Annotated in this window: 83 protein-coding genes, 2 pseudogenes and 1 riboswitch (2 of these 86 running past the window's edge); of the genes and pseudogenes, 10 read left to right on the top strand and 75 right to left on the bottom strand. The window is 57.1% G+C overall.

The annotated features are described in order from the left end of the window. From thiO to FE782_RS32855, 23 genes and pseudogenes are all read right to left on the bottom strand, one after another. On the bottom strand, positions 1 to 1,054 hold the 5' portion of the coding sequence (thiO, locus tag FE782_RS13540; RefSeq protein ID WP_138194626.1) for a glycine oxidase ThiO. The gene continues 143 nt to the left of window position 1, outside the view; only the first 1,054 of its 1,197 coding nucleotides appear in the window; the start codon lies at positions 1,052 to 1,054; its stop codon lies off the left edge, out of view. Next, positions 1,051 to 1,869: a thiazole synthase gene (locus FE782_RS13535; RefSeq protein WP_138194625.1), complete on the bottom strand. Its 819-nt coding sequence runs from the start codon at positions 1,867 to 1,869 to the stop codon at positions 1,051 to 1,053. The genes thiO and FE782_RS13535 overlap by 4 nt, the downstream gene beginning before the upstream one ends. A gap of 5 nt (positions 1,870 to 1,874) precedes the next feature. Continuing rightward, positions 1,875 to 2,738, bottom strand: coding sequence for a thiamine phosphate synthase (gene thiE, locus FE782_RS13530; protein ID WP_338016890.1), 864 nt, complete (start codon positions 2,736 to 2,738; stop codon positions 1,875 to 1,877). Then, positions 2,735 to 3,850 carry a ThiF family adenylyltransferase gene (locus FE782_RS13525; RefSeq protein WP_138194624.1) on the bottom strand — a complete coding sequence of 372 codons (1,116 nt, stop codon included), beginning with the start codon at positions 3,848 to 3,850 and terminating at the stop codon, positions 2,735 to 2,737. The genes thiE and FE782_RS13525 overlap by 4 nt, the downstream gene beginning before the upstream one ends. Next, complete coding sequence (gene thiC / locus FE782_RS13520; RefSeq protein ID WP_138194623.1) at positions 3,843 to 5,603, bottom strand: phosphomethylpyrimidine synthase ThiC; 1,761 nt, start codon at positions 5,601 to 5,603, stop codon at positions 3,843 to 3,845. Before thiC ends, FE782_RS13525 begins: the two co-directional genes overlap by 8 nt. Positions 5,604 to 5,882: 279 nt before the next feature. After that, positions 5,883 to 5,986: riboswitch (TPP riboswitch) on the bottom strand. An 82-nt stretch (positions 5,987 to 6,068) separates the two neighbouring features. Continuing rightward, a complete protein-coding gene (locus tag FE782_RS13515; protein WP_138194622.1) occupies positions 6,069 to 7,481 on the bottom strand; it encodes an FAD-dependent oxidoreductase in 1,413 nt (470 codons plus the stop codon). Positions 7,482 to 7,550: 69 nt separating this feature from the next. After that, entirely contained in the window at positions 7,551 to 9,104 is a 1,554-nt protein-coding gene (locus FE782_RS13510) for an extracellular solute-binding protein (protein ID WP_138194621.1), read from the bottom strand. Positions 9,105 to 9,212: 108 nt separating this feature from the next. Continuing rightward, positions 9,213 to 10,091: a carbohydrate ABC transporter permease gene (locus tag FE782_RS13505; RefSeq protein ID WP_138194620.1), complete on the bottom strand. Its 879-nt coding sequence runs from the start codon at positions 10,089 to 10,091 to the stop codon at positions 9,213 to 9,215. Positions 10,092 to 10,107: 16 nt separating this feature from the next. Beyond that, positions 10,108 to 11,070 carry an ABC transporter permease gene (locus FE782_RS13500; RefSeq protein ID WP_138194619.1) on the bottom strand — a complete coding sequence of 321 codons (963 nt, stop codon included), beginning with the start codon at positions 11,068 to 11,070 and terminating at the stop codon, positions 10,108 to 10,110. A gap of 80 nt (positions 11,071 to 11,150) precedes the next feature. Further along, positions 11,151 to 12,911: a cache domain-containing sensor histidine kinase gene (locus FE782_RS13495; RefSeq protein ID WP_158299390.1), complete on the bottom strand. Its 1,761-nt coding sequence runs from the start codon at positions 12,909 to 12,911 to the stop codon at positions 11,151 to 11,153. A gap of 14 nt (positions 12,912 to 12,925) precedes the next feature. Further along, entirely contained in the window at positions 12,926 to 14,539 is a 1,614-nt protein-coding gene (locus FE782_RS13490) for a response regulator transcription factor (protein ID WP_138194617.1), read from the bottom strand. Positions 14,540 to 14,682: 143 nt separating this feature from the next. Beyond that, on the bottom strand, positions 14,683 to 15,465 hold the full coding sequence (locus tag FE782_RS13485) for a C40 family peptidase (RefSeq protein ID WP_238392479.1): 783 nt from the start codon (positions 15,463 to 15,465) through the stop codon (positions 14,683 to 14,685). Between the two features lie 578 nt (positions 15,466 to 16,043). After that, positions 16,044 to 17,366 (bottom strand): hemolysin family protein, encoded by a 1,323-nt coding sequence (locus FE782_RS13480; protein ID WP_138194615.1) that lies wholly within the window; start codon positions 17,364 to 17,366, stop codon positions 16,044 to 16,046. 363 nt (positions 17,367 to 17,729) lie between these two features. Further along, on the bottom strand, positions 17,730 to 18,959 hold the full coding sequence (locus FE782_RS13475; protein ID WP_238392478.1) for a stalk domain-containing protein: 1,230 nt from the start codon (positions 18,957 to 18,959) through the stop codon (positions 17,730 to 17,732). A 102-nt stretch (positions 18,960 to 19,061) separates the two neighbouring features. Continuing rightward, positions 19,062 to 19,445: a penicillinase repressor BlaI gene (blaI, locus tag FE782_RS13470; RefSeq protein WP_138194613.1), complete on the bottom strand. Its 384-nt coding sequence runs from the start codon at positions 19,443 to 19,445 to the stop codon at positions 19,062 to 19,064. Positions 19,446 to 19,476: 31 nt separating this feature from the next. Continuing rightward, positions 19,477 to 21,249 (bottom strand): BlaR1 family beta-lactam sensor/signal transducer, encoded by a 1,773-nt coding sequence (locus FE782_RS13465; RefSeq protein ID WP_238392477.1) that lies wholly within the window; start codon positions 21,247 to 21,249, stop codon positions 19,477 to 19,479. 90 nt (positions 21,250 to 21,339) lie between these two features. After that, positions 21,340 to 23,310, bottom strand: a complete 1,971-nt coding sequence (locus tag FE782_RS13460; RefSeq protein WP_138194611.1) for a peptidoglycan D,D-transpeptidase FtsI family protein — start codon at positions 23,308 to 23,310, stop codon at positions 21,340 to 21,342. Beyond that, positions 23,297 to 25,318: a penicillin-binding transpeptidase domain-containing protein gene (locus tag FE782_RS13455; RefSeq protein ID WP_138194610.1), complete on the bottom strand. Its 2,022-nt coding sequence runs from the start codon at positions 25,316 to 25,318 to the stop codon at positions 23,297 to 23,299. The genes FE782_RS13460 and FE782_RS13455 overlap by 14 nt, the downstream gene beginning before the upstream one ends. Positions 25,319 to 25,799: 481 nt before the next feature. Continuing rightward, the gene (locus tag FE782_RS13450; protein WP_138194609.1) at positions 25,800 to 26,651 is read right to left on the bottom strand and encodes a phosphogluconate dehydrogenase C-terminal domain-containing protein; all 852 of its coding nucleotides are present in this window, start codon (positions 26,649 to 26,651) and stop codon (positions 25,800 to 25,802) included. Between the two features lie 52 nt (positions 26,652 to 26,703). Continuing rightward, positions 26,704 to 28,080 carry a four-carbon acid sugar kinase family protein gene (locus FE782_RS13445; RefSeq protein WP_138194608.1) on the bottom strand — a complete coding sequence of 459 codons (1,377 nt, stop codon included), beginning with the start codon at positions 28,078 to 28,080 and terminating at the stop codon, positions 26,704 to 26,706. A gap of 17 nt (positions 28,081 to 28,097) precedes the next feature. Then, positions 28,098 to 29,357: a ribulose-bisphosphate carboxylase large subunit family protein gene (locus FE782_RS13440; RefSeq protein WP_138194607.1), complete on the bottom strand. Its 1,260-nt coding sequence runs from the start codon at positions 29,355 to 29,357 to the stop codon at positions 28,098 to 28,100. A 4-nt stretch (positions 29,358 to 29,361) separates the two neighbouring features. Next, a complete protein-coding gene (locus FE782_RS32860; RefSeq protein WP_238392484.1) occupies positions 29,362 to 29,607 on the bottom strand; it encodes a hypothetical protein in 246 nt (81 codons plus the stop codon). Positions 29,608 to 29,656: 49 nt separating this feature from the next. After that, positions 29,657 to 29,788, bottom strand: a pseudogene (locus FE782_RS32855) (apiosidase-like domain-containing protein); the annotation flags it as partial. A 196-nt stretch (positions 29,789 to 29,984) separates the two neighbouring features. Between FE782_RS32855 and FE782_RS13430 the strand changes: the two are divergent. Further along, positions 29,985 to 30,809, top strand: a complete 825-nt coding sequence (locus tag FE782_RS13430; protein WP_138194605.1) for a helix-turn-helix domain-containing protein — start codon at positions 29,985 to 29,987, stop codon at positions 30,807 to 30,809. Positions 30,810 to 30,928: 119 nt separating this feature from the next. Here FE782_RS13430 and FE782_RS13425 read toward each other — a convergent pair whose 3' ends face one another. The 15 genes and pseudogenes from FE782_RS13425 to FE782_RS13355 all read right to left on the bottom strand — a co-directional run bounded on the left by FE782_RS13425 (position 30,929) and on the right by FE782_RS13355 (position 48,585). Continuing rightward, on the bottom strand, positions 30,929 to 31,687 hold the full coding sequence (locus FE782_RS13425) for a glycerophosphodiester phosphodiesterase family protein (protein ID WP_138194604.1): 759 nt from the start codon (positions 31,685 to 31,687) through the stop codon (positions 30,929 to 30,931). Between the two features lie 54 nt (positions 31,688 to 31,741). After that, entirely contained in the window at positions 31,742 to 32,866 is a 1,125-nt protein-coding gene (locus tag FE782_RS13420) for an SGNH/GDSL hydrolase family protein (protein WP_238392475.1), read from the bottom strand. 129 nt (positions 32,867 to 32,995) lie between these two features. Continuing rightward, complete coding sequence (locus tag FE782_RS33110; protein ID WP_274388714.1) at positions 32,996 to 33,397, bottom strand: Gfo/Idh/MocA family oxidoreductase; 402 nt, start codon at positions 33,395 to 33,397, stop codon at positions 32,996 to 32,998. 10 nt (positions 33,398 to 33,407) lie between these two features. Next, on the bottom strand, positions 33,408 to 34,088 hold the full coding sequence (locus FE782_RS33105) for a Gfo/Idh/MocA family protein (RefSeq protein WP_138194601.1): 681 nt from the start codon (positions 34,086 to 34,088) through the stop codon (positions 33,408 to 33,410). Between the two features lie 10 nt (positions 34,089 to 34,098). Further along, complete coding sequence (locus tag FE782_RS13405; RefSeq protein WP_138194600.1) at positions 34,099 to 34,863, bottom strand: sugar phosphate isomerase/epimerase family protein; 765 nt, start codon at positions 34,861 to 34,863, stop codon at positions 34,099 to 34,101. Between the two features lie 18 nt (positions 34,864 to 34,881). After that, positions 34,882 to 35,928, bottom strand: coding sequence for a Gfo/Idh/MocA family protein (locus FE782_RS13400; protein ID WP_158299389.1), 1,047 nt, complete (start codon positions 35,926 to 35,928; stop codon positions 34,882 to 34,884). Between the two features lie 68 nt (positions 35,929 to 35,996). Further along, positions 35,997 to 37,559 carry a DUF3502 domain-containing protein gene (locus FE782_RS13395; RefSeq protein ID WP_138194598.1) on the bottom strand — a complete coding sequence of 521 codons (1,563 nt, stop codon included), beginning with the start codon at positions 37,557 to 37,559 and terminating at the stop codon, positions 35,997 to 35,999. A 71-nt stretch (positions 37,560 to 37,630) separates the two neighbouring features. Next, positions 37,631 to 38,530: a carbohydrate ABC transporter permease gene (locus FE782_RS13390; protein WP_138194597.1), complete on the bottom strand. Its 900-nt coding sequence runs from the start codon at positions 38,528 to 38,530 to the stop codon at positions 37,631 to 37,633. An 18-nt stretch (positions 38,531 to 38,548) separates the two neighbouring features. Continuing rightward, on the bottom strand, positions 38,549 to 39,493 hold the full coding sequence (locus tag FE782_RS13385) for an ABC transporter permease (RefSeq protein ID WP_238392474.1): 945 nt from the start codon (positions 39,491 to 39,493) through the stop codon (positions 38,549 to 38,551). 330 nt (positions 39,494 to 39,823) lie between these two features. Further along, on the bottom strand, positions 39,824 to 40,807 hold the full coding sequence (locus FE782_RS13380) for a LacI family DNA-binding transcriptional regulator (RefSeq protein WP_138194596.1): 984 nt from the start codon (positions 40,805 to 40,807) through the stop codon (positions 39,824 to 39,826). Between the two features lie 80 nt (positions 40,808 to 40,887). Next, entirely contained in the window at positions 40,888 to 44,280 is a 3,393-nt protein-coding gene (locus FE782_RS13375) for a GH36-type glycosyl hydrolase domain-containing protein (RefSeq protein WP_238392473.1), read from the bottom strand. 298 nt (positions 44,281 to 44,578) lie between these two features. Further along, a complete protein-coding gene (locus FE782_RS13370) occupies positions 44,579 to 45,982 on the bottom strand; it encodes a sulfatase family protein (RefSeq protein WP_138194595.1) in 1,404 nt (467 codons plus the stop codon). A gap of 228 nt (positions 45,983 to 46,210) precedes the next feature. After that, positions 46,211 to 46,611: pseudogene (locus FE782_RS13365) on the bottom strand (GNAT family N-acetyltransferase). Positions 46,612 to 46,731: 120 nt separating this feature from the next. Then, complete coding sequence (locus FE782_RS13360) at positions 46,732 to 47,511, bottom strand: class I SAM-dependent methyltransferase (RefSeq protein ID WP_138194594.1); 780 nt, start codon at positions 47,509 to 47,511, stop codon at positions 46,732 to 46,734. 210 nt (positions 47,512 to 47,721) lie between these two features. Further along, the gene (locus FE782_RS13355; RefSeq protein ID WP_138194593.1) at positions 47,722 to 48,585 is read right to left on the bottom strand and encodes a LysR family transcriptional regulator; all 864 of its coding nucleotides are present in this window, start codon (positions 48,583 to 48,585) and stop codon (positions 47,722 to 47,724) included. A 167-nt stretch (positions 48,586 to 48,752) separates the two neighbouring features. Between FE782_RS13355 and FE782_RS13350 the strand changes: the two genes are divergently transcribed. From FE782_RS13350 to FE782_RS13335, 4 genes are all read left to right on the top strand, one after another. Then, positions 48,753 to 50,141 carry an MFS transporter gene (locus tag FE782_RS13350; RefSeq protein WP_138194592.1) on the top strand — a complete coding sequence of 463 codons (1,389 nt, stop codon included), beginning with the start codon at positions 48,753 to 48,755 and terminating at the stop codon, positions 50,139 to 50,141. A 14-nt stretch (positions 50,142 to 50,155) separates the two neighbouring features. Continuing rightward, positions 50,156 to 51,073, top strand: a complete 918-nt coding sequence (locus FE782_RS13345) for an NADP-dependent oxidoreductase (RefSeq protein ID WP_138194591.1) — start codon at positions 50,156 to 50,158, stop codon at positions 51,071 to 51,073. A gap of 155 nt (positions 51,074 to 51,228) precedes the next feature. Next, a complete protein-coding gene (locus FE782_RS13340) occupies positions 51,229 to 52,764 on the top strand; it encodes an MDR family MFS transporter (protein ID WP_138194590.1) in 1,536 nt (511 codons plus the stop codon). Between the two features lie 17 nt (positions 52,765 to 52,781). Next, positions 52,782 to 53,897, top strand: coding sequence for a winged helix DNA-binding domain-containing protein (locus FE782_RS13335; protein WP_202914528.1), 1,116 nt, complete (start codon positions 52,782 to 52,784; stop codon positions 53,895 to 53,897). Between the two features lie 26 nt (positions 53,898 to 53,923). Here the strand turns inward: FE782_RS13335 and FE782_RS13330 are convergent, their stop codons facing one another. The 26 genes from FE782_RS13330 to FE782_RS13205 form a co-directional block, all read right to left on the bottom strand. Further along, complete coding sequence (locus FE782_RS13330) at positions 53,924 to 54,850, bottom strand: helix-turn-helix transcriptional regulator (RefSeq protein ID WP_138194589.1); 927 nt, start codon at positions 54,848 to 54,850, stop codon at positions 53,924 to 53,926. Positions 54,851 to 54,981: 131 nt separating this feature from the next. Next, positions 54,982 to 55,173 (bottom strand): YgaP family membrane protein, encoded by a 192-nt coding sequence (locus FE782_RS13325; RefSeq protein WP_138194588.1) that lies wholly within the window; start codon positions 55,171 to 55,173, stop codon positions 54,982 to 54,984. Between the two features lie 138 nt (positions 55,174 to 55,311). After that, the gene (locus FE782_RS13320) at positions 55,312 to 55,989 is read right to left on the bottom strand and encodes a Crp/Fnr family transcriptional regulator (RefSeq protein WP_238392472.1); all 678 of its coding nucleotides are present in this window, start codon (positions 55,987 to 55,989) and stop codon (positions 55,312 to 55,314) included. A gap of 226 nt (positions 55,990 to 56,215) precedes the next feature. Further along, complete coding sequence (locus FE782_RS13315; protein ID WP_138194587.1) at positions 56,216 to 57,343, bottom strand: glycoside hydrolase family 88 protein; 1,128 nt, start codon at positions 57,341 to 57,343, stop codon at positions 56,216 to 56,218. Positions 57,344 to 57,390: 47 nt separating this feature from the next. Beyond that, positions 57,391 to 60,990 carry an Ig-like domain-containing protein gene (locus FE782_RS13310; RefSeq protein WP_138194586.1) on the bottom strand — a complete coding sequence of 1,200 codons (3,600 nt, stop codon included), beginning with the start codon at positions 60,988 to 60,990 and terminating at the stop codon, positions 57,391 to 57,393. A gap of 19 nt (positions 60,991 to 61,009) precedes the next feature. Continuing rightward, positions 61,010 to 63,796: a discoidin domain-containing protein gene (locus tag FE782_RS13305; protein WP_138194585.1), complete on the bottom strand. Its 2,787-nt coding sequence runs from the start codon at positions 63,794 to 63,796 to the stop codon at positions 61,010 to 61,012. Positions 63,797 to 63,876: 80 nt separating this feature from the next. Next, positions 63,877 to 65,415 (bottom strand): ABC transporter substrate-binding protein, encoded by a 1,539-nt coding sequence (locus tag FE782_RS13300; RefSeq protein ID WP_138194584.1) that lies wholly within the window; start codon positions 65,413 to 65,415, stop codon positions 63,877 to 63,879. Positions 65,416 to 65,521: 106 nt separating this feature from the next. Then, positions 65,522 to 66,406: a carbohydrate ABC transporter permease gene (locus tag FE782_RS13295; RefSeq protein WP_138194583.1), complete on the bottom strand. Its 885-nt coding sequence runs from the start codon at positions 66,404 to 66,406 to the stop codon at positions 65,522 to 65,524. A gap of 17 nt (positions 66,407 to 66,423) precedes the next feature. Continuing rightward, entirely contained in the window at positions 66,424 to 67,395 is a 972-nt protein-coding gene (locus FE782_RS13290; protein ID WP_138194582.1) for an ABC transporter permease, read from the bottom strand. Between the two features lie 193 nt (positions 67,396 to 67,588). Next, a complete protein-coding gene (locus tag FE782_RS13285; RefSeq protein ID WP_158299388.1) occupies positions 67,589 to 69,907 on the bottom strand; it encodes a helix-turn-helix domain-containing protein in 2,319 nt (772 codons plus the stop codon). Positions 69,908 to 70,191: 284 nt separating this feature from the next. After that, entirely contained in the window at positions 70,192 to 71,460 is a 1,269-nt protein-coding gene (locus tag FE782_RS13280; protein ID WP_138194580.1) for an MFS transporter, read from the bottom strand. Between the two features lie 217 nt (positions 71,461 to 71,677). Further along, positions 71,678 to 73,069, bottom strand: a complete 1,392-nt coding sequence (locus FE782_RS13275) for a sensor histidine kinase (RefSeq protein WP_238392471.1) — start codon at positions 73,067 to 73,069, stop codon at positions 71,678 to 71,680. Position 73,070: 1 nt separating this feature from the next. Further along, positions 73,071 to 73,781: a response regulator transcription factor gene (locus FE782_RS13270; RefSeq protein WP_138194579.1), complete on the bottom strand. Its 711-nt coding sequence runs from the start codon at positions 73,779 to 73,781 to the stop codon at positions 73,071 to 73,073. Positions 73,782 to 73,860: 79 nt separating this feature from the next. Next, positions 73,861 to 74,847: a carbohydrate ABC transporter permease gene (locus tag FE782_RS13265; protein ID WP_138194578.1), complete on the bottom strand. Its 987-nt coding sequence runs from the start codon at positions 74,845 to 74,847 to the stop codon at positions 73,861 to 73,863. Between the two features lie 8 nt (positions 74,848 to 74,855). After that, on the bottom strand, positions 74,856 to 75,716 hold the full coding sequence (locus tag FE782_RS13260) for a carbohydrate ABC transporter permease (protein ID WP_138194577.1): 861 nt from the start codon (positions 75,714 to 75,716) through the stop codon (positions 74,856 to 74,858). Beyond that, entirely contained in the window at positions 75,713 to 78,001 is a 2,289-nt protein-coding gene (locus FE782_RS13255) for a DUF5696 domain-containing protein (protein ID WP_138194576.1), read from the bottom strand. The genes FE782_RS13260 and FE782_RS13255 overlap by 4 nt, the downstream gene beginning before the upstream one ends. Further along, positions 77,998 to 80,154 (bottom strand): YIP1 family protein, encoded by a 2,157-nt coding sequence (locus FE782_RS13250; protein WP_238392470.1) that lies wholly within the window; start codon positions 80,152 to 80,154, stop codon positions 77,998 to 78,000. Before FE782_RS13250 ends, FE782_RS13255 begins: the two co-directional genes overlap by 4 nt. A 26-nt stretch (positions 80,155 to 80,180) precedes the next feature. After that, entirely contained in the window at positions 80,181 to 81,086 is a 906-nt protein-coding gene (locus FE782_RS13245; RefSeq protein WP_138194575.1) for a carbohydrate ABC transporter permease, read from the bottom strand. Then, positions 81,083 to 82,012, bottom strand: coding sequence for a carbohydrate ABC transporter permease (locus FE782_RS13240; RefSeq protein ID WP_138194574.1), 930 nt, complete (start codon positions 82,010 to 82,012; stop codon positions 81,083 to 81,085). The genes FE782_RS13245 and FE782_RS13240 overlap by 4 nt, the downstream gene beginning before the upstream one ends. After that, a complete protein-coding gene (locus FE782_RS13235; RefSeq protein ID WP_158299387.1) occupies positions 82,002 to 85,046 on the bottom strand; it encodes an extracellular solute-binding protein in 3,045 nt (1,014 codons plus the stop codon). Before FE782_RS13235 ends, FE782_RS13240 begins: the two co-directional genes overlap by 11 nt. Positions 85,047 to 85,062: 16 nt before the next feature. After that, a complete protein-coding gene (locus FE782_RS13230) occupies positions 85,063 to 86,181 on the bottom strand; it encodes an ABC transporter ATP-binding protein (protein ID WP_138194572.1) in 1,119 nt (372 codons plus the stop codon). Positions 86,182 to 86,351: 170 nt separating this feature from the next. Continuing rightward, on the bottom strand, positions 86,352 to 87,674 hold the full coding sequence (locus tag FE782_RS13225; protein WP_138194571.1) for a Gfo/Idh/MocA family protein: 1,323 nt from the start codon (positions 87,672 to 87,674) through the stop codon (positions 86,352 to 86,354). Between the two features lie 43 nt (positions 87,675 to 87,717). Then, the gene (locus tag FE782_RS13220) at positions 87,718 to 89,079 is read right to left on the bottom strand and encodes an ABC transporter substrate-binding protein (RefSeq protein WP_138194570.1); all 1,362 of its coding nucleotides are present in this window, start codon (positions 89,077 to 89,079) and stop codon (positions 87,718 to 87,720) included. A 40-nt stretch (positions 89,080 to 89,119) separates the two neighbouring features. Continuing rightward, positions 89,120 to 90,052 (bottom strand): dihydrodipicolinate synthase family protein, encoded by a 933-nt coding sequence (locus FE782_RS13215; protein ID WP_138194569.1) that lies wholly within the window; start codon positions 90,050 to 90,052, stop codon positions 89,120 to 89,122. Between the two features lie 19 nt (positions 90,053 to 90,071). Continuing rightward, positions 90,072 to 91,532 carry a sialidase family protein gene (locus FE782_RS13210; protein WP_138194568.1) on the bottom strand — a complete coding sequence of 487 codons (1,461 nt, stop codon included), beginning with the start codon at positions 91,530 to 91,532 and terminating at the stop codon, positions 90,072 to 90,074. A gap of 213 nt (positions 91,533 to 91,745) precedes the next feature. Beyond that, positions 91,746 to 92,498, bottom strand: coding sequence for an IclR family transcriptional regulator (locus FE782_RS13205; RefSeq protein ID WP_138194567.1), 753 nt, complete (start codon positions 92,496 to 92,498; stop codon positions 91,746 to 91,748). Positions 92,499 to 92,727: 229 nt separating this feature from the next. Between FE782_RS13205 and FE782_RS13200 the strand changes: the two genes are divergently transcribed. Together FE782_RS13200 and tatA are read left to right on the top strand one after the other, a co-directional pair. Continuing rightward, a complete protein-coding gene (locus tag FE782_RS13200; protein WP_158299386.1) occupies positions 92,728 to 94,833 on the top strand; it encodes a putative phage tail protein in 2,106 nt (701 codons plus the stop codon). Between the two features lie 12 nt (positions 94,834 to 94,845). Next, the gene (gene tatA / locus FE782_RS13195) at positions 94,846 to 95,019 is read left to right on the top strand and encodes a twin-arginine translocase TatA/TatE family subunit (RefSeq protein WP_138194565.1); all 174 of its coding nucleotides are present in this window, start codon (positions 94,846 to 94,848) and stop codon (positions 95,017 to 95,019) included. Between the two features lie 79 nt (positions 95,020 to 95,098). Here the strand turns inward: tatA and FE782_RS13190 are convergent, their stop codons facing one another. From FE782_RS13190 to FE782_RS13140, 11 genes are all read right to left on the bottom strand, one after another. Next, positions 95,099 to 96,001 carry a carbohydrate ABC transporter permease gene (locus FE782_RS13190; RefSeq protein WP_138194564.1) on the bottom strand — a complete coding sequence of 301 codons (903 nt, stop codon included), beginning with the start codon at positions 95,999 to 96,001 and terminating at the stop codon, positions 95,099 to 95,101. A gap of 12 nt (positions 96,002 to 96,013) precedes the next feature. After that, on the bottom strand, positions 96,014 to 96,961 hold the full coding sequence (locus tag FE782_RS13185) for an ABC transporter permease (protein ID WP_138194563.1): 948 nt from the start codon (positions 96,959 to 96,961) through the stop codon (positions 96,014 to 96,016). A 22-nt stretch (positions 96,962 to 96,983) separates the two neighbouring features. Next, positions 96,984 to 98,642, bottom strand: a complete 1,659-nt coding sequence (locus FE782_RS13180; protein ID WP_138194562.1) for a type 2 periplasmic-binding domain-containing protein — start codon at positions 98,640 to 98,642, stop codon at positions 96,984 to 96,986. Between the two features lie 324 nt (positions 98,643 to 98,966). After that, the gene (locus tag FE782_RS13175; RefSeq protein WP_138194561.1) at positions 98,967 to 100,829 is read right to left on the bottom strand and encodes a DUF2264 domain-containing protein; all 1,863 of its coding nucleotides are present in this window, start codon (positions 100,827 to 100,829) and stop codon (positions 98,967 to 98,969) included. Between the two features lie 15 nt (positions 100,830 to 100,844). Continuing rightward, entirely contained in the window at positions 100,845 to 101,972 is a 1,128-nt protein-coding gene (locus FE782_RS13170) for a glycoside hydrolase family 88 protein (RefSeq protein WP_138194560.1), read from the bottom strand. A 19-nt stretch (positions 101,973 to 101,991) separates the two neighbouring features. Beyond that, a complete protein-coding gene (locus FE782_RS13165) occupies positions 101,992 to 103,818 on the bottom strand; it encodes a heparinase II/III domain-containing protein (RefSeq protein ID WP_158299385.1) in 1,827 nt (608 codons plus the stop codon). Between the two features lie 12 nt (positions 103,819 to 103,830). Next, on the bottom strand, positions 103,831 to 105,441 hold the full coding sequence (locus FE782_RS13160) for a response regulator transcription factor (RefSeq protein WP_138194558.1): 1,611 nt from the start codon (positions 105,439 to 105,441) through the stop codon (positions 103,831 to 103,833). A 15-nt stretch (positions 105,442 to 105,456) separates the two neighbouring features. Continuing rightward, positions 105,457 to 107,253 carry a cache domain-containing sensor histidine kinase gene (locus tag FE782_RS13155; protein WP_138194557.1) on the bottom strand — a complete coding sequence of 599 codons (1,797 nt, stop codon included), beginning with the start codon at positions 107,251 to 107,253 and terminating at the stop codon, positions 105,457 to 105,459. A 75-nt stretch (positions 107,254 to 107,328) separates the two neighbouring features. Continuing rightward, positions 107,329 to 108,735 (bottom strand): ABC transporter substrate-binding protein, encoded by a 1,407-nt coding sequence (locus FE782_RS13150; RefSeq protein WP_138194556.1) that lies wholly within the window; start codon positions 108,733 to 108,735, stop codon positions 107,329 to 107,331. Positions 108,736 to 108,849: 114 nt separating this feature from the next. After that, positions 108,850 to 109,683, bottom strand: a complete 834-nt coding sequence (locus FE782_RS13145; RefSeq protein ID WP_138194555.1) for a carbohydrate ABC transporter permease — start codon at positions 109,681 to 109,683, stop codon at positions 108,850 to 108,852. Continuing rightward, positions 109,683 to 110,621 carry a carbohydrate ABC transporter permease gene (locus FE782_RS13140; RefSeq protein WP_138194554.1) on the bottom strand — a complete coding sequence of 313 codons (939 nt, stop codon included), beginning with the start codon at positions 110,619 to 110,621 and terminating at the stop codon, positions 109,683 to 109,685. The genes FE782_RS13145 and FE782_RS13140 overlap by 1 nt, the downstream gene beginning before the upstream one ends. A 186-nt stretch (positions 110,622 to 110,807) precedes the next feature. On the opposite strand from FE782_RS13140, the gene FE782_RS13135 reads away from it, so the two are divergent. From FE782_RS13135 to FE782_RS13125, 3 genes are all read left to right on the top strand, one after another. Continuing rightward, entirely contained in the window at positions 110,808 to 112,460 is a 1,653-nt protein-coding gene (locus FE782_RS13135) for a hypothetical protein (RefSeq protein ID WP_138194553.1), read from the top strand. 45 nt (positions 112,461 to 112,505) lie between these two features. Beyond that, positions 112,506 to 113,357, top strand: coding sequence for an AraC family transcriptional regulator (locus FE782_RS13130; RefSeq protein ID WP_138194552.1), 852 nt, complete (start codon positions 112,506 to 112,508; stop codon positions 113,355 to 113,357). Between the two features lie 119 nt (positions 113,358 to 113,476). After that, positions 113,477 to 115,343, top strand: the 5' portion of a protein-coding gene (locus FE782_RS13125) for an FAD-dependent oxidoreductase (protein WP_138194551.1). 32 nt of this gene lie beyond the right edge of the window; the window shows 1,867 of its 1,899 coding nt (coding positions 1–1,867); its start codon is at positions 113,477 to 113,479; its stop codon lies beyond the right edge, outside the window.

Here is a 115,343-nt window from a genome sequence, read left to right as displayed (position 1 = left end):
ACGCCGCCGCCGTCGCCGGGCTCAGCAGAATGCCGTTGCGGTAATGCCCGCAGGCCAGGTACATGCCGTCCCGGCCGGGGACGGCGCCGATCAAGGGGCGGCCGTCCAGCGTGGCGGGCCGCAGCCCTGCCCAGCTGCGGGACGGGGCCGCTCCCTGCAGGCCGGGGAGCAGCCGTTCCCCGGCGCGCGCGAGCCGCCCGATGCCGCCCGGCGTTACCGACCGGTCGAAGCCCGCCTCGTCCTCGGACGCGCCGCAGACGAGGGAACCGTCCGGCTTCGGCACCCAATACGCGAGCGGGCTGAAGACGATATGCCGGAGCTCGACGGGGCGCGGGGCGTACGCGCAAATCTGCCCCCGGATCGGATGCACGGGAAGACGCAGTCCGATCCTCGGCTCGAGCTCCTCGCTCCAGGAGCCGAGGCAGCAGCATAGCCGGTCGCCGGCGAACGTCCCGGCGTTCGCGAATTCGACCCGAACGCCGCCTCCCGATTCGCCGGCCCGCTCCAGCGTCAGCAGGCGGCCGGCCGACGGGACGAGCCGCCCCCCTCGGCGCAGCACCGCTTCGGCAAGCGCCTGCACGAGGAGCGGCGCCTGCACATGCGCCTCCTCCGGGCAATAGAGCGCCCCCGCCTGCCCGGGTGCCAACGCCGGCTCCAGCCGGGGCAACGCTTCCGCTTCCACCCACTCGAGCCGGGCGCCTTGGTCCGTCTGCCAACGCAAGCGGCCTAACAGCGGCAGCCGATCGGCTTCCCGGCGAGCGACATGCAGGCTGCCCGAACGGACGAAGCCGACGCGCCGGCGCGACGTCTCCTCGATGTCTTGCACCCACGCCGGATACGACGCGAAGCTGCGGCGACAGAGCTGGAAGAACGCGTCCGGCGCCTCGCCGTTCTCCGAATACGGCGCCAGCATGCCGGCGGCGGCGCTCGACGCTTGGCCGCCGATCGGACCGGCGTCGATCACGATCGCGCGCCAGCCCCGCCCGAGCGCCTCGTAGGCGCACGCCAGCCCGACGATGCCGCCGCCGAGCACGACGACCGTGCGGCCGCTCATCCGGCGCCCCCTCCGGGCGCGGCGGGGAACAGCCCGCCGTCCGCCGCGCTGCTGGCCGATGCGTACGGCTTCCGCGGGATGCGCCCCGCGCGCCTCGACAGCAGCCCCGCTTCGACGCCGAGCCGCATCGCCTCGGCCATCGCCACCGGGTCGCGAGCCAACGCGACGGGCGTATTCACGAGGATGCCGTCCGCTCCGAGCTCCATCGCCTGCGCCGCGTCCGCCGCCGAGCCTAAGCCGGCGTCGACAATGACCGGGACGGGGCATTCTTCCGCGATCCAGCTTAGATGGTACGGATTCAGAATGCCCAGCCCCGTCCCGATCGGGGAGCCGCCGGGCATGACGGCGGCCGCCCCCGCTTCCGCGAGCCGCGCGCACAGCATCGGATCGTCCGACGTATACGGCAGCACCGTAAACCCTTCCCGAACGAGCCGCTCCGTCGCCTTCAGCGTCTCGACCGGGTCGGGCAGCAGCAGCCGCGGATGAACGCTGATCTCGACCTTGACCCAGCTGCCGAGTCCGGCCTCGCGGGCGAGCCGCGCGAGGCGCACCGCTTCGTCCGCCGTCGACGATCCCGACGTATTCGGCAAATACACGAAGTCCTTGTCCTCCGTCAGCCGCAAGGTCGGATCGTCCTCCCGCGGCGCCTCCAGATCGACCCGCCGGACGGCGAAGGTGAGGACATGCGCCCCCGACGCTTCGAGCGCCCGCCGCAGCACGGCCGGACTCGGGTACCGCCCCGTCCCGAGAAACAGCCGCGACCGCAGCGTTACGCCGCCGATCGTGAACGGCGCGTTCCCGTTCGCTTCCTTCATCCCGGTCACCCTCCCCCGACGAAATGCACGAATTCGATCCGATCGCCGTCCCGGATCGCGACCTGCGCCCAGTCCGCGCGCGGCACCGCCTCGCCGTTCCGCTCCGCCATGACGCGCATGGAGTCGAGCCCGAGCGACTCGGCCAGCGCTCGCAGCGTGACGGACCGCACCGCGACGTCTCGGCCGTTCACGGTCACCCGCACGCCCTCCGCCTCCGGCTCCCCGCCGGCGTCCCGCGCCTCCCACTCGGCGATATGCCGCTTCAACGCCCGGCATACGCCCGCCGGATCGGCGCTGCCGACGACGGCGGAGACGGCGCACAGCCGCCGCGCGCCCGCGGCCAACACGTCGTCCGCCGTCTCGGGCGAGATGCCGCCGATCGCGAAGAACGGAATCCGAATCCGCGCGGCCGCTTCGGCCACGTACGACGTCGTCACGGGCGGACGGCCCGGCTTCGTCGGGGTCGGGTAGACCGGGCCTACGCCGATATAGTCCGCGCCCGCCCGTTCCGCCTCCAACGCCTGAGCAAGGTTGTGCGTCGAGATGCCGATCAGCAGGCGGCTCCCCGCCAGACGCCGGGCTTCGCCGATCGCCAGATCGTCCTGCCCGAGATGGACCCCGTCCGCCTCGGCCTCGAGCGCTACCTCCAGATCGTCGTTGACGACGAATAGCGCGCCTAAGCGGCGAGTCAGCGCCCGCAGCGCCTTCGCCTTGGCGAGCAGCGCCGCGCGGTTCGACGTCTTATCCCGAAGCTGCACGATGTCCGCGCCGCCCCGGATCGCCGCCTCCATCACCTCGAGTTGCTCCCGGCCCGGATGATACGCTTCCCCCGTAATGACATACAGCTTGCAATCGACGAGCCGCTTCAACGGACCCTCTCCTCCTTCTCGTCCATGGTTTCTTCCGACACGTATTTCAGGCAGATCGTCCAGGCGTCCGCGGGCTCGGTCGCGCCGCGCACGAGGACGCGGCCGTCCGCGAAGATCGCGAGCGACGCGCCCTCGGGCGTCCGCGCCCGGACGAGGTACCGGTTGGCGGCCGCGATCGCGCAGCCCCGGCGGATCAGCCGCTCCTTCAGCCGCTCCGCCTCCCGATCCGTCTCGACGGTCCGGCCGGTAGCGACCTGGATCGTATCCCGCCCGCACAGGACGACCGTGTCCGGCGGCGCCGCGGCGAAGCGACTTCCCGGCGGCTCTTCGCCGGCCCCCCGGTCCGGGGCGCAGAAGGGGCAGTCGGTCCGGGCCGCCGGAAGACGCGTCTCCTTCAATGCGAACCGCCATACATCCGCCGTAATCCACGTTCGCCGCAGCGCCTCCCGGTTGCCCGTCAGCCACTTCAGCGCCTCCACGGCCTGCAGCGCCGCCGCGACGTCCGCCGCCGGACCGATAATGCCCGCCGTATCGCAATTCGCCGTCGGCGCGGCGTCCGCCTCGCCGCCGATGAGGCAGCGAAGGCAGGCCGTCTCGCCGGGAACGAGCAGCGCGGCGCTCGCGGACGAGCCCGTCGCCCCGCCGTACGCGAACGGGATGCCGCGGCGGAAGCAGGCGTCGCTGAGCAGCAGGCGGGTTTCCACATTGTCCGTCCCGTCCAGCACGAGGTCGACGCCTGCCGTCAGCTCGGAAGCGTTCGCCGCCGATAGGTCGGTTACCCGCGGCTCCACGCTCGCCGCGCCGTTGATCGCGCGCAGCCGGGCGGCGGCGGCGAGCGCCTTCGGCGCGGAGGACGCGGCGTCGGCCTCGTCGTACAGCGATTGGCGGTGCAAGTTGTCCGGCTCCACGAAGTCGCGGTCGACGAGCCGCAGCCGGCCGACGCCCGCACGGGCCATCTGCTGCGCGAGCGAGGAGCCGAGCGCTCCGACGCCCGCGACGAGGACGGTCGACGCCTCCAGCTTCCGCTGCCCGCTCTCGCCGATCGGGGCGAAGCGCATCTGCCGGTCGTACCGCGACAGCTCGACCTCGACAGCCGCGCCCGCGCTACCCATAGAGACGGCCCCCTCCCGCTTTGAACTGCTCCGAACGCTCCCGCATGCCCGCTTCGACCGCTTCCGCCGGATCGAGCCCCTGCTCCGCGGCATAGGCCCGAATATCGTGCGTGATGCGCATGCTGCAAAACTTCGGTCCGCACATCGAGCAGAAATGGGCCGACTTGGCCGCGTCCGCCGGCAGCGTCTCGTCGTGATACGCCATCGCTCGCTCCGGGTCGAGCGACAGATGGAATTGATCGCGCCAGCGGAACTCGAACCGCGCTTTGGACAAGGCGTCGTCCCGCTGCTTGGCGCGCGGATGCCCCTTCGCCAGATCGGCCGCGTGGGCCGCGATTTTGTAAGCGATAACGCCGTCCTTCACGTCCTCCTTATTCGGCAGGCCCAGATGCTCCTTCGGCGTCACGTAGCACAGCATCGCCGTGCCGAACCAGCCGATCATCGCCGCCCCGATCGCGGACGTAATGTGATCGTAGCCGGGCGCGATATCGGTCGTCAGCGGCCCGAGCGTATAGAAGGGCGCCTCCTTGCACACCTCCATTTGACGGTCGACGTTCTCCTTAATCAGGTGCATCGGCACATGGCCCGGACCTTCGATCATGACCTGGACGTCGTGCTTCCAGGCGATGTCGGTCAGCTCGCCGAGCGTCTCCAGCTCCGCGAACTGCGCCTCGTCGTTCGCGTCCGCGATCGAGCCGGGGCGCAGCCCGTCGCCGAGCGAGAACGCGACGTCGTACGCCTTCATGATTTCGCAGATGTCCTCGAAGTGCGTGTACAAGAAATTTTCCCGATGATGCGCGAGGCACCACGCCGCCATGATCGAGCCGCCGCGCGACACGATGCCCGTCACCCGCTTCGCCGTCATCGGTATGTAGCGGAGCCGCACGCCTGCGTGAATCGTGAAATAATCGACGCCTTGCTCGGCCTGCTCGATGAGCGTGTCGCGGAAAATCTCCCACGTCAATGCCTCCGCGCGGCCGCCGACCTTCTCGAGCGCCTGATAGATCGGCACCGTGCCGACCGGCACCGGACTGTTGCGAATGATCCACTCCCGCGTCGTATGGATGTTCTTGCCCGTCGACAAATCCATGATCGTATCCGCGCCCCAGCGCGTCGCCCACGTCATCTTCTCGACCTCCTCCTCGATCGAAGAAGCGACGGCGGAGTTGCCGATGTTGGCGTTGATCTTCACGTGGAACCGGCGGCCGATAATCATCGGCTCGCTCTCCGGATGGTTGACGTTCGCCGGGATGACCGCGCGCCCCGCCGCCACCTCGTCCCGCACGAATTCGGGCGTCATCCCTTCGCGGACGGCGATGAACGCCATCTCCGGCGTCACGATGCCCCGCCTCGCATAGTGAAGCTGCGTCACGTTGCGGCCCGGAAGCGCTCTGCGCGGTTCGCGCCGCAGCCCCGGGAAGACGGCTTCGCCCCGCTCTCGCGCCGAAGCCTCGCTCGCATAGCCGTCGTCCAGCGGCTTCGCCTCGCGGCCCGGATACGGCTCCGTGTCCGCGCGCGCGGCGATCCACTCCGCCCGCAGCGGCGGCAAGCCTCGCCGAATGTCCGCCTCGTAGCGTTCATCCGTATACGGTCCGCTCGCGTCGTAGACGAGCAGCGGCGCGTTCGGCGATGCGGAACCGTCCGCCGCGCGGCTGTCCGCGAGCGCGATCTCCCGCATCGGCACCCGAAGGCCGCCCTCGCCCTCGACGTACACCTTGCGGCTCCCCGGCAACGGCGTCGTCAATATCCCCATAACAAAAAACCTCCTCGAGTCATTCGTACGAATTCCCCTAGGAGGCCCAAGCCGATATCGAAAATAGGATTCCAATCGCGCGAAGCCGTCCCGTCCGCGCGGCTCGATTTCCGACGAACGGAAAAAAAGCCGCCCCGTACGGAGCGGCCAACGGTTGTGTTTGCGCTGCAGGAGGCTTCGCGGACCTCACAGGGACGTTCCCCCGGAGCCCGTCGCACGCCTCCGCTCGCGTCGACGGCAGGCATCAGCCCGCACGTACGCCCCGGCAGCAGCTAGTTCACGCGCATTGGTCCACTTTCCTACGCTGGCATGACCCAGATCAGGTTCAAAGGGACCAAGGCATCGCCTTATCTCAGCCCTCGCGGGCGCCCCTAGTGGAATTCTAGGATCTACTGTACACGCGTAGGAAGAAAGTGTCAACCGTTTCATTCTGTTCCGAAAGACCGCATTGGCTCCTGCGCGAGGTTATCCGTCGTTCTCTTCCTCGTAGACGAGCGGTCCGCCGCCGCTCGCGACGACGTCGCCGGCGCGCTTCCCGTCGCCCAGCCATGCGCCTTGTTCGACGAGCAGCCGCTGCAGCCGCTTCACTTCGACGCCGCGGAAATCCCGCCCCTCCGCGGCGGCCATCGCCGCCGCCGTGCCGGCCGCCTGCCCCATGGCGAAGCAGTTCGGCATGACGCGCAGCGAGCCTTGCACCGGACGATCGGAGGAGACGGACCGTCCCGCGACGATCAGGTTCGACTTGCCCTGCGGCAGCATGCAGCGGTACGGCACCCCATGCGACTCGCCCTTCGGCAGATGCTTGATCGCCATCGCGCTCTGCGCGTTCGCCAGATGAATGTCGATGAAGTACGCGTTGCGGGCGATATCGTCCTCGAAGGTGCGCATCGAGAGGAAGTCGTCGACGACCAGCGTATAATCCCCGACGATGCGCCGCGTCTCCCGAATGCCGATCTGATCGCCGGAGTGCACGAGATGCGCGTTCTCGAAGCCGGGCACGTACTTGCGGAGGAATCGCATTTGCATCTCGATGAGCCGCCGCCCTTCGACGGCCGCGCGCGTCAAATCCTCGGCCTTCGTGCCGTCGATGCCGAACACATGCCCGAAGTTGAAGCCGGCGACCGAGTTCGACAGCCACGCGAGGCCCGAGATGCGCTTGCGTCCCTCCGGCAGGTCGCCGTTGCGCTGCGCCTCCTGCACCGTGTCCGGCATCTGGTTGCCCTGTCCCGTCTCCGCCAAGAAGCGGTCGTATCTCGCTTTATCGACGTTGCAGACGAGATAACACATCGTGCCGGGCTGCAGCTCGCCCGATTCGCCGCCGATGTGGAACGGCACGCCGGAGAGCGCCGCGAGATCCGCGTCGCCGCTCGCGTCGATGTACAGCTTCGCCTGCACGACGGAGCGACCCGACTTGTTGCCGACGACGATGCCGGAGATCGACCGGCCGTCGTCCGCGAGCAGCACTTGATCGACGAAGCTGTGGAACAGCAGATCCGCTCCGCTCTCCAGCACGGCGTCGTCATACACGCGCTTCAAGATTTCGACGTCGATCGGAACCCAATCGAGCCGATCTCGATGCATGCGGAGATAGTCTTCGCCCGATGCCGCCTTCATGCGTTCCATCAGGTCGAGGCCGATGCCGCGAACGACCGGCTTCTCGCCGTCCGTGAACGGGCAGAACGCCGGCACCAAAGCGGAGGTGCCCATGCCGCCCAAGTATCCGCGCTGCTCGAGGAGGAGCGTCTTCGCCCCGTTGCGCGCGGCCGCGATCGCCGCCGCCACCCCCGAGGCGCCGCCTCCGACGACGACGACGTCCGGCGCGTACGAGACCGGCAGCCGATGCTCCGGGATCGATACCGTTAAGCCGTTAGCTTCCATGCGCGTTCTTCCTCTCTTGGGATATGCCGCCGACGGGCAGCGATGCGACGCGCCCGCCGGCTCGGCTCCTTATTTCGATGCGTACCAGTCGTTGATTTCCTTGGCCGTCGCTTCTCCGCCGGAGGCGTTGAACTTCTGCTGGAACGCTTCGAGACCGTCCAGCGTCTCGCTGCCGACGATGATCTTCACGGCGAACTCCGACACCAGCGCGCCCAACGTCTGATTGTTTCTCGCGAATTCCGGCAAGTACGGAGCCGTCGACAGCACGTCCGGCGCTTTCAACGCATCGTCCAACAGCGGATTGATCGATTCCCACGCCGCGAACAGCCGCGGATCCTTCCGCACCCTCGCTTGCCAATACGTCGCGTAGTTGTTCTCGTCGACGCCCGTCAAGTAGTTGTTCGCTTGGTTCCGTTCGTCGTTGAAGATCGGCAGAATCGGGCTGTACGCGCCGTTTTCGAACGTATAATGCGTCCCCTCGTCTCCGATGGCGATCCGCTTGAACGTCTCCGTCTCCAGCTTCGCGTTGATGAATTTGATCGTCTCGGCCGCGTTCTTCGCCGACTTCGGAATGAACGTAATGCGATCCAATCCCCCGCCGTTGCTCGCGAGCGCCGCCTGGCCGTCCGGCCCCTTCAGCGGCGGCACGAAGACGATCTTCGCGTTCGGATCGTTCTTCTGCAGCGCGTCGGAGACGGCGGGAACGTCCGCCCAGTGCAGCGGAATGACGCCCGTCCGGCCGCTCGAGAACTTCTCTTTCATCGTCGCGTCTTTGTTGACGGCGAACTCCTTTTCCAACAGCCCTTCCGCGAACAGTTCGTTCATGTAGGTCAAATAGGCGGGAAAGCCCCGGTCCATCGGCTGCGGGACGAGCGCGCCGTCCTTCGGGTTCCAGCCGTTCGCGATGCCGAAGGCGCCGACCAAATTCGTCACCATCGGGGCGTCCCCGTTGATCGTCATCGGAATGTTCTGATCGCCGTTGCCGCCGGGATCCTTCTCCTTGAACGCCGCCAGCACGCTCTTGAATTCATCGATCGTCGTCGGCATCGGAAGGCCCAGCAGATCCAGCCAATCCTGGCGAATCGCGAGGCTCGCCCCCACGAACTCGACCGACGGGAACGGAATCGCGTAGATGTTCCCGTCGACCGTCACCATGTCCCAAGACCTCTGAGATAACGACGCCTTGATGTTCGGCCCGTGCTCCTCGAGGAGCGGACCGAGGTCGACGAGCGCGCCGCGCTTCGCGTAGTCGGAATAAAGCGCTTTCCAACTGGAGCCGCCGACGGTGAAGATGTAGTCGTACGCCTCCCCCGAAGCCATGATCAAGTTCAGCTTATCCTCCGACTTGTCTTGCGGAAGCATGTCGTATTGAACCTTGTAGCCCGTCTCTTCTTCGATCACCTTCGCGACCGGATACGTATTGTAATCGTCCTTCATCCAGTGGTGAAGCGCCTTCAACGCCGGCTTGGCGGCTTCCTTCGTCTCTTCCTTCGTCCCCGCCTGAGGCGCGGCCGCGCCCTGACTTCCTGCGTCCCCGCCCGACGTTTGGCTGCAGGCCGCCGCCAGCGTCAGGACCGCCGTCATCGCCAGAACCCCCGTCTTTTTCCGCCGCAATCGATTCATATTTCGTTACCTCCCTAAATTGACGATCCATGGTCTGCCTTGCATCTATATCATTAACCCGCCGGGTACCTCGGCGGAATTAATGCGCTGCCATAAGGTTCCCTGCCCCTACCCCTTCACCGAACCGATCAGAACGCCTTTGATAAAGTACTTCTGCAAATACGGATAGACGAGCAGGATCGGAACCGTCGACGCGATGACGGTCGCCGCTCGGATGCCTTCCGGCGTCAGGTTCATCAATTCGTCCAACGTCTTCTCGACCCCGCCTTGCGTCGTGTCGGCTTCCATGACGATATCGCGCAAGTACAGCTGCAGCGGCCTGAGGCTGGGGTTATTGATGTACAGCATCGGATGGAAGAAGTCGTTCCAAAAATACACCGCGTAAAACAGCGAGATCGTGGCGAGCACCGGTCCGCTGAGCGGCAGCACGATGAAGAATAACACCCGAAGATTGCCCGCGCCCTCGAGCTTCGCCGCTTCCTCCAGACTTTCCGGCAAGCTTTCGTAGTAGCTCTTGATGACGAGCATATTGAAGACGCTGATCATCGCCGGCAGGATGAGCGACCACAGATTGTTCATCAGGCCCAGCTCCCGGATCAGCAAGTAATTCGGAATGATGCCGCCGCTGAACAGCATCGTGAAGACGAACAACACGAGAATCGCGCCGGTGCCCGGCAGATGACGCTTCGACAGCGGATAGGCGGTTACAGCGGTCAACAGAATGGACAGCAGCGTGCCGACGCCGGCCAGAAAGACGGAGATGCCGAGCGCCTTGAGGAACGATTCGGACGTGACGACGTACTTCATCGTGTCCAATTGGAAGTCGATCGGCCAGAGGCCGACCTTGCCCGAGACGACCGCCCACTCGGCGCTGAACGCCTTCGAGAACACGTTGGCGAAGGGCAGCAGCGTGGCGAGCGCGGCGATCGTTAACGAGGCGTAGATGAACGTATCCAACGCGGCGTCTCCTGCGGATTTTCTTCTCATATGCGCATGCCCCCCTTTACCAGATGCTGCGATGCAGAAATTTTCTGGACAGCCAGTTGCCGGTGACGACGAGCAGGAAGCCGATGACGGAATTGAACAAGCCGACGGCCGTGCTGAAGCTGTAATCCATCTTGCCGAGGCCGATGCGGTAGACGTACGTTCCGATTACGTCGCCGGTCTCGTAGACGACCGCGTTGTAGAGCGTCAGGATTTGCTCCGTGCCCGCATCCAACAAATAACCGATCCGGAGGATGAACACGAGCACGATCGTCGCCATGATGCCCGGGAGCGTAATGTACCACATCTGCTGCAGCCGGCTCGCGCCGTCGATCGCCGCCGCTTCGTACTGCTCCTGATCGATGCCCGCGATCGCCGCGATGAAGATGATGGCGTTCCAACCCGACTCCTTCCAGCCTGCGGTAAATACGACCACGCTGCGGAACCAATCGTTGTCGAGCAGGAACGAGATCGGCTGGCCCCCGAACGCCTCGATCGCCCGATTCACGAGTCCGCTCGAAGGGGACAGAATGTTGATGAACAACCCGGCGATAATGACCCACGACAGGAAATGCGGCAAGTAAATGATCGTCTGCACGGAACGCTTAAACCACATTTTCGAAACCTCGTTCAAGAACAACGCGATCGCGATCGGAATCGGGAATAAAATCGCGATCTTATAGAAGCTGATCAACAGCGTGTTCCGGAACACCTGCGCGAACTCCTCCGACTGCGTCAGCTTGACGAACTGCTCGCCGCCGACCCACTCGCTGCCCGAGATCCCGTCGAAAATGTTAAAATTTTGGAACGCGATCAGAATGCCGTACATCGGGACGTATTTAAAGATCAGCAAGAACAACAGGCCGGGCAGCAGCAGCGCATACATGTCCAAGTTGTTGCGGACGAGCCTCCATGCCTCGGCCCTCCTTCGCGCGGCGATGCCGGTTCGCTTCGCGGCCTTCGTCGTCGTACCCAGTTCCATCTTCCCCGCTCCTCTCGATCTCTCTAGCTGGCATCCTCATTATAAGAGAGGGTACGAATCGATCGGTAGAAGGCAATCCTTCAATTTCTGGTGGAATCCCACAAATTCTCGGAGATCGCCTTCAAGCGAACCGTAACCGTCGTTCCCTCGTTCGGACGCGACCGTATCGACAAGCCGTAGTCCGGTCCGGCGAACAGCTTGATCCGCTCGTTCACGTTGTACAATCCGTAAGAGCTGCCCCCCTCGTCCGGCTTCGACTCTCGGGTCGGCTCGACGAGCAGCCGCCGTGCGCGCTCTTCGTCCATGCCGATGCCGTCGTCCTCGACCTCGAGCGTCAGCGCGTCCCCTTCCTTGCGCGCGCGGATGCGAATGACGCCGGACTTCGCCTTCGACTTGCGGATCCCGTGCAGCAGCGCGTTCTCCACGATCGGCTGCAGCGTTAGCTTCGGAATGTAGTACTTCGCGGCTTCCTCGGCCAGCTCGATCTCGTATTCGAAGCTGGAGGGGAACCTCGTCTTTTGCAAATCCAAATACACCTCTGCGAGCTGCAGCTCGTCGGCCACGCTCGTCAGATCCCGCCCCTTGTTTAAGCTCAAGCGGAAATACTTCGCGAGGCCGTCGATCATCTGGCTGATGTCGGTCGCGTTCCGCCCGATGGCGATCCAGTTGATCGTATCGAGCGTGTTATACAAGAAATGCGGGTTGATCTGCGCCTGGAGCGCCTTCAGCTCCGCCTCCCGCCGCTGCACCTCCGCGCGGTACGTTTGCTCCATCAACGACTTCACCCGGTAAATCAGGCGATCCACGCTTCGTTCGAGCAGCACGAAGTCGCCGCCCGAGGCGGTCGCCTCGTCGATCCGCTCCACGCCCTCCTTCCGAATCGTCGAGATGACCAGCTGCAGCCGCCGGTTCATGCTCCGAATCATCAGCGCGAGCAGAAGAAACATTAACGCAAGGAACAGCGCCGATATGCCTAGAATCGTAACGAAGCTCGACGTTCTTCCCTGCTCCAGCGCCCGCTTGGCGATCGCCGAAGCAGGAATCTCGGCGACGAGGCGCCAATCGGTGCCTTCGACGCGCGTCGAGATCGAGTACGTCTCGCCGCTCTTCGTCAGTCCGTCCGCCGCGGGCGACCCGGCCGTTCCGACGAGCGTTCGGTCCCGGTGCCAGACGATCCTGCCGTCTCCGTCCGCGAGGTACAGCTTGGAATCGCCCGGAAGCTCCAGAGGGGTTAATATCTCGGAAAACGTCCGCTCCGCCACGTCCAGCATCAAAATGCCATAGATCGTATCGTAGCGCTTAGGGTCTCGAATGATTCTTGCGTTCGTGAACAGCAAGGCCGCCCCGTTGTCGATGAACGTCTCTTCGTACAGCCCGCTCCATACGATCTTCCCGTTCCCCTCCACGATCTTCGGGTACCAGGGATCGGACTGCAATTGTTCGATAGGGAAGAAGTTGACCCTCTCGCTCGCGATGACCTTCTTCCCGTCCACGAAAAAACGGACGCGATACACGTCCGTGTTCGCCTGCGTCTGCTCGACCAGGCTTCGCAAATCTTTCACGTTGTCGAGCAGCCGCCCTTCGGAGGGATCCTCTCCCGCTTGCTCCAAGTATTCGGCCAGATTCGGGTTCATCAACAAGGCGTTGGAAGCGTCCTCGATATGGCGGATTCGGTAAGAGAGGTTGATCCCGGCCTGCGCCAGCGTCTGCAGGGCGGATCGGGACAGCTCTTCCTCCAAGACGGAAGCCGACCGTTGGTAATAGCTGTACAACAGTACCGACGCCGGGGCGACGATCGCGAGCACGTACAACAGAAGCCACTTGCGCAAGGAATTCAGCACGCGGGGCACCACCTTCAGTAAAGTTGATCTCGATACGCCTTCGGCGTCAGCCCGGTCATCTTCTTGAACAGCTTCGTGAAATAACTCGGATCCGCGTACCCGACCGCGAAGCATACGTCGTAAAATTTATACTTCGGATCGCGGAGCAGCTCCTTCGCCTTCTCGATCCGAACCGCCGTCAACGCTTCGTTGATCGTCCGGCCGGTTTCCTGCTTATATAACAAGCTGACGTACGTCGGGGACAAATACACCTCTTTCCCGACGTCCGCGACGGACAAGTTTTCCGCATATCGCGCCGCGAGCACCGCCTGCACCCGCTCGACCAGATTGCTCGACCGGTTGTCTCTGCGCTCCCGGATGGCGGCGCACACGCTCGATATGTATTGTTCCAATGCCATCCGAAGGTCCTCGATCGTCTCCTTCTTCGTTAGCGACTCCCAGACGCGCGGCGCTCCCGCCGCCTGTCCGATCCCGAATTCGAGCAGCAGCTGATCGGCGAGCAGCGCGATCTGCAAGCTCACGTTCCGGCCGTAGGCGAAGCCGCTCGCGCGGTGTTCCGTCAACCGATCGAACAGCGCGTTCATCTCGTCGCGCAGCGCCTCCGCGTCGCCGGCCCGCAGCAGCGTCGTCAGCCTCTCGATCTGGGCGTGGTCGATTCGCTCCTCGCGGCCCTCCGCCGTTTCCACGCTCAGGCTGTCCATCGTAATGATCCGATTTTTGCCCAAATACCACTTCCGGCTCGCCGCTTCCCGCGCCTGCGCGTACGAATCGCACACCTTCGACAGCCCCCTCGTTCGACTGCCGACTCCGATCGTCGCGCCGATCTTCAGCCACCGCTCCAGATTGTCGCGAATGTCCCCCGCGAGCGTCAGCAGCCGCTCCTCCGGGTCGTCCTCGCCGCTCCAGCGCAGCAGCCCTGCGATCTCGCCGACGCCCGATTCGAACGCATACCCGCCCGCGCAGCGGTCGATCAGCTCCTGCGCGATGTTCGTCGCCGCGTAGACGAGCAGCTGCAGATCGCGTTCCGATCTGGCGTCCTTCAGCTCGGCGTAATTGTCGAGGCTGAGGACGATCACCTCGTACTCGGCATCCAGCGGCAGCTGCAATTCAAGGAACCGGATGCGTTCCTCCGCGCCGGAGCGCAGCGCCGCCCGCCCCTGCAGCGTCGAGAGCAGGAACCTCTCCCGCAGCAGCGGCATGCTCTCCCGCAGCTTCTCCTGCATGTCCCGGGCGAGCAGCCGCTCCCGGTCCCGATTCGCCAGCTCCGCCGCCACCCGTTCGATGACCGTGCGCAGCTCCTGCAAATTCACCGGCTTGAAAATATAATCGACCGCGTTCACCTGCAACGCGGACTTCAAATAATCGGCATCGTCGTGCCCGCTGACGAACACGATCTTCGTCTCCGGGTACTTCTCCCGCAGCACGCGCGACAGCTCGATACCGCTCATATTCGGCATGCGCACGTCGGTTAACACGAGGTCCGGACGGACGCGCTCGGCCGCTTCCAGCGCCGCGTCGCCGTCGTCGGCTTCCTCCGCCGCTTCGATCCCGTATTCCGCCCAATCGAAATAATGCCGAAGGCCGTACCGGACCGTCGGCTCGTCGTCTACGATCAACAGCTTATACATGAGGCTTCCCGCTCCCCTTTGGTTGCTTGCCTTCATTATATCGGGAAACGCGTAAGCGCGAGCAGGGGGGATTCTATGATTTCTGGTGTTTTCGGAAAAAGAAAAAACCGTTACGATGCCGTAACGGTTCGAACTACATGCCTCTATTTCGCCTTCTTAGCGGGCTGCTTGGCGGGAAGAATGCCGCCTCCGAACAAGAAGCGCCGGTGCAGCTGCCTCCAGCTCCATTCGTCGATGCGGACGCCTCCGCTCATCTTCGACGCGCTGTGAATGATCTTCCCGTTCCCGAGATAGATGGCCGTATGCGTGACCGGCTTCTCGGACGGCCGGATTCCCTCGTAGTCGGACGCCTTCTCTCCTCGATAGTTCGTGAAGAACAACAGGTCGCCGCGCTTCGCTTGGCGAAGGGAGGTGTACGTTTTCGGGGCGAACGCTTTGACGTATGCCGCTTGGGCCCGCGAATCCCACGGCAAGTCCATGCCGACGGCGTCCAAGAACACCCAGCGGGTAAAGTCGGAGCAGTCGAACGTCGACGGTTCCGTCCGGTCGGAGCCGTATACGTACGGAGTGCCTAAGTACGACTTGGCGGTCTTCACGATGTTCTCGACATACGTCCCTCGAATCGGGCCAACGGCCGGGTTGGGGAATTGCATGTTCAGCGGGAATCCGTTCGGATCGATTTTAGGCGTTTTTTTGTCTTTGCCCAAGGAAGCGATGCGGCGGTTTTCCCCGCGGTCGTACAGGAAGCCCTCTACGCCCAAGTCCCCGAAATACAGATCGGGATCGTTCACGGCCGCTTCTTCGATGCCCGCGCCCTCGCCGACGGATCGGGGTTGTACGTCGTTCCGGTTCGCGCAGGACGACAGCTGCGCCGCGCAGAGCGAGAGGAGGACGATTCCCGCTATGGCTGTGGGGTGCCTCGACATGGTCCGGCCCATCCCCTATCCGGTGGAGTTTGTTTCCATGATTAGGATTTAATGCTCCCCGGATTTTTATACGGGAAACCGAAGCGATTCTTGAACGTCCCGCCTCCATATCCGAATTGCACCACCTTTGGGCGCTTTTCGCACAATAGCGGTGCATATTGTGCACACTTCCGATGTAGTTGCCCGGCCCTTGGCGGTGTCTCGGGTACGCTCCATCGCCGAATCGCACTACCATTGGGCGCTTTCGCCCAATGGCGGTGCATATTGTGCACACCTCCGGTGCAATTGCCGGCCCTTGGCGGTGTCTCGGGTTCGCTCCATCGCCGAATCGCACTACCATTGGGCGCTTTTCGCACAATAGCGGTGCATATTGTGCACAATTCCGGTGCAATTGCCGGCCCTTGGCGGTGTCTCGGGTTCGCTCCATCGCCGAATCGCACCACCCTTGGACACTTATTGCCTAATGGTTGTGCGCGTTTTGCACACCTCCTGTGCAGTTGCAGCATCACAGGGGGGCGCTAGCACAAAAAAAGCGTGCCCGATCCTCGAATGGATCATGGCACGCCGTCCGACAGCGACTACAGTTGCGGTTGAACCGCCGCCGCCGCTCTCGCGATTTTCACTTTTCCCAACCGCATCTCGTTCACTTCTTCGACTTGAAACCGGAATCCGGCGAACTCGATCGAAGGCTGTTCGTGTTCCTCCGGAATGCGGCCTAACTGACTGATAATGAAACCGCTCAACGTATCGAATTCGTCGTCCTCGATTTCGATGTTCAGCAGCGACTTGATTTCGCGGATGTGGACGCCGCCGTTCACGAGGTACGTGCCGTCGTCCGCCTGTTCGATAGGCTTCTCGTCTTCGTCGTACTCGTCATAGATGTTGCCGACGATCTCCTCGATCAGATCCTCGATCGTGACGACCCCGGCCGTGCCCCCGTATTCGTCGATCGCCACGGCCATATGCACCTTGTGCAGCTGAAGCTCCTTCAGCAGCTCGTCGATTTTCTTCGATTCCGGGACGAAGTAAGGCTTGCGAATCATCGCTTGAAGATCGAAGGACGACGCATCCCGGCCCTTCGCGATGAAGGGAAGCAGGTCCTTCACGTGCAGGATGCCGACGATGTTGTCGATATGCTCGTCGTACACGGGGAAGCGGGTGAACTTCTCCTCGTGAATCCGCGACGCCGCTTCCTGCAGCGTAACGCTTAGAGGCAAGCCGACTACGTTTCTCCGATGCGTCATAATATCCGAGACCGATTTATTGTCGAACTCGAAGATGTTGTTGATCATCGTCTTTTCGGATTCGTCGATCGCGCCGTTTTCTTTGCCGACGTCGACCATCATCCGAATTTCTTCCTCCGTGACCTGCTCTTTGTCCGCGTTCGGATCGACGCCGAAGAGACGCACCAATACGTTCGTCGATAAGGTGAGCAGCTTCACGAACGGCGCCGTCAGCTTGGATAATACCGTCAGCGGCGTAACCGCGAACATCGCGATCGCCTCGGACTTCTCCATGGCGATGCGCTTAGGCACCAACTCGCCGAGAACGAGGGTAAAGTAAGAAAGCAGCATGGTAATCAATACTACGGAGACGGTCTCCAAGATTTCTATAGAGATCGGGATCCCCGTTGCGTAAAGCACGCCGGCCAGACTGCCGGCGAAGCTTTCCGCGGCGAACGCGCTCGCCATAAATCCCGCAAGCGTAATGCCGATTTGAATGGTGGCCAAGAAACGGCTCGGTTCGCTCAGGAGTTTGTGCAATAGCCCTGCCTTCTTATGACCTTCCTCCGCCATCGCCTTGATCTTGTTATCGTTCAGCGAAATCAAAGCGATCTCCGAGGCGGCAAAGAAAGCGTTCAGTACAATTAAAACCGCGAGTACCAGTAAAGCGGTTACCATAAATCCATCCCCTATTCGTTGATTATCGCTCGGCAACGACTGCAAGGGGGGCTTTATTCGCGCTTGTAATACTCGGAACCGCAAGGCTTCTTCGCGATGCGCGGGTTCCATTGTACTTCGTTCCTATCGCCTTCTTCTCCAGGCTCATCGTCCATGTCCGTTCCACCTCCGTGCCTTTTATTTGCTATTATGAATTTTAAGTTCATATGAACTAATTATAAGAACGATCGCTAGAATCTTCAAAGCCGTTTACAGCCGGAAAACGATTGGATTCGTCCATATGGACGATTCGCAAGGACTTAGCGCGAACGTTCGACCGATTCCGCCGGTTTTTCTCGGCCTTGCCGACCGTCCTTCCTCGTTCTACTCCCTTACTTCCGCGCGAATGACTTGCGAAGCTTCCTCTCCGATCAAGCCGAGACGCCACATGGCGATTCCTCTCAATCCATAACGCTTGGCCAATCCGATCTTCGCGCCCAGCGAGTCGGCATTCTCGCTTCCCATGGAAATCCCAAGGAGAAGCTTCTCCGCCGGAACGTCGTTCAACGTCCGACGAATGGCTTCGTCCACGCGCTTCATCGGTTCCGGTCCTTTCTCGCCCTCGTAAGCGTACGCCATGACGATCATCTCGTCGGATAACGTCGCAAGAGTCTTATAATCGTAACCGCGATAGGCGCCGTTGGGCGGATGAACCGCAACCGCCAAGCGCAGTCCCCTCGCATCGGCGGCCGAATCGAGCTTCCGTACGAAAGAATTATACGATTCCTGCACCGCCTCCGCGTCGCCGGTCAGCCCCAGCCCTTCGAAATCAAGCAGGACGCCGGAGAATCGACGCTCCGCCGCGGTGTCTACGATCCGCTCGATCGTGCCTTCCGCGAGCGTTTCATCTTCCAATACCGCCGTCAGCTCGCCGGCGGCGTCCGAAGCGAACACCATGAAATAAGGATCGCGCCCTTGTTCGGTGACGCCGTCCACAAGCGATTGCGGCGTAACGTCCCCCGCGGGCTCCGGCCAATAGAAATCCTTCCCTTCCAACGTAAAATTCGACGACTCGTCGAGTCGGCCCCAACCGAAAGCGACCGCATCGAACGAGGAAGCGAGCGGCGCCTCCCGAAAGGAAGAGATGGCATAGAACGCCATCGTACGGAGCTGTCGGGGCGGCGAATCGATCGACACGGTGCGCGTCGCGGCGTCCCAAGACACGTTCGCGCCGAACTGCTGGCTAAAGAAAGCGAGCGGGATGAGCGTCGACCCGTCGACGGACATCGGGGCGACCCGCAGTTCCGTGTCGATCCCGCCGACGCGAGCGACGTTCGACCCTAAGGTCAGCTCGACGACTTTGCCGTCCGTCGGGTCGGCCGCTGCGATCGACCGCGTCTCCTCCTGCCATTCCACCGTAATCCCAAGCGCTTCGGAAATCGCCCGGAACGGAACCATCGTCGTACCGTCCACGATTGTTGGCGCTAGGGGAAGCGGAAGAGGGTAATCGTCCAGTAAGATCGTTACCGATTGCTCCGCGGGTCCCCCGGCTTGCGCCATGGCGGTCGCCGAACCGCATAATCCGGCGCACGCGGCAAGGGTTACGGCTGCCAAGCGCTTTGCCTTTTCTCTGAAACTACTATTCATGTCCTGCACGCTCCTACTATTAAAAGATTATGAATGGGCATAACAAACAAGACCCAAGAGGGGCTTGGGTCAGTTCGGTTTCGGTTTGTCGTTCAGGATGGAACGGAGCTCTCGAATTTCCTCGTCCGACAAGGTTCGTTCTTCGATAAATTGAACCAACATGGATGTAAGCGTTCCGCTGTAAATTCGTTTCACGAAGGACTGCGCTTCGGCATGCTGACATTCGCTTCGCGAGTAAAGCGGAAAGAAAGTATATACCTTCGGCGCTTGATCGACGCCGACGACTTTCTTCTTTACTAACCGATCCAGCAACGTGCGGATCGTCTTCGGTTTCCAATCCGTCTTTTCCTGCAGCGCGCGGATGACCTCGTTCGCCGCGATCGGCGCCTTGTCCCACAGCACGTTCATGACTTCCCATTCCGCTTCCGAAATATTCGGCACGCTTTTAGTCAACTCGACTTCCCTCCTCTCGAACGATGCGCCGTCAATAGATGCCTTTATCCCTTAAGATGGATAAGGCGATTTCCGCCGCGGCGCTTCCGTTCGCCCGATTCTCGCTCCCGATGTGCGTCGCGAAGAAATACGTATCCCCTTCTTTCTCGACGTAACCGACGAACCAACCGCGCTCTTCCTTGCCGTTCGCCGCGCCGGTGCCGGTCTTCCCGGACAAGAGCGCACCCTCCTTCTCGTCCAAGCGGATGGCATCCTTCACGGTTTCGATATGCTCGTCCCGAAACCCGAATCGATTGCTGTAGAACGATTCCAGCAACAGCACCTGCTCCACGGGGGAGATCTTCAGGGACGCTTCCAACCAGAACGGCGCGGCGCCGTCCGATAGGTCGGCATTGCCGTAGCCGACCCGATCCAGATACGCTTGCAGACGATCCCGCCCGATCCGCGCGTCGAGCTCTTGAAAATACCAATTCACCGAACGCTTCATCGCCGTGAACAAGTCCTGATCCCGATTCCACTCGTCGTAAGGTTGTCGCTCGCCATTCCAGCGGAGAGTGGATTCGTTCGTCCCGACCGCTCCGGAATCCAATCCGAATAATGCTCCATAAATTTTATAGGTCGAATCGGGCGATACTCTGCGCTCGCTTCCGGACTTGTTGTAAATCGTGTAACGATCTTCCTGCGCATGGTACATGACGAAGCTGCCGTCGTAACCGCCGAAGTAAGCGCCCAAATCTTCGTAGGCCGCTCTCTCGTCCGTAAACGAGAACCGATTTTCGTCGACGGCCAATGCGGAAACGAGGGGAACTTGGCAGGCGACGAAAGCCGCCGCGACGAGAAAGACCGCGATACTCTTCCTTCTTAGACGTCTAGACTCGGAAGTATAGGAGGCGATTCTCTCGATTCGCCGCTTCAGCTGCTTCTTGGAGCTCGCGAACCGGTTCACCCACGCGGGAGCTGCAGGGCGCGACAACTTTTCCGCAAAATTGATTATCGTGTGCCCGTACTTCGCGTAAGACCGGTCGTCCAGCGTACGGAGCACCGCATGATCGCACGCGATTTCCCGATCAGACCGCATGATTCGGAAAGCGATCCATACAAGCGGGTTATACCAGTATAACAGCTGATAAGCGACGAGCAGAACGCTCGTTAGATGATCCTTATGTTTATAATGAATGAGTTCGTGCAAAATAATATATTTGATTTCCTCCGCCGAAAGCCATTCGCAGAAACGTTGCGGGAACACCAAATACGTCCTGCCTACCCCGATCAGCATAGGGGAAACTACGTCCGCCGACTCCAAAACGACGAAACGCTTCGACAAGCCGAGATGCTGCTTGCACTGCTCCAGAAGACGTAAGGTTTCTTCGTCGTTCACCTGACGCGAGGTTCGCTTTAGCTCCTTGATCTTCAACCAGGAACGCAGGACCGGTACCGCCAACGCAAGCATGCCTGCGACCCAGATTCCGATGACGGCGCCATCCAGGAACGCCGACGAGGTGCGGCCGACGGATACCGTAAAATCCTGCAGCCAGCTTCCGTCCCCTGCCGCGGGACCCGCCGGCCCCATGTTCGGGGCGCCGTTGCCGGAGGACCGCGCGACCTTCGGGAGAGACCACTCGAATCCGAGGCGAAGCTTGTCTAGCGGCAGCATAGGAAGAGTCAGAGCGATCGGGAGCAAAAACCAAAGTTTATAATGCCATAAAGCGGTGAGCTGGCTGCGAAATATACGTTTTAAGAGCAAGATTCCGACGACGGTGATCGATGAGACGACGAAACCGACGAATAGCTGCGGATAGTACAAAGTTTGCTTCCCCTCTCGTACATCACGTTCCATAACGATTACGAAGGTAATCTTACCATAAAATCCACTTCCTGCGACGTCCTAAACGTCCTAAAATCCGTAGACGGCTTGATACGCATCAAAGATTTTCCGCGCGATGGGCGCCGCTCCCCGACCGCCGTAGCCCCCTTCGGGTACGACGACCGCGACGGCTACCTTCGGTTTTTCCGCCGGCGCATATCCGATGAACACCGCATTTTCCACTCGACCGCCGCTTACGTCTTGCTCCGACGTACCGGTCTTCCGACGGAACGTGTAGGTCACGCCGTCGAAACCTTGCACGTTGCTCTTCATTCCCGCTTCGATCTCCTCCCAGAACGGTTCGGGAAAGCGAATTTCGTTCAGCACGGCGGGCTCGAACGTTCGAACCGTCTCCCCCTCGGCATTCACGGCTTTCTCCGCGAATTGGGGCTTCATGCGCTTGCCGCGGTTGGCCAGAACGGCCGTGTATTGGGCGAGTTGAAGCGCGGTATACTTCCCCTGTTGCCCGAACGAAGCGTAGACCAATGCGGACTGCGCGCTGGCGTTGTCGGCTTCGGCCAAGTACCCCGCCACCCCCGCCTGCTCCCCGAGCAGCCCGCTGCCCGTCGTCACCCCTAGCCCGAAGCTCTTCATATATCGGTCCCAAATTTCGACGCCTTCCTTCCCGTCGCGGAGATACAGCGCATTGCCGATCATCTCCGCCATGAATGCATTGGACGACTTCTGCAACGCGGTCGCCGGTTCCAGGAGGCCCAGGTTCCGGCCTCCGTCGTTTCTTACGCTGACGCGATGCGTTCCCTTCTTCCCGAAGGCGAACGCCCCGGCGTCCCGGTATCGCGTATCCGTCGTAATCAATCCTTCCGCCAATCCGATCAATACGGTCAACGGCTTCTGCGTCGAGCCGAGAAATACCAACGACGAAGCATGTTTATTCGCTTCCTCTTGGGATTCCCACTGCTGATAGGTTTCCCGAATCGCGCCGTTGCCGACGATCGAGTGGATCGCGCTCCATTCGTCCTGAGCGATGCGCCCTCCCCGCCATACGTTAGGATCGTAGTCCGGTATGCTCGCCATGGCGATAACCTTCCCGGTATCCACCTCCATGGCGACCGCATAACCGGCCCGCGCGAACGGGGCCCGATCTCCGCTTTCGAAGGGTGCGGTTCGAAGATAAGACAGATGCTCGGCGATCGCTTTCTCCGTTTCTAATTGAATCTGCTTATGGATCGTCAAATAGAGGTCCGCGCCTTTCTCCGGGTAAATCGTAACGGCGGGACCCGCGATACGCCCCGTTGCGTCGACGGCGATCGACTTCATGCCGTTCTTCCCGCGCAGCAGATCCTGAAACAACAGCTCGAGACCGTCGTTGCCGACTAACTCATGCCCCAAATATCGAGTATAGGGATCATCCGTCTTTTGTTTGTCTTTGTAGAAATCCAAACTTTGCACCGCCGCGTCGTACGTCTTTAAGTATCCGACGAGCTGTACGGCGATCGACGATGCATCGTACGTCCGGATACTTTCTTCGGCGACCTCGAGCTGCGGGTACTCCGCCGCGTGCGACATGAAGTAAGCGACTTCGCGTTTCGTCAAGTCGTATTTCAATTTCCGGGGCGTGAACGCATAACTGCGGTTGGATTCGAGGTCCATGAGCTCCAAAATGGTATCCGAGCGAAGCATTCCGTCTTCGTCCCCGTAGGTCGCGAAGACGTCTTCCAGCCGTTCGGCGAGCGCCTCCGCGTCCTCCGCCTTCATTCCCGGGAGCAGGGTGAAGTAGAGCGCTTGCGTCGGAACCGAGGAAGCGATGGGACTCCCGGCGGCGTCGAAGATCCCTCCCCGAATCGGTGGGATAGGGACCGTTCTTGTCGCCGTTCGCTGCTCCGCCTCTCGCATATATTCTCCTTGCACCAATTGAACGTGAGCCAGCTTGACGACAAGGATGCAAAACATTCCGAAGACAACGAAGAAAAACAGGTTGATGCGGCGTACGGTATCCCGTCTCGAGTATTGCTGCCCGGGCCGCTCCTTACTCTCGCCCATGGAAATACTCCTTGAGCACCTTCGCCGTCTTCCGCACGACATGAGCGCTCCCGCCGCGGTTTCTCACGTCTTCGATCATCGCAGCCAGCAGCAGCTCCCCCCGTTCCGCCTCGTAAGCTACGAACCATCCGTTCTCCTGACCGGCTTCCCCCTTGCTCTTCTTTAACTCGGCCGTCCCCGTCTTCCCCGCGATCCGGCGTCCTTCGATCGAAGCTCGATGTCCCGTCCCCGCTGGATGTTCCACCACTTCAAGCAGCATGCGGTTCATCGCGGCGGCCGTTTCCGAATCTAGAATCGGTTCTCCCCAAGCTTCGCCCAGCGCCGGCCCGTCGTCCGAATACTCCAGAACCGGCTTCACCATGATTCCGTTATTGACGAACGGCGTATACGCCAAGGCCACATGAAGCGAGCTCATCAATACTTCCCCTTGCCCGTATGCGGAGTCGGCCAACAGGATCTCGTCGTCGATGCCGTCGTTGGATAAACTCGCTTCGGGGAACGGATACGGAATCGGCAGGGGACGGTCGAAGCCGAACATGCTCGCCTCCCGGCTGAATCGTTCCGCGCCGATCTCCAACGCCTCCTGCGCCAGGTAAATGTTATCAGAATTGACGATGGCGTCCGTCAAGCTTTCCACCGGTACGTCCCTTACGCGTTTCACGTAATAGTTGCCCCAACTTTCGTCCTTCGTCCACCGCAAGCCGTCGATCGCCTTCGTCTCGTCGACGGCGCTGACGCCGAGTTTCAAACCGACGGCGGCGGTGATCGGCTTGAAGACGGAGCCGGGTACGTACAAGCTGGTAAACCGATTCAGCAGCGGCTTCTTCGGGTCCTCGTTCCAAGACGTCCACTGTTCGGACGAAAGTCCCGTGATGAAGAGATTCGGGTCGTACGCCGGGCTGCTGACCAAAGCGAAAATTTCGCCGCTCTTCGGATGGACGGCCGCCGCCGTCCCCGCATCGCCCTCGAACGAGTAATACATCGACCGCTGAAGCTCGGCGTCGATCGTGAGCCGAATGTCCTCCCCCGGCGTCGCCTCGACGATGGCAAGCGTCTCTCTGCGCTGCCCGTCCGCCTGAACGATTGCGATTTCGACGCCGTCTCTTCCCCTGAGCCGTTGCTCGTATATATGTTCCAAACCGGCTTTCCCGATCATGTCGTTCGGTTCGTACCGGCCCGCATGTTTCTCGAGATCCTCGGCCGTGACCGGTCGGATATACCCGGTGAGATGAGCGGCGGCCTCGCCATACGGGTAAACCCTTGCGGACTCCTCGCGGATCGTTACCCCCTTAAGCTCGCTGTAATCGTGCTTCAGCCGCTCCACGGTCATATTAACGATCGGTACGAAGAGCTCGTCTTCGACCCATGGAGCCGACAGTTTGTCGTTGATGACGGTTTCGGGTATCGCTACCTTCTCCGCAAGAGCGGCGATCGTTCGCTCCCTGTCCTCCCCGAGCTGGCCCGGAACGATTCCGAGTACTTCGACGGTGCCGTTCGCAGCCAATTCCCGGTCGAAACCGTCGTAGATCGTTCCCCGTTCCGCCTTTAGCCTTCGGACGAACACTCGATCCCCTTCCTCCATCGACGGGAACAGCAGCGACGGGCTCCAATCCACCTTCCATTCATGATTCGTTTCCTTGCTTTTCGAGATCGGGACTGTGCCTTCGAAAGCGATCGGACCCGCGACCGTATCCATCTCCACACGGTAAGGGTACGATCGTTTGTCCAGAGGACCGCCAGCCGTCTGCGATTCGTCGATCGGCGCAGGCGTAATCTCCAACCGGCTCATTCCGATTCCTTCGTAGATCGAGCGATATCTGGTAACGAATTGTTCTTTCGAAAGCTCGGCTCGTACGGGTTCCGCCAACAATTCATACATACGCTCGTATCGCCCCTGTCGCCAATCCTCGATATACTCGGCGAATACTTCTTCCGGTTTCGCCTTCGGTTCGCAGCTCGCCAAAACCCAAAAGGAGAAGAGACACAATAGCAAGGCGTACCGCCTCATCCCTACCACTCGCTTCCTTAATAGATTACACGTGTAGTCTTAAAATACACAAATCGCCCCTTCGTGTCAAAATCCGAAATCGGAAACGGACGTTGCGACAAAGCAAAAGCCGAACGAGAGATAGGATGGATGCCCTACCTTTCGTTCGGCTTACCATGGGATGGCTGCCTTCGCGGCAGCGCCTGTCAAGTCATGCGTTCCTTCCTTTCACGACCTTACATCGCCCTTGCCGGGCAAGCCTTTTCCAATGCTTCGGCGATTGCGTCGGATTCAACGAAAAATTAGGGAACACCAACCTTCCCTATTTCGCGCGAAATCGTTAATAGGTGCCGTTTCCAGCACGAATAAGGAAGTTTGGCGTTCCCTATTCGCCATTTTTCGCCTTGCGCGACAAAAATAAGGAACTTTCTTGTTCCCTATCGTCAGTCGAGTCCGCGGTGCACGCCCCGACGACGCGCGAATTGAGCGGCGCGTTACCTTATCAGAGCCCCTTCAATTTCTCCGGGTGAAGCATGACGTCGATCTGCTCGCGAATGCTTTCCGGCCGGAACAGCTGCTTCCAATTTTCCTTGATCATCGCCCGGCGGCCGTAATCGATGGCGACGAGGCATGCGTCCGAAAACGGATTGACCCGATTAAAGACGACGGCGAGCTCGATGTTGATATGGCCCAACATGAAGTCCTTGGCGGCTTCGTACGGTACGCCGCACCGCACCGCTTCGTCCATCGCTTCGCCTAGCAGCGTAGCCATCATCGCCCCGATCGTCTCCGCCATCGTCGGCTCGAGGACCGCCATCTGCTCCACGGTGATCCGATGCGAGCGCATAACCGGCGCGTACATCTCGGCGGCGAGACGTTCGCCGACCTCGTAATCCGATTCCGGTCCCTGCATCAACGCGCACACGATCGCCTGCTTGGCGGCGACGCCGCCGAACAAGTCGCTCTTCGCTTCCGGCGTCGTCTCGTCGTTGAATACCGGCGGATGGCACGGATGCGCCACGAAGTACGCGACGTCCTCGCGCGAGGGCAGCTTGCCCAGATAAGCGGCGGCCGGGTCCAGCACCATGAGCATGGCGCCGGACTTCATCTGGGGCACGATCCCAGCCGAGACATCGCCGATCGCGACGTCCGGGATGGCGAGCACGACGATATCCGCTTCGGCGACGGCCTCCTCGAGAGGCGTCGCGCGGAGTCCTCGCTCCGCCAGCCGGGCGATGCCCCGCTCCCCGATCTCCACGTAATGCACGAACCGATCGCCTTTCTTCAGGTTGTCCGCGATTCTGCAGCCCATCTTGCCGCCGGCGCCGATTAACGCAATGCATGGAGTAGCCATGGTTTCCTTCCCCCAATATTCCAAGTTGTAGTTTGAATGCGCGCCTCCGCCCTCATCGGCCTTCCAGCACGCGCACGAAATAATCCTCCCGCCCGACCTGGCCGCCCTTGAGCGCCAGCTCCTTGCCGTCGAAGCGCGGGTCGTCCGCATAGCTGAGACAGAGCGGACCGCCGGGCGCGATCGGCATGAGGCAGCTCAGCGCATAGATGCCCAGTTCGCGGGCGACGTACCCCGACGTATCGCCGCCGGCGGCGAGAAAGCGCGGAAGTCCCGTCCGCTCGATCACCTCGCGCGTCAGCTTGCCGAGCTGCTCCCCGATCATGCGGCCCGTATCGAGCGACGTTCGCCCCGCGGCCTCCATGCGGCGCTTCAGCGACTCCGTCTCGAGGCCGTCCGGCCCCAGCGCGGTATACAGCAGCGGGCTGCCGCCTTGCGCCAGCACCGCGAGCGAACGCCCGAGCAGCCGCCGCCGATACGCCTCGGCCTCGTCCGGCGCCGCGAAGCCGTTCGCGTCCACCGGAATGCCGACGAAGCCGTTTCGCAGCGCGTACCGAATCTGCGCCTCGGTAACGGGCGAGCAGCTGCCCGATACCGCGAACAGCTGCTTCGCCGGCCCGACGCGCCGGAACGGCGAGACGTCCGGGGAGATAAGCCCTTGTCTGCGCCAATGCGCCGTAAGCGCGTACTCCACGCCGGAGGAGCCGATCACGAACCGCCCTCCCTCAAGCGCGCCTCCCCAAATCAGGCCCCCCGCCCGCTCGAGGCGCGCCTCGTCGAGCACGTCGAACAGCACGAGATCGGGACGGTCCGAAAGCCGCACGCGCAGACGTTCCCGTACGCGTTCCTCCTCGCCGTCGAGATCGAGAAGGTCCATCAGCGCGATCGACATCGTCGTCTGCTTCCCGAGATGCAGCCGCAAATCCGCTTCGTTCATCGGCGTGACGGGATGGCGCGACATCGTCGGATGCCGGTCGAGCCGGAACGTATCGTCCCCTGCCGTCGCGAAGTGGTTCCCGAACACGGTATACCGCTTCAGCGCCGGTGCGCCGACGAGAATCGGGATCGGCCGATCCCCGCCGAACGCCGCCCGGCCGAGCTCCGCCGCCTTCCCGATGCTTCCGATGTCCGGGGAGGAATCGAACGTCGAGCACATCTTATAGTGCACGATCGGCGTGCCGGCGTCCCGCAGCGAGGCGAAGACGGGCGAGAGCTCCCGCTCCATCTCCGCCGGCGTCATCGAGCGGCTCACGCCGGCGACGCCGAAGCCTTGTATGTCCGGGAACCGCTCGTCGAGCAGCACCCGCGTCGGCGGCTCCAAGAAGAGCGCCGTCTTCACGCCGCCGAGCATCAGCGCTTCCATCGAATCCGTGGAACCGGTGAAGTCGTCCCCATAGAAGGAGATCAATCGCCTTACGGGCGATGTCGTCATGACCGGCACACCCCTTCCTATTTCGAAAATGCATCCAACGCCTGCCGCAGCTCCGCATGCTCCGCCGCGAACGCCTCGCGGTCGAGTCCCCCGATCGCCGCCTCCCAAGCGAGCTGCATGCTGCGGACGCCGCTCGCCGGTCCCCCCGGATGCGCCATGATGCCGCCGCCGGCGATATTCATCAGGTCGTACGTGCCGAGCCGCCGGTACGTCGTCTCCGCCGTGGCGGCCGACTGCCCGGAAGACAGCACCGGCATGCAGGCGTAGCCGCCGAAGAGCGGCGCGCGAATGCCTTCCACGGAACGAACGACGGACCCGTTCGATTCATAAAACTTGCTGTCCAGCGCATTCACGTGCAGATGGTCGGCGCCGGCCAGACGGCACAGCTTCTGATACGCCGCGAACTCCATCCCGAGCGCCGGGCAGCGGGTCATCATCCCCCACTGATTGCGATGGCCGTGTATCGGCACCTCGCTGAACGAGTTCAAGTACGCGAGGCCCGCGAGCCCGACGCTCTGAATGCTGACCATGACGCATGTGCCGCCGTGCCGCACGACCGTGTCGTGATTTCGCCGCAGCTCGTCGATGTCGCCCGTAATGTTGAACGCGTACATTGCCTTCTTGCCCGTCCTGTCCGCATGGCGCTCGATTTCTTCCATGACGACCCGCACCTTGTCTTCCAGCGGCGCGAACGTCGGATTCGCGTTCAATTCGTCGTCCTTAATGAAATCCAGCCCCGCCTCGACCAGCTCGCGCACGACGAGCCGCAGCTCCTCCACGGTCAGTCCGATGCTCGGCTTCACGATCGTGCCGATGATCGGCCGGCCGTAGACGCCGGCGAGCCGCCGCGTCCCCTCGACGCCGAATTTCGGCCCCGGGTACCGCTGCGCGAACGACGCAGGGAGCTCAACGTCGAGCAGCCGGAGGCCGGAAAACTCTCGCAGCTCGTAGAGATTGCCCGCGACCGTCGCCATCAGGTTCGGAATCGACGGTCCGAAGTTATGCAACGGAAATTCGAGCTCCACGATGCCCCGACGATACAAGCCGTCGGCGTTCTTCGGCGGCTGAGCCCCCGGCAGGCTGGGTGTCTTCGCCGGCTCCAGCTCCTCGATGCGGACGATATCCGCGCCGCTGCGCGCCTTCACCTCCGGCGTCTCGCCGGGCACGGGCACGAACGTGCCGGTCGACTGCTCGCCGGCCATCGTCTCGGCCGCCCGCCGCAGCTCGTGCGGCGTCTCGATCCAATACGTCGCCTTGACCGCCTCGCCTCTCGTCATACGGTTACCCCCTCTTGCGCGCGACGATCAACGCGTCGCCGTTGTAGCCGTGCACGCCGAACTCCGTGACGCCGTCCCGTATCGACGGCCGCGGCCGCGCGACGTTGCGGCCGCCGAACTCGATCATGTCGAACTCGTAGCCGCCGAAGTCGAAGTCGAGCTTCGCCCCCATGTTGTGGGGCATGTTGATCGCCGCCGTCCGGCGGTCCGGCGTCATCGCGAACGCAACGTCGTCGGCGTGCCGAATCACCAAGTCGGACGCCGGCTCGAGGTCGAACAGGTCGTACGTCTCGAAAGCGGAGATATTCCTCCCATTCCTCCTCGGTCGCGTTCGTGAATGCGTTCCAGACCGTATCCGCCAAATAGAAGAACGGTCTGCCGTCGAGCGCGAACCGGTCGTTCGTTTCGGCGATGCGCAATTGCGTCGTCATACGGTTCTCCCCCTAAAAATTCCGCCCCGATAGAGCTTTGGAGAAAGCATAGCATCGACCGAACCGGACGTATTTAGTAGAAATCGCAAACTTGCCCCCGGTTGTGAGGGCGCGGCTTCCTTGATAAGATTGGGGGGAAGATCGGCCATTTGCACAAAACTGAAATCGCCGTCATCTTTCGGGGGAGGGACCGGCTATGCGGATTCGAGAATACGGGACATTGAAGATGCAGCCTTCCGGCGCGGGGGGCGTTCATCCGTATCATGAGATTTTATATATCGAGTCCGGGGATTCCGAACTGCAGTGGATGGACCGGTGCTACCGACTGCCGGCGCCTTGCCTCGTGCTCATTCCGGAGAACACGCCGCATTGGCTGACGCCGCGAACGCCCGAGCTCCTCGGATGGTATCTGGAGACGGATATGGAATCGGCGCCGTTCCTCGAGTACGACGCCGTGCTGAGCTGGAATCAGAGACAGTCGCGGAACGACGCGGGTCGGTCGTGGCCGCAGCCGCTGTACGCGTGCATCGCCGCCGTCTCGTCGATCGTCGAGGCGTACGAACGCGGCGAGCTGCTCGCGCCGTCCGCGCATCGGCTGCTCGAATGGGACATTCAGAAGCTGCTGTTCCTCGTGAAGCTCATCGTCTCCGCGCCGGCGGACAACGTCCAACCGACGCCGGCGATCGACAAGCAGCTGTATACCGCGCTTCGCTATATGGAACGATCGTTCAAAAACAACATCACGATCGAGGAGCTCGCGGGTATTTGCCATCTGACGCCCTCCTACGTCATTCGGCTGTTCAAGCAGACGTTCGGCGCTACGCCGATCCAATATTTGCAGGAGCTTCGCTTGAAAGCCGCGATCAGTTACCTCGGGACGACCGATATGCCGATTCAAGATATCGCGGAGACGACCGGCTTCGCCAATCTTCATTATTTCAGCCGCATGTTTAAGCAGAAGGTCGGGGAGAGCCCTACGGCCTGGCGGAAAAGGCGGAGGGAGCCTTCGTCCGGTTCTTAGGGCGACATCCTAAGGGTTCGATCGTTTGGCAGATCCGGTACGCAAAGCGAAAAAGCCCGCGGAGTTCGCGGGCTGCATAGAGATTGCCGTGTCGTTCGAAATGAATCTAACGTTTCCGCTTATCTCTCGACAAGCTTGCGGATTTTCAACGCCGGCAGCGGATCGTTCACCGTCATGACGCGGATGCCGCATCCCAGCGAGTAAAACACTTGTTCGTCGTCGTCGGGACAATACGACCAAGCTTGCACGCCCATGTCTTCGAATCGCTTTGCAAGCTGCGGCGTAAGGAGCTTCATGCTGATCCCGGCCGCCCACATCTTGGAGTAGGTGCCGTTCTCGCCGGAGACGAAGTTATGCATAACCTCCTCCGGGAAGCCCTGCGTTTTCAACCCGTACGTATCATGAATATAACCTAACCATTCCGCGTCGAAGCAGGTGAACACGCATCGGGACAGATAGCCGTAAGCGTCTAAGGCGGCGATCGCCTGATCCGCCGTCGCTTTGGCGTCCGGACCCGATTTGATCTCCACGTTGAGCAGAACGTTCGGGTAGGCTTGAAGCAGCTCGCATAGCTCCTCGAGGGTCGGAATTTTCAGCCCTTCGAACGCGCGGCCGAACCAGCCTCCCGCATCGAGCCGCTTCAGCTCGGCGAGCGTGAGGTCCCTTACGTTTCCGGTACCGTCCGTCGTTCGGTCCACCGTCTCGTCGTGAATGACTACCACCGTCCGGTCCTTGGACATGCGCAAATCGAACTCCACCATATCCACCCCGAGCTCCATCGCTTCCTTGAAAGCCAAGAGCGTATTTTCCGGATATTCCGATTTCCAGCCCCTGTGCGCGGCAACCACGATCGATGCGTTGTCCTGAAGTCGCTTCATCGTGAACTCCTCCTTTTTCGAACGTTGGGTCACCCATGAAACTCTAGGATCAATTTAGAGATCGTATGGCGTTATGCCAATGAGCTCGGCTAAGATCGGCGTCAACCGGTCGGCGATCCGGGCAAACCCTTGATCCGTAGGATGAACGCCGTCGACGGTGCCGTCGGCGAAATCCGAACCGAATAACGCGCCGCCGTCCTGGAAAAAGATTCGCCGATCTCCGGCCAGGCGAAGCCGATCGACGATCTCCGCTTGCGCCTGCCGCTTGGCCAAGCATTTCTCCCGCAGCTCTTCATGGAATGCTTCTTCCGCATAACAGGGCTTCGACAACACCAGAATAGGTACGTCCGGATGCCGTCTTCGATACGTTCGAATGAATTCCGGCAAGGTTCGAGCCATCTCCTCCGCGCTAGGACAGTTCGCGTCGTAATCGACGACCAGACATGCGGGACGTTCGATCTCGGCGATCAAGCTCGCCATTTCCGGCTCTCCTCTTCCGTTGCCGGAAAACCCAAGATTGATGATTTCCAACGGAAATCTGCGGCTTAGAATGTTCGGATACGCCATCCCCGGACGGTTGGCGCATCCGCCTTGGGTGATGGACGTACCATAGAAAATTATCCTTCTTTCATCCGGAAACGATTGCGGAACCTGAACGCTTGCATCTGAATCGAGCCCGAGCACGATCTCCTTCACGCCTTGATAGAGCGGAAAATAGAGAACAATCTCCCGCATGCCGCCCGTCCACCCGTCGTAAAACCCGCATTCATACCGGTCTTGCCCGGGATCGAACCTCGCCGTCCGATAAAAGCGAAGCCGCCCCTCGCGTTCGATATAACAATCGAAGCCGCATTGCCCCGTAGCCGGCATATGGTCCATCGTCGCCGGGCCGGCCAGTCGAACCCTGATGCGGAGTCGGCTCGAATCGGTCCGAAACCGAAGCTGTCCCCCTGCCGTATGGTCGGCCAACTTGTCTACAGCGGCGGAGATCGGCTGCTCCGGCCGAACCGGCAATCGGCGGAACAACCGATCGCGTTCGAACCAGGCAAATCCGTCGACCCGGACCCGAGCCTCGTCCACAGGGGTCAGCCATCTCAGCCCGGCATCGCCGAGCGTTTCACCGTCGATGCTCATATTCCGATCCAGCTCGCCGATCGGCTCCTTGCGACGTTCCGTCATCTCGTCCATCCCCCGTCCCATAACTGCTAGATACAATTATATACGGATGCGACCTCTAATGGTCAAAACAAAGGAGTCATCATCCGATGACCCCGAAATATATACTATATTTATTTGAAAATGGCGTCCTTAAACCGCCTTCCAACATTTACGTTCGGCCGATTCCATTACGGCGTCCATGACGGACTGAACGTAGTAGCCGTCCAAGAACGTGGGTGCATCGGCATAAGTCGCTTCCCTCGTCGCCTTGCGATCGCGAATCCGGTCGATCCATTTCCAGACTTCATTGCGTTCCGTGACTCTCCATGGCCGGAAGAGCTCCTCCGTCGGGACGTTGGCTTCGTTCCACGTCTCGACCTCCGGCGACAAATCGATCGGTACGGCCGCTTGCTTCGCCTTCGCGAGCGACAAGCTTGCTCCGAGATGGCTGGCGGCGAATTCCAACTTCCCCAGATCGCCGGTCAACGTCATCCGGATCGTCTGCCCGTTCCGGCCTTGATGCTCTAGCCAGCTTGTACGGAACGTACCGATGGCTCCCCGCTCATGGCGTCCGAGGAACGCGACCTCGTCCGCCGCCCCATCCGGCCCGGTCGCGATGAACGAACCGCGCGTCGGCGGCCACCTCCGTCAGCCGTTCTCCCGTCACGAACCTGGCCAAGTCGATGAGATGCGAGCCTAAGTCGCCAAGCACGCCGCCGACTCCGCCTCTAGCGGCGGAGCCGCGCCATCCGGGCGGACCCTCGACGCCGTAATCGCCGCTGTATTCGTAATGCCCCGAGCGCAAGCGGCCGATGTCGCCGCGTTCCGCCATCGCCTTCATCTTGCGAACGCCGGGGTGTTCGCGATACGTGAAGTTCAATCCGTGAACGATGCCCGTCCGTTCCGCCGTGCGCAGCATCGCGGCCGCCTCTTCCAACGTCGCGGCCAGCGGCTTTTCGCTAATGACGTGGAGACCTCGCTCCATAGCGGCTGTCGCGATCGCGGCATGGACGTCGTTGGGGGTCACGATGCATACGCCGTCAAGGCCGGCTCGTTCGAACATGTCATCGTATGACTCGTATACCGAAAGGATTCCGTACGTTTCCGCCATCCGTCTCGCGCTGTCCCCGCTTCCGCTGCAGATCGCGGTTAACTCGGCGTGCGGGTGCTTCAATAAGACCGGGACATACCACAAGTCCGCAAACCAACTTGCCCCGACGAGGCCGATGTTGATCTTTTCCATTCCGCGCTCCTTACAGCAATCCCATTTCTTTTAAGTTCAAATAGCTGACCGTCGCCGTCTCGATGCCCGTAAGATGGCGGAGTTCGTCCTGCTCGACCGTCATCCATTCCGCGCCGATGTCCTTCGCCGCTTCGATCGATTCCTTAATTTTGACGACGCCCGTCCCGACCGCCGTCCATTTTCTCTCTTCGTCCAAGGTATAGACGTCCTTCAAGTGGATGGCCGGCACGCGGCCCGCCATCTTGCGAAGGATGTGCGCCGGATCGGCGCCGCCGATCGTGATCCAGGCGACGTCCATGCGGAAGTATAGATGCTTCGGGTCCGTATGCTCCGCCAAAATGTCCAACGAATACACGCCGTTGAAGGTATTGGTGAACTCATGGGCATGGTTGTGATAGCAAAACCGGAGCCCCTCCGACGCGAGTCGAGCGCCCGCTTTATCGTACAATTCAGCGTCTCGAAGCAATTGTTCCCGGTTGTCGACGACGTCCCACCAGAAGGTGACGTCCTTCGTCTGCAGCGCATGGGCTTCCCGAATGACTTGATCGAGCAGCTTCTCGTCGCGCAGCTGCTCCTTGTTCACGCTGTGCGTCGCGACTTGGAGTCCCAATCCGCGAAACCGCTCGACATTCGCCTTGACGTCTCCGTTCAGCAGTTCCCCTGCGCCTTCGATCCCTTCGTACCCGATCTCGGCGACGCGCTGCATCGTCCCCCAGAAGTCCTGCTTCGCTTCTTCTCGAACGATTCCGATCAAACCAAGCTTTGGTCTCGACATCGTATTGGTGCACGCTCCTTATTTCGTAAATTGGCCGTTCTCGAGCATGGAGATGAACGGGCTGTCCGTAAAGCCGGCGAGCGGCAGCTCCACGCGCGCGTTGCGGCGAACCGACTCATAGAAGGCGAAGATGATTTCGGAGGCGCGAAGCGCTTTCCGATGAGATACTTCCGGCTCTTCGCCGCTCGCCAAGCAATCGATCGCGTGCCGGACGTACCCTTTCATCTGATCTTGCATCGAGGACAGCTCCATCTCCGGCTTCCACGACGGATCCGCGTATTTGACGCCTCCGACGATCTGCCCGTCCCACATCGCTTCGATGAAGCCTTCGGTGCCGATCACGCGAACGCCGGCCCAAATTTTCGTCTTATCCTCCGTCGGTTCCCATGTATCGATCGAGCCCGAATACAGACTCGCGTGGACGCCGTTCGCGAACTCCAGATGCCCGTACGCGCCGCATTCCGACGGCACATTGAACCAATTATACGTTTCGGTCGTATCGACCCCGCCGAGCACCCATTTCGCCGGCGTCTCGCCCATATAGCTCATCGCCTGATCGAACGTGTGAATGCCGCAATCGAGCAAGTTCGGAGGAGAATACAAATCCATCCGAAGCACTTGTCCGATGTGCCCTTCCCCGATCAGGCGCCGTACGGTCCGATTGCCCGCAGCGAAACGGCGTTGCAGCGAGAACGTCAGCTGGCAGCCCGTCTCTTCGGCGATCCGGCCCATCTCTTGGCATTCTCCCCAGGTCGCCGACATCGGCTTCTCGCACAATACGGCTTTGACCCCGGCTTCCGCGCAATCGCGAAACACCGGCAGATGCAGCGGCGTCCATAAACAGATGAACACCGCATCGGGCTTCTCCTTCGCTAGCATATCCTTGTGGTCGGTATAGACGTTCGCTTGAAATCCGAATGCGACATTCAGCGCTTCGGCCGACGCCTCCGAAATATCGGACAAGCCGACGACTTCGCATCTGTCGTCGTCCTGCACGCCGATCGCGTGTTCATGCGCGCGTCTGCCGCAGCCGATAAAAGCGACCCGGAAGGTTGGTGCGTTCACGTAACATCTCTCCTTTTTCATAGATAAGGGAGCTATGAACATAGCTCCCTTCCCTTACTTATTTTATATTATTGTACCGGTTCGAAATCGGCCAGCTGCGCTTCCACTTCCGCGATCACCTTGTCGATGCCCGCCGCTTTCAGCTGCTCTCTGTATTCGGCGACCGCCGTTTTCGGATCTTTGCTCGTCTTGCCGAGCATCAGCTGCATGCCCAATTGGGAATTCACGTTGGAAATCGCGGCGATTTCCGTCGTCACGTTCTTCGGATCGAAGCTGAAGCCCATGTACGGATCGTTGATGGCGACTTTGTTCCATTCTTCATACAGGCTGCTGCGGATCGGGTTTTCCGTATCCATCGGCAAGTTATATTTATCGTTCCGCAAGGACCAAACCGCGAAGCCGCCGCCGTCCTTCTTATCGTCGAATCCGGCAGGCGTCTTCTTCATTCCGTCTTCGATGACATATTGACGGCCTTCGATACCGTACTGAATCAAGTTGTAATATTCCGGATCGGTCATGAACTTCTCGATCGCCATCAATGCGCGTTCCGGATTTTTCGAGTTCGCGCTGATGACCGTGGAGTTCTCTACGCCCATTTTCCGCTTAATTTTCTGGTTTGCTTCCGCGAACGTATAGAATCCAGTCTCCACGTCCGGCATCGCCTTCACATCCGAGCCGTACTTGCCGATCCAGTCCTGCGCATGCGTCAGGTAACCGGCCGAGTTCGCCGATCTGAAGTTCACGTCGCCAGCCACTTGCGAGGACAATACATCCTTCGGCCAGTAGCCCTTATCCGACCATTCGCGCATCTTCACGGCCCAGTCTTCGAATTGTTGCGTGAACGCCGGGTGGAATACCTTCTTATAGTCCTCCGGGCTGCTCGTGACGAGATTCAGCTCCGCGAACGAGATGCCCGGCGCGTTGATCCACTTCTCCGTCGTATCGACCAACATTCTGTACATGTTGAAGGCGTCGTTCGCATTGCCGTTGATCGGCGAGAAGGATTCATTCGCCACGACGTTGTCCATGTATTGTTCCATCTCTTCGATCGTGCTGATCTTCTCCATGCCGTATTTCTTCAGCAGGTCTGTACGGTATACGTATCCGGTCGGCGTGAACTCGCTGTACAAGGAAGGTACGCCGTAGATTTTGCCGTCGACCTTGTTCCCCGCCCAAACTTCCTCGGAAATTTCCGCCTTCAGCTTCGGAGCGACCTTATCCAGCATGTCCGTAATGTCGACGAGGGCATCTTGTTCGGCCAGCGTAAAGTACGATACCGCGGCGCCCGGCGACGCATGCGACATATCGAATTGCTCGCCGGAAGCGAACAACAGCGGATACTTCGTAGCGACGTCCGGCCAGTCGATGTACTTCACTTCAAGCGTCGCATTGATGTCGCGTTTCAGAAGCTTGTTGATTTCCGCCAAAATATCTTTGTTGGCGACGCCTTCGGAACCCCATAAATAATAAACCAAATTCACTTCTTTCGAGATGTCTACGCCGTTGTCGGTCGCAGGCGCCGACGGTTGCGCGGACGGCGCGCTTCCTTCGTTCGAACCGTTGCAGGCAGCCAGCAGGGTGGTCAACATCGTAACCGTCAATAAAGCGATCGAAAATTTCTTGCCTTTCATGTTTTTAGCCTCCCTTTTTCAGTTCCAAATCATTCTTCTATAATAGATACCCCTTGAACGAGGAGTATTTATTACCCTTTGACCGCACCGATCGTAAGACCCGTAATAAAATAGCGCTGTAAAAACGGATATAACAAGATGATCGGCCCCGTAGCCAGTACCGCGGTAGCCATCTTAATGGACTGCGTCGGCAGCTCGCCGGCGTCGATGACCACGCCTTGGTTGATCAGCGCTTGAACATTGGTTTGATTGATCATGCGCTGCAGGAAATATTGCAAAGGATATTTATCCGGCGTCTGGATGTAAAGCATGCCGTTATACCACTCGTTCCAAAAACCGAGCGCCGAAAACAGTCCGACGGTGGCGAGCGACGGAATCGCCAGAGGGATGAATATTCTCCAATAGATCATGAAATCGCCTGCGCCGTCGATCGTCGCCGACTCGTATAAGGAATCCGGAATCGCCTTCATGAAGTTCCGCATCAGGAAAATCGACCATGCGCCTACGACCCCGGGCAAGATCATCGCGAACAAGCTATCCTTCAGATGCAAATACTTGACCATCAAGATATAGCTTGGAATCAAGCCCCCGGCGAACAACGTCGTAAAATAAATCAGAAAGGCGAAGAAATTACGATACTTGAAATCCTTCCGGTTCAACACGAACCCGGCCATCGACATCATGAACAATCCTAATGCGGTGCCGACGACGGTAATAAAAATCGTTACGCCATAGGCTTTGTATAACGCGGTCGAGTTGTTGATCAGCATCTCGTAAGCTTTAAGCGAGAACTCGCTCGGGATCAGCTTGTATCCTTCGCGGATGATTTCCTGCTCGTTCATGAAGGAGGAGGAGATCATCAGCACGAAGGGAAAGAGGCAAGCCAAGGCGAAGCAGGCGATACAGAAATAACTAATGGCCTTTATGAAAATGCTGCCGAAGTCCTCTTTTTGATTATGGATTTGAACCATTCGACCGACCCTCCTTCCTTAAAATAAGGCGCTGTCCGGTTCGATCTTCCGCACGATCAGATTGACCGTTAACACGAGAAGAAGACCGAACAAAGATTGATAGAAACCTACTGCCGCACCCATGGAGAAATTGAATTGCCCCACCAGACTGCGGAAGACGTACGTATCGATGATGTCCGTATGCGGATAAAGCACCGAGTTCGTGCCGATCAGATTATAGAACAGATCGAACGAGCCCTTGAGAATTCCGCCAAGCCCGAACAGCAGCAGCAAGATAAAGGTCGGCTTCAGCATCGGCAGCGTCATGTAGCGAATTCTTTGCCAACGGCTCGCCCCATCCATATAAGCCGCTTCATAGAGGTCGTGATTAATGCCTGTAATCGTCGCCAGATAGACGATCATGCCGTATCCGGTTGCGCTCCATATTTTGAAAGCCACGATGATGTACACCCAAATCCCGGGATCGGAGTAAAATTCGTAGCGCTCCAGGCCTAATGAGGTAAGCATCGTATTAATGAAGCCGGTATTGTAATTGAACAAATTGTAGGCGAACACGCCGACGATAACCATGGAGATGAAATGCGGAAGCAAGAGAACGGATTGGGTAATCTTTTTGAACCATTTGGCGGCGATTTCGGAAAGCATGATGGCGAACACGATTTGAATGACGTTCCCCAGCGCGAGAAATACAAAATTATAAAGGAACGTATTTTTCGTAATGTTCCAGAGATCGCCGTTTTTAATCAGAAACTCGAAATTTTTCAAACCTATAAAATCGCTTCCGAAAATGCCTTTGCTGATGTTGTAGTCGACGAACGCGACGTACGCGCCCGGCATGACGAGGTAATGAAAGATAATAAAGTACAAAATCACGGGCGAAAGCATCAGAAACAAAACCTTATTTTTCAACACTTCCTGCACAATATTTCCACTATGAAGCTTAACCTTTGTTATGACATCCACGTGGCCCAACTCCTGTTAAGGTTCTTCTACTTGCCTATCGTTTAGCGCTTACATTTCAGGGATTTTTTTGCGAAACGTTTCGATTCTCAAAAAAATAAAAAGGTTCCGACTTTCTTCGACCCTTGTTGAAACGTTTCTCTTAACACGAATATTACATCATGGGCGCCGTAAAATCAACCATATTTTTGTTATGAATTCGTTTGCAAACAACTAATAATAAGCTTTTTTGTATAAAATATACAGTAAAAACCGTGAGTTCGAAACGTTTCGAACTTGCGCTCTATCATCCCTAGGTCGAGTTTAAAAAGAAACGTTTCGTACGGTTTGGATTTACTTCCCCGCGCCGACTGAATTTCCTTTCAGCAACGTTACATAGATCCGCTCATGGTCCACCGTATCGCCGTTAATCAGCTTGATCAACTGCTCGGCGGCGAACGCGCCCCACTTGCGCTTCGAATAATCGATCGTGGTTAGGCGCGGCTGCGTATACGAAGCCAGCTCTATATTATCGAACCCGACGATATGAATTTGTTCTCCGATCCGAACCTCCGGATGGTTCCCCGCCAAATAATTGAACATGCCGATCGCCATCTCGTCGTTGAAGCAAAACACGGCCGAAGAGACCGTGCCGCCGTTCGTGTCCGCCATAATGCTCGCGGCCGCCCTCTCTCCCGCCGATTTGTTGAAGTCGCCTTCGATGACGGTAAGCGTTACGCCGGATGTCCGCTCGACCACTTGCATGACGGCCTGCAGCCGTTGCTTCGAATCGTACGAGCCGCTTGGCCCCGTTACGGCGTAAAGCGTTCGGTGTCCTTGCTCGATCAAATATTCCGTCGCCAGCATCGCTCCCGCCTTATTGTCGAGCAATACCTGGTTGATGTTCGGATGCGAAAGCTCTCGGTCCAGCACAACGAGCTTATGCCCGCGATCGGCATAGCTGATCATCTCGTCGCTGCCGAACGTCTGGTCCAAAATAATGGCGCCGTCGATCATGCGCTCCGGCAGCATCCGATGCGACTGCTTCCCGCTGCATACGATAAGGTCATAGCCTTTTTGCGTCAACGTCTCCCTCGTTCCTTGCAGGAGATCGCCGTAGAACGCGCCGCTGAAGTCGGTTAGGAAGACGCCGATAATTTTCGTCTCTCTCGTCTTAAGCGATCTTGCCGCCGCGTTCGGTACATAATTCAATGCCTTGGCGATGGCAAGAATTCTCGACGTCGTCTCATAGGTTACCTTGGGGCTGCCGTTAAGAGCGTAAGATACCGTCGAGATCGATACCCCCGCTTGTTTAGCGATATCCTTAATACTAACCAAAGCGCTAGCCCCTCTCTATCGATTTGTATAACTCTATTATGATAGAAACTGGCGGCTTTTGGATACCGCCAGTTTATCCATTACATAAAAATTTCGATCCGGTTGGAGGCCGCATTCAAGCTCGCTTTCAATCGCTCGCCCGGAATTTGCATGCCGCCCGTACGATACGGGTTGGCCGACGGGATGAGCGGCATCTCCTCGCCGTTGATCGTGATTCTCGCGATCCGTTTCGCATCGCCGATGCGATAGACGAAGGTGATCGGCAAGCCGTCCCACATGAATTCGAAATGCATGCCGTTCAGCTTCTCGGGCAAAATCGGATCGATGACCATTCCGCCTTCCGATTGGCGAATGCCGAGCGCATTCGCGATCAGTTGGTTCATGTAAATCCCGGGGCCGCTAGAATAAATCCGCCAGCCGCCTTTCACCGGCACCGTACCTTCGCGAAGCTCGTCGAATCGCTCCAGCGCCTCGTAACGGGTATTGAACCTGCCGTCCGAGCTGCTGAAATACGCATTGCTTTGACGCAGCTCCGCATTCGGTACGACATCGCGCAGGCCGACCGGATTAATCGCGAGCAGGCCATGCCACACTTCATCGGTTTTGCCCAGCTTCGCCATCGCCTCTACATAGCGGATATGCGCATGCACGTATTGCAAACCGATCTCCCGGCCGAAGTTCGCCGCCTGCTCCGCTCGCTTGAAGTTCGCGCTTACGCCGCCCGTATATGGCGCGGGACGATCCATGAGTCGTACGCCGTCCGGACAATACAGACGTTCTTTAATAATGCGGTAATGCTCCTCTGCCTGTTCCGTTGTCAACAGTTCCGCGATCATGCTGCGCGTCATCGGAAGCAGTCGGTACCGAACGCCTGTCGTCGTATCCGTAGGGTGGAGCATCAGCTTCGCCTCGTCCGGCTTCTCCATATAGACGAAGCCCGGAATCACTTCATGTCGGAGCATATAGCGGTTGAAATCTTCTTTGATCGCGGCCGCGAGCTCCAACAGCGCCGATGACTGCCCTCTATCTACGGACTCCATCGCCCGGCCGAACTTCGCGATCGTCTGATACGTCAGCGCTACGGTCCAGCTGCTGATCATATACTGCTTCAACTGCGGATTCGCCGGTTGAAGCGTATCGTCCCAATCGCCGTCGCCATACGAGGACAAGTGCGTGTCATGCAGGAAGTGATCCTTAATATAAGCGATTTGCTTCAACGCATGCTCGAGCAGCGTCGCCGTTTCCGTCGTAAATTCGCCCTTATGGCGCACGGTGTATGGAACGCGTTCCTGCAAGATGCCGTAATCGTTCGTTGCGGACAAGTAATCGCCCAGCACCTTCAGCGGCCAGACGATAATGTCGCCGTGACTCTCCTCCTGCTGGATGAAGAAGTAGCGGTCGAACATGAACCATTGCGGCCAATTCCCGTCATCCTCGTATTGATGCGAGTAGACGATCTTCAGAATTTCCGCGACCCGCTCGTATTTGCGCATCGCCATGAAATATTCCGTCGGCCCTTGGCAGACGTCGCGCGTGCCCCACGCCGCGCCGCCGTATTGTTCCAATCCGTGCGGAACGGAGTAATGTACGAGCATGTTGTGCGTGTACCACCAAGCTAATGCGTTCACCTTTTCCAACTCGGCCGAAACTTCTGCAGTTCCATCCGCGGATAAGCGGAAGCCGTTCATCACGTTCCGGAAAAAGGCGCGGTAGCGTTCGATCTCGATATCCGATTTCCGTTCCGCGAGCGGCAAATCCTCGCCATGCAGCAGCCCTTGCACGGTCATCGTCCACTCCGCGCTCGCGCCGAGCGAAAGCACCGCCAGCGAAGCGGCCCCGGGGGCGACGCCTCGGACCAACAAGCTTTCGTCGCCTACCGTCATGTCCGCTCCGTCCACCGCCATCCGGTATTGCAGAGCGGGGAAGACCGAGGAACAAAGCGATTCGCGATCCGCTTTAAAAATAAGCATGCCGTTCGCTTTCTCTATATGGAAAGGAAGATCGTATTCGTTGTTGTTCATCGACACCTGGTTCGTCACGAGATACCGATAAGCGTTCCCGTTCGCCGAACGCAAGTGGAGGCGTACCTCGGGCGTATCGACTGTCGTATAATTCGTAATAATAAGCGTATCGTCCGCTACCTTGTAAAACCAACGGGCATAGTTGAACCCGATCTCGAACAGCGAAGGCATCGCGAGCAGCCGATACGTTCCTTCCAGTTCTACATAGATGCGCTGACCCGATGTCTTCAGCGTATTCAAAGCGTTGCGAGTATTCGTAAGCAGCTTATGGAAGTTCGTATTGCCGACTAGCAGTTGCGAGTTGAAAACGCCGTACATATACGAAGTCGTCGTCATGACGTTCTCTGTCATCTTGTCGTTGCCGCCGGACATGAGGATATGACCGTGCGGACGTTCCACTAGCAGCTCCTTCTCCTTCAACACGACATGCTCGTGGCTGTCGGTAAAGAAGGAGAGCAGCTTGCCGTCCTGCCATTCCTCGTGATGGCGATTCGGGAAATAGGCGTCGATCTCCTCCATCGTCATCGATGCCGTACGCACCGGGGAACCGATTGCGGCGGCGACTTCAACTTTATCTATAGGCTCGGAGGTTGCCGCAAGATCGGCTTCTTTGGTACGCTCGGCCTCATCCCATGCGTTCCGAACCTCCGCGCCGAACGCCAACGAATCGACGGCCGAAGGGTGATTCGCTTTGAATAAGCCGTAAAATACGAAGCGCGCCTTCCCCTCGAGGCGGGTACGCTCCGATTGCAGCGCCGCATATCCGAATTCGTACTGGTAGATTTCATTCGCCAATTCAGGCTTGCCAAGCGCTTCGGGCACATTCGTTTCCTTATAACCGAGGCCGAAAAATTGGAACCCGTCCGTCGAATAGCCGGCCGCGCCCGTAAGCGAGCCGTGCTGCATGTAAGGGAAGGCGCCGCCCTTCATCGGCTGATTCTGACGGAAGCACAGCACATACCCTAGCTTCTCGTCCTTAAACGCTTTATGATCGACATACTGCGACATGTAGGCTTCGTTCGTCCGAACCGCGCCGATGTCGGCGAGTCCGATATCTTGACCGTACACGACGTCGATCCATGCTTCGCTTCCTTGGGAATCCACCGTTATATCCCAGAACCAGACGCCATGCTCCGTCGCGGTGAACACGACGTCGTAGGCGATGCCGCCGAACGCCGTCCCCTCCCATCGCAAGCGTCCGTTTCTCGCCGACATGCGGCTCGCCGAACGAATGCCGACCAGCGGCTCATAAGTAATGCCTTCTGCATGATGCAGGCGTAAATAAAGGTTGTTCAACGATCCTTCCACGGAACTCGACACCACTTGGTTCAGCATCGTCTCTTGATGAACGGCTCTCGACAGATCCCCGCTGCTCAGAAAATCAAACGTCAGCTCTCCCGCTTTGATCCGGATCAAATCCATCGCCTTACGCGGATCGATTCCTGCTTCCATGCTTTTCACTGCCTTCCTGCTTGCTTAGTCTGAATGTAAGCGTCGTCATATCACGGCTATAAGGACCGATCGAATGATAAAATCGCTTGTTTGAATCCAACGACGAGATCAATCGAAACGTTTCTATTGATGTCTGGATTATAAACAATTCCAATACGATCGTCAATGGCCGATTCGACTCGGCGCCCCGCTTTAACCGATCGCGAGCCTAAAAAAAGAAGCATTACCGGCGGCAACGCCTCCCGGATGCTTCTCTTTTTGCTGCGTATCCATATCATTTTCTAACTGAACATGACTACTAATGGATGTACTCGTCCTGAACGTCTTCCATTAACCTTTCAAGCTGCTGCTTTAAATCTTCGATCGTATCCGAGTAATCCGGGTCGCCGTACACATTGTTCAACTCGAATGGATCCCGCTCCAGATCGAAGCATTCCCATTCGGGCGGACGGTCTTCGTCTCTCGAATGCGTCGTCCCCAACGCTTGGGCGTAATAATAAATGAGCTTATATCGATGCGTACGGATGCCGTAATGGGAATACACCTCATGGATGCCGTCCAGATGCATCCAATAGCGGTAATACATCGAGGTCCGCCAGCCTTCCGGCGTTACGCCGTTCAGCAAGGGCCGAATGCTGACGCCTTGCATGCGTTCGTGCATCGGCAATCCGGCATATTCCAAGAACGTAGGAGCGAAGTCTACGTTCAAGATCATCGCTTCGCTCACGCCCCCTGGCGCGATCTCCTTCGGGTAACGGATCAAGAACGGCATGCGAAGAGACTCCTCGTACATAAACCGCTTGTCGAACCAACCGTGATCGCCCAGGAAGAAACCCTGGTCGGACGTGTAGATGACGATCGTGTTTTCCGCCAGTCCGCTCTCGTCGAGGAAATCCAGCATTCGTCCCACGTTATCGTCGATGGAAGCGATGCAGCGCAAATAATCTTTGATATACCGTTGATATTTCCACTTCCGAACCTCCTCGGGGGACAACCCTTCCGGCGGCGGTCCTTTGGTGTCGAGGTCGTTAAGGTCGTCGATGCGCATCTTCGCTTGCACGGCCGCTTGCGAGCGGGTGGCGTAGTCGTCGTTAAACGTCTCCGGCTCCGGGATGTCGATATCCTCGTAGAGATGCTTGTGCTTCTCGTCCGGCTCCCAATGGCGATGCGGCGCCTTGTGATGGCACATCAACATGAACGGGCGCTCCGGGTCGCGGCGTTCGATCCAACCAAGAGATTTGTCGGTAATGATGTCCGTCACATAGCCGTTGAATTTCTTCTTCGTTCCCATCTCGATAAAATCCGGATCGCGATAATCGCCTTGATCGGGGAGGACGCTCCAGTAATCGAAGCCCGTCGGATCGTAGATGCCGCCATGCCCCAGATGCCACTTGCCGATCATCGCCGTCTGATAGCCGGCCGCTTGGAGGAGCTTCGGGAACGTGACCTGTCGACCGTCCAAGTCGTCGCCCAACGTCTTGACGCCGTTAATGTGGTTGTACGTCCCCGTTAGGATCGTCGCCCGGCTGGGAGCGCAGATCGAATTCGTGCAGAAGCAGTTGTCGAAGCGCATCCCCTCGCGCGCCAATCGGTCCAAATTCGGCGTCTCGTTGATGCGGCTGCCGTACGCGCCGATCGCATGCGAGGCATGATCGTCCGACATAATAAACAGGATGTTGGGACGTCTTGAAGTAGAGGACATATTCGTACCTTCTTTCTGCTGTCGAAATGAATGAAACCGTTTACCGGAATTATAGACCATATACCTATCATGTACAAGGAGAAACGTTTCGATTGCGACAAAAAAAGACCCCGAACCATTCGTCTCGGGGTCCGTTCCGCATTCACTTCAGGAATGTAGCCCGGAGCGTTCACCGCATGGGCGATTCCTTCCCTCGACGAATTCGGATCAGAGGATGATAAACAAAAATCAGAGTTGCAATACGGTAATGGACTCGTTGTTGAAGACTTCGCCGTTGTCGCGGAAGCCGAAGCTTTCGTAAAGCTTTTTCGCAGCGACGTCATGGCATCCCGACCGAAACCCCGATTCTGATATTGCTTATCAATCATCAGTCGCAGGATGCAATAGTTTCCTTCTGCGATCGACGGTTCTTCGTATCCGGTGATTCCATAAGTTAACATAACAAAACCGACCGGCTGCTCATCCGCATAGACGGCGAATGGAAATGGACGCCCCCCATTGGTTGCAAGGACATAACACGAAGCTACGCTTGACAAATTGGATGCAACGAAGCCCCGTTGATCTTCTGAAACCTCTAGGTTGAAAATGGAACGCCTGTTTTCCAGCGTGATTTTTTCGAGCGCAATCATAAGGAATTCTCCCTTCGTCCCTCATCCTATTGCGCCGCGGCCGCATAAATAACATACAATTCATATGATGTTTGCGATAAAAAGCCCCTCCGTTAGTAAAAGGCGAGGGGCTTACATGTCTTATACTTTTGTAGCGCGGTAAACGAATGTCTGATTGCCGCTAGTCGGTTTCTTGCCATCCTCGAAGTCCGCGCTAACGACAATGTCGGAAAAACCTATGCTTTCCAGGATGTACTTAAATTCCTCGACTCCGTACCAACGCAATGCAAAGCGCTGCAATTCCGTTTGGATCAATACCCCGTTGCGCCACTTTTCGTATTTTAAGAGACTGACGCGATATTGACTAAAGAATAAGTCGGCTTCCACTGTCTTGCTTTCCATCGTAATGATGTCGCCGTTAGGCAAATGATGGGTTGCCGATCCGCCCCATCGTCCGAATTCGGAACTGTTGTAGTTATTGTCCGGCAAAAACAGGTCAAGAATCAATTGTCCGCCTGGTTCCAAATGTTCATAAAGCCGATGGAGAACCTGCAGCGACTCTTCTCGTCGTTCGATCAACAAAAAAGACCCGCCGGGAATGATAATTGCTTCGTACTTATGAGGCAAAGAAAGTTCCTGCAAGTTTGCCTCATACAAGACGGGGGTTAAGCCGCGTTCCTCGCATCGTTTTCGGCAGGATGCCAACATTTGCGGGGAGTAATCCACTCCGTCCACGGTCAATCCCGATTCAAGAAGAGGAATGATGACGCGTCCGGAGCCAACCATGGCCTCCAGAATGCGTCCCTTACAAGGTTTCAGCTTTTCGCGATAATATTCAACGTCCCCGTTGAGGGATTGACCGATTTTCTTGGTTAGGTCATAGACCTCAGTGCAAAGTTTACCGTAATTACTAAAGGACATATAAATTTTCCCTCCGTGTTTTGGTTTTGCACGGAAGGGATCAGTGCACGCATTTATCCCTTCCGCACCTCGAAAATAGCTGCGCCGATTACGGGCGTAATGGTTCTCACGATAATCACTCGCTTTCTGTAAGATATATTCATAATACATGGCAGGAAAATTTTGGACAACAGGAATATCTTCATACCGGCAGCTTCGTCATGCGGCGTCTCAACTAAAATACCGACCGACATAATCGATAAAATTGCGAGCGGCCTTGGAAAGATAACGTTTGTTATGCCATGCGATTTTAAAATGCCGTCTGCAAACCGGGTATTCGATGGGAAGCAGCTGGAACGCAGCGTTAGGCCCGCCGCAATTGCCGACAAGCGCAACGCCCAATCCCGAGGAGACGAGCTTGGCGATGGAGGCCGCGTCGTCCACTCTGCAGATAAAGTTCGGCGCGATTCCCGCGGCACGCAGAAAATCTTCGTTCATGATTTGAAAATGGAACCCTTCTTTGTAGCCGATAAACGGTTCGTTAGCCGCTTCGTCCAAGCGGACGCTCGGACGCCCGGACAACCGGTGCCCGGGAGGAACGGCCAAATAAACATCCTCGTATAGGACGGATGTCGAGCTGAAATCCGGCCTGTCCATGGGCAAAGGGGTAAAACAAAGATCCACTTCTCCGGATTCAATGAGCCGCGCCATCTCCCCCATAGAAGCTTGCGTAATGCGAAAATGAACATTCGGGTGCAGCGCGACGAACGCGTTCAACGGTTCCGACAACCGATCCAGGGTCGGCGTCGCCAGATGTATGCTTCCGTGCTCCGCGCCCGCGAGGTCGGCGACTTCTCGTTGCCCCTCCTCCAGAAGGGTAAGCGCCGCCTCCACTTTATTCAAGAACGCCCTGCCGAACGCGTTGAGTCGAATTTTCCGACCTTCTCGATCGAAAAGCGGCACACCCAAATCCTTCTCCAGCCGGGAAATCGTCTTGCTCAGCGCAGGCTGCGCGATGCGCAAATCCTGCGCCGCTTTCGTCATATGCTCCCATTTGGCAACCGTGCGGAAATATTGCAGCTGCAGCAACTCCATTTCCACGCCTCCTTATACATTCAAGGGAATGAATATCATATAAAAAGATGTATTTTTATATATCGATTATCCGCTTTACAATAAACCTATGCAAGGGCATGCGAGCCTTCCCGGGAAGACGCACTTGTCCAATGCTGCTTAGAGTCTGAACTTCGGTTGACGAAAGCATGGTGAACGACGTGGAGCGCGGCGCCCGACAGAAAACAAGCAACCTCTTACTCCGAATCCTCGCATTCACGCTGATGGTCTCCGTGATGAGTGCGACAATGTTTACGATCGTACTGCCGGAAATTCGAGCTGAATATCAGCTGACTTTCGCTCAGGCGAGCTGGGTGACGACAGCCTACCTGCTCCTTTATGCCATTGGTACGGTCATTTACGGGAAGCTTGCCGACAGCTTCAAACTTAAAAATTTGCTGACATTCGGCTTGATCTTTTTTTCCTTGGGTTCCATGATCGGTCTGATGGCGCAAGCCTTTTGGATGGTTTTGCTGTCCAGAGTTTTGCAAGCGGCGGGAGCCGCGGTGATTCCGGCGGCGGCCGGCATGATTCCGGTTCGGTATTTCCCTCCGGAGCATAGAGGGAAGGCGCTGGGGGCGTCGATGACGGGCCTTGCCGTCGGCGCCGCAATCGGCCCGTTGATCGCCGCTTTGGTATTAAGTTTCTTCCATTGGAGATGGCTGTTTTGTATCCCGCTCCTGACGTTAATCGCAATCCCCTATTATCGCAAAAATCTAGACGACGAAGACAGAAAGGCCGGCCCGATCGATTGGTTAGGGGGCGGACTGCTCGCCGGAACGGCCGCGCTGCTCCTTCTGGCCATCACGAATCAGATGTGGCTTCCGGGTGTTGGGGGTATCCTCCTATTCATCTTGTTGGTCCTTCGCATCCGTTTATCGTCAAACCCGTTTATCCGCCTAGAGCTATTTCGGAACAAAAGCTATTCGCTCGTGCTCGGGATCGCACTTCTGACTTCAGGCATCGGATACTCGCTCGCGTTTCTGAGCCCGCTGCTGCTAACCCAGGTCCAGCGCTTAGGCCCGCATGCGGTCGGCTTCGCGATCGTCCCTGCCGCCGTCGCGACTGCCGTGCTGAGCCGAAAGGCGGGGAAGCTGGCGGATGAAAAAGGGAATCCATACGTCTTTTACATCGCCTCCTTCCTGCTGCAGACTTGCTTCCTTTTGTTGTCGTTTTTCGCGGGCGCATCCTCGGTCTACATCGCTTTGTTCCTGATCCTCGGCAATGTGGGCCAATCCTTCCTGATGATCGTCCTGTCCAATACGCTCTCCCAGGCGTTGCCGCAAGAGCAGACAGGGATCGGGATGGGCTTGCTGTCGATGCTGAACTTCATCTCCGGAGCGGTAGCTGCAAGCGTATATAGCGCAATCCTTGACCGAGGCGCAGTATCAAGCTGGAACGGAGTCGTTACGAACTCGGCCGCGTTCGCTTATAGCAATCTGTATCTGATCCTAGCCCTTATCCACGTAATCATTCTATCGTTCTATTATGTTCAATTCGGCAAGAACAACGTCGGAAGGAAACGGTACCGACACTAAGGAGGAACAATTCAATGAGAGCAGCCGTATTTACATCTTTCGGAGGACCGGAAGTGATGCAGGTAATGGAGGTTCCGGATCCGCACGCCGGCCCGGGCCAGATTCGGGTACGCGTTAAGGCGGCCGGCGTACAGCATTATGATTGCGCGATCCGCGGAGGCTGGACGCCTTCTTATGGCGTAACGGTGAACTTCCCGCAGATTCCAGGGAATGAGTTTGCAGGCGTGATCGACGAAGTGGGGGCCGGGGTAACCGGTTTTTCGATCGGCAGCGAAGTGCTTGGATTTGCAATCTTGAACTGTTATGCCGAATACGTCGTCGTCGGAGCCGATCAGATCGTGGAGAAGCCCAAGACAATGACCTGGGAGGAGGCCGGCGGGCTGACCGGCAACGGTCAGGGGGCTTCCATCGCTTTGACGGCGATCGGCGTGAAGCCGGGCGATACCGTATTCATCAACGGCGCGGCCGGCTCGCTTGGATCAATCGCCGTTCAGCTTGCGAAAGCGTCGGGCGCGAAGAAGGTGATCGGTACGGCGAGCGAAACCAATCACGACTTTATCCGTTCACTAGGCGCGATACCGGTAACGTACGAGCAAGGATTGGCGGATCGGCTCCGGAAGATTGCGCCGGAGGGAATCGATTGCGCATTCGATACCGCCGGAGGCGAGGGTCTGCACGCGGCAGTTGAACTCATAGCGGACAAGAAGCGAATTTGTACCTTCTTTGCCTATGACCTTATCGAGGAGCTTGGACTTCGCGTCGTCCGCGGCGAACGCTCGGCAGCGCGTCTGGCCGAGCTTGTGGACCTCCACACGCAAGGCAAGCTGCGGCTCCATATCAGGCAGATCTTCCCGCTGGACCGGGCCGGTGATGCGCACCGCGCGATCGAAAGCAGACACGGCCGCGGAAAAATCGTGCTGAAGATCGACTAGGTTACAACGGCTGCCCTTTCGGAGGCAACCGTTTCTGTCTGGATTCGGTTTTTGACCGCCGAAAAAAAAGAATTGGTTGTCTAAATCACTGACACAATGCCGTCAAACTTCACCCGATATGATGGAATCAATCCAATCGAAAGGGTGTAAAAACGATGGCAAGCAAAACGAACAAAACGGGATGGGTGATCGCAGGGTTGCTGCTCTCGATCCTGATGTCCTCGATGGACAACACCATTCTGGCCACGGCGATGGGGACGATCGTCGGGGAACTCGGCGGCATGGACCGATTCGTGTGGGTCATGTCCGCTTATATGATCGCGGAGATGGCGGGGATGCCGATCTTCGGCAAGCTGTCCGATATGTACGGGCGTAAACGTTTCTTCGTGTTCGGCATCGTGACGTTCATCATCGGCTCCGCGTTGTGCGGCACCGCCGATTCCATCGCGGAACTCAGCATGTACCGGGCGATTCAAGGAATCGGCGGAGGCGCGCTCATTCCGGTCTCGTTCACAATCATGTTCGACACGGTGTCGCCGGAGAACCGGGGCAAGCTGATGGGCCTGTTCGGCGCGGTATTCGGCATGTCGAGCATCTTCGGACCGCTGCTAGGCGCCTATATCACCGACTACATCAGCTGGCAGTGGGTATTTTACGTGAACATTCCGCTCGGCCTGCTCGCCTTCCTGTTCATAGCGACCTGCTACAAGGAAACGGTACGGCGCGAGAAGCAGCGCATCGATTGGCTGGGTGCCGCGACGCTCGTCGGGGCGGTCGTCTGCCTCATGTTCGCGCTCGAGTTCGGCGGCAAGCTGTATGCGTGGGATTCGACCGTCATCCTCGGCCTGTTCGGCGGTTTCGTCGTACTGGCGGCGGCGTTCGTCGCCGCGGAACGGCGCGCGTCCGAGCCGATCATCTCGTTCCGCATGTTCCAAGACCGGCTGTTCGCGTCCAGCAATCTGGTAGCCATCATGAGCGGCGCGGCGTTCATTACGGCTTCCGTCTACATTCCGATCTTCATGCAAGGCGTGCTCGGCGGCACGGCGACGAACTCCGGCCTCGTGCTGCTGCCGATGATGCTCGGCACGGTCGTCTCTGCGACGTCCAGCGGCTTCATCATGAATCGGTTCTCCTACCGGTCGATTCTTGTCGCGACGCTCACGCTGCTGGTTGCAGGCATCGCCTTGCTCACGACGATTCACGCCGAGACGCCGCGGCTTGCCATCACGCTGTACATGATCATGGTCGGACTCGGCATCGGCGCATCGTTCTCCATACTCACGAACGCCGCCATCCATTCGCTCCCCGCCGCGCAGCGAGGATCGGCCAACGCGACGCTGAACTTCCTTCGCTCGCTCGGCATGACGCTCGGCATTACGATCTTCGGCATCTTGCAGAGCCACGGCATGGCGAAGAAGCTGTCGGCATCGCTGGCGCAAGGCGGCACAGCCGTTCCGGAAGGACTCGACGTGAAGGATCCTTATCTGTTGATGGCGCCGGAGATGCGCGCGCTTATTCCGGACGAAGTGTTATCGCTCGTTACGACGGGGTTGGCCGATTCGATCGCGAACATCTTCGCATGGGGATTGATTCCCGCGGCGCTGGCCGTCGCGGCGGCATGGCGGATGACCGGCGCGAAGCACGATCCGAAGGCGGAGCTCGAAGCGCACGCCGCAGCGCATTCCCATTAACGGAAAGGGGAAGCTCGATGACAAGCGAATCAACGATGCGTCTGGACCGGCGCAGCCTTAACCGCGCAACGCTGGAGCGGCAGCTGCTGCTATGCCGCTCCAGCCTCCCGGCGGTCGATGCGGTCTCGCGTCTGGCCGGCATACAGGCGCAAATCCCGAACGCGCCGTACGTCGGATTATGGTCGAGGCTGACGGGGTTCAAGCCGGACGATCTCGTGCAGCCGCTCTTGCGGAAGCAGGTCGTTCGCATCGCCTTAATGCGGTCGACCGTTCATCTCGTCACGGCGAAAGACGCGGCGGCGCTGCGTCCGCTCGTGCAGCCGGCGCTGGATCGCGATCTATTCAAGAACGGCACGTACGGCCCCGGCGTCTCGGGGCTGCCCGTCGCGGAGACGACGGCCTGCGCCCGCAAGCTGCTGGCCGATCAGCCGCTTACCGCGCAGGAGCTGGGGCAGTTGCTGCACGAGCGGTGGCCCGACCGTCCCGCGGAGGCGCTCGCTTACGCGATGCGCAACCTGCTGCCGCTCGTCCAGCTGCCGCCGCGCGGCATCTGGGGCGTCGGCGGGCTGACGCGTTACGCAGTCGCCGACGATTGGCTCGGACGGCAGGAGAGCGTCGCGCTCACGCTCGAAGACATGGTCCTTCGTTACCTTGCCGCGTTCGGACCGGCAACCGTTCAAGATATGCAGATGTGGTCAGGGTTATCGCGTCTCGGGAGCGTCGTCGAGCGGCTCAAGCCGCGGCTGCGCGCGTACCGGGACGAGGCCGGCCGAACGCTGTACGACCTTGAAGAGGCCGTGCTGCCGCCGGTCGACGCGCCCGCGCCGCCGCGATTCCTGCCGGAATACGATAACTTGCTCTTCGGCTTCGCGGACCGGTCCCGCATCGTACGGGAAGACGATCGCAAGCTGCTGTTCCGGAGGAACGTCGTTATTAGGCCCGTTTTGTCGGACGGCTTCATCTGCGGCACTTGGAAGGTAATTCGCAAACGCAGCGCCGCCGCGCTCATGATTGCAACGTTCGAGAAACTGCCCGCGGCAAAACGGGAAGAACTGGCTGCGGAAGGGGAATCGTTACTGCGATTCGCCGCAGAGAATACCCGTTACGAAATCAGCTTTGAAATGGCGGAGTAAAGACGAATCTCGAACATACGAGGCGTTTAGGCGTATTTCGATAAAACGTTCTCGAGCTTTATCCGCATCCGGTTTCGCCATGTCTCCGGACTTTCAATCTCCGCTTCTTCGCCGAAGCTGAGGATGACCGGCAGCAGCCATTCGCCCTCGTCGGGCGGATGGAGCTGCAGGGTAACCGTCATCGATCCGTCGGCGTGATAGCTCTTCTCCTTCTCCCGGCCGTTGAAGAAATCAAGCGCTCTTGCCAGCGCGCGCGGCGAGAACCGAATCGTCACGTCGAACGCGGCGGCGTCCGGCCGTTCCGCCCGGTTATACGCGTCGCGCCGATGGTCGGGCATCTCGTGCCGCCCGTGGTACTGCTCCGGCAGAACTTGCACGTTATCCATACGGGAGAGCCGGAATTCGCGGGTGTCCTTCCGGGTGCGGCAGTAGCCGTACAAGTACCAGGTATGATTCTTATAGATGAGGCAGATCGGCTCGATCGTTCGGTACGTGCGCTCGTTCTTCATACTGATATACTCCATATAGACGACTTTACGCGACTTGATCGCCGACTTCAGTTGCCGCAGCGTCTCCTTCGACGACCAGCGGCTATCAAGCTCGAGCGCCATGCCTGCTTGCGACCCGTCCGGCCGAATCGTCTGCAATTTGCGAACCGTCTCCATCGTCTGCTCGTCGACGAACACATCGGACAGTCCCTTCAGCATCGTAAGGATCGTCTCGATGTCGAACGAATTCAGTAAACTTTTGTCCATCTTATACGTTTCCATAACGCCGTAGCCCCCATTGACCCCTTGATAAGAGACGACCGGAATGCCCGCGGCGCAGATCGTGTCAATGTCTCGGTAGATCGTTCGCTGCGATACTCGGTATTTCGCCGCCAACTCCGAAGCAGAGACGACTTCATGATTAAGTAGCATGTAGATCATGGAAATGAGTCGTTCGATCTTCATTCGTCATCCTCCGCTAGATGGTGTTTTCATGTAATACTTTTCTCCGTTTATCCGGAAATCCCTATCGGCGAAAAGGACGTATACACAAAATCGTGTATACGCCCTCATAGGAACTAACTAAGTTCAACCGCTCATCTAATGCTGCACGTGTTGCGTCCCAACAATGTATTGATGGCGCACTTTTGCGCCAAGCCGGTTATCAGAAGCGGCAAAGCGATCAAGCCCGACAGTTTCCAATAATCCGGAAGGATGAAAAACAAGGATAAAAGGCCGATTCCTAAAATAATTCGAACGGCGCGGTCCGCTCCCCCGACGTTTTTCATTTACAATTCTCCTTTCTAGTATTAAGGCGTTTCATACTTCTTACAGGTAAGATCATATCAGGACCGTTCATTACAAACCGTAACTTTATCACATAACGGGGACGAACCGTACGGGAAGTCAGGCGGTCCCGTTGAGCGCTATTCAACATAACGTTCGAGCGCTTTTCGATCCCTAATCGTGATTTTCCCCCTCGAGAGTGTAATGATTTCTTCCTTCTCAAGTTCCTTTAAACTTCTGCTGATCACTTCGCGGGCCGTACCAAGCTCAACGGACAAGCTTTCATGGGTAATATGCAGGGTATCGGAATTGCCGCAGTGTCCGACCCTTTGAATAAGAAATTCCGATATTCGTCCGCGAATGGATTTAAAGTTGATGCTGTCCAACAGGCTGGACATACTTATAATCCGTCGGGCTAGCGATGTAAGGATGAATTGACGGAATATCCGGTAACGGTCCGTCCAGTCGCGAAATATGTCGACGGGAATCGCCAGCGCCGAGCCGGCCGTTTCCACGTGGGCTGTAGCTTCATATTCGGTCTCGCCTAAAATACATGAGGTCATCAGAGGACAACATTCTCCGCTATGAATTCTGTACAGCGTAATTTCCCGACCGCCGGGACTTATTTTATACATTCTCACTGTGCCGTCCAAAATCAAAAACGCATACTCTAGAAACCGTCCTTCTTTAATCGTATAATTGGGCTCCAAATAAATCACTTTTATACCGTCTCGGCTCCAATCCTGCTCGGTCATGTCCGCAAGACTGGGAAATAATGAAATGATTCGCGGTATATGTTCGGATAAATGCGAATTCAAGGGTTCATCTCCCCGACTCATCCATTGTCCAATTCCTTCCAGCGGAATCCACGGACTTAAGGTGTACAAAATTTACCTGCCTTATGCCATGCTTCCAAGTCTGCCGCATGTATGTCGAACGAACCCCAATATCTATATTCGCTGAACGTTCCGGGAAAAACAAAAAAATGCCGGAATTTGCGCTCGTCCCGCAAACTTCCGGCGTGTATTCAATGCTTGAATGCTTTTACCAATAAATCTGGGGGGCGCCGCGCAAGCGAAGCGTCGCTTCGAGGAAGAAATAATCGCCCCAGATGCCGCTGCGGACGGTACCGTCCTGCTGACGCACAATGACGATAGATTCGTATGTCTCGTCCCACGAGCAAAATTCCGGTTGCGATACGGCACTTACCATGCGCTCGGCTGCCGAGCGATATCGCTCCCCCTTGGCGCCGACGTGCCGTGCGAGCTCAAGCAGCCCGCAAGCGACGACGACCGAAGCTGTCGGATCGGGATCATCCGGTGTGCCCTCGGGCAAACGGAAATCCCATATCGGCACGCCGGCGTTCCCGAGTTCCTCCAAATATCGATCCGCCACCCGTTCGGCCGTCTCGAGAAAGTCCGGCTGTCCGGTGTACCGATACGCCAGCGCATACCCGTAAATTTGCCACGACGTCCCGCGCGCCCAATACGATCCGACCGCAGCCCCGCAATCGTTCCGTTCGCCGAGCGGCTCGCCCGAGTCCGGGTCGAACGCGTACGCATGCGCAACCGTGCGATCCTCCCGAACGATATACTTCGAGTTCGTCTTCGCGTGCTCGTTCGCCACGTCCCGATAGAACGTATGCCCGGTTTCCTTCCAAGCCCAGTACAACAGCGGCAAATTCATCATGCAATCCGCGATCATCCACCCGCAGAAGTTTCCTTCGGATCGGGACATCTTGCCCCAAGCCTGGATGTAATTACCACGGACGTTGAACCGCTTGGCCAGCTCGTCGGCCGCCTTCAGCGCCGTCTCGCGGGCTCTGAGGTCGCCCGTCGTCTTATACATCGCTACAGAGTACAAGGAGTACAAGAAGCCGAGATCGTGCATCGTCTCGAGCGGCTTCTCGAAAACTTTGGCACGATACAGAGGTTCGTATCCTTGCAAGTATTTTAGATACTTTTTGTCCTTCGTTAACTCGTGGGCGTAAAACACCATGCCGGTAAAAAACGAATTCGTCCAATGGTACATTTCAAGGAAGGACTGCGTACTGTCGGAATACTTTCCGTCCTTCGCCGTCCCAGGAAAGATACGGCGATCGAATCGTTCCATGTTTCTTTCGATTTTGCGAAGGAACGGCGTCATGTCAACCTGCTTCGAAACATCGATCAATCGCTTTCTCCCCCTCGTAAACAAGTCCGTTGCCACGCCCGCGCCGGTTACTCGACGGCAACCTCCAGCTCGGACACGATCGACTCAGTCATTACATCCGACTGGGCGAAGACGCCTACGCCGGCCATCACTTCATGGCCCAGATCGACGTTGAAATCCCGCACCTTCACCCACTGATTCGCGGCCGGATCGAAGTAGGCTGCGGTCGCGACCGCATCCCGCAGCGTCAGTCGAATGTACCCTCCCTGAGGGAACTGGAACCTCGGCCCGGGGGCGTACGAGGAGCTGCCGTTCTCGCTCGTCCTGTACACTAGCACCGAGTTGCCGTTCGGCAGCAGACGGAAGTGAACATGCTTCGCGCCGTCGCCGTCGCCCGACCGAAGCATGACGCCGGACGACGCATTGGCGTTCGTGAAGACGACCGACTCGATGCGCGCCGTCACCGTCACGGCCTCTCCCTCCTGCAATGACGCGTTCTGATGCAAGTAGACGAAGTCGTCGGCCGTGCCCCACACGTCGTACCCGTTGCTCAGCACGCGGAACTTGCCGTCTTCGTACAGCGCCGTTCCGCTTGCGTTACCGTAATGCGACACCTGCCACGGCGCCGGGAGCGTCTCCTCCTCGAACACGACGATATACAGCCTTGTCGACTTGGTCACGCTGCGGAGCGTCGCGGTGACCGTGATCGTCGCCTGGCCGGCGCCGACCGCCGTCACGACGCCGTTCGCATCGACCGACACGATGTCCGGCCGATCGGATTCGTATGTCCACGAGGCTTCCGTCAAATCCGCCGGCGTTCCGTCGCTCATCGTGCCGGCGACGAGCAGATTCGACGATTGACCCGGATGCAAGCCTTTCGTCTCCAGCGTCGCCTTCAAACCGTTCAGCTTCGAAGACACGACGGCGATGTCGACGGCTTGCTCCAGGACTGCGCCGGTTTCGGGGTCGACCGCCGACACGGTGACGTCGGCGGCGCCGTACCCGACGCCGGTCGCCTTGCCGCTCGCATCCACCGCGACGATGCCGTCGTCCGAGCTGGAGTACGACACGTTCATGCCGGACAAGTCCTTCACCTGGCCGAACCGCGTCCGCCCGTACGCGGCCAGCTCCGTCGTCTCGCCGAGCGTCAGCGTCGGCTTCGGCGCCTGCACGACCAATTCGCTCATCCGGTCGTCGACGAAGACGTCTAGCGCGACGGATCGGACGAAGCCGCCGGAGGCGACGGTCGCCGTAATCCGGGCGACGCCCGACTTGTTCGCCTTGACGACGCCGTTGTCGTTCACCGATGCGACGCTCGGGTCGTCGCTCCGGAACTTGACGTCATTCCGCGAAGGCGCGACCGCGAATCCCCGGACGGTGCGTCCGCGAACGTCCAGCTGCGCCTGTTCCTTGGAGCCAAGCTCCAGCGCGGCGCCGGAGCCTGCAGCGTCCGTCAACAGGTAGATGCGCTCCAGCGGGTCGAGCGGGTCGGCGAAGGCGAACGCCGGAAGCAGCCCCATGCGCGAGACGTCGATATCCCGAATGCCCATTCCGCGCGCCGCGGAATCGGGAGCGAGCCGGTAATCTTGCTCCGGCGCATTCGCGAAGACGTGTCCGGTCGCGATGGAATGCTGATCGTACTTACCGTTCAGCGCGTCCTTCCAATCCGCCAGCGTAACGGCGGCGGACGTATTGTTCAGGACGTACTTGCCGCTCGGCTGATAAAATACATTGTAATCGCTCTGCCGCATGGCGGCCGCATGCCAGCTGTTATGCGCATAGACGCTCTGTCCGGCGTTATAAAGGATATTCCGAACGAAATCGTTGTCTCTCGTCGGACCGTGATTGTTCGATTGCGTAATCGTCGAGAAGCCCGATAACGCCCGCGGACTGTCGGCGATCAAGTTATTGACGATCCGGTTGCCGATCCCTTTCGTCACGATAGAGGCGTTCAGGTTGCCGTCGCCGGCGTTCTGCTGCCGCACGATCAAGTTGTCCTCGATCGTAAATCCGTTCGACTCGTCGTCCAGGTACACCGCATATCCGAACGAAAAATGAATGCCGCTGTCGTGCACGTAGTTCCGGGCGAACGTATTGTTCAACGTATAACCCCAGCTGTAGAACAACCCCGTGTCCTGGGAGTCCGTGTTGGCGTTCGAAAGATCGTTGTATTCGAAAAGGTTGTCGCGCGTCTGGACGAAGTCCTGCTTGTTCGCTTCGGTCACGGGTACGCCGTCGAGCGTCGTGCCGACATATTGATTGATCGGCGTAGCGGATAATCCGATCGAGAACCGCGGCGTATCCTCGACGCGGTTATACGCGACATAATTGGCGCCGCTGTTCGTAATGCCGATGCCGGACGAGTAGCCCATGATTCGTCCGGTACCGGCGACGCGGTTATTGACGATCTCGTTGTCTTTGTTCACGTATCGCCGCGTATTGTACGCCCCTGCCAGATGAATGCCGACGTGGCCGATGTCGCTGATGTCGTTGCCGATCGCGGCGAGTCCTTGCACCGGTCCGGCGGCCAGAATGCCGGTCAAGCCGACGTTCGAGATGCGTCCGTTCCGGATGACGATCGACCGCGCGTTCGTCATGTATATCGCGCCGTCGTCGATGTCCCGGCTCATCGAATCTGACTTCGAATCGCCGTACGCGACGTCGATCCCGTCCCAGACGATATGCTCGACCGGGTTCGCCTCGGAGGCGCCGACGAAGCCGAGCACCCGTCCGAGGCGCGGGACGACGATCGTCTGCTCCTCGATGGGCAATCGATACGGCCGGTAAAACAGTGTGCCGCTCGCCTTGTCCAAATAAAACTCCCCCGGCGCGTCCAACAGCGCGGGATGGTTTTGCACGTAATACCGGGAGCCCGGACCGATCTCGTACGACGTGTCGCTGTCCAGCGTCACGATCCGGTTCGCTTCGTCGATCGAGACGACCTTCTTCTCGTCGCGCTGCCAATTCGCTTCCCCCGACGGTCCCCCGGGCCAGACGACGGCTTCGAGCTGTCCGATGTCGGCCAGCGCCGGAATATCGCCCGCCTGGAAGCCGAATTTGCGCTTGGGCGACGACGTCTGGTACCCGATGGTACGCTGATAGCCTTCCCGGGGCAAGCCCTGGTTCGGGTACCGCGCCTTCACGCTCCGACGGTCGTTCTCGTACATCGTGTCGAACGGCCGATCGGTTCCGACGTTCGCGGCGTAGACGACGCCGTCCGTCGTCGACCATGCCGTGATCCGTTCCCCGGCGCTGAGCGCGGCGCGTTCGCCCGGCGCGCCGCGATAGATGACGTCGAAGCCGTCCCGGCCGGAATCGGCAGGCCCGAACGACAGCGTCTCATCCAGCGCGTAAGTGCCGCCGCGCACCTCGACGACGACGTCGGCCGTCATGCCGTCCGCGATCGCCTCGCGCACGGCCGACTGCGCCCGCTCCAGCGTCCGGAACGGACCGTCGGTGCCGCTTTCGTTCGGCTCGTTCGACGTGCCCGACCACGCGTCGTTCCCCTCGAGCGATACATAGAAATCCGCTCGCGGCGCCGACTCGCGGCTCCCGCGGTCCGCGGCTTCCGCGCCGCCTTCCGCCGCCGCGGCGGACAGTGCGCCCGTGAATGCGAGACAGACGGACAACGCAAACAACATGCTCTTCCACATCTTCCATCGACGCATAAGAAGTTCCTCTCCTCTGTCAGTTGTATACCTCGAATTCGTAAATCCGGGCCGCCGTGCTGAACGACTGACTCGGCGCCGTAATGTACAGCCTGACGTATCGCGACGTGAACGGCGTGACGTTCCGGTCCGTCACGTTCGCCGTATTGCCCGTCACGCTGTCGACGTCCGTCCATGCGACGCCGTCCGAGCTTCTCTGAAGCTTGAAGTCCTTCGTGTTGTAATGGACGCCTTCCCCTCCGGCAGCCGCATGCTTCACGACCCAACGGGTAATCGTGTGATTCGAGCCGAGGTCGACCGTCAGCTTCTTGTCCCCGGCCGTGTCGTCGCACCACTTCGTCGTCAACAAGCCGTCCACCGCCTTCGGTCCGGTTTCCGAGCTCGCGCACGACGCCGTCGCCGTCACCGTCTTGTTCAGCGCTACGTTCGTCGATGCGAGCGTCGTGACGCTCAGGGCGCTGCTGGCCGCCGACACGTTCGGCACTGCGTCTCTCGCCTTCACGGTAAAGCTGTAAGCGGTGTTCGGCGTCAAGTTCCCGCATGTATAGCTCGTCGTCGTGCTGGAGCCGCATAATACGCCGTTCCGGTAAATATCGTAGCCGACGACGGCGACGTTGTCCGTCGACGCCGTCCACGTCAGGCTGACGCTGGTCGTCGTCTTGGACGGGGACGAAAGGTTCGTCGGCGCCGTCGGCGCCGTCGCGTCGCCTCCGCCCCCGCCTCCGCTGTACACCTCGAGCTCGTAAATGCGCGCCGTGCTGTCGATCGTACTCGGGTACGTAATGTACAACCGGACGTACCGGGTCGTGAACGGCGTCACGTTCCGATCCGTGACATTCGCCGTATTGCCCGTCACGCTGTCGACGTCCGTCCACGCGACGCCGTCCGCGCTCTTCTGGAGCTTGAAGTCCCTCGTGTTGTAATAGGTGCCCTCCCCGCCGGCGCCCGCATGCTTCACGACCCAGCGGTGGATGGAATAGGACGAGCCGAGGTCGACCGCCAGCTTCTTGTCCCCCGCCGTGCCGTCGCACCACTTCGTCGTCGTTAAGCCGTCTACCGCCTTCGGAGGAGATTCCGAGTTGGCGCACGACGCCGTCGCCGTCACCGTCCTGTTCAGCGCCACGTTCGTCGACGACGAACCCGTCGTGACGGTAATCGTCTTCTCGATATGCGAAGCGCGGCCGAGATTGTCCCAGACGACCAGCGTCACCCGATACGTGCCCGGGTTCGCGAACGTATGCGTCGGATTCGCGGACGTCGACGGCAAGCCGTCGTTGAAGTCCCACAGGCTGACCGCGATCGACCCGCCCGGATCGGTCGACGTATTCGTGAACGACACCGGCGTTCCGGCCGTTACCGTCGTCGCGCTCGTGAAATTCGCCGTCGGCTTCGTATTGGCGAACCCGCGGGACGTCAGCTGCGTATTCGTGCCGTTCCCGCTGACCGTGTTGCCGCTCCATTCGAGGTCGGCCGCAGCGGCCGGATACTGATCGATCGACCGTCCGCCGTTCCCCGTAATCGTGTTGCCGACGACCGACAGCTGATCGACGCCGGCGGCGCCCGTGACGTTGATGCCGTGAGAGGCGTTGTTTTTGATTTCGTTCTGCAGCAGCGTCAGGTACGTCACGTTGCCGTTGATTCGGAACCCAAACCCGGCCGAGCCGGTGCTGTCGGCCGTATTCAAAAATTTATTTTTGAAAAAATAATGTCCTTTGGCTCCGCCGGTGCTGCCCTGGATTTGCGCGCCGTATAACGTCATGCCGTCGATCGTGTTATAGCCCCAGTAGATGTAGTCCTTCGGATCCGCATTGGACACCGTGACGCCCATCTCCTGGTTCCCGTCCACGACGTTGTCCGTCAAGATCGAATATGACGATGCCACGTTCTCCAGACCGTATTTTCCGACCGTCGCCGCGTTGCTTCCGACCGTGTTGCGCCGGACGGCCGAGCCGGGCGAGCTGTCCAGACTGATCCAGTGATCGACGACGTTGTCCTCGATCAGCGCCCGGTCGCTGTGCTCCCAAATTTCGATGCCGAGCTTCTCCGCCGTCAACCCGCTGCCGGAGATCGTGTTGTTCTTGATGACGTTGTCCGTCGAGCCGTTGTCGACGAAGATGCCGCCGCGTCCGGTGTTCGAAATCGTGTTGTTCGACACCCGATTCCGGGATGAGCCCCACGACAGGCGAACGCCGCCGCCCCAGATCGAAGCGACCCCGAGGTTGGCGAACGTATTGTTCTCGATAACGCTGTCCGTCACGCCGTCGGTGTAATCGTTGTCGCCGAAAAACCGGATGCCGAAGCCGCCGAACGAGGCGCCGGTCCAACCGATGTTCTTCACCGTGACGTGGTGAATATGATGGCCGCTGCCGGCGTATCCGGCGATTCCCCCCATCGTCGTCGCCACATTGTTGCCGTCCAACATCAAATTCGACACGACGACGTTGTTCGCGTTAAAGATCTTCACCATGTAATCGTTGCCCGTGCCGCTGCTCTTCACGATCGCCGTGCTTTGCCCTTGCCCCGTCAGCTTGACGCCCGACTTCATCGTCAGCGGTCCGTTGATGAAGTATGTACCGTTAGGAACGTATACCGCATCGCCGGAGGAAGCCGAATCGATCGCGTTTTGGATAGCCGACCGGTCGTCGGAAGTGTCGCTTCCGTTCGCCCCGTAAGCGGTTACATCGTAAGTCGCCGCATACCCGACCCGCGCCGGAACGGCGGCGACAGCGATACTGCAGCCGATCGCGACGGCCAGCGCGGTGCGAACCCCTCTACCGACCCAAGTTCCGTAATTCTTCCGAGTCATCTTTCCACGTCCTTTCGACAATGGTTAGAAACGGGGTCGGATGCTTCCGATCAGCCGCACCGAACCCCGCAACTCCCGAATTACTTCATACCCTTCTCTTTCAACCATGCGTCAAGCTGACGCTGCTGCTCCGCCAGAATGACGTCGATTCCCGCCTTCTTTCGGGCTTCGGTCCATTTCGGTATATACTCCTTAGGGTCCACTGTTCCCGTAAAGACGGCCGCCCTAAATTCCTTGGTCACGGCGGCGATATTCGCTTCCTCCGTCTTGACCGGATTCTTATCGTATTTAAAGCCGTACAGCGGCGGCACCTTCGCCGTCTCGTTCATCTCGATCGTCTTCTCCCACGTATCCGGCGCCTTCCCTTCCTGCAGGTAGCCGTTCGTCACGTTGCCGAACACCCAGTCAGCGTTCGGCGCGTACCCGCCTTCTTTGACGATGCGGATCGTCTTCTCGTCGAGCTTCTCGTAATGCTTGCCTTCCACGCCGTTCGCAAGCAAGTTGAACAGCGTCGGATCGGTGTTGACGAGGTTCAGGAACATCATGGCGCGCTCCGGGTTTTTCGAAGTCTTGCTGATGGCGGTCATCGTGGACGTAACGCCGGTAAATTCCACTTCCCACAGCGGCGCGAAGACGACATCGTTCCCGCCGTTTTTGAGCTTCTCCTCCACCTCGCCGCCCGGCTTCAGCGTCGGTTCGAAGCGAACGACGACTTTGCCGGTCTTGAGCGTATCCATCAGCGGCGTCGTTGCCGCGTCCTTGTTGATATACCCTTTGTTATACCAGCTGTGCAGCCGCTCGTAATGCTGCATGAATTCCGGCGTCTGCACGTAATCGACCACTGTGTACGTCGGATCGCCCGCCTTGACGTGGATTTCGCTCGGCCCCTTAAGATAGCCGTACATCGTCCCGCGGAAGTCGGTATCCGTCGTATACGGAATCAGGTCGGGTTCGTTCTGCTTAATCGTCTCGAGGAACGGCTCCAGATCCGCGAACGACTTGATTGCGCTCGTATCGAGGTTGTACTTCTCCGCGTACTGCTTCTGAATGGCGAAGCCGTATGTCGATGCGGCGATCTGGTAGTTCGGTACCCCGTAAATCTTCCCGTCCAGCTTAACGTCTTCCCAGGCGACATCGGGCAAGCTGTCCCGGAATTCCGCGCCGTACTCGTCCAGCAGCCCGTCAAGCTCGAGCAGCGCTCCCTTATTCGCGACGTCCTGATAGATGAACGACCAGTTCGCCACCCACAGCAGATCGAATGCTTCCCCTGCGGAGATAATCGTATTCATCTTCTCCGGGTACGAAGCGAAGATGATCGGCTTCAACTTCAAGGTCGCATTGATCTTCGGCTTGATGTACTCGTTAATCGCCTGTTCCACGGCGGCATAGTCCGTCTGCATCTCTCCCTGCGGCACGTACCACGTTAATTCGACCTCCGGCAGCGCTTCCTCGGCCGGCGCGGTCGGCTCGGGGGTCGCACCCGATTCCGTGCCGACGGAAGGGGACGCCCCGTCCTGCGGCTCGCTCGCCGGCGCGCCGGAGCAGGCGACGAGGACGAGCATCGCGACGATCGTCGCGATCCAACCGATGGAATACCAAAGCTTCTTCGTCTGATACATAGAAACCCTCCTTGTTGGATATAAGACTGCATATATGGCATGACGGCGTGCGCCCGATCGTTCCCGTCTCACCTCCTTCCCCGGACGGCGGCGCCGGAATGAAGAATCAACCCTTCAACGAACCGACCGTCAAGCCTTGCACGAAATACCGTTGGAAGAACGGAAACACGAACATCATCGGGCCGGCGGCCAGCACCGTCATCGCCATCCGGGCCGACAGGTTCGGAAACTCGGCAAGATCGACATTCAAGCGGCTTACGAATTCCGAATGCGTCGTCAAGAAATTGATCGTCTGCATCATCCGCACGAGCAGGAGTTGAATCGGCACGAGCTTTTCGTTGTCGATATAAAGCATGGCGGGAAACCACGAGTTCCAATAGTTGAACGAGATGAACAGGCCGAGCGTCGCCAGCGCCGGCGCGGACAACGGCAGGACGATGCGGACGAAGATCGTCCATTCCCTCGCGCCGTCGATTTTCGCGGATTCGATAATTTCGTGCGGCACCTTGGTCAGAAACCCCTTCATGACCATGATATAAAAGGGCGATAGCATGCCAGGCAAGATGAGCGCCCATATCGTGTCGCGGAGATGAAGATATTGGGTGATCAAGATGTACGTCGGCACCAGACCCCCGCTGAACATCATCGTAAAGAAGACGAAAAACGTAACCGGGCGATTATACCGATAATCCCGCCGCGAGATGCCGTACCCCATCATCGCGGTCAACAGCAGGCTGCCGAACGTGCCGAGCGCCGTAGACATGATCGTCACCCCATAGGCTCGGGACAGAATGACCGGCGACTCGAATATGTACCGGTACGCATCGAAGCTGATCTTCGGCGGGATCAGCCGGTAGCCGAGCTCGTTCAACATTCGCTCCTCCGTCAGCGAGATCGATACGACGAGCAGGAACGGAACGACCATGGCGATCGTCGTCGCGACGAAAATCAGATGAATCGCGAGCTCCGCGAGGGAAAACGATTTTCGCATACTCAACAACCTCCCCTCTACCATAAAGAATTATCCGGGTTGATTTTTCGAACGACCGCATTCGCCGAGACGACCAAGGCAAGCCCGACGAGCGATTGAACGAGACCGACCGCCGCGGCCATGCCCGGATCGCCGATCCCCATAAGCGCCCTGTAGACGTATGTGTCGATAATGTCCGTCGTCGGGTACGTCATGCCCGAATTGTTCGGGATGAAGAAATGGAGTCCGAAGTCGCCCGAGAACAGGCTGCCGATCGCAAGAATGATCAAAATCGCCACGAGCGGCATGATCATCGGAATCGTGATTCGAGTCGCCATTTGCAAGCGCGTGGCGCCATCGATTTTCGCCGCTTCGTAGTACTCCTGGTTGATCGCCATAATGCCGGCGTAGTAGACGAGCGCGGAAAATCCGATGCGCTTCCACAAGGCGACGATGTTCAGAATGTAAGGCCACGGCTCCGCCTCCATATACCAGTGGCGGGCCGTTCCGCCGAACTGTTCGATCAGTCGGTTCAACACCCCGTTGTTGATGTCCAGGAAGGCGAAGACGATATAAAATACGACAGCCCAGGACAAGAAGTACGGCAGAAACAGCGCTGTCTGGTACACCTTCAGGATCGTTCGTCCGATTTCATTCATCATGACCGCCAGCGCGAGGGCGCAAACCGTCGTAAGCGCCAAGTAGCCAAGCTCGTATAACACCGTATTACGCGTGATGCGCCATGCGTACTCGGACACGAAAAAAAACTCGAAGTTTTTCAGTCCGACCCACTCGCTGCCGAAGATCCCTAAGTCGTACCGGTAATTTTTGAACGCGACCACGACGCCGTACATCGGCAGGTACGAAAAAATGAAAATTTTGATCGCGGCGGGCAAAACGATCAACGTCAGCTCGTAATGTTTCTTAAATTGCCGCCATTCCTTGCGAACGAAGCCTCCCCCGTTTCGCTCTAAGGCTTCCTCCGCCCGATTCGCCGCCGTTTGAGCCATGCTCGTCACACCTTTTCCTCTCGAAGTGGGTTTGCGACTCTATCGTGGCAAAATCCGGCGGCCCCGCCTAGTGCACAATTCCGGAAAACGTCGGATTCCCCGGTGCGATATTCCGGAAAACATGCAAGTTTCTTGATACGTAAAAAAAAAGGAAGGGGCGGGGTTCCGCTTCCCTTCCTGTCCGTTCGCGCCACTACGGAGACAGCGACTTCTTGAGCCGATATTCCCGCGGCGTCGTGCCGAATTTCTTCTTGAATAATTTGAAAAAGTAGCTGTGGTTCGTAAATCCGACCTGCTCCATAATTTGCGAAACGCTGTAGTCCTTCGTCTCCAGCAAGATTCGCGCCTGTTCCAGACGAACCTCGTTAATGTAATCCGATATCGACATCGTCTCGTTCTTCTTGAACAATCGGCCCAAGTAATCGTAGGAAATGCGGACCATCGAGGAAAGGCCTTGCATATTCAAATTCGGATCCTTGTAATTTTCTTTAATGATGTCCTTCACCGTCTCCGTGACGATATCGTTGCGTTCCTCCTTGCCGGATTTGCCGTGTTCCGCGATGTCGCGGAACAGCCCGGACACGAGCTCGCGCAATTCGTCCAGCGATTGAATATTCAGCACGTCGCGGTTGAACGCGTTCACGTCGAGGGCGATCGACTGCAAGCGATTTTCGCCGATCTCCTTGATCGTATTTTTGATCAGCACGACGACCTGCATAACCGAAAACATGATGAAATCGGAATTCAGCTTCGATATATGAGCGATCGCCCGATCCAGCGCATCGTCCAACTGCTTCCGATCGGCCGCTTTCAGCCCCTCGACCAGCTTCTTCTCCACGTCCCCCGGCAGCTGATAGGCAATGTTCTCTATATTTTCGGCGACCGTGTGCGGTAAAATGACCCGCGACGGACCGTATACGATGCTGTACATCGAATATTGCAGCGTTCGGTCGTACTGTTTCGCGATCGACGGGTACGCCTCGAACGGCTCGCTCAACGCCACGACGATCGTCAGCCGGTAATATTCCCGAACGACTCGCTGCACGGACTCGAACGTCGGGACGAGATCGCCGACGTCGCCTCCGCGTTGGAGGAGAACGACGAGATGATCGTCACGCATGTCGATCGATATGCACTCGGAATCGGCGGACACGATTTCCTGCGCGATATTCGAGATGGCGAATCGGAATAACGGCCAATCGGCCTCCCGATCTTTCCGCCGGCCGTATTCGGCGATTCGCAGCACGGCGAGCGTATACGCGCCTTGACTGCGAATCGGCAGCCGGTGTTGCGCGATCAGCTGATCGAACTGTCCCTTCGTCATCGTTGCGCTGTCCGTAATCAGTCTGCGAAGGTCGTACTGCATCAACGTCTTCTGTTTATCCTTCGCATGTTCCCGGGCTCGGTTCAAGTTTTCCATCGCTTGTTCGTACGCCGTCGACGCGTACGACAGCTCGTCATAGTCCGGCTGTTGCCGTATCTGATGATCGTCCTCGTATTTCCGGATCCGGTTCATGAGCCTCGCCACCGGCTCGTACAGCTTGTGCGACACCCATAGGGAGACGATCACCGATGCGATTAGAAAGCCGATCGTAATCGCGACGGCGGCGGTTCGCATCCGCAGCAGGTCGCTCAACACGGCCGAATACGCCTGCACCGTCACGACCCGCAGATCGCTGATACCGGTGTCGCTATACGTGACGAGACTTTTCTCCCCGTCGACGTCGATCACGAAATCCCCGTATCCCTGCGCCGACAGCTCGGGCAATCGCCGGATCGATTCCCATTCGGCGATTGCCGCCGGCCGTAGGCCCGCCGAATCCAGCACGTTCCCCCGGCCGTCGACTAGGAAGATTGCGCTCGCCTGCTTCACGGCGAGGTCGTTGATCATTTTCACATTGTCGAACAGCCACTCCGGCTTCACATTCAAGATGAACACGCTGTCCTTCCCGTTATACGACCGGGATTCGTCGTACATCATAAACGACAAGACGTCGACCTTCGGCTCCTTAGAAAATAGATGAAGCGGAATGAGCCGCATCTTCACGACGCCGTCCGCCTCCTTCAAGAACGCCTTCAGCTTGGCTGCCGCAACGCTCTCCGGATGCCTGAAGACGGAGTCTCCCCCCGAGTACACCTGGTCGGAGAAGCCGTTGTAGACGACGATCGAATGCAGGAACGACGTCGCGTTCACGACGGAGTCGAGACGGTTTTGCTTCTTAATCAGATCCATGATATGGATGTTTTTCGTCGTCATAAGCGGAACGAGCTCCGGATCAAAGTATAGCGAGGCGGCCATATTGCTGATCACGTCGTTCATGTTGGCGATGTTGAAGTTGACTTGCGCCAATATTTTCTCGTTCGTGTCCCGTTGCATAAGCAGCACGGTTTTCTCGGACGTATAATAGATTGCAGCCGACGAGACGATCAGCAGCCCGACCAAAACCAACGTAATCGTCGTCAGGATGCGCTGCAAATATTTTTTGGAACGATACACGCCCACGACATTCATGTAATGTTTCGCCTCCGTGTCCGCGTCTTCCGAGCAGGGTACTGTTACATCCTCCATTGTTACAAATCCGGGCTAGGAACCGATACTGTAATTTCCCGTTATTCCTATCATTCGACGCGACCGCTTGTTTTACAGCCCGAATGAAACGCGTCTCTGCCGATCCCGCCTCTATAATATCACACGCGAAATTGCCGCGATCGAACAAAAACTGGAATCGGCCGGAGCCGATCCCAGGTGAGGAAACTTATTCAGAAAAACTAAGTCGCGGCACGGAAATCAGGCGATCAATGATGGTGATGCAGACCGGCCGCATGGATCCGGCGTTCCAGCTTCATCTTCGCGAGCGGCAGCGCGGCAAGTACGCCGATCATGAAAATGCCTGACGCGATCAGGTAAATCGCGCCGAGAGGCAATTGTTCCTTGATCACCCCCACGAAGCTCATGTTGAGGACCATCCCGCCCATAAAGAGCGGATTTAGAATGCCGTTCACTCTTCCGACGTAAGCTTCCTCTACTTGGTTAAGAATTAACGTATTGCATGCAATGTGAATAAAAGGAACCATGAGTCCGGAGAGGAACTGTGCGGCAAGCGCAATGCTCAAGACCGGAACCGTACCCAGCACGGACACGGCCAGCGCATTCGCAATAAATCCGGTCAATAGCAGCTTCTGCGGCGGGACATGCTTCGAGAGCCCCATCGCAATAATGCCGCCGAGAATCATGCCGATGCCGTTCAGCGAAGTAAACCATTGCAGACTTTCCGCCGATAACCCCAACTGCTCCGTAACCAAGAAAATCCCGAGCGGGCTAATTAATCCGAGGCCCATGCCGCCGGCCAAGAAGAATGCGCCCATATACATAAAAATCTTCTTAGAGGTTACATATTTAATCCCTAGTTTCATCTCGCGGGATATGTTCACCGACGAGGATTGCCCGCTATTCCGGTCTTTCCGGTCCGGAGGGAGCAACGTAAGCGCCGCCGCCGACAAGAGAAAACAAATCCCCATGATCGCGATGGCGACCTGAATGCCGAAACGGAAATAAATCAACGTGCCGAGAATCGGCCCGAAAACCATAAAGACGGACATCATCGTTTGGTACATCGACATCCCCATGCCCATCAGCGATTCCGGTACATGAAGCTTAAATAACTTCATCCCGGACGGTTGGGAAAATTGAGACAGAATCGATGAAACCAGCGTGGCGAAGAAGATCGCTTTCCACCCGCCGTAAACTAGCGCCAATAAGACGACGAAGATGGATAAAGCGCTAAGTAAATCGCAAATAATCATCGTTCGTTTGGGTCTCCACCGGTCGGCGAACGTACCGCCGATAAAGGAAAAAACAAAGATCGGCGCGAACTCCGCCACTGAGATCAGCGCGATGGCTACGGGGTCTTTATTCGTTTGCTCCGTTACAAAGAGCAGAATTGCAAAATTGCGAATCCAGATCCCCATCTGCAGCAGCAACCCCGACAATAAGACAGACTGAACGATTCGGTTACTAAATAGACTCCTTACACTGGGGGAATGGGCTTGATACGGAATCGACATCATACAACACCTCGCGAATTCGAATTTGGTTGGTCCGGTTCATATACCGCTTAGTGAATAGTAACCTAGACCGGGCAATGTACTTCCGCAAAAGTTGAAGCACGTCGCGCAAATATTTGCGTGCGAGGCGCAAGTCGATACCTGTACTACCCAAATCCTACGGAAAAAGAAAAAGCAAACTACAAGGATAGAGAGATCCCTTGTAGTTTGCTGATTCCTAGCTTGGATGACCGGATTCGGATTCGGCATTCACGTATTTCGCCGGAATGCGGACGGTGAACGCGGAGCCGACGCCAAGCTCGCTTTCGGCCCATACCGTTCCGTTGTGCGCGTCGACGAGCGCTTTGACGATGCTAAGCCCCAGCCCCACTCCCGAGTTAAAGCGGGACCTTGATTTGTCCGCGCGATACAAGCGGTTGAAGATGTACGGCAAATCCTCTTCGCCGATTCCGATTCCGGTGTCCTCGCAGATAATGTCCGTGTGCTCGGGCTCGCATTCGATTCTTAGTTTCACGGTACCGCCGGGCTGGTTGTATTTAATGGCATTGGACAACACATTGGAGACGACCCGAACGATCTTATCGCGGTCCACCTCGCAGAAGCAAGGAACGTTCGTGCTCTCGAACGTCAATTGAATGCCCTGCGAGCTCGCCAGCGTACGGAAATTTTCATGAACCTTCCGCGCCAAGCGAACCATATCCGTCTTTTCGATATGAATGGAGAAGCGGGCGCTCTCCGCTTCGGACAATCGTTCCAAATCGTTAATCAAACGGGAAAGCCGTTCCAACTCTTCGAAGATTTCCTGCATGCGCTGCTCGTCCGCCTCGTATACCCCGTCTTGGATCGCTTCGATTTGCGTGAGCATCGACGTCAACGGCGTTCGAAGCTCGTGGGTTAGATCCTCCATTAAGTGCTGCCGCCAATCTTCCTGCTTCTTTAGTTCCTTCACCATCTCGTCGAGCGTAACGGCCAGCATTCTAACTTCCTCCGGTCCCTTCGAGGAAATTCGCAATTCCCTGCGGCCCATCCGAATTTGATTCGTTTGCTCCTCCAACAGCTTGAGATGTCTCGACAAGACGCGAGCGATCCAGAAGCTTAACAGGAATGCAATGACGATGATGGAGGCATACAAGATCTTGGAACGAAACTCCAATTGTTCCTGGTATTCGATCATCGTAGGATTCAACTTGTTCCGTGCGGCCAGATTCGCCGCCTTGAGGGTGCCGACCGTACGGCCGTCGATAATATACGGATATTCGTTAGCTTCCTCCAAGTAGGCTTCATCGAAATCCCGAATCGTATCGATCCAGATCGTCCGTCCGTCCAACGACGTATATTGGATCAAGATGCCGTAAAGATTCGCTCTCCTCTTCACCCATGCGATCTCTTCCTCTTCCGGCGCGCTCGCTCGGATTTCGGCCTGACGCATATCGTCCATTAATCGATAGGCATTGCCATCCAGCAAGCTTCTTTGGTAGGTCGAGAACAAGCTGTCCCAATGGAACCGATGGGCGGAAGAAATGAGCAAAATGAATACGAGCGAAAAGAAGAAAAAGGCCGTGAATAACAAAACGTTCATCCGGCGTAAATAGCGGAGCAGCCCTTTCAAATCAGTCTCCCTCCGGCGCGGCGGCGAATTGATACCCCGCGCCGATCCGAGTCATAATATACCTTGGCTGCTGACTGTCTTCCTCGATCTTCTTGCGTAAATTTTTCACATGGGCGTCTATCGTCCGGCTATCCCCTTGGAATCTATAACCTTGGACAATATAGGAAAGCTCGCTGCGACTGAATACTTTCTTCTGATTTTCGCACAAGACGGTCAGGAGCTTGAATTCGGTTGCTGTTAACTGCACCGTCTTGCCGTCTACGAATACGCTTTTGTTGACCGGATTTACGACGAGCCGACCTCTGTCGTAAACCATCGGTCGGCCCTCTTCGTTCGCATCTTCGGTTTCGTGCAGATGGAGGCGACGCCTCAGCGCTTTGATTCTCGCCACGACTTCTTTCACCCGGAACGGCTTCGCGATATAATCGTCCGCTCCCAGATTCAATCCTCGGATCGTATCGTTCTCCCGATTTTTCGAAGTAATCATGATGATCGGCACATTCGACTTCTGCCGCACCCGGCGGCAAACGTCTTCGCCGCTTAACCCTTCCAGCTTAAGATCCAGTAAAATTAGATCATGCTGATGCAGGTCGAATTTGCTTACGGCCTCGTGCCCGTCGGAAGTAAAGTCGACCGCCCAGCCTTCCATCTCTAGATAAGCCTTCAACACATCTCTGATTTTCGGTTCGTCCTCTACGATCAATATGTGCATCGCGGCCTCACCCTTACGCAACGTATTTACAGGTATTATACCTGATATTCCGCTTTCCGGCTGTCTCGAATTTCCTCTTCTATTCGACCAGACCCGTACGCTCCACGCCTTCTACGAAATATCGTTGGGTGAACATGTACAGCACTAGAGGCGGCAGGATCATTAAGAAAGAGGTAGCCATCTTGATCGGCTCGTCGAATACCGTCGGTCCATTCTCCGCGATTCTTGCTTCGATCCCCGCCGAAATCTTGGACATGCCGAGCGAGAGAGGAACGTCCTGCGCGTTGATCAAATACATTCCGGGGTAATAGGAGTCGTTCCAATTCCACACGAACGAGAACAGGAACACAACGATGATCGCAGGCCGGGCCAGCGGAAGCATGACCTTATAAAACACCTTAAATACGTTCGCTCCGTCGATCCGCGCCGCTTCCTCCAGATCCTTCGGCTGCGTGCCGAAGAATTGCCTGAAAATAATGACGAACAACGCCCCTTTCAGCCCATGGCCGAATAGCGCCGGAAGCAATAGAGGATACAGCTTGTTGATCCAGCCCAGCTCGCTCGCGGCGAGCAGCATCGGCAATATCGTAAGCTGGGGCGGAACGATGAACGTTAAGAGCAAACAAAACATCCAGAACGTCTTGAGCGGAAATTCGAGTCGGGCGAAAGCATACCCCGCGACGGCGCACAGTAGCGTCTGAGACGCGGCGATGGCCAGCGTAAGGCCTGTGCTTAGAAAAAACGATTTCGCATAATCGAGCATGACCCAAGCTTCCTGCAACGTTCCTAGATAAATAACGCGCGGCACCCAATTGACGGCGGGATCGACCAGATCCGAGGCGTCCTTCACCATCGTCGAGATCATGAAAAACAATGGATTTAAATAAATATAAGCGGTGTCGATCAGAATGACGTAAATAAATAGCTTGAACAGAAGGCCTTGGTCCGCTTCTTTCCCTAATAAGGCATATTTCGTTTTCCGCAATACCGTTCCGTTTCGGTTCCATTTCCATTTTCTCCTGATGACTTTCTTATCCGTATGCGTCGCCGCATTCCCCACTCCCATTCCCCCCTCTACGAATTAACGACCCGGTAAGATCTTGTGATCCGATGGAAAACGAGAAGCGTTACGCCCAGAAACGCCAGAATAATCATGAAGTAAATCCACGCCAGCGCGCTGGATAGCCCGTAATTGCTCGAGTTCACCTTGGCGATGATCGGATTCGTAGGGAAGGTGAACAAGTCCACCACCGTATAGATCAAGTTAAGGAAAATGAAAGGAATCATACCCGGCAGCGTAATTTTCCAAAACGTCTCCCAAGGATTCGCCCCGTCGATGCGGGAAGCCTCGTAGATCGAGCTCGGGATCGTCTGCCGGCCGGCTAGGAAGAGCAAGATTTGGACCCCGGAATACCAAAGGATCAAAATGAACGATTCCAACACCGTGATGATGGCGTTCGCCCACAGCTCCGGGAGGCGGGTCGCGATGAACGAGTTCACGTTATACCGCGACAGGAAATCCAGCCCTCCTTCCCCTTGCGCGATAAATTCAAGAATGACCCTGCCCGTCGTAAAGATCACCGGCAAGAAGAAGATCATCCGAAACGCCAAGCGACCGGGAAACCGTTGGTTTAATATAATCGCGATCAGCAACGAGAAAATGATAATGATCGGCAGCATAATGACGGCTTCGCTCAAAAAAGGGATCAAGTCGTTGTATAGGACGCTTCCGTTTTCAAATAAGATAGATTTGTAGAGGTCGAAGCCGACGAAATTGGCCTCGATGCCCGTCGCCAACACTTGCACCCGATGGAAACTCATATACAGCGAATAAAAAATCGGAAACGCCATAAAGACGAAAAATCCGACGACCCAAGGAGCGATGAACAACGAGCCTTCGATATTCCGCACCGCCTTGGCGCTTAGACGCTTCATCGTTCGCTCCCCTTTACGATTAAATATCCTCTCGCCTCGACATGCCGGGTACCGACCGCATAAGGAGCGCTCCCATAATTCACGACGATCCGCGTACCGTTCTCGTAGGTCGTCTCGAACACATCGTTCGCCAACGACCGGTGGTTCACGATAAATCGATCCTGCAAGTCGCGCTGCGCCTCGTTATAGGCTTGATATTGCTGAACCGCCTTCTCCGCCCAATCCTCGTACTGGGTGCTGAACATTCTTAGGCTGTACGAATCGTTCATTCGATGCGTCGGCTCATGCGTGAAGGCGAAGGACGGAAGCGCTCCGTATTCCAAGTCCCGCAAGAATTGCTCTTGGTATTCCCCTCGATCGTTCACGTATCGGGAAGAATAGGTAAGCAGCCCGTGCAGCGCGATCTGCATGAACGGAACCGCCCGATTCGAAAACAAGTCGTAAGAGTAATCGTCAACCATCCCGAAAATATGGTCCGCATACGCGTTCACGTACTGCGCGGAATAGCTTGCATTAACGGTCGAGAATCGCTCCGCCGCCTGACGGTAGAACTGCGCTTGCAAAGCCATGGCCTCGCTTCGGCTGCTGCCGTACCGCGTATTGAAGTCGCTGATCAACCATTGCCCCAATCCCCCGCCGTAACCGTATCCATGGCCGAATGTCACTCCGTCGAACCCTAGCTTGGAAATCTCGCGCAAATCCTCGTCGAAATACCGTTCGACGAACCGTAGGCTCGCCATGGGCAAGTCGTTCTCGTACCAATCTTCGAAATTCATGATCGTGCCGGACATATCGCGCATCGCCGAATGTCGACTGGAGAAGCCGTGCGCCCCCGAGTTGTTCAAAACATAGTTAACGCCGTAGGAGACCGGAAACCCGAGCGAATGCGCGAAGTCGACGAAATGCCGGACGCCCTCGTTCCCTCCCAGTCGGGAATCGACCGGGAGAACGTCGCCGAAGCTCGTGAACCCGTCTTTCTGCCAACCAAGCAGGTTAATGCTCATCCGCTCCACCCCCATGCCGTACAGGGTGTTCACGATTTCCATCGCTTGGCTGGAGGTCGTCATCGGAACGTAGGCATCCATAAACAAGCCTTCTTCCCGATCGCCGCCGATGAGGGACACTTGAAGCGGAATCGAACGTTGCTCCGGCACGATACGCTCGTAACCTTGTTCTTCCATTAAATACTGACGATACCGGGAAGCCATCCCCGCATAAGTGCTCTGCTCGCCGGTCAATACGTAGTAGCGGACGACGCGGTCGGAGCCGAAACGGCGTTCCTCGTCATAAGCCAGATACGAGGTTTCGCGGTGGCGGTTCGTGACTTGCTCGAACGGGGAACGGTACCGCATCTCCGTGCCGATCCAATTATACAGACTGTATACGCCGGCCGGGGAGGCGACGATGTCGGCGTACTCTTCCCCCCCTTCCACGATCGACAGGAATCCGTTGTCGCCCGACTTCATTCCGAAGACAGGCATTCTTACCATATGTCGCGAAGACTCGTCGGTGCGGTAGGCGAAATCCGGCCCGTAGATCGGTTCTTTGTAAAGATTCATCTTATTTCGGCTGGATTTCGAAAAATTCATAATCGCCCCCGAGCCGTCGGGGATGAACAAATACCCGTCTTGACCGACGCTATGTTCGGCCCCGAAGAAGGGGAACAGGCGTACCGATAACAATCCGTTCTTGGCCTCTTGAATTCGTTCGTTCACGATCTTCGTCTCTATATAATCGTCCCGAATCCGAATTTCTACGGGAATGGATACTTGTACGTCGGTGAACGCGTACGTTAGGCGAACGCCGCCTTCGATCGGCTCGTAATCGCGGATCGCGCCGTTGGCGGAAATCCAGTTCGTTAATTCCGGACGCGCATTGTGTCTCGTAAAATCCAATGTCTGGATCATAACCGGGGATCGCAGATGGTCTTTCCAGATGCCTCCGATCGTCTCGTCCTTCCAATGCTCGGGGTTCGGGTAGGAATGCCACAAGTTCCCGCTCCGCTTATCCGTGACCATGAAGTGACCCGACCCCGGATCGACCCGCAAAACAAGCGTATCCGTCTCCGCCACTTGTTCGAATCGCCCCTCCGACGGCAGCTCCTCATGACCCGACATCGGGTTCTGCACGGCTTCGACCGTCGCCGCGGGAGGCGGAGCCGTTGCCCCTTCGGAGCTCCAACGGATGTCCGTCGTCATCGCCAGATAGATCAACGCAGCGAGGAAGAGCGACATAACGATCGTCTGCGGGATTCGCGCACGAATCGTACCAACGATTCGACTCATCGAAGCGTCACCTCCTGGTACACTTCATAAATAAACAATCTAAGCTCGTTCGACAAGCCGATCACGATAAAGGCGAGAACTCCCGTGACCACCATGGCGAAGACGGACAGCAAGATGTTGACGACGGTCTCTCCTACGCCGTAATTTTGCAACGACTGCACCTTCCAGAAGAACATGGCGCCGACCCAGACGACCAAGCCGTACAATAAATACTGATAGATGGCTTCCTCGGACAACGTCAAGGCATTGGAAATCAACGTTAACGGGATGGCGAAAAGCGCGAACGGGATCAGAGCGTATGCGCTGCCGACGAACACGTCCTTGAAGCGACCCTCCCCGCGGTAGATCGAGCTGATCAAATAATTGCAGACGACCCATACGAACCACACGAGTGAAAATTGAATGAATACGGTCAATGCATTGACCGAATGTTCCTCTGCCTTAAGGAAGGAGAAGCTCGTAAACATGCGATACGCGAGCAAGGCGGCATACATGCCGATCAAGATGAGAATAGCTCCCCGGTAGCCGCCTTTGTTTTCGAACCGCAGCGCCGTAAACCCGTCTATAGGATGCTTCAGCATGTAGAACGCATGCTTCAGCTGCTCCCATACCGGATGGGTACGGGGAGATCGCCTTGCGGCGAATCGAGCGGCCAGCTTCCGGACGAACCGTCCGCCGGCGAGATAGACGGCGCTAAGCGCAACGAATAACGTCGCAAAGAAGGAAAATCGTTCTTGGAACCATCTTAGCCGCAGCTGCCAGAACGAATCCGAATACCCCACTTGATCCCCTGCGCGTCGAAACAGTTCCTTCGCCGTGGCGTAGTCTTCCTTCTGGTAAGCCGTCTTGGCCAATCCAAGAATGGCCGGCGTATATTGCGCGTTCAACTCCAGCACCCGATGCCAATAAGGCTCGCTTTCCGCATAAAACCCTTTATTCGTCAAATCGTTCGCATGATAGACGAGTTGACCGAATTCCGACAGCCGGAACACTTGGAGCACATTCTCTTGATCGTCCAAGACGAACAACTCGTTTCGAGAATTGACCGCGACGGCCACAGGGTTTTTAATCAAGCCGAGCTGCGTCGAAGACGGGGCCGATCGGCCCCCCCAGAAAAACAGAAGATTGCCGTATGAATCGTATTGGTTGACGAACCGGTATTGTTGATCGATGGCGATGATGTTGCCGTACTGATCGACGGCAAGGTCCGCAATTTGCGGAAGCAGCTTCCGCCCTTCCTCGGAATACCGCGTCCACAACCGCTCTCCGAAAGAAAGCGACTTCGATTCTCCTTCAAGCAGTTCCGTCGAATTCACCAACAGGTTTTTCCCTTCGTAGTTTAACCGCTTCACCTGGCTGTTGCTGATATTTCCCGAAGTCGAGGTGTAGATGAATCCGTCCGGTCCGATCGCCACATTGCTGATCGCGCCTGGCAGCTTGCTGATTTCGTTCGCGTACATCTCTTCGGTATACAGCGCCCTCTTCACCGCGTCCAGCACGGAGAACTCCGTTTTATTAGCTCCATAGAAGCTTTGGAAATTCCCCTCTTGATCCATCTGCAGCAAGCCTCTATAGCCTCCGAGCGTTACGACGTACAGGTACCCCCGCCGATCCGCTACGACCTTGATAGGATCGTACTTGAAATCCTCGGGAATGAACCGCGAATTCGGACGCCCCATCTCCTGTACGAAATTTCCTTCCGAATCTAGGTGCACGACCCGTTTATTCCCCGTGTCGGCTACGTAGACGTCGCCCTCTTGGTCGACGAATACGCCTTCAGGCGCTTTGAACGGGGAAGATTTCGACTCAATGTATCGAAGAAACCGAAGGTTTTCGTCGAAGTGCACGATTCTGTTATTCCCGGTATCCGCGATATAGACATGATCTTTCGAATCGATGAACACGTCCTTCGGACCCGAAAGAGGCGAGGACTGTTCGGATGCCGGCTCCTCCGGGTCCGGAACGACGAGATCGTCGCCCAGCAATCGAATCGGCGTATATGCCGGTTGCGTGAAGATCACGTTGCCGTAACTGTCTTTCGTGAACGTCGGATACATCACATCGGCCCTGGCCGCCTGGTCCCCGATTCCCGATACAGTGGTCAGAAGCACGGCGACGATCGCGGAGAGCACGCCTTTACTCCAAAACTTCAATGGCTTCGCTCCTCCTTTCCGCGCGATTATTTGATGCCGGAGTGGGCCATCGTGGCGATCACCTTGCGTTGAAAGACCAAGAAGACCAGTAAGGTCGGTACGATCATCACCAGCGAAGCGGCGGCCGCGGCCCCTTGACGCGCTACGGAATTCGCCAAATTTTGGGTTAACGTCTGCAGAAAATAAGGGAACGTCTTCATCGAATCGTCCGTCGTAAACAGAATGGACGTCTCCGTATTTCCCCAGATGTTCTGAAATTGCAGGATGGCGACGGTGGCTACGGCCGGCATGCACACCGGCATCACGATGCGCAGAAAAATCATCGCTTCCCGAGCTCCATCGAGCTTCGCCGCTTCGATCAGTTCATTGGGCACTTGGTCCATGAATTGCTTCATGAGGAAGACGCTCACGGGTGCCGCGACATGCGGCAATATATGGGCCCAAAACGTATTCGTAATGCCCAGAGACGATACAACGACGTAACGGGGAATTTGCATCGTCTCCGGAACGAACATTAACGACACAATGATGACGAAGAACAGCGCGTTGGCGCCCGGAAACTTGTGCTTCGCCAGCGGGTACGCACAGAGAGCGCTGACGATCGTCACGGCTAACGTCGCGATCACGGCGATCGCGATGCTATTAAACATGTAACGAGACGCCGGGATCGCCGAATCTCGGGTCACGACGAACAACTCCGTAAAGTTAGCCCAAGTCGGATCCATCACAAGAATATTCGGCGGAAAAATGAACAGCTCCGAGTACGGCTTCAGCGCGTGGTTAAAAATATAGATCAGCGGGAGAAGCATGAAGATCCCCAGCAGAAGCAGCATCGCCGCGATCCATATTTGCCCGCGGTCCCATCCGAGAAGCAGGGACGCCCGGCGGCGCAGCGCAGCAGCTTCTCGCAAGTTCCATCCTAAGCGATTCATGCCTCATCCTCCTTCGCTCCGAACAACTTCCAGCTCAATCGATTGGCTAAGAATATAATAACCAACAAGACGACCGACACGGCGGAGGCATACCCCATCTCGAACCGGATCAACCCATAATCCTCCACATGGTTCACAAGCAGATGCCCCGCGTATTGCGGCGTCGGGTTTTGTCCGGAAAGCTCCACTCCGATATGCCCCGCTTTGAACGCGCCGACGATCGCCATGACGGCCGCGAACAGCATCTGGGGTTTCATCGACGGGATCGTAATCAACCATACCTCCTGAAGCCTGCTGCGGATTCCGTCCACCCGCCCTGCCTCGTGTAACGTCTTATCCACGTTGAGGATGCCCGCCAACATGGCAAGGAAGCCGATGCCCATCGAAGACCACAACGTCACCGAAATCATCGAATTCATTAAATACTTCTTATCCAACACCCATAATCGCGGTTCGTCGATGAACCCAATACCTAGTAGAAAGCTGTTTAAATATCCGATTCTGTCGCCCGACAACAACGGAATCCAGATGATCGACATCGCCACTCCCCCCGCCAAGGAGGGAGCGTAGAACGCTAACACATACCACAGCCTCGCTCGATCGGGAAGCTGCGCAAGGAGCCAAGCCAGCACGAAGGAGGCGATATAACCGCCCGGCCCTACGATGACGGCGAATTTCACCGTATTGGGCAGCGCATATTGCAAGAAGAGCGAATCCTGAGAGAACAAGTATTCGTAATGCTTCCAGCCCACCCAGCGCGGCGCCTCCATCCCGTTGAATGCGGTGAAGCTGAGTCCCATGGCCGCAAGCACCGGAATAAAGATAAAGATGCCGAAGGAAATTACGAATGGAGCTATGAAGAGGTAGGACAACCGGTATCGCCAAATTTCCTGCGCCGCCGCAAACAATCGCATCTTAATCGGCATATCGGTCAACCCCTTCCCATGGGCGGTTCACTTCGGGCAATCCGAACGTTTCGAGAATGTTGCCGCTGTCGTCGCGATACCCGAACTCGGTCTGCTTCCGGATCAACTCGCGGTCGATGTTCATCACCGCTCTCTCCAGCGAGCTGCGGTAATTCATACCGTCGACGACGGTCCGGTTCCAAGCGTTATTCAGCTCTCTCGGAATGAAATACGAGCCCGGTACATTCACCATCGATTTGTACCAACGCCACTGCTCCAACAGCGGATCCAGCTCATCCGGCGTCCAAGGCAGCTTGACGAACGCCTCCGCATTCGCCGTATTCCATCGGAATTCAGCTCCATAGAACCCTTCCAACTCGGAACCGAACTGCTCTTGAATTTGGGAAGACATCCACCATCGGATAAATTCCCAGCCCCATTCCGGATTCGAAGATTTCTTCATAATCATCGCGGAGCTCTGACCGGCGGCTCCCGAAGCCGGCGTCCCCGCTCCGAAACCTCCGAGACCTTGGGACAGCATGCCGATATTGCCGCCCGCCCAACGCTCCACCTCGCCTTGCTCGCCTTCGTACCCCGGGATCGGCGCCATTCCCCACCATCCGGTCAATTCGGGAGCAGCCACCGTTAATTGGAGATACGTATTCAAATCCGCGATTCCGATCGGCATATCGCCGTCGCGGAAATGCTGGTAGAAGCTCGGGACTTGCTGCTCGATGCCGTAGAGGCTAAACAGCTCCGTCGCTTGCTTGAACGATGTGAATCCTTCCGGCGTATCGAGCCCCGTCCGCATTCCGTCCTCCTCGTAGAAGTCGGCGCCGTTCTGATAGACGAACATTAGAAATTCCCCAGTAGGAATGTAGAAGTTGTATCCGTTCTGTTGCAAGGTCGGCAGCATCTCGTATACGTCATGCCACGTGTTCGGGATCCCGAGCCCTAATTGGTCTAAGATGTCCTTCCTGTAAAACAGCATCTTGAGTTGCAAGGTTTCCGGTACCGCATAATATCCGCCGTCGTAATAATACGGGAGCATCGACCCCGGCGCGAAATGTTCGATTAATTCCTCGAAACCCTCGAATGCGGACAAGTCCGCGGCGGAGTTACGGAACGCGAATTCCGACGGTTTGCCTTCGCTGATTCCGAGCGCCACGTCCGGAGCTTTGTTCGTCGCATTGGCCAGTACGAGCAGCTCCTCGCGCGGCAGCAAGTCGATCTTCACGGGAATGCCCGTCTCCGGCGTGAAATACTGATCGGCCAGCTCCTGAAGCAAATTCACATAGTCCCGCCCATAATTCATCCAGACGTTCAGTACGCCCTCCTCGTTATCGGACAACTGATTCTCCTCGTTGAAGGACCGGGCGAAGTTCATGACCCCGTTCGTTGCCTTCTCCCAGAGATTGGCCGTCATTCTCGGAAAGCCGCTCCCATGCGGGACGAGAACGATCTGGTCGAGCGCAAGCGGCTGTTTCGTTAACTGATTCGTAATCGAGGCTACCTTGGACTGAATGATCGCCAGCGTGTCCTTCTTGTTCGGAATCTGATTCGGGCGATCGACCAGATCTTGAATGTCCGATATCGCTGTACGCAGCGATTGATAGTTGTTATCCTTGCGCCCGTTATTCGCGATCCATAGCTCTGACATTCTGTGCAGCTTCTCTTGAATTTGCCGCAGCTGCTCCGGGATTTCCGGAAAATTGTCTTCGATGTCCCAGGTGCGGTTCGGATCGTCCTCGCCCCTCGTCAACATCTGCACATCGCTCGTCACGCTGCCGAGCTGCTGGATCGCTTGTTCGAGAAGCGCCTGCACTTCTTTATGCGGCGCATAAGTGACGCTCATGGATAACGTGTGTTCTCCCGCTTCCAAGTAAAATGCGTAGGGCTGCCGTTCCTCGTTACTAAGGATGTATCGCTGCCACTTGTTGTCGTAAGGGATACCGAAGGCGAGCATCTCTTGGAAAGGAACCTTCCCGTCGATCAAGAGCTTTCTGTAAGAAGTCACATTGGACTGTAGGTTGTTCAAGACCCGAAGACCGATATCGTACAGGCCGGCTTCCGAAACCGTGAACGCCCATGTGATCTGCTCTCCTCCGTCGTTCCACCGATTTCCCCCTACCCCGTTAAACAAGGTCGCTCCGTCGGACTTCGGCGTCATGAAAGCGTCTTTGTCGCTTAAGATCTGAATCGAAACTTCGTTTTTTTCGTGCATCCGTTCCGCCTCGATAACGATAGGCTCGCTGCCGGCCGCAGGATTCGCCGCCGGGTATCCGGCAAGTACCTCGTCGTAGGTCGGCAACGCCGCAGGCGGTCCGAACGCGATCGTGTCCAGCACGATCGAGGAGAAGCCCTGCAGCCGCAACGTGTGCGTCCCCTCCGTTAATTTCCACAACAGCGGAACGTCATAAGAATCCTCCCGATCGGTGACCGCCAAGTCTGCCCAACGTTCTACCTCGATGGGCTGCGGACGCATATGATCCCCGAAGCGATCGACTTTCAGCGGCATCGCGTCGCGGAAATATCGAGGGAACCGAATCGACCGAGCTTCTCGGAACGGAAATGCGCCGTCCACCGCGATAGAAAACGTCGCCGGACGATAGGTCCTCGACCCTGAAGCGCTTTCATCCCGGTAATGGTTGTAGCGTACCGTCATCTCGTATAGGCCGGTCTCCGGAACGTCCACTTCGTATTCGACCCAGTTGTCCCGGTCGTTGCGCCAGATGAGGACATCTCCGCTACCTTCGTAGCTCCCCTTCGCAAGTCCGGACTCATCCGATGCGGCGATGTAATCGGTCGCCTGAATACGGAACGATTCCGTCCCTGCGGACAACCCTTCCGCCTCCCATTGCCTTAGAACGTCATGGTACATGCGCCCGAACTGTTCTTGCATCGATTGGAGCCGATCCCGAGGTTCGTCCGCTGCAGCCGGCGATGGATGCCACACGGCGGAAGTCAGCGCGAGCGACAGCGAAAGGATCGCGCAAAGCGCGGATATCCATAACCTGACCGCGGGACGGGACCTCCGTGTATTCCTCGCTTGCATGTCGCTCCCCCTTCCCTTACTCCGTAATCCGTTCATGGCTATCCCGGTCGAAAAACACCGCTTTGCTCATGTCCATCGTCACCGTCAGCGGCTCGTCTATGTCGTACCGATACTTCGGATGTACACGCACGATGAGATCGTTATCCGTCCCGGCATCCAGGAAGAGGAATCGATCCGCCCCCATCAGTTCGCTGGATTTGTGCATCCCTTGAAACTCCGCACGAGGAGAGGAACCTGACTCGGATCGTTCGTTGCTAATATTTTCCGGTCGGATGCCAAGAATGACTGTCCGTTCGACGAGATTGCGAGCGCGCAAGGCAGCCGCTTTCCGCGCAGGGATTTCCAAGGCGAATCGGCGGGTATGAAACTCCAGCTTGTCCCCGTTCTCTAGCAGTTTACCGCTTATGAAATTCATAGGCGGCGATCCGATAAAACCGGCGACGAACATATTGTTCGGCAAGTTATAGATTCCTTCCGGCGTATCCACTTGTTGGATGACCCCGTCCTTCATCACCACGATTCTGTTGCCCATCGTCATCGCTTCCGTCTGATCGTGGGTGACATAAATCGTGGTCACGCCAAGCTGCTTGTGCAGCCGAATGATTTCCGTGCGCATCTGCACCCGCAGCTTCGCATCCAGGTTGGATAACGGTTCGTCCATGAGAAACACTTGCGGATTCCTTACGATCGCTCGGCCTAAGGCGACCCGCTGCCGTTGTCCCCCGGAAAGCTGCTTCGGCTTGCGGTCGAGAAATTGTTCGATCTCCAGCACTCTCGCCGCTCGCTTCACATGAAGGTCGATTTCGTGCTTCGGGAGCTTTCGCAGTCGAAGTCCGAACGCGATATTTTCGTATACGCTCATATTCGGGTATAGGGCATAGTTTTGGAATACCATCGCGATATCCCGATCCTTCGGAGGAAGATCGTTGATTAAACGATCGTTAATGTACATCTCCCCCTCGCTGATCTCTTCCAACCCCGCCACCATTCGCAGCGTCGTCGATTTCCCGCAGCCCGAGGGACCGACGAAGACGACGAATTCCTGATCCTGGATTTCCAAGTTGAAGTCTTTCACAGCGTAGGTCGAGTCTTTCGCGTACTTCTTATAGACGTGATTAAACAAAATTCGCGCCAAGCCGCAGCTCCCCTTTCCCTATCCGTCTCAATCCCTTATGTTCACTGTAATGGAACCGGCGTGAATTTCGTGTGAAGATTTCCTTTACAATAAAAAAACATGGAAGGCGCATGGAAAAAGAGGCCTTCTCCTATGTTCCATCGGACATAGAGAGAAGGCCTCTTTTCTTCTTACGTCAAGTCGCGATATTCGGTTAGGTAGACCCATCGTCCTTCTTCCATCGACCGATCAGCCGCGAACCCGACCAGATGACTCGTGATCGAATCTTCCAGACTCGTCGTGTTGGGCGACGGCTCGCCGCCTTGGATAATCCGGACGAAATCTTTAATCAGAATCGAATCCCCTCCTCCATGCATCCCCTTGGAGGCGTTCAACTCCACCCGTTCTTCCGTATATTCGCGGCCCTGACGCGCATCGTATTTCCGAATGACGAACGCGCCGTCTTCCAATGCGCCTTGAATTTCACCCTTCGTGCCATTGATATGAAGAGAGCGATGGTTCATCGGGGAATTGCCCACGAGATTGAATACCGCAGTGGAGCCGTCCTCGAATTCGATCGATACCGACTGATGGTCCGCTACGGTGTTGTCGCATCTCCACACGCACCGTCCGAACGGACTATCCGTCTTTAAGGACTCCCGCTTCTCTTCCTCCGTCATCGATTCATGCTTCCCCGGCCAAACGTATTTCGCCCATAGGTTCATCTCCACGTGATGCTTCTGAGCCGAGTACGGGCAGGAAGCTTCGATCCGACAATCGACCAGACACCGTTCGCCGGAGCCGGCAGGCGCTTGCTCCTTCGTAAAATGCGTTAACCCCCCGAAGCTGCTGACGCGCTTCGGCGCGATACCCGATTTCATCCATGCCAGAATATCGAGGTCGTGGCATGACTTCGCGATAAGCATAGAGGTCTTGCTATGCTGTTGATTGCTCCATTTTCCACGAATATACGACACGGCCATATGATGATACCGGATATGCTCGGAGGCGTACATGCTAATGATGTCGCCGATTTCCCCGTCGGCGATTCGCCTCCGGATTTCCGAGTAGAACGGAGCGTATCGAAGCACATGGCATATCATCACCTTGCGGCCATGCTTCTTGGCTTCCTCTTCCAAGGTCACGATTTCTTCCGCTGACGTCCCGATCGGCTTCTCCAGCAGGATATCGTATCCTGCCCGGAGCAAGGGAATCGAGGTCTGGACATGCAGGGGATCCATTGTCCCGTTGATCGCGGCATCGGCGAAACGAGGAACCCGTACGAACGCTTCCACCGAGTCGAAGCAGTTCTCTTCGGCGATTCCGTGAACCTCCGCCGCCCGTTGTCTACGCGCCGGATCGGGATCCACGACGCCGACGATTTTCATCTCGTCGGGATGACGCAACGCATGCGTAGCGTAACCCATCCCTCGGTCGCCGGCCCCCACCAACACAACCTTAATATGCTTAGAACCTTTACTCGGAGTAACGGTTTGTGTCTCTACGCTAACCATCGGATTCGGTACTCTCCTTTGCCCTCAATGTGGATCCCGCCGATTATGGATTTTCGGAGATCGCCTGGTTGACAGCCTCGTCGACTTCCCTCAAGACCGTATTGATGTCGACGTTCTCCGTTACGACGCGGGTCAAGCCCTCCGTCACCTTGGTGGCCGCAGCGGCGTCCCACTTCGACTTCGCATACGGGGCCGCGAATTGATTCTCGTAGAGGACGTTAACATCCACTAGGCTCGCCACTTCATTGCCCTCGTACAATTTGTTGCGAACGTCCGGATTGACCAGCGGCGTAGCCAAGCCAAGCGTCGCTAATTCCGATTGCACTTCATCGGATGTATAATACTTAATGATTTCCAGCGCCAGCTCCGGTTGCTTCGAGGTCGTGGAGATCGCCAATCCGCCTCCGAACAGCCCCGTACCGATGCCCGGCGCATCCTTGAACACCGGATACGTCGTTACCCCGATATCCATGCCCGCGTTAATCGCTTCTACCCAAGCCGAGCTGTGAACGGAAATCAGGTGCGGGAACATCGCGAGGTTCTGGTCTTTGATAAACGCGTTGTTGCCGTCGCCGAACGTTGCGCCTTCCGGGAAGTTCCCAGGTACGCCATAGATATCCTTGTAGGTTTGAAACAGCTTGCTCCAGCCCTCGTTGGAGCCGACGACCGACTTCCCCGAAGCCGCATCGACGTACGGCAGCGAAAGCTGCATTTGCAGTCGGTTCACGTTAATGCCGGCATGCAGCCCGCGGTAATTTACGCCGTCCTGCGTTCTAGAGAGCTCCTTGGACAATTCGATTAACTCTTCCCATGTGCTGTTCGGTTTCGGATAATCCACTCCGAACTTATCGAAGATCGCCTTGTTGTAATGCAACACGAACGGCTGAATCGTGTAGGGAATCAAATACAGCTCCCCATTCGCCGCGTACGACCGGATATCGTCGACGATGAAAGGATCGAAGCGGTTCAAATCGATATTTTGCTCCTTCACGAGCGGGTCCAGATCGAGCGCGAGATTCAGGTCGAGAATGCTCTTCAAGTTCGTAATGCCTTGGTCGATAATATCCATCTGCGTGTTGGATGCGACGACATCCGCGAAGGTGAAGTCTTTCGACGTGACGAGCTGTTTGACGGTCACGTTCGGAAATTGCTTGTTAATAATGTCGATATACCGCCTCTTGAAGTCCGCTTCGCTGAAGTTTACCGAGATGACGATTTCGCCCGTCGCCGAGGACGGATCGAACTCCGCCGGCGCCGGCGCGGGGTCCGGCGCGTTTTCCGTCGGCGTCGGCGTCTCGGCCGGCGGCGACTGCGCTTCTTCGCCGGCGCCGCCGGCCCCCGAGCACCCGACGATCATCGTTGCTGCGAACATCCCCATGACTACCGCTTTCATTTTGTTCTTCAATCGTAAAACCTCCCTTAGTCTATGTAAGAATCATTGCGATTCAACTGCTGACGTTAGACTTCAGCCGTTCTCTTACGTAGGAAGTTAAGACTTGAAGCTGCTCGATCTCAAGCTTCTGATTCGGTTTAAAACACGTCTCGTCGGATACGCGGCTTCGAAGCTGCAGAGGCACTCCGCTCAGCTGCAAATGATATTTGGCATTCACAGGATAGTATTGCAATTCTACTAAAGATACGACCCCGAGGAACGCCTGAATCGCGTCCGCGATCGCAGGGTCCGTACGCCAACGTTTCACCAAGTACGCATAGAGATCTAAATGAAAATTCGCCATAACGCCGCTGAAGCCGGCAGCCCCTAGTTTCAAGGATTCTAGTAAAGTAGAAGAATTGGCATTGAATAATTTCAACCGGCTGCCTCTCACCGCCTCGAGCTTCTCCCTCATTTGCTCGACATCGCAACAGGTATCTTTAAGGAAGGAAAATCTTCCGGTGTCCGCGCACCATCTGAGCAGCTCGGGACTTAACAGCCTCTTGTAAGGATAAGGGCATTCGTAAATGCCGAACTGCACTTCCGGCACCCGCTCTAAGATATACTCCGCATTTCGCTTCCAAACCTCGTCGTCCTCCTCGCGGGCGGCCAAGCGGTTACTGACGAGGACGACGGCGTCCACCCCCGTCGAGGCGATCCGGCCCAGCTCCTCGACCTGATCGTCCGCTCGGTCCGAAATATGCCCCGAAGCGATGACGGGGAGCCGACCGTCCGCTTTCTCGACGACGAACTTCGCTAGAGCGACTCTCTCCTCGAGGGATAGATAGAACATCTCGCTGGACTGGCAGACGGCGAACAACCCGTCGCTGCCATGGGCGATATACCATTCGATCAACATCTCTAATGCATCGTAATCGATGCTTCCCGAAGCCGTAAACGGCGTTACCATCGTCGGCCAAATTCCGTTAGGCACTTCTGGTTTCATGCGTGATTCTCACCCCTCTCTATATCTTCCTGAAATCTGTGATTCTATGGAAAGTGATGTAGTTCGCATTGTGATAATTGAACGCCCCGTTCAGCGCCGTGCGCGAGAGGAACACTAGATCGTCCCCGTGAATTTCCCAATCCACGTATTGAAAGCCCGCTTGCTTGTCGTCCTCCGGCCACCCGTTATCATGGTAGTTGAGAATGTCTCGGCATATCGTCCAACGCTCCAGATCGGGAGAAGAAACCAACGTCAGAATGTTACGTTGAAAGATATTCGACGAAGCGACTCTGTTTACAAGCGACCAGTAAAGTCCGCTTACAGAATCGAATTGGATCGTAAATTTCGAAAGATTTCCGTAGAAATCTATTACTTTCCCGAAGGACAATGGACGCTCCGGATGCCGATCGTCAATTTCGAGAATAACCGCGCGTCCGTGTTCCGGCTCCCCGCCCTTCGTATGATAACGCAGGATATTGACTAACTTCCCATCGGGCGTCACGACCACGTTCCCTTCAAGCACGCTCGGCGCAGCCCCTCCGCGTATCGCTCCCGGCCAACTCGGATCGTAGGGCAAGAACGGCGAACTGATCCAACTGGAAGGATCGAGCAAGTCGGCATCGACGCTCGCGGAGACGACCCCCGCATCGTGACCGCCTAACGACCAGGCGCCGTACTCGATCGCCGACCAGAGACGGCCGCGATGCTCGACGACCGGCATCGGCGCCTTATGAGGACCGCCGGAATCTCGATCCCCGCCGGGTAAAATCACGCTGGGTTCGGACCAGGTTTTCCCTTCGTCGTCGGAGCGACCGATGATCAAGTCCCCGTATTCCGTACGTGTCGCCAACATATAGACGCTCCCGCGGTGCTGGAACAACTTGCCCCAGAAGCATGGATATAAGTAGCATAAGAAGCTCCACGTTCGGCCGCCATCCAGGGATTCGAAAATCTTACTTAGATTCTGCCCCCCCTTCTGCCAGTAAACGTCATGCGAAACTAACATGCGGCCGTTCGGCAACGTCGTGATCGACGGACTCGCGGGCGATCTCCCCGAGAAATCGTATGTGTAATCTTCCGGATGGATGTAGTTCACGACAGTGCCGGGGACGACCCCGGGCCTTGCCAGTCTAACGGCGCTTTCCGAAACGACCCCTTCCGTTCCGTTCGCGCAGGCCGTCACCTTCAGCTCATAATCCTCGCCGTTGGTTAAGCCGCGAACGACGACCGTCGTCTCCCCTCCGGCCGCCGGATACGCGCCAACCCGTCCCGGACTGCCGCGGCGGAACAGTTCTACGCGAAACTCCAACCCCCGCAGGTCGCTTTCTTTCCCCTCATACGCGAAGTCTACTTCCAGCATGCCGTCCCCCGGGGCCAATCGGACGATATGGATGTCTTGGAGGGTATCGTAACCAACCGCCGTACCAAGCGCGCTTTGAGTTCGGAAACTCCACGTCGGTCGGATGTCCGTATTCCGCATCTCCCATTCCCCTTCCAATGACTTATTGTTCCTTAATGGAGAACATCGTTCTCGTAATGGCTCAAAAAAAAGAACCTAGTGAGTCGTCTATGCTTCCGATTCTCACGTGTTCTCGATTGAAGAACGACGTTCTTTGTATTTAGTATAACATGAGCACTTTACCGTCACAATACTTTCCGAGAAATTCCTTTCCAACAAATTCATCCGATCGTTCTACAACTTGTTTTCAATTTCGGTTACGGCCTGTTTCAGCAAAGAGGATAACTCCCGAATTTTCTCTTCGTCGAAGCGCAAGGAAGGTCCCGAGACGCTGATCGCCGCAATCAATTGCTTGCGCTTGTTTAGAATCGGCATTCCGATGCACTTGATCCCGTACTCATGTTCCATTCTATCGAGCGAATACCCTCTTTCCCGGGTCTCGGCGAGTTCTTGCAATAAGAGCTCCGGATTCGTGATTGTATTATCCGTGAATTTCTTCAATCCTCTCGAAATCACGTCCGACACCGTCTCTTCCGGCAAAACCGAAAGCATCGCCTTGCCGATGCCCGTGCAATGAAGCGGCGCCTTGACTCCAAGCATGGATCTCGTCGATAACTGGTTCTTCGGCAAGCAAGAATCCAAATAGATCACTTCGCCTTCGTAAGGGACGGCCAAATATACGATTTCATTCACTTTATCCGCGATTTCCTGCATGTAAGGGATCATCAGCTTCCGGAAGCTGATGTTGCTGGAGATAATGTTGCCGAGCTGCAAAATTTTGAATCCGAGGCGGTACTTCCCGTTGTCCTCGTTCTGTTCCAAATAGCCCGCCTTGACGAACGTCGTTACGATATTCGAAACATTGCTTTTATAGAAACCGAGGTGTTGGCTGAGCTCGGTAATTCCCCATTCGGGTTTTTCCAACGAAAAACAATCCATAATCTTCAATGCCCTGAATAAAGACTTGACTTTAACATCTTCCTCCACGAACGACACCTCGCATCATTTTAATAACACTGTTCTCAATGATTGTACTACAGCTCAGCCTATCATTCCACACCGCTCCATTGCACCTGAATTTTCAAAAAATATATGTTGCCCACCTTACATCCCATGAATTACAATTCATTTTAGGAGAACATCGTTCTTCTATAGGGAACAAACTAGGAGGATGATGGCTCTCTATTCAACGATCACTACGAAGGGAGAAGTTGAAATGAACGAGGATTCTAAGACGGACGACTTGCATGGGGATTCGCAACAATCGTGGGGGAAGGCGCCGATCAGCCGCCGGAAGCTGTTAGCCGCGCTTGGCGTATCCGGCGCAGCTTTCATCGCATCCGGGCTGCCCGGCGGATTATTGCCGAGGGCCCAAGGCGAGACCGTGTCCGAGAACGTATACGGCAACGGCAAAGACCAGAAGAAGGTCACCCAGTTGGAACTGCAGAGCATGAACGGCATCCAAGCAGGCACGTTGGCCGAATGGTTAAGTCAGCCTCCCGGGAATATCAATCAGATATACTATGTTACGGATGCCGGTAGAGAGGGGCATTTCTATTACGATGTCGCAGACCTTACCTCTCCGGCGGATGGCGGTACGATATACATAACCGGCGAGGGCGTAAGATTTAAGAGGATCTATGAGGGGAGCCTGAACGCCCGTTGGTTTGGCGCCGCGGCCGATGGCATTACCGACGATACGGACGCGCTTCGAAGAGCGCTCGAGGCTTCGCGCGGGAAATCGTTGTATCTTCCGCATGGCGTCTACTTGATTACGGACACGCTCACGATTCCGCGGAATACATTCGTTCGAGGCGTGGGTAATTCCTCGTGGTTTACCTTCGGCCAACGAAGAAACGAACTGCCCGATAGCATCTTAGACATGGAAAACGGAACGATCCTTAAATTTATCGGCAGCGGCGCCAGCCGCTTCTCCAGCAACCGATCCGAGTTCCAGAACTTCACCTGCGCCGTGAGGTTCGAGCGCGACGGAGACGGCATTCAACTATCCGACCTCAAGATATTGTCCCACTTCCGCATTCGCGACGAATTCGGCGCGATCACGACGCCGGATACAGACCAGCACGCGATGATCGATGTAGGGCTTTGGATCGACAACGCCGACCATATTAAGCTGAATCGAGTCTCTGTCGTGGGGTATTGGCAGAAGGCCGGTTTGTACATCGACGCATCGGGCCGTCTCTCCCAAGGCGGAGAGTTCGGAGCCGTCGAATATGCGACGATCGAGGATTGCTTGTTCCAGGGTAAAATCGGCGCAGCCATACTCGGCGGAGACGAAGGAAACCCTCCCGACGAATTCGGATTCTCCCCCCCTGCCGTCGGCTCGGATGAGATGTCGGAAGGTCAGTTCGGCATCTCCCATGTACTCGTATCCGACTGCTTCTTCTCCGGAACCGATCACCATTCCAATGGATTCGCTTCCGGTTGGCAGCAGCGAATCGCGCCGGACAGTACGCCTCTGATGATCGACGGCTTCATCGGCAGCGGCAGCCCCTATCGCGTGAACCATCAGCGATTCGTCAACTGTTCGTTCCAAACCCGGGAGAGCGCCTCCATCGTGTTGAACCGCGTGATTCGCCCTGCGTTCGTGAACTGCCGCGCGGAGAGCGGCCCGATCCGAGCGAGCAAATATACCTTGCTGCCCCGTCTCATCAATTGCGAATTTCCGTACAATCGAACCAACCCGGCTTACCAGGAAATAGAACACTGTCCCGGAGCTGTCATCATCCCGGAGTTCCGGAGACTCGGACATGTCCACCTGCGGTCGTTCGAGTTCAAGATCGAGCTTCGGAATAACAACGGCGTGATCGAGCATCGGATGGGCAAAGCCAACGGCATCCAGAGCAGCGCCGCGTCCAAGGACGTCGAAGCCCTGTTTCGTTACGCGATCCAGTCGGGCGGTTGGAATTACCAGACATGGTCTGCCACCCCCGTTCCGGGCAACGGAGCGAGCGACGATTATTCCAAGGGCTGCTTCCTCGGAGAGAAGTCGTTCCTGGCCAAGTACAATTTGTTTACGTGCGCGGCGATCGATAACCATCCCGATTATCAAGAAGCCGAGGTTTCCGTCGTCGAGTCGCGAGCGGCCGACCCGCAGTTATGGGTTAGGGCGGCGGTGTTTTCCACGCAAAACGTACCTTACCGCATGAACGGGTATTCCAGCGCATTAAAGCTCGAGCTGCGCAATGGCTCGGGCCCGGCCACGACGTTATCCCAGAACCTTCCCATGGAGAATAACGGCCCAGCCAGCTTAATTCTGAAAGTGAGAGGGAAGTTTTACGAGCAAATCTACGGGGTGTGAGGAGGAATCGGGTTGTTGAGCAGTATAGGAATTCCTGGACTTATCCTGATTTTTATTCTTGCGTTGATCTTGTTCGGACCGAGCAAGCTGCCGGAATTGGGAAGGGCCTTCGGCACCACTCTTAAGGAATTTAAGAACTCCGCAAGGGAATGGACCGAGGATTCGGAAAAGACGAAGGGATCGTAATGTAAACGGATCAAGAAAATGTCGTCCGACGAATTTTACGTCGGACGACATTTCTGGTTTTGTAACCATTCCATACTTCTTATCCTTTGACCGACCCGATCATGACGCCTTTGACGAAATACTTTTGCACGAACGGGTAGAAACATAGAATCGGCAGCGTGGACACGATAATGACCGCGTAGCGCATCGACTCCACCAAATAGATTTGCGCTGCGGCGTCCCCTCCCATACTGGCGGAATCGCTGGCCATGCTGAGGGCGGATTGGTTGACGATTAAATCCCGTAACACCATCTGAAGCGGCATCTGCTCTTCTTTCGTCAAATAAATCATCGCGGTGAACCAGGAATTCCACTGGGATACGGCCGCGAAGAGAACCAATACCGCGATCAAGGCCTTGGATACCGGCATGACGATGCGAAAGAAGAACGACGTATGCGAGCAACCGTCCATGCAGGCGGCTTCGTACAATTCATCGGGAATCGTCGATTTCATGAACGTTCGGCTAATGATGATATTCGTTACGTTGACCGCCCCCATAAGGACGATAATAGCCGGGCTGCCGTAAAGTCCTATTTCCTTCATCAGCAGGTACGTCGGAATGAGACCGCCGTTGAAAAACATCGTAAAGAGCAGAAAGGCGATAACGGCGGTTTTCCCGGGGAATGGCTTCCGCGAAAGCGCATATCCGGCCATAAGGCTGATCATCGCCGATAAGGAAGTAAACAAGACGGTATAGACCAACGTATTGCGGTATCCCGTCCAGATAGGAGAATATCGGACGACCTCCATATATCCGTCCAGGTTGAAGCTCTGCGGCCAAAGCAGAATACGTCCGGTGGCGACCAATTTCGGATCGCTGATCGAAGCGATGACGACGAAATACAGCGGATAAGCGACAATGAGCAGCAGCAGGATCAGAATCACATAGGTAACGGCATCATATAACCGATCCTGATTCGACCGCTTCAGCGCGTGTCGCATAGGCGATCCCTCCTACCACAGCGATTCTTGACCAAATCGTCTGCTGACCTGGTTCACCAGAAGAATCATAATGAAGTTGATGCCGGAATTAAACAAACCGATGGCGGCGGAGAGACTGTACTGCGCCTCCCGAATCCCAATCTTGTACACATACGTGTTGATGACTTCGCTCGTGCTTAGATTGAATGCGTTCTGCATCAAGAAGGTTTTCTCGAAGCCCACGTTCATGATCGTTCCGGATTCAAGAATCAACAGAATGACGATCGTAGGAACAATTAACGGCAGATCGATGCGCAACACCCTCTGGAACTTGGTCGCGCCGTCGATGATGGCGGCCTCATGCAGCGCAGGATCTACGCCGGACAAGGCGCCGAGATAGATGATGCTGCTCCATCCCAGCGTCTGCCACACGCCGCTCCATACATACAGATGCGGAAAGCTGGACGCGTTCATGAGCACGTCGATGTTGCCTTCTATCAGTCCTACGTTGTTGAGCAAATTTCGGACGATCCCCGTGGATGGGGAGAAGAAGATGTTAATCATCCCGACGATAATGACGATGGATATGAAGTGCGGAGCATACGTAATCGTCTGGACCAGCTTCTTCAGCTTCTGATTCGGTGCGCTGTTCAAGGCCAACGCCAAGATAATCGGAAGCGGAAACCCCGCGATCAACATGTAAAAGCTTAAAATCAGCGTGTTTTTAAGGATGACGCCGAACATCGGCATGGAGAAGAATCGCTCGAAATATGTAAACCCGGCCCATGCGCTGTCGAGTATGCCGAGGTGAGGCTTGTAGTCTTTAAACGCCACCAAGATGCCGTACATCGGCAAGTAGCTAAAGACAATAACCAGTAAGACGGCAGGCAGGAGGAAGAGATACAGCTCGCGACTTTGCCAGATTCGAAAGCGTAAGGGTTTCTCCTTTTCCCGCTGCTTGCTCAAGCCTGCTGTGACCACCCGATAGCCTCCCCTCTTCCGGTTACTTCGTCATGACATCGTACGCTTTCTGCCTTAACTCGATGAACGGTTCCAACCCAAGGTTGTTCATCTGCTCGACATAAGCATCCCAGTTGGCGTCGATCTCCTGTTTTCCGGTGATGAAATCCGCGAATACCGCTTTGCGATAGTTGGCCAAGTCCGTACGATATTGATTCAGCATTGCGACGTCGTCCGGCCCGAGCGCTCCTTCCACGTACACCATGTCGTTGGGCATGACGACGTCCTTGTATACATTTTCATAAGCCCATGCTCTGGAATTTACGGTATCGTAAGACGACTCTTTCCACACTTCTTCATAGAAGGTTTGATCCTTCAGCGCGACGAACGAGTTATGCAGTCCTAAATCCCCTGCATGCTCCGCCATCTTATCCGGAGATTCTTCCCAGAAGTGTTGGAATGCCTTGCCGTCATTGTCGGTATCCCAGACGATTCCCTTCGTTCCCCTGCTGACGGTCAGCCCCAATTCCGTGTCGGTCGCGATGGCCTCCAGCAAACGAACCGTGGCAACCGGATATTTGTTGTTCTTGGTTATGATAGCGGTATGAGCAGGGCCCGGAACATAGGCTTGACTTCTCATCAACGGCTTCCGTCCGTTTCCGCTGTCCAGAGGACCCATAGGCGCGCCAAGGTCGGGCTGCCGGTTTGCGTAGGAGTGATACGATCCGACGATGGGAGGAATGGAACTGATCTTCGAAGCATAGGTGTTGAAGTCGTCCGTAAACACCTCGGGCGGAATCAGACCTTCCGCATATAGATCTCTTAAATATTTCAACGGTTCCTTCATTGCCGGATTCGTGGACTGATCCTTCACGACGCCGTTCTCTACCACGACATAATCGGAACTCGTGACGTACACGCCGAAGCTGCCGTAGATGTCGAACTGCCCGCCGACGTAGCCGTCGAAGTAGAAGTAATATGGGATAACGTCGGCCGGTATCGTCCCCGTTCCCGCATTCGCCTTGATGGCCGACAACGTGTCTTTAAACTGCTCCGTCGTTTTGGGAACCGGCAGATTCAGCTCCTTCAACCACGAGTCCATAATGATCCATTGATCCCGCAGGTTTCGGTCGAACGGAGCGAAGTCGATATAAGGTAAACTGTACAGCTTCCCGTCCGTGGCCAGGGAAGCGTTGTACACCAGCTTATTCTCTTCCAGGAAACGGTTCCACGTCGGCGCATACTGTTCCAACAGCGGCTTCAGCTCGACGAAATTGCCGCCCTCCGCAGCGTTCGTCATCTGGTTGGCGTTGATTCCGACGTTCATCAGCAGATCGGGGAAGTCGCCGCTGGCGAACATCAAGTCCGCTTTATCCCGATCCTTCAACACTTCGATCTCCAAGTTGATGTTTGTCTTCTTGGCTACGTACTCCCATATGGCTGTCGTATCCATCTCTGGGCGTAAGGAGCTATACATGACTGCCGCTTTAATGGTGATCGGTTCCTTGGTAATCGGGTACCCCTCTAGGTGGGTCACCCCACCGTCCGCAAGCCCCGATGTATCCTCGTTCTGTTCCGCCGGCGGTGCGGATTCGCCGGTCGGCGGTTCGCTGGAGTCGTTCATACAGCCGGCGAGGACGCCGAAGGCTAACACGACGGACATACCTGACGAGACGGCGATACGATTTCTTTGCAGTTTCATACAACGATAACCTCCCTCATGATTTTTATTGAATGGTTCTTAACGGCCGGCGCCGGTGAGAGCTTCGCGGAGGTCCGCGTTAAGAACTCGGCTGCCAATCTCTATCGGGACACTATGTAGAGACAAGCTGTATTTGAGGGGCCATCTTCAAATTTGTTCTTAATTGGAGAACATCGTTCTTTAATTATTCGGATTTGCTTCCAATCTTAGCATAGGGTTATTTTGGTGTAAATACATTTCTCCCGCCAAATAAAAAGAGACGCGCTCGATGCGCGTCTCCAAAACAAGGTAAATCGCGTAGGATGCTCATATCCAACCGTTATATCAACCAGTTTCGATGCGAGCCGCTACTTTCGTTGAATTTCCGAAATATACAAGCAGTTCGTCCGCCGCAAACTCAAGAAATGGCGGATGGCTCCATTGAGCCAAATCCTCTTTTCCGGGTTGCCCGTACACGCCGGTCGCAAGCCAAGTCGTTCCCGGGACAAGCGTCGTCGCGACCGTCGGGATGACCGTTCGAGGATGGATCAGATTCGTGTTCGCGTTCGGATGAACGAGATGGACGGCGCCCCCTCCGAGAAGCCGGATCACGCCGCTCGCTCCCCAATAAGAAGAAGCAATAAGCTTGGACTCTTCAGGAACGGCCTGCCAGCGATCCCCTGCTTCGACGTCCCGGTTTTCGATGCCTAACGCAAACCCGCCCTCGGCCGCGACAAGGGATCGGTTCGAGCGAATGCAGTGCACGCGAACATGCCAAGGAGCGCCCGAAACGATCCATGTACGCACTTCGACGTCGCGCCAGGGCTTCCACTTCGTGTAGATAACGTTCTCTTGGATGGAATACTCCTCGGCGGTTCTTTTCACGCGAAACAGATTGTCTTCCTCGCTGAGCGCCAGCATCGAATCGAACGCCCCCTGCGCTAGACCCCATTCCGCCCGGGGCACGCTGAACCCGAACACGTTCGAGTAAGCGAACTTTTCGTATTTCGCGGACGTATGCGTGTGCTCGTTGGTCGCCTTATGACCCGCATTGAACGCTACTACGTGATTTCTTTCGTCCTGCCGATGAACGATCTGCCGAGGCTCCGCTTGAACGGCGGACTCGGCAAGCTTCGGGAGCGGTTGCTCCTCGGCTTGCCAGAACGGGTGATCCGCCTGCAAGGCCAACGGCAGGAACGTTTTCAACGCCCAATACGGAGAACCTGGAGCATTATAATTTTCCGCCATAATAAGATTCGGATAGGCATACCCGATCGTCAGGGTGCCGTCCGCTTGAAAGATCGGCTGCCGAAACCACCAGCGCAAATTCCGAAGAATGATCCCTTTCATCACGCCCATAGGGAATGCTTCGACGCCGGCGTACGCCATGGCGCTCCAGAACGCGGCTTGCGTAAATCGATAGGCAAGGCTTCGCCCGAACGGCAAGGCGCTCCCGTCGCCGGCGAACCAATGGATGAAGTCCTTCGCGAAGCCGGCCGCTCTCTCCTTATATAAGGCGGATCGTTCCGGATCCTCCTTCTCCATTAGGACGGCATAGATAAGACAGCAATAATGGATGGCGAAAGGACCGTAATAGTCGCAGTGTGCGTCGCGACCGTCGGAATACCACCCGTCGGACAAATAAAACGCATCGATTCTGTCCAAATTTCGGTGCATGAGCGCTTGATCGTACGGGAGACCGACCGCTCGAAAGCCCAAATTGACGACCACTTGAAAAAGGAGCCAGTTGCAATCATGAAGCTTCCGGTGATTGATTTGTTGAAGCCACTGGTACAGCCGTTGCCGTTCCGGCTCCTGCAGCGGCTCCCAAATGTGGTCGGGAGCTAACGCAAGCGCCAGCCCGATCGCCGCCATCTCCACCAGCTTCTGGTCATAATCGGCTGCGTCTCCCCAATATTCCCGATGCGCAGGGTCGGTCCCGTTCCGGACGCCTTCGCGAACCGTCTCCCACAGCTCGCTATTACCTCCTCCGGCAGCTAGCGGCGCGAGCCCCCATAACACCCTGGAGAAGCCCTCCAACTCGGCCGTCGCACCGGTGCAGCCCGAGGCCGTCGCTCCGAGCCGCAGGCGGGCTTTCCCTTCGCTGTAGTAAGGCAGCAACGGCAGACACAGTTGGTTCACCGCGGCTTGCAGATCTTCTCTTGTAGCTAGTGGATTACGTTGGATCGGTAATGCCAAGGAATGCATGAGCGAGATCCCCCTTTACCAAAATAGCTCGCCGTGCCCCAATAATTGAGAGAGGCCTTCCACGAAGTAGTAGTCGCCGTAGATCAGAGGGACGTCAATATTTCTACCTTCCGGGTAATGGCTCGTTCCATGCAGAATCAACCCTTCTTCGTCTTCCTTATCGAAGGTGCCGTAACGCTCATACAAGGAACGAAGGATGCGTTCGCCCGCCTGGCGGTAAAGTTCGGACTCTACGACGTCCACCTGCTTCGCAAGCAGCAGGAGGCCGCAAGCCGCGCACGCCCCGGCCGACGAATCGCGGTGCTTGGGAACCTCCGCGGGAAGACGGAAATCCCAGTGGGGGACATGATCCTCCGGGAGATTGGCGAGGAAGAAATGCGCCGCGCGCTTCGCCGCCTGTAAATAACGTTCATCCCCCGTATGTCGATAGCTGAGCGCCATGCCGTACAACGCCCATGCGGTGCCGCGCGACCAAGCCGACTCGGCCGAGTAGCCCTGTCCTCCGTTCACTCCGACCTTCTCGCCGGTCAGGGGATCGAAGATGACGATATGGTACGCCGAGCCGTCCGGTCGGATGAAATGCTCCAGCACCGTATCCGCATGCGCGACGGCGATATGCTTGAACCGCGGATCCCCGGTCGCCTCGGAAGCCCAATGCAATAACGGCAAATTCATCATACAATCGATGATCGCCCAGCCCGCGTTGTTTTCCCCGGGTTTCCAGGGATTCCAAGCCCGAATATACTTTCCTTGAATATTGAAGCGCGCCGCCAGAAGGTTGGCCGCCAGCAGCGCACGGCGCTTGGAGTCTTCGTTTCCGAGCAGCTTATAGCGAGCGACGCCGGTCAGCGTCCACATAAAGCCGATATCGTGATCCAGACGGTAATAATCGGCAATGACCTGATCCAGCTTCTCCTCGCACGCCTCGGCGATGTTCCGCAGCGCCTCGTCCTTCGTGTCTCGGTACAGCAGCCAGAGCAGACCGGGCCAGAAGCCCGCGGTCCACCAGTGGGCCGGTTCCAACGCATATGTGCCATTCACGCTGGCGTGAGGAAAGGCGGGGCCGATGCGGGCGCTCGTATGAGACACCTTTCCGATCACCTGGTTCCAAGCGCTCTGCGCCCAATCCGTTTGTACGTTCATCGGTAACATCCTTTCCGTATCAGGTAAGAGAATAGATTTCAAATCGGACCGTCATTAGCACTTCTTCGGCCGGACGCTCCGCCTCCAAATCGATCGCATACACCGGGATGAGCTTGGAGTCTTTGTTCATAAAATCGAATCTATGAATGACCGGCTTCGCCGCCCGTCGATCGTACACCGCTTCGACGCCGAACGCGGCCCCTTCGACCCGGACGCGTCCGTCCGCGGAAACCGCCGGTTCATACAAAGTTATGAATCTACTAATTACGGAAGAGGGCGGTTCGCGAAATACATACCTGTCCCTCAATTCAAGAACGCGTTGCTTGAACGTAAATTGCCGAACGAGCGACTGCAGATTCGCCGTTCCATATGCTTCCGTCAAGTCGAGAGTGTAGGATACTTGCTCTTCGCTTTCTTCGAATCGAAGCGCCTTCGCTCGATACGCTGCGCCGGCTTGTTGGTAGGAGCCTTCGACGATCGGCACGGAATGGCCCGCCGAGCTGTTACATACATACGAGTACCGCTCCGCCCCGAAGTAGCCCTTCGTATATTCGCCGGAACCGAGATCGGTCAGCAGCGTTTCGCCGCCGACGTGAAGCACGAAGCTCCCGAGATCGTTCTGGTTATGCGGTTCGTCGTTATGGCCGCCCTTCGCGGCGAACGCGTACCGTTCGCCGTCGATCGTCCGCCGGACGACCGCCCACTGCGCGTCCGGCAGGAAGTACGTACCGTCCGGCCACTCCTCGCCTATCCACTCGGCGCGGCTCCAGACGAAGTCCCGGATGAAGGGGCCCCATCTCCCGATCGGATCCTTCGCGATGCTCCACTTCTGTTCTATGTTCGGGACGTGGATCTCGGGGTAACGCCGTTTCAACGCGTGAATCAAGCCCATGGGAAACAGAGACGTCGGCTCGCAATCGGAGAACGGCACCGTGTAAGGACCGGTCAGGTAACACTTCTGATGAAACAACGCGATTTGCTTGATTTTCTCGCCTTCCAACAAATCGATCCGCCCCGCGGTTCTTTGCTTAAGCAACGAGGCGAAATACGAGTAAAAGCCGAAACCGTAACTCCAGTACCCTACGCCCTCCGTGGAGGCGCCGTCGTTTTCGAAGCCGGCAAGATAGCTCTCCATCGTTCCCAGCAACCGATGAACGATCGGCGCGAGCTCCTCTGCGCTTGGGATCAGATAAAGGGCGGCGGCGCCGACGGAGCCGCCGCACACGCTCGCCCAGTTGTTCCCCAACGTTTCCCATTCATAGGAGGAGCCCAGGCTGCAATAGGTTTCTAGAACTCTCTCTTTCACTTCCGCTTCCGCCCGGGACGCGACGATAGGATGTATTCTCTCCTTAAGAAGAGAGACGATTTCCGCAAGGGCGAATCCGGTCTCGGCAGCGAACAGATCGATGCTGTGCCGATTTCGCCGCAGATGCGACGGTTTCAGGGAGTTCCCGCCCAGATGGGCCGGCAGGCACCAAGTATACTCGTCGCAAATCGCCCAGATCGCGTCTTCCAACGCAGGAAGGTAAAGCTCGGAATTCCGATCGAGCAGAGACAAGAACGCTAAGATCGACAGACGCTTTCGCCTCGCGAAAAACGAACGTTCGAATTCGATTCTCGCCCCCGCGGTATCGAATAACTTGAAGGAGGAGAAAGGTAACGATACGATCGGCTCGGAGAGCAGCCGTTCCCCTTCTTCCCGGAGGTCCGCAACCATATCCCGATAGAAGGGGGACGTCCGGATCTCCTCCCATTTCCTAACATCCCGAGCCTCGTCAAACAACATCCTTCCTTGTTCCGAACGATCGCCGATCTGCAGGGCCCGTTTGATCGCAAGGTAATCCATAGTCATCCCCTCTTAAGCGCCCCGGTTCCGATAATCGATCGGGGTGACGCCGGTGTACCCCTTGAACAATTTAATGAAGTAGCTTTGATTGTCGTAGCCGAGCATCTCGCAAATTTTCGCTACGGGTTGGGCCGTTTGGTCGAGCAATTGCTTCGCGCGCTCCATCTTCGTCCGAATGACGTATTCGATGAACGTCTCGCCCGTCTCTTTCTTGAACAACCTGCTGAAGTAACTAGGGTTTAAGTGCAGATGCTCCGCGATGTCGTCCAGTCCTATTCTTTGGTCCAGATGTAAGGACACGTACTGGTAAGCGTCAAGCACTTCTTTCCGCTGCGTTCGGACGCGGGAATCCTCGGCCGCCGCAATCGCCGCGAGGAGATGTTCGGTCAGCCAATTCCCCAACTCGCGAAGGGAGCCGATCTCCGCGATGTCCTTATGCAAGCTCTCGGCGGACTTCGACGATCGGAAAGAATGCAAAGATTGATGTTTGAGGCGAATGTCGAGCAGCAGCTTCAACATCCAATCCTTCACGATTTCAGGCGCGTATTTGGCTTTCTTAAGGAACTCTATCCATTCCCCGACCTTCGCCTTCACCTCTGCCGGATCCCGCTTCGCGATGCTTTCGCGGAATCGCTCGCTCGCTTCGTCGTAGTAGGCGAATAAATCGCCCTCGGTCGGCTCGAAACGCGCGAACGACGCGATCTCTCCGCGCTCCATGTAGAATCTCTGGCCGGTTTCCGTCAACAGGGCGGTTAACCCAATCTTGGTTTGCTCCGGCGTGCGGCACATGTCCCCGATCACGAACGACATAGACAGCTTAAGCGAGCGGCCCAAAGACGACCGGATCCGTTCGGTCAGCTTCCGGGCTTCGTCGAAGCCGTTCACCGTCAGAGTCGGACGGAACGAATGTACAATCATCCATTCTCTCTCGCTATATGGGAACAGCACCGCTTCCGTCTCGGATTCGGCGATGATCTCTTCGATTACGTTCGTGACGGCGAACCGCAAAATATCGTCCGACATGAACCGTTGTTGGGCCTGAAGGTAATCGTCGATCGTTCCGATCGCCGGCAGCACCGTTCTTCCCTCGACCGGCAAGCCGAACGAAGCGAGCTCCTCGTTCCAAACCTTCGCTTGCAGCAGCGGCTGTTGGATCGCGTTCCGAATCCACTTCTCCTTCATCGCTTCGCGCGAGCGGTCCACCAGATGCCGCAGCTTGTGCCGTTCGAGATCGAGCTTGCGCTCTTCGTCGAGGCTGGCGGAAAACCGGACGAGAACTTGCTCTAAATCGGCAGGGTCCAGCGTATCCTTCACGAGGTAATCCTGTACCTGGAGCTTCATCGCGCGCTGGGCGTAATGGAATTCGCTATGGCAGGACAATATCGCGACTCGAAGGCCCGGCTTCCGTTCCTTCAGCCGTTGGATGAGCTCCAAGCCGTCCATCTTCGGCATCCCGATATCGGTAATGAGAATATCGGGCATGTCCGGATCGGCGGCCTCCAACGCTTCGAGACCATTTTCATATGCGCCTTCTAAGGTAAGACCGAGCCGCTCCCAATCGATCGCTTCGGACAACAGCTCCAGCACCGGATAATCGTCGTCGACCAACATGACTTTATACATACCTTCTCGCTCCTCCTAGAGCGGAACGAACATCGTCACCGTCGTCCCGCTTCCCTCTTCGCTGTCGATATGCATGACGAACGCGTCTCCGAATCTGATGCGCATTCGCTCGTTCACGTTGGTCAGTCCGATGCCGGAAAACCCGACACGATGATCTCCCTCGTCCGTCGGAACCGCTTCGCGCTTCAGCCGGTTTCGCAAATGCGTTACCGCCGCCGGACTCATACCCGTGCCGTCGTCCCGAATCGCGATCCGCAGCGTCTTCCCCTCTACCTCGGCCGACACGAGAATCGTCCCGGACCGCTGCTGGAAGCCGTGAATGAGCGCATTCTCGATGACGGGCTGCAGGAAGAAGCGCGGTACTTGCGCCAGCATCGCCTCCGACGAAATCGCAACCGACAGCGTTACGGTTTCCTTCTGGCGCATGTTCATCAGGTTCACGTAATCGATCGCCGTGCTGACCTCTTCGTGGAGGGTGATCGTCTCCTCGTCGCGGTCGATCGTCATCCGCAGCAGCCTGGACAGCGAGGAGAGCATCTCCGCGCTTTCCTTATCGCCCTTGCGCAGCACCTTCATCCGGATCGAATTCAGCACATTAAACAAGAAGTGCGGGTTGATTTGCGCCTGCAGCATCCTCAGCTCCGCCTTCCGCTTGCGCGATTGCTCTTCGGTAATTTCCGCGATCATCTGCTTGATCCGGTCCAACATCTGATCGAACTGTCGGCCGAGACGCCCGATTTCGTCGCGCCCCTTCATCCGCGAGCGCATCTCGAGATTGCCTCGTTCCACTGTCAACGCGAGCTTGCCCAGAGTGACGAGCGGCTTCGTGAACGCGCGAATCAGCAATACCAACACGACTAAAAACACGGCGAAGGCGATCACTTGAAATGCGAATACGGTTTGGAAAATGTGATTGATTTGATGCACCGCATCCTTATATGGGGTCAAAAGCACGAGCTTCCAATCCTTAATCCCCGCGGCATGCTGAGCGACCAGATATCGCTCTCCATCCAGCTCGACGATGGACGATCGTTCGGGTTCATCGGACAAATACGTCAGCCGTTCGCCGATCCGGCCGGCATCGAGATGCGACATGACCCGGTTCTCCCCGTCGACGAGCATGACCTCATGACCCGTGCCGAGGCGCTCGAAGATCGATTCGATCTGATTGTCCGGCACCGTAACGACGACGTAAGCGTACACCCTTTGGTTCGGGCGCCTCAGCGTTCTAGCGACCGAGATTTGTTGTCTTCCTGCGGCTTTCTCATATAAATAAGGCGAAGGTTCCGCTTCCACCCAATGCGCCGCCATGCCGGTCAATCCCTCAAGGTCCGGAAACCAAGGCTCCTCGAATAAAAGCCGCGGGTCGTATTCGTGGAGCAAATAATTGATGAAAAATCTGCCGTTCGGCAGCAAGATCGTCACATACGTTCTTTCGCCGATGATGGAGATGTTGTCGATCTTGCTCGTGATCTCGTAGCGATCCGCGAATTCCCGGTACTCCGCATTGTCCCCCGTATATTCCTTGCCGGCCGCCTGCTCCTTCAAGATCACGTTCATATCCGGATCCGCGATAATATAGTTCGAGATATTCAGCATGTTGTCGAACAATCCGGTCAGGTACCCTTCGATCAGCTTCAGCTGCTCTTGCGCGTTCTTCTCCGCTTGTTCCTGAACGGCATCCCGCGTCAACACGTTCGAGACGGACAACGTGATGAGCGTGGGGACCAGAAGGCAGGCGATCGAAGTCAAGATCAGCTTATGCCGGAACGAACCGATAAACGGCCGAAGCCAATGCTTTCCCTTCTCCAATCGCCCCGCCTCCCCTTGTTCTTACGACGAAAAGAGGCGCGATACCGCCGCCTCTTTCCCCCATCATATCGCTTACTATTTGTTGTTGTCGATAATTTCTTGCACGGCTGTTTTCATATTGGCAAGCGTCGTATCCAGGTCTTGAGAACCGAGAATCAACAGCTCGTATTGCTCGTTGAGCGCCTTATATACTTCCGCTTGGTACGTGACCGGAGGAATGATTTTGCCCGACTTGGAATTCGCCAACGCGTTGATGAGCGACGCTTTGTCGACGTTCTCCGGCTTCTGCGTTCCGCTGAGGATCGAATCGACGATCTTCTCGAGATCCGCGTCCGACACCTTGCTCCAAGAAGGAATGTTGCGTCCGTACTTCGCAAGACCTTCCGTCGTATACCAACGGATGAATTGGTACGCTTCTTTCTTATGCTGCGACTTCTCCGCTACGGCCATGAAGTCCGTCGTCACCGGCGTATATCCGATCGCGTCGGCGTCGCTGTTTTTCGGATAAGGGGCGATCGCGACGTTGAAGTTGAGCGGGTTTTGCTCCGTGCCGCCGAGCTCGCTGTTCATCCAGCTTCCGATCAGCACCATGCTGGCCGATTGGTTGAAGAACTGCGTCCGGTAATGCAGCTTCTGCGACAGCATATCCGCATACGGCGTGGACGATCCGTCTTCCCGCTCCATCTTCAGGCGCAGCTCCAGCGTCCGCTTGAACATCGGATCGTCTAAGTTCGACGAGCCGTCCGCCTTGAGGAAATCGGTATCTTCCACTTTGTTCGCGAGCGAGAGGCGCAAGAACTCCATCCAACCGCCGTTCTGCGGTCCGTGGAAGTACGTGCCGTACCGCTTCGTCGCGCCTTCGCCCGTCGTGAGCGTCTTCGCGTACTCCGCGAACTGGTCCCACGTCCAATCCGTCGGCACGGCAAGCCCCGCCGCATCCAGATGATCTTTATTAAGCATCACGTACCATGGGTTGAACTTGCCCGGCAATGCGTAGTATTGACCTTGCATCAGCGTGTCGACCTTGTACTCTTCCGACACCTTGAAGCCTTCTTCTTCGATGAAGGCGTTGATCGGCGCAACCATGCCGAGGCCTACGCGCTGCGCATAGGAGGCCGGGTCGCTGAACATGAGAACGTCCAGTTGCTCGCCGGAAGCGGCCGCCAAGTCGAGCTTCTGCGTCGCTTCGTTCGTATCGCCCTTCTCGCTCAGGGTAACGAGCTCCACCTTGATGTTCGGATACGCTTCTTCGAAAGCGACGAGCGTCGCTTCCCAGTTGTACTGCGCTTCCGTACCGTGCGTGTGGAATTTGATCGTCACCGGTTCGGCCGCAGGCGCTTCCGCCGCGGGCTGTTCGCCGGCAGGCGCCGAGCTCCCGCCCGTCTCCGGCGCCGGCGTCGTACCGCCGCCGCTGGAGCAGCCTGCTAATAAGCTAAGAATAAGACCGGTCGCGAACATGCTTTTTCCAAAATTCCTTTTCATGTATGACCCTCCGTGTAACCGTTTTATTTTGCTTTCCGTGATGATTGTATCAATGTAAGGCGATGGAACCATGCTCTTAAATTGACTATTCTTACAACTATTTTTACTTTTTTCTTATCCCTTCACTCCGCCCATCGCGATTCCGTCGATCACTCGCTTTTGTCCGATCACGAACATGAGCAGCAGCGGCAGGATCGCGGAGACGGCCGCCGCCATGATCAAGGAATAAAACTCGCCGTTGATCGACGTGAACTTCTGCATCGCCAATTGAATCGTGAACAGCGCGTCCGTTCGGAGAAAAATCAACGGATATTTGTAGTCGTTCCACGTCCAGATGAAGCGAAGAATCGCATACGTGGCGATCGCCGGTTTCACCAGCGGGAAAGCGATCTGCGCGAAGATGCGAAGATGTCCGGCGCCGTCGATCTTGGCCGATTCGATGAATTCGTTGTGCACGCCCATGAAAAATTGTCTCAGCATGAACGTGCCCAGTACGCTGAAGCTTCCTAGTAAAATTAAGCCCCAATGGTTGTCGAACAACCCGATCATCCGGAACAGAATGAACTGCGGCACAAGAATGCCTTCCTGCGGCACCATGAACGTGGCCAGGACGATGAAGAACAACCATTTCCCCGCCGGGAAGTGCACCTTCGAGAAGCCGTACGCCGCCATCGCGGATACCGTACAAGATACGACGGTCGTCACCACGGTGACAAAGATGCTGTTGAGATAATATTTCCAGAACGGGTGGTCCCCGAACCACACTTCCTTATAGTTCGAGAAGCCGATCCACTCTTTCGGAATCCATTGGATCGGATAGGTGAACACCTCTCCTTCCAGCTTGAAGGAGGCGGATAACATCCAAGCGAACGGAAGCACGAACAAGATGCCGACGAACGCCAAGACGACGGTGACGAGCAGCTTTTTAAGATCTAATGCAAGGTTCATCAGTAGTTCACCCACTTTTTCTGTCCGACCCACTGTACGAACGTGATGACGAGCACGCACAGGAACAGGAAGATCGCTTGCGAAGAGGCGTACCCGATTTTCAAATTGATGAACGCGGTTTCGTACAAGTAATAGACGATGACGTTCGTAGACCCCGCCGGTCCGCCAGCCGTCAGTACCGCGATGATGTCGAACACCTTGAACGTGTAGATGATTCCGGTAATGAGCAGAAAGAAGGTCGTAGGCGACAGCATCGGCAGCGTAATTCGGAAGAAGCGTACGAAGCCGTTCGCGCCGTCGATATCGGCGGCCTCGTACAAATCTCGAGGAATCGATTGCAGTCCGGCCATATATACGATCATGTTGTAGCCGATCGAGATCCACACCGAAATCATCATTACGGAGACGAGCGCATATTGCGGGTCGGCGATCCATTTGGGCGGATTGTCGATGCCGACGGACATTAGAAACTGGTTCACCGGCCCCATCGACGGATGGAACAGCACGCGCCATACCGTCGCCACCGCGACGACGCTCGAAATATACGGCAAGAAGTAGATGACTTTAAAGAAACCCTTCATATATACAAACTTATTAATCAGCACGGCAAGGATCAGCGAGATAGCCAAGTATACCGGAACGGTGAGAAGGAAGATGGCATTATTCCGCAATCCTTTCAGAAACTTCGTATCGTGAAACAGCTTATCGAAATTTTCCGTTCCGATCCACTTGATGCCTTCGATGCCCGTGATCATGCTCCACTCCGTGAAGCTAAGATAAAGCGCCGCCACAATCGGCAGCAGCACCATCACGGTCACCCCGAGAAGCATCGGGCTTACGAACAGGAAACCGGCGAGCGACTCCATCCGCTGCATTCGGCCGCCGCGCCGCTTCCTCTTCCGCGATACATTCGTCTGCACCTCCGTAACGGAATGCATATTACCACCTCGTCTATGTTCTATGTCAGTGTCTACATTGTAAAAAAAAATACCGTTACGACCGTAACGGTATTTTGATCAATATGCAATTATTTTGACTTTTTCGTTCGCTTGCGCTTTATCCTTCATGCTACAGTATAGAAACGATACATTAATGAACGCACAGGGAAAAGGAGCAAAACGGTCATGTCAACGGCTCAAGAGCGGCGGCGGCGGATCATCGATTTGATTGCGCGGCAAGCGTACGATCGCTCGCTGCTGGACAGCGGGTTGTGGTTTCACGACGATATTCGAAACAATTTCTATTTCGCTTCCTATCTATTCGCGGCTTCCGTCGACGAAACGGCGGAGATCGGCTTCGACAGACAAGAAGCGATGCGGAAAGCCGAATCGGTGCTGATGAACGCGCTGTCGCTGCAAGACAAAGATTCGAACCGGGCGACGTACGGGCACTGGCCGCTCGGTTTGCATCCCGACCCGAAGGCGGCGAAGCCGAACGTACTCCCGGCGGAGCTTATGGGGATTCTTGCGGTATGGTTTTACCGGAAATACTCCTCTCGGATGTCCGAGGGCTTGAAAGCGGCTTTCGAAGATGCGAGTCTACATCTGTACCGCAGCGGGTATTACCGAGTTCCATTACGCCGCTACCATCATCACGAAGCCAAATATACGGCTGCCAAGCTGATATACGGGACTCATTTTCAGGACGAGGCTCTGCTGCAGGAAGGGAAAGAAAGTCTGCGCCTCACGCTGAAGCGGCTGTCCGAGCAAGGGATGCCCGAATACGGCGCTTTGCCGTGGTTTTGGCACTGGGTTCAAGCGTTCACGTGCGCGCTGGAGTGCGCGACGGAGGAAGCGCTGATCGAGCCGCTGCGACGGATCCTCGATGGATTGTGGGACATTAGAGCTTCGTATTATTTGCCGGGCGCATGGGTCGGCGCGCATTCCCGCGGCTTGGCGCACGACCTTCCGAGAGACGGCAATGTCGGCTTCGACTATGTCCAGTTCGGCGACTTTCCTCTCCCGCCCTCGTTGCCTCGCGTCGAATATGCGGGATTGCTCTATTATGAGGCCCCGGAGTACGTAGTGCGGAAGGCCGTCCAAAGGGCGGAACCGAGGGAAGTGCGGCGCGCCGTCTATCCGATCGAGCCGCAGGGGGCGGAGGTGCTCCACAATTACGCATATATTACAGAACGTTATGCCGTCGGCGGCATGTGGGAGCGCGTCAAGGAGTTCGATAACGAACAGCATCGATGGGAAGCGACGCTGCCTCTAACCGACGGCCCGTCCGTCAATCGTTTATATTTCTTTCGACCGGGCGAAGGTTATCAACCCGGCGACCCGCGTCACCAACACGATAGCGGGGGCATGCTCTTTCACCGAAGCGCCGTCGTCGCTTATTATGCCGGCGAAGCCGAAATCGAACAACGCAATGTCCTTCATGGCGTGCTTCCGAAAGGACAATGGATTCAACGGCCTACTGCTTTGTACGGATATGCGCAAGGCGTGTATTTTGCCGTGTTCTTGTCTTCTTCCGGGTATCGACTGACGGAAGCGTCCGATCGTTACGAAGTAACGCATTGGGGCTTGCCTGCCGGCGTTGTCGTCGAGGCTCTCGACGACAGGGAAGCGAATCGGATGGGGATCTCCGATTTGGACGCGTTCGGATCGATCTTAGAGGAGCGAGCGCCGCTTTGGAATCCCTTGCCGGACGGCCTCTGCGGTATCGAATACCGTTCGCTCTCCGGCGACCTTCTGTCGCTGAAGACGGATGGACGAACATCGAACCTGCCTGCGTTGAACGGAAGTCCTATCGATTTTCGCGCATACCATCTTTAAATTAAGGAGTGCGTTCCCAATACTCATGAGCGCGGAGGGATCCTCGTGCAAGAGTCTGCTCTCGAGTTTATCGAAACCCGGTATTTTACCCCCGACGATTTCGCACGAGATTTCGGAATTTGGCCGATCGGCGTCGGCCGCAACATCGCTAAACCGAATTATTCGACCAAACCGCGCGCATTGGAGCATTGCAGCATCCATTTCGTCATCGAAGGCAAGGTAGAGGTAAACTACGGAACGAACCGCATCGTGTTATTCCCCGGGGACTCCTTCTGCATGTTTCCGGGGGTGGTGTACCAGTACCGGTATGTGCCTAGCGAAAAGCCGTTATCCATGTACTGGATTTCGTTCCACGGGCCGCTCTCCGAGGCGATGCTGACCCGAATCGGCTTTCGGGAGTCGACCTCCTATTTGAAGCAGGTTGCGACCAAAGAACTTCTGCTTACGATTAAAAACCTATTCCATCCCGCCTCCGACGGGCCGAAGGGCCGACTCCGGCTCCAATCGTCCTTATACGGCATCTTCAGCCACATGATGCCCGACGATTCGCGGCCTGCGAACAAACCGATTCCGCAGCGGATCGCAGGCAGCCTCAAGTTTATGGACGCCCACTATGCCGAGGGAATCACCGTCAAGGACGCGGCCGCGAGCGCAACGCTGCACCGGGCTTACTTTTCGAAAATATTTACCGAGCACGTCGGGATGTCCCCCAAAAAATACCTCGAAAATTTGAAAATGGCAAAGTCGCTCGACCTGCTGCGAAACACGTCGTATACGGTCAGCGTCATTTCTCACTCCTTGGGATATTCGGATCCTTACGCGTTCACGCATGCGTTCACACGCTATTTCGGCGTTTCCCCGGGCAAATGGCGTAAAGAGCATGCCGTCGACACCTGACAAACCGACAAACGGACGCGACGGATGAACATTGTTTCCTCTAAGGCGGCAAGTATAATGAGGGCAAGTTCCCCGGGCGAACGAGAAATTATTCCAGGTACGAGGCGAGGAGACGCCGCTTGAACGAACGATTGCGAACCGATGTGTTGGTGTTGGGCGGAGGTACCGCCGGCGTAATGGCCGCCATTGCGGCCGCGGAAGAAGGAGCCGACGTCGTCTTGGTCGAGCGGGACAGCGCGCTGGGCGGCGTCGGCGTACGGGCGGGCATCCAGAACTATTATTACGGTTTGACGGGCGGCATCCAGAATCGTCTGGACCAATCGACGCGTTCTCTGCAAAAACATTGGGAAAGCAAAGCGTCCGGACTGCTTCCGGAAGCGAAATCCGCGGCCATAGGCCGGCTGATCGAACGGCTCGGCATCCATGTCGTCTATGAAGCGACGGTCGCCGAGATGATCATGGAAGGCCGTACGGTCAAGGGCGCAGTCGTGGAGAGCGAACGGGACGCGATTCGCATCGAAGCGCGCGTGACCGTCGATGCGACCGGCGACGGCGACGCCGCCGATTTGGCGGGGGCGTCCTACACGCTGGGGCGGGAATGGGACGGGTGCCAGCACGCGTATTCGTTGATTCCCCGCTTCGTGGACGAGAACAACGTAGTGCGGAACATCAACTACGATGTCGGCTGGCTGGACGTAACGGACCCCGTCGACGTATCGCGGGCATACCGGGTCGGGCGCCGCGTCGTCTGGAGGGCGGGCGCAACGCCGGAGACCGCGCATTATTTCGTCGCCGGCCCTCAACTGGGCGTGCGGGAAGGCCGCAGAATCGTCGGCGATTACGTGCTTCGTCAGGACGATCTGCTGCTGGATCGACGATTCGACGACGTGGTCATGCGTTGTTTCGCCCACCTCGAAAATCACGCTTACGACTACGCCAACGAAAGCGATCTTGCGCAAATCTGGATCGGCGTGCTCGGCCAATGGAAGTTTTTGTTCGGCGGGGACGTTCCGTACCGCTGTCTCATTCCTCTCGGGATCGAAGGACTGCTGATCGGATGCCGCGCGTTGTCCCAGGACCATGATTGCGGTAATTTATTTCGCATGCAGCGGGATATGCAGAAGCTGGGCGAGGTCAGCGGCGTCGCCGCGGCGATGTGCGTCCGGACGAACGCGCTTCCCCGGCGGCTCGACGTGAAGGCGCTGCAGCGCACGCTTACGGCAAGGGGAGTGCTGCGCGAGTCGGATCTAACGAGGGAAAGCGCGCCCTGGCTTACCTTCTCCGGGGGGACGCCGGAGGATCGGCAGCGGGTCGTCCGAAACGGCGCGTCGCCGGAGGATATCCGCGAAATCATTCGGTATCTAGGCACCGACGAGGAACCTGCCGCATTGTGGTGGTTATGGCAGTTCGGCGAAGCTTCCGCGGCCCCGCTGCTGGAAGCGATGCGGGACGCGGAAGGCGGCCGGCTTCGCGGGATCGCGTTCGCGCTCGGTTTATTGAAGCGCGAGGAAAGCGTTCCCTATCTGGCTTCTTCGTTCCGGAACGGAGAAGCCGACAAGCCGAACGAACTCGACCGAACGATGGAACGCTGGCAATCGGCCCTAGTATTGCTTCGCCGCATGGGGAGCGACTGCGTGTTCGACGATGTGCTGGCACGAATCCGGTGCGAACGCAAGTGCACGACGCTCCTCTTGTACCTCCACTATCTGATCGCCGTATCCGGCCGGCTCGCGGACGCGCGGAAGGCGGGCGCGCGCGCAGCCGCGCAAGCCGTTCTTGCCGATGCCGAGCTGGGCGACGATTACGCGCTGCACGGATCGGGCGTATCGATTCCGGCCGCCGCGGATACCCGATCGATCAAGTGGAGCCTCGACGCGACGGCCGCCTATTTGCTTGAAGTGGCCGGGGGCGACGGCCGCGGTCTGTTGGAGCGATACGCGCGGGACGAGCGCGGGTACGTCCGCACGGCCGCCGGCATCCTGCTGG

It is taken from the genome of Paenibacillus antri (assembly GCF_005765165.1).
Taxonomy (GTDB): Bacteria; Bacillota; Bacilli; order Paenibacillales; family YIM-B00363; genus Paenibacillus_AE; species Paenibacillus_AE antri.
The sequence above is the reverse complement of the archived record's forward strand: the minus strand, read 5'-3'. Positions and strand labels throughout refer to the sequence as shown.

Coding starts and splice junctions, on each gene's coding strand:
- FE782_RS13535 (WP_138194625.1), bottom strand. CDS start 1,869: ATGAAGGAAGCGAACGGGAACGCGCCGTTCACGATCGGCGGCGTAACG.
- FE782_RS13525 (WP_138194624.1), bottom strand. CDS start 3,850: ATGGGTAGCGCGGGCGCGGCTGTCGAGGTCGAGCTGTCGCGGTACGAC.
- thiC (WP_138194623.1), bottom strand. CDS start 5,603: ATGGGGATATTGACGACGCCGTTGCCGGGGAGCCGCAAGGTGTACGTC.
- FE782_RS13515 (WP_138194622.1), bottom strand. CDS start 7,481: ATGGAAGCTAACGGCTTAACGGTATCGATCCCGGAGCATCGGCTGCCG.
- FE782_RS13510 (WP_138194621.1), bottom strand. CDS start 9,104: ATGAATCGATTGCGGCGGAAAAAGACGGGGGTTCTGGCGATGACGGCG.
- FE782_RS13505 (WP_138194620.1), bottom strand. CDS start 10,091: ATGAGAAGAAAATCCGCAGGAGACGCCGCGTTGGATACGTTCATCTAC.
- FE782_RS13500 (WP_138194619.1), bottom strand. CDS start 11,070: ATGGAACTGGGTACGACGACGAAGGCCGCGAAGCGAACCGGCATCGCC.
- FE782_RS13490 (WP_138194617.1), bottom strand. CDS start 14,539: ATGTATAAGCTGTTGATCGTAGACGACGAGCCGACGGTCCGGTACGGC.
- FE782_RS13485 (WP_238392479.1), bottom strand. CDS start 15,465: ATGTCGAGGCACCCCACAGCCATAGCGGGAATCGTCCTCCTCTCGCTC.
- FE782_RS13480 (WP_138194615.1), bottom strand. CDS start 17,366: ATGGTAACCGCTTTACTGGTACTCGCGGTTTTAATTGTACTGAACGCT.
- FE782_RS13460 (WP_138194611.1), bottom strand. CDS start 23,310: ATGGGCGAGAGTAAGGAGCGGCCCGGGCAGCAATACTCGAGACGGGAT.
- FE782_RS13455 (WP_138194610.1), bottom strand. CDS start 25,318: ATGAGGCGGTACGCCTTGCTATTGTGTCTCTTCTCCTTTTGGGTTTTG.
- FE782_RS13450 (WP_138194609.1), bottom strand. CDS start 26,651: ATGGCTACTCCATGCATTGCGTTAATCGGCGCCGGCGGCAAGATGGGC.
- FE782_RS13445 (WP_138194608.1), bottom strand. CDS start 28,080: ATGACGACATCGCCCGTAAGGCGATTGATCTCCTTCTATGGGGACGAC.
- FE782_RS13440 (WP_138194607.1), bottom strand. CDS start 29,357: ATGACGAGAGGCGAGGCGGTCAAGGCGACGTATTGGATCGAGACGCCG.
- FE782_RS13430 (WP_138194605.1), top strand. CDS start 29,985: ATGCGGATTCGAGAATACGGGACATTGAAGATGCAGCCTTCCGGCGCG.
- FE782_RS13425 (WP_138194604.1), bottom strand. CDS start 31,687: ATGAAGCGACTTCAGGACAACGCATCGATCGTGGTTGCCGCGCACAGG.
- FE782_RS13420 (WP_238392475.1), bottom strand. CDS start 32,866: ATGACGGAACGTCGCAAGGAGCCGATCGGCGAGCTGGATCGGAATATG.
- FE782_RS33105 (WP_138194601.1), bottom strand. CDS start 34,088: ATGGAAAAGATCAACATCGGCCTCGTCGGGGCAAGTTGGTTTGCGGAC.
- FE782_RS13405 (WP_138194600.1), bottom strand. CDS start 34,863: ATGTCGAGACCAAAGCTTGGTTTGATCGGAATCGTTCGAGAAGAAGCG.
- FE782_RS13395 (WP_138194598.1), bottom strand. CDS start 37,559: ATGAAAGGCAAGAAATTTTCGATCGCTTTATTGACGGTTACGATGTTG.
- FE782_RS13390 (WP_138194597.1), bottom strand. CDS start 38,530: ATGGTTCAAATCCATAATCAAAAAGAGGACTTCGGCAGCATTTTCATA.
- FE782_RS13375 (WP_238392473.1), bottom strand. CDS start 44,280: ATGGAAGCAGGAATCGATCCGCGTAAGGCGATGGATTTGATCCGGATC.
- FE782_RS13370 (WP_138194595.1), bottom strand. CDS start 45,982: ATGTCCTCTACTTCAAGACGTCCCAACATCCTGTTTATTATGTCGGAC.
- FE782_RS13360 (WP_138194594.1), bottom strand. CDS start 47,511: ATGTCCTTTAGTAATTACGGTAAACTTTGCACTGAGGTCTATGACCTA.
- FE782_RS13355 (WP_138194593.1), bottom strand. CDS start 48,585: ATGGAGTTGCTGCAGCTGCAATATTTCCGCACGGTTGCCAAATGGGAG.
- FE782_RS13350 (WP_138194592.1), top strand. CDS start 48,753: ATGGTGAACGACGTGGAGCGCGGCGCCCGACAGAAAACAAGCAACCTC.
- FE782_RS13345 (WP_138194591.1), top strand. CDS start 50,156: ATGAGAGCAGCCGTATTTACATCTTTCGGAGGACCGGAAGTGATGCAG.
- FE782_RS13340 (WP_138194590.1), top strand. CDS start 51,229: ATGGCAAGCAAAACGAACAAAACGGGATGGGTGATCGCAGGGTTGCTG.
- FE782_RS13335 (WP_202914528.1), top strand. CDS start 52,782: ATGACAAGCGAATCAACGATGCGTCTGGACCGGCGCAGCCTTAACCGC.
- FE782_RS13330 (WP_138194589.1), bottom strand. CDS start 54,850: ATGAAGATCGAACGACTCATTTCCATGATCTACATGCTACTTAATCAT.
- FE782_RS13325 (WP_138194588.1), bottom strand. CDS start 55,173: ATGAAAAACGTCGGGGGAGCGGACCGCGCCGTTCGAATTATTTTAGGA.
- FE782_RS13310 (WP_138194586.1), bottom strand. CDS start 60,990: ATGCGTCGATGGAAGATGTGGAAGAGCATGTTGTTTGCGTTGTCCGTC.
- FE782_RS13305 (WP_138194585.1), bottom strand. CDS start 63,796: ATGACTCGGAAGAATTACGGAACTTGGGTCGGTAGAGGGGTTCGCACC.
- FE782_RS13300 (WP_138194584.1), bottom strand. CDS start 65,415: ATGTATCAGACGAAGAAGCTTTGGTATTCCATCGGTTGGATCGCGACG.
- FE782_RS13295 (WP_138194583.1), bottom strand. CDS start 66,406: ATGCGAAAATCGTTTTCCCTCGCGGAGCTCGCGATTCATCTGATTTTC.
- FE782_RS13290 (WP_138194582.1), bottom strand. CDS start 67,395: ATGGCTCAAACGGCGGCGAATCGGGCGGAGGAAGCCTTAGAGCGAAAC.
- FE782_RS13285 (WP_158299388.1), bottom strand. CDS start 69,907: ATGAATGTCGTGGGCGTGTATCGTTCCAAAAAATATTTGCAGCGCATC.
- FE782_RS13280 (WP_138194580.1), bottom strand. CDS start 71,460: ATGTCGATTCCGTATCAAGCCCATTCCCCCAGTGTAAGGAGTCTATTT.
- FE782_RS13270 (WP_138194579.1), bottom strand. CDS start 73,781: ATGCACATATTGATCGTAGAGGACGAACCGAAAATCAGAGATGTGTTG.
- FE782_RS13265 (WP_138194578.1), bottom strand. CDS start 74,847: ATGGGAGTGGGGAATGCGGCGACGCATACGGATAAGAAAGTCATCAGG.
- FE782_RS13260 (WP_138194577.1), bottom strand. CDS start 75,716: ATGAAGCGTCTAAGCGCCAAGGCGGTGCGGAATATCGAAGGCTCGTTG.
- FE782_RS13255 (WP_138194576.1), bottom strand. CDS start 78,001: ATGAGTCGAATCGTTGGTACGATTCGTGCGCGAATCCCGCAGACGATC.
- FE782_RS13245 (WP_138194575.1), bottom strand. CDS start 81,086: ATGAATCGCTTAGGATGGAACTTGCGAGAAGCTGCTGCGCTGCGCCGC.
- FE782_RS13240 (WP_138194574.1), bottom strand. CDS start 82,012: ATGCCGATTAAGATGCGATTGTTTGCGGCGGCGCAGGAAATTTGGCGA.
- FE782_RS13235 (WP_158299387.1), bottom strand. CDS start 85,046: ATGCAAGCGAGGAATACACGGAGGTCCCGTCCCGCGGTCAGGTTATGG.
- FE782_RS13225 (WP_138194571.1), bottom strand. CDS start 87,674: ATGGTTAGCGTAGAGACACAAACCGTTACTCCGAGTAAAGGTTCTAAG.
- FE782_RS13215 (WP_138194569.1), bottom strand. CDS start 90,052: ATGAAACCAGAAGTGCCTAACGGAATTTGGCCGACGATGGTAACGCCG.
- FE782_RS13210 (WP_138194568.1), bottom strand. CDS start 91,532: ATGCGGAATACGGACATCCGACCGACGTGGAGTTTCCGAACTCAAAGC.
- FE782_RS13200 (WP_158299386.1), top strand. CDS start 92,728: ATGAACGAGGATTCTAAGACGGACGACTTGCATGGGGATTCGCAACAA.
- FE782_RS13190 (WP_138194564.1), bottom strand. CDS start 96,001: ATGCGACACGCGCTGAAGCGGTCGAATCAGGATCGGTTATATGATGCC.
- FE782_RS13180 (WP_138194562.1), bottom strand. CDS start 98,642: ATGAAACTGCAAAGAAATCGTATCGCCGTCTCGTCAGGTATGTCCGTC.
- FE782_RS13175 (WP_138194561.1), bottom strand. CDS start 100,829: ATGCATTCCTTGGCATTACCGATCCAACGTAATCCACTAGCTACAAGA.
- FE782_RS13170 (WP_138194560.1), bottom strand. CDS start 101,972: ATGAACGTACAAACGGATTGGGCGCAGAGCGCTTGGAACCAGGTGATC.
- FE782_RS13165 (WP_158299385.1), bottom strand. CDS start 103,818: ATGGATTACCTTGCGATCAAACGGGCCCTGCAGATCGGCGATCGTTCG.
- FE782_RS13160 (WP_138194558.1), bottom strand. CDS start 105,441: ATGTATAAAGTCATGTTGGTCGACGACGATTATCCGGTGCTGGAGCTG.
- FE782_RS13150 (WP_138194556.1), bottom strand. CDS start 108,735: ATGAAAAGGAATTTTGGAAAAAGCATGTTCGCGACCGGTCTTATTCTT.
- FE782_RS13145 (WP_138194555.1), bottom strand. CDS start 109,683: ATGAACCTTGCATTAGATCTTAAAAAGCTGCTCGTCACCGTCGTCTTG.
- FE782_RS13140 (WP_138194554.1), bottom strand. CDS start 110,621: ATGCATTCCGTTACGGAGGTGCAGACGAATGTATCGCGGAAGAGGAAG.
- FE782_RS13135 (WP_138194553.1), top strand. CDS start 110,808: ATGTCAACGGCTCAAGAGCGGCGGCGGCGGATCATCGATTTGATTGCG.